This window comes from Bdellovibrio bacteriovorus (assembly GCF_002208115.1).
GTDB classification, from domain to species: domain Bacteria; phylum Bdellovibrionota; class Bdellovibrionia; order Bdellovibrionales; family Bdellovibrionaceae; genus Bdellovibrio; species Bdellovibrio bacteriovorus_C.
Genome location: NZ_CP020946.1, coordinates 1,890,665 through 2,006,007 on the forward strand (window position 1 = coordinate 1,890,665; position 115,343 = coordinate 2,006,007).

Below are 115,343 nucleotides of genomic sequence, written 5' to 3' on the forward strand. Positions count from 1 at the left end.
ATAAACGTAGATGTCACGAGTAACGGAGATACCAACACCAACAGACTGGTATGGTTCCATTTGGATCAAATCGCCGCTGTCTTCGTACTTAGCAAATTGGAAGTAACCAAATACTGTTCTGAAAGAGTAGTCGTCGTTGAAAGCGTACTCAGCAAATGGGAACAAGCCCACGCCGTAGTCATAGCGCAAATCGCCTGGAACGTTGAAAGAACCTTTAGCGATATCTTTATCTAGAGACAAAGACAAACCACCTTGCCATTTGGAATCACCGAAGTCAGCAAGCACAGTTTGGCTTACAGACAGGTTACCCATCAGGTTGTAGTAATCAGTTTGATCTTCTTCAGTGTAGTGAGAGTAAGTCACGCTGGAGATCATCTGCATGTCCATTGCACGGTAACCGTGGCTGTAGTCCATGTATGGAGTGGAAACTTGAGTACGTTTTACATCAGCACCTTTTCTGGAAGCGCGTGGATCTTGGAAATCCTTAGTGATGTCGCCTTCAAGTGGAGCCATGATAACTACACCAGTACCGAAAGAAAGGTTACCACCTTTGGATACACGGTAGTTCACACCCACGTTACCGGACAAAGCAGTCAAAGACTCGATTGTCGCAGAAGCGCGGTAGTTAGGACGGATAGAATCGAAAGGTTTTTGCAAAGAGCCGCCGTTGTAACCAAGGCTGGATTTGAAAGACCATTGAGACTTGGAACCAAGCTCAGAACGCATACGAGCATTCGTGATCTCCTGATCGATGTCTTCTTTTTTCTCTTCAGACTTTTGAACATCAGACACTTTTACAGTGCTAGTGTTTGCATTTTGGTTTTGTTCTTCTGCCTGAGCAGCAACAGAAACCAAAGACCCCGCCAAAATCAGTGACATCAAAATTTGTGTTTTCACTGTTTTCCCTTTCAATATGGTTAATTATGTTTCTTTTTTCTTTTCCGTCTTTCGACGTTTAATTTTTAAACTCTAATTTCGAATCACTATCTGTTTCGGACCCCGGACTATCCCCCCAGATCCTTTTTGCCAAAAATGGTCCCAATTTGGAGCCACATAGGCCAATAAGCAAGTAAGGTGCCACGTCTTTGGTCGAGCGGCAAAGCAAATCTTGACTGATATTTAAAAAATCTTTCCATCAGTATCGCTTAATTTTGATTTGAGGACATTTTTGCCATTATGAGGTGGTATCCTTTTGTATCATTACACTTTCATCTTGTTCAAATGACAGCGGCCCATGAAGAAAATTCAGTGCCACTTTGGCCCATGTAAACCTACAAGTTGCAGCCCTCATCCGAGATTTGAATACTCTTATGAAGGAGGTTTTTATGGCCGATGCTCAAGAACTCACCCGGGAACGGGCTTTTCTGCATGATGTCGGAGTCAACCTCAATGGGGCTCTTTTTATCGTCGAGCGTCTAATTGAAGAGATCAAAGAAGAGGAAGGTCGGCTGGAAAACGATTCCGAGATCGAACGGCTGTTTAACAACCTCGCCACCCGTCTGGCCAAGATCGACAGCCAGGTGAAAAGCCGCCATAACCTTTTATCGGAACTGCTGGATCTGGAGATTCAAAACGAAAAAAGGAAGAGTGCCTTGCGCGACTCTTCCTATAAATAGTCTGTTCTTCGAGTTCTTATTTGATCAGGCTGGAAGAGCTGCCACCGGTGACGGCCTGATTAAGATACCCCACCATCCCGCGAGGATCTGTCTGGCTTGAGCCCAACAAAGGAAGCTCATTGCCCGGAGACAGCCACTGATAAAGATCCTGATGCTCAGGCTTGGTCTTATCAAAGTAAATACGGATGCCCTCCTGAATCACAATACGTCCGTTCTGATAGACCTCCATCGCGGCATAGTAAGGATTGCACTCGTCATTTCCACACATGGCGTGATAGCGAATGTTGTATCCATTCACATCCACACTGCCATCCACGATTTCGGTGCTATAGTGATGACTGGTCACAGGGAACTCGGTGTTGTTGATCAGGATGGTGGCCATGACCACGCGGGGACCTGGCTGTCCTTGTGGAGTCCAGTATCTTTTGACTCCGACGATGTCGGCCTCCAGGCCCTGAGCCGCAGCCTGCTCTCCGGCCTCCTGGGTTTTGGCGCCATCAACAACACTTGCACCCATTTTGTTTTTCGCATAGCGCGCGGCAAATTCAGAATCCTTCTTCGCACAGGCGGTCATCATCAGACTGCCTGCGAGCAAAGCTGCAAAGATCATTTTTGTTTTCGTCATAAGCCACTCCTTGTTCGGTGAACAAACGATGAAAGTGCAAAGCCTTCGCCACAATCAAGAACCGCAGAACTGCGGGAAATCCTTCCTTATTCTCACCTTGAAACGCGTCTCAGGATAAAACACTCCACCCCGGTTCGAACACTTTGCGCCCCCTGTCGCCCAGCTCTTTGACAGATAATCCCCGGAGGCCTAGGCTTATTCCATCGAGGTGTTCACAATGGTCATTCGGCCCAAATACAACTGGTTTAAAATGCTGCTGGTGTGGAAGGGTTCGGTTCTGCCCGAAATCCTGCCACGTCTGATTTTTATTTTCATTCTTTCAGCTCTGGTGATTTACTTCCATGGCGTATTCTTTTCGGTGAAGGTTTCACTGAATCCCACACCTTTTACTTTAATGGGGATCGCGCTGGCGATCTTTCTTGGCTTTCGCAATTCGGCGGCCTATGACCGCTTCTGGGAGGGTCGCAAGCTGTGGGGAGCCCTGCTGAATGTGTCCCGTTCCTTAAGCCGGCAGGCGCTGACATTCACAGGTCTTGACGCCAATCACGCGGAAAGCCGCAAGTTTCTTCAGTTGATCATCGCTTTTGCCTATTGCACAAAACACCAGTTGCGAAAAACAGACGCCACCGCCGATCTGAAACGCCTGGTTCCCCAGTTGGCCAACGAATTGTCACAGGCTGAATACAAGGCGGCGATCCTGCTTCGTCATCTGGGACAGTGGGTTCAGGATCAAAAAGAGGCCGGACGACTGGACAGCATCACGGCCGGGATGTTTGATAAGAATCTGAATGACATGTCGGACATTGTCGGGGGATGCGAGCGCATTGCCAACACGCCCATTCCTTATCCTTACGCTGTGCTTTTGCACCGCACTGTCTACATTTACTGTGTGCTTTTGCCCTTTGGACTGATGGACAGCATTGGCTGGATGACCCCGGCGATCTGCACCTTTGTGGCTTATACGTTCATGGCTTTGGATGCGATCGTGAATCAGATCGAAGAGCCCTTTGGCACCGAAGACAATGATCTGGCATTAAATCAGATGTGTGAAACCATAGAATTCAGCGTGCAGGAAATGCGCGGAGAAAAAGTGCCCCACAAAAAGCACGAGGCCGGTCAGTTCGTGTTCAACTGATAAAAAAAGGCATCACGGGTTTCGTGATGCCTTTTTACGTTGTCTTTATTAAAGAAAACTATTTTTTCGCAACAAGTTTCAAAGTCAGTTCGAACTCGTCGTTGATGATTTTGTCACCAGCAAGTTCTTTGAAGAAGTTGCCAGAACCGTATTTCAGACCCCATTTAGTGCGGTCGATTTTCACAACAGCTTCACCAGTTGCAACACCTTTATCAACAGTCACTTTCGCAGGGAACTCAATCGGGTGTGTGCCACCGATCATTGTGAAATCACCTTTTACCAGAACTTCACCTTTGTTTTTGGATGGAGTTACGGAAGTGATTTTGAAAGTGGACGTCGGGAACTTGCCTGCGTTGAAGAAATCTTCAGTGGACAAGTGACCTACAAGCTTTTTGTTGTAGCCTGCATCTTTCACGTCTTCGTTTGTAATCGTCGTCATATCAACAACCACGTTACCACCCGTCAATTGACCTTTATCAACCGTCACCTGGCCTTCTTTTACAGAAATGCCACCATTGTGGGCGTCGCCCATTTTTTTGGTGCCTTTCCATGCCACAGTGCTGGCCTTAGTATCAATTTTATAAACATCTGCCGCTTGTGCATGAGCAGCAGCTACCAATACGAACGCAGCAAAAACAGTTTTAAACATTGCATTTTCTCCTTCGCAATTCCCGTTGTTTAACATCACTGTTAACCATCAAAACTTTCCCGCATAATGTAACAGAGATCAACACAGAAAAGAAAACCCCTCCCAAAATCCAATCGGCAGGACTTTTGGAGCCCCCGGCATTCAATGCAGTCCTTAGTATTCAGGAAATATTCAAGGTGGAGTTTTCAGTTAAATTTCATTTGGAATTTTATGGGATCTTTATGAATTTCTTTGAATGCAGAAATTAGAAAGGGAGTCGCTCTGACTCCCTTTTACAAGGCAGGTTTCCCTTTTACAAGGCAGGTTTCCCTTCAATGGGACCAGCAACCGAATAAAGATTACTGTGGCCTTGTTCGAGTTCAGTATCGCTTATCTGTATTTTTCTGCAAGTCCAGAAAACGTCTGTCCGCGCCCCCTAATGTCTCTTAAAATCAAAGACAAAAGAAAGGGGGCCCCCTTTGTCATCCCTCGGTCTTGTTTTATCCGGAGGCGGAGCACGCGGAGCCTATCAAGCCGGAGTCATCAATGCCCTGGCAGAGATCAGTCGCCAGGAGGGCATCGCCTATCCGTTTTCCTATTACACCGGCGTCAGCGCAGGTGCTATCAACACGGCCTTTTTAACCACCGCCGACAACTGCCATATCGGCAGCGCCACCGCCAAGCTGACTGAACTATGGACAGGCATCAGTGCGGAGCAGGTTTATGTCAGCGATATTTTTTCTTTATCCAAAGGGGGCATACAATGGTTGATGGATCTGTCCATGGGGGGAATGAAAAAGTCCTCTCCTCATCGCTCGCTGCTGGAAACCAAGCCTCTGTATGAGTTGATCCGAAAAAATTGTGATTTCAATAACATTCAAAAAAACATCGACGCCAAAAGATTCCGAGCCGTGGCGGTTTCGGCTTTGGACTATTTCACCACTTCCACAGTCACTTTTATTCAAGGAGAGGAAAAGATCCCCACCTGGACCCGCGTGCGCAAAGTGGGCCTTGCCGGAAAAATCACCGCCGATCATGTGATGGCATCAGCGTCCATCCCCCTGCTGTTTCCGCCCACGACAGTGGATGGACGGTTTTTTGGGGATGGCAGCATACGCAATCAGTCCCCATGCGCACCAGCCATCTACATGGGAGCGAGAAAACTGATCGCCATTGGTGTGCGCAAGAAACAAGATATTTGTTACGCCTCAAAACAGGTGAACACCAAAGAAGCCCCCTCCATCGCCCGGATTGTCAGCGTGATTCTGAACACCGTCATGATGGATGGTCTGGAGGCCGACATCGAGCGACTTGAAAGGATTAATTTAAACCTGCAGAAAATCTCTGCCAGTGAGCTTGAACATGTGTCGGTAAAGCCAGTGAAACACTTATGGATTTCACCATCGGTGGATCTGGGCGAGGTCGCCTCAATGAAAACCGAAAAACTGCCACCCATGATCCGTTATCTTCTGCGGGGCCTGGGGACTTTGCAGGAAGCCAGCGAGATCGCAAGCTTTCTGCTGTTTGAAAAATCCTATTCCGCTGACCTGATTGAAATTGGTTATAAGGACGGCATGAATGTCCGGGAGCAGGTGGTGCGCCTGCTCCATGAGGATTAGATCTCGACCTGAATTCCCACTTCGATCACCTGATTTGGCGGAATGCGGAAGAACGCTGTCGGGCGCTGGGCATTCTTGGACATGATTGCAAACAGACGTTCACGCCAGTGCGCCATACCTGTTTCGCCCGGACGGTTCGGTCCTTTTTCCGCGATGATAGTTTCTCGCCCCAGCACAAATGTCGTTTCATTCACATTGAAGTTGATATCACGCTGACGGCAGGCCTCAAGAATATGTTTCATCTTGGGGATTTCCATAAAGCCGTAGTTCGCAATAATGCGGTAGATATTTGGAATGACTTCCTGAATGGAAATACGATCGCGCTTGGAAACAAACGGCACTTCTTTGGTCTGAATCGTCAAAATGGCCACGCGCTGATGCAGGACTTTGTTATGTTTCATGTTGTGAAGCAATGGCGCAGGCACACCCCACGGGTCACCCGCCATATATATCGCCGTCCCCGGAGCACGCAATGGCGGTTCACGCAGAAGCTTCTGACAGAAGTCCTCAATCGGCATCGAGCGCTCTTTAAGACGTCGAAACAGAATCTGGCGCCCTTTTTGCCAGGTCGTCATCAACAGGTAAATGATCGCACCAATCACCAGCGGCACCCAACCACCGTGCGGGATCTTATGAATATTCGCCCCGAAGAACGCCAGATCCATAATCAGGAAAGATCCGAAGATCGCGGAAGACTTTAACAGACTCCACTTCCACTTTTGACGGGCCACTTCAAACGCCAGGATTGTTGTGATGGTGGTCGCCCCCGTCACCGCAATACCGTAAGCCGCCGCCAGATTGCTGGAGGTTTTAAACGTCAATACCAGCCAGATCACCCCGATGAACATGGACCAGTTCACGATCGGCACGTAAATCTGACCGATCTCCTGACTGGAGGTATGGATGATATTCACACGTGGACAGAAGCCCAACTGAATCGCCTGACGCGTGATCGAGAACACACCCGTGATCAACGCTTGAGAGGCAATAACCGTCGCCATGGTTGACAGCATAACCATCGGAAGCAACGCCCACTTCGGCGCCAGCATATAGAAGGGATTCGAAACCGCTTCCGGATTATTCAGAAGCAAAGCCCCCTGGCCGAAATAATTCAGCACCAATGCCGGCAAAGCCACGAAGAACCAAGCCAGACGAATCGGTCTTTTTCCAAAGTGACCCATATCCGCGTACAGAGCCTCACCCCCGGTCACCACCAGGAACACAGAGCCCAGCACCAGGAAGCCTGCCATGCCGTTGGCCATCATGAACTCAATCCCATGATGCGGCAGCAGAGCCTCAAAGATATGCAGATTTTCCGCCATTCCACGAATACCCAAAAGCCCCAGCACCGTGAACCAGATCAGAAGAATCGGACCAAAGATCACACCAATGCGGGCCGTGCCGTATTTCTGCATCAGGAAAAGAGCGTTCATCACAAAGATAGTCAGCGGAATAATATACGGACTGAACTGAGGAGCGACGAGAGTCAGACCTTCCATCGCGGAAAGGACAGAGATGGCCGGTGTGATCATGCCGTCACCATAAAGCAAAGCCGCACCAAAAAGACCGATGATGGTCATCACCCAACGACGTCGCGAAACATCTTTCGAGTGCTGGCTGCGCACGGCCAAAGCCATCAGGGAAAGAATACCGCCCTCCCCTTTATTGTCTGCTCTCATGACGAAAGCCATGTACTTGATACAGATGGCAAGAACCAGCGTCCAGAAGATCAGCGACAAGATGCCGATCACATTTTCCGGGGTGGGTGCCAGGCCGTATTCACCGAAGCACTCGCGCATGGCATACAGAGGACTCGTACCGATATCCCCAAACACCACACCAAGGGCGCCTAAAGCGAGCATTAAAACATTGGAATTATTTTTGTGATGACCCGGATTTTCGATAGAAAAGACCCCGTCTAAGTTGTCGAAACAAGGTTTTAGTCTAGATAAGATCCCTACCGTTGTCAGCAGTCCCCATGAAGATTTGACGCGTATCGACTACATTACAGGAAGTTCAGTTGCCTTTATTTTGGGCTTTTTGAGACCATAGATGTATGGCACGGAATGCGCTTTTTCGCTCGAAATGGTTTTTGGCAGCCCTCTTGATCTTAGGATTGATCTATTTTGAGGGCCGCGTTCATGACAGATTGATCGCCAGCCGACAACCTACGTCGACTTCTTACTCTCAATAAACGAGTTCGCATCCAGTTTATAGGCTTTTAGGGCCGCTGCGAACTTCTGGAATCCTTTGGCTTGCTTGACCAACAAGGACATCATCAACTCGTCCGTCAGTTTACCTTCGGCATTGATGATCTTAAAGACGTTCATCATAAAGACGCGCTCTGGGAAGATAAAGGCATTGCGGTATCCGAAAACACCTTGCAAATGCTCCACCGGACGAAGTGCTCCAAACATCGCACCCAAACCCACAAAACAAACCGGACGGTACTCGAAAGACTCTGGGAACTTCAAGTGATCAATGAAGTACTTCAGAATGCCCGGCATAGAGCCATTGTATTCCGGACACACTACAATCAGGCCCTCGCTGCCAAGAACCTTGTTCAAGTATGGCTGCAAAGCTTCAGAAGGTTTTCCATAGTGAATGTCGTCATGCAGATGCTGCTTTAGTTCTTTCAGATCGATGATTTCAACAGCCTCGCCCAAATCCTTGTAGATTCCCTGGATGATTTTGGAAACTTTAAGTGTGTTGGAATCGGGACGGTCTGTGCCGGCGATGATATATTTCATGAGTAATTCTCCTAGACAAAGTCATATACCTTTCGCTGTAATAAAACACAAGACTCAACTGCGAGGAGCTTCATCGTGAATCCAAAAAACTGGTTCGTGCTTACGGATGGACAGGTCAACGGCCCTTTCGATGTTCAGGAAGTGGAATCCCGTGTGGCCTCTGCCAAAGAAGCCCAGATCTGGGGTCGCGGTCAAAGCGAATGGATGACTCCGATCAAGTGGCGTCAGTCACTGAAGGATTCAAGTCAGGTGGCGATTGCCGCCAATGAACCCGAGGGACTTTGGAAAGTTCGCGTGGAAGGCAAGGACCGTCCGCCGATGAAATACTCCGCCCTGATTTCCTTCCTGAAAGGCATGACCGACTATTCCGCCGTTGATGTCTGTTCTGACAACTCGAATGTGTGGAAGGAAATCTATTCCATCCCCCGCATTGTTGACGATCTGGGCATCAGCCGCAGATCGCATCCCCGCGTACCGATGGTGGGAACCCTTGCTTGTGAAAGCCCCAAAGGCGAATTCAGTTGCCGGGTTATTTCCATCAGCGAAGGGGGCTTGGGAGTGAATGATGCCCAAAACCTGCAAATTGGCGAACGCTTCAAAGGCACTCTGACCAGTCCGAACCTGTTTGTGACTATCAACACGACTTGCGAAGTCGTCTATGTCGGAAACGACGGTTACGCCGGCCTGCGCTTCGTGGGGCTGCCGGAAGAGTTCAAAAGCTCGATCATCGAATACGTGCGCAAGTTTGCCATGGTTTAAACTGCCATCTATCAAGACTCTTTAAATAGAAAAAAGACCGGTGCTATGATGATCTATCAGGAATGTCATGGCTTCTTTCCCTTCTTGCTATTTTCATCCTGCCCTGCTCTGTCTTTGCCGCCCGCAAGACAGAGTGGAGTCTGCATTTGGATTCCAAACTTGAGGCCACGGTTTACCCTGAAGAGTACGGTGAAGACACCAATTCCGAACTTTATGATTTGGAACTGATCCCGATCTATCGCTGGAAATACCTCGAATCCTGGCGTTTTTTTCTGCGCCCGGTTTTTGTAGCCACTCCGAACAACAACTCCGAAGAAGAACGCTATTTCTTTGATCCATCAGAAGCCTATATCCGCTATCAAACCGACAGTTCCTCCCTGCAGGCAGGCTACAACCTTTTCACCTGGGGTGTGACCGATGGTTACAATCCGGTGGATATCGTAAACTCCAAACAGTATTTCGACCCTTTACGCAGCCGAAAGCTGGGGGCTTTGTCTTTGTTATATTCACAAAGCCTGGGAAACTGGGAGCTGGACTTGGTCTATATTCCACAAAATCGCGGTTCCATATTGCCCGGCACAGAAAGCCGCTGGCTGCCCAGGGAAATCTTTGTACCCCAGACTGCCGACAATGATCTGGTGTTGAACCTTCCCGAGAACCTTCGCTACGACTATTCATCAAGAAAGAATCTGGGAAATGCCCTGGATAACAACTATGCCTTCCGTCTGCAGCGTCGCGGGGAATTTATCGACGTCGCCCTGACGGGTTATGAAGGCGCCTCCAGCTTTCCTTTTGTGGAGCCGGTGGTGACAGGCACCATCGTGCAGGTTTCACCAAAAACGGTGATCGATGTGGATCCGGACGTGCTGCTGAACACCTACAACTATCGCATTCGCCAGGGCGGTCTTTCGTTGGTGATGAATCAATGGAATATGCTTTTTAAAGCCGTCGGCAGCTACACCCAAAGCCTGGAGGACAATCCCAACTTGCAGGAATGGACCAATGAGAATGTCCTGGGTCTTGAAAAGACTTTTAATCTGGGGGAAAGCGGACTTCTGATTGCCATACTTCAGTATTCTTTTGTGAACACAGAAAAAAAGAATGATTCCAACCTTTCCATCACAGAAATTTTCCGCAGCGCCTATATGGCTGGCGGACGACTGACTTGGAAAGAAGTCTGGGGATTTAATCTGTTAGGATTGTATGACAGCGTCCATGGAAGCACCTATCAGCAGTACTCCCTCAGTCGCCGCTTCTTTGATGCCTGGGTGCTGGCAGCCACGGCGGACCTTATTCAGGGATCCGCCGACACCCCCTTAGGGGTTTATGGAAAAAATGATTCCTATTCCCTGTCTCTCAGCCGCTCTTTCTGATTTTACGGCGTCAACTGCAGGACCAGATCAGAGGATCCTGTCGTCAGCAGTTTATTCACCTGCAAGGACAGACCTTCTGCCACGGGGATCTCCGGCAAAGTCATACGGACCGACTGCCCCCACAAAGAATCAATGATGCGATCGCGGATCGTCGAGGACTTAAAGCGACGGGACGGGCTGTACCGGGAAATATAGGTGGAATCGTAAGACCCCGTCATTCCCAGCGTCGGATTTACGAACTTCGCCTGAACCTTTCCGTCATCCAGCTTCAAGGTCACCTTGGAGGCGAAGGGCAAAGAAAAATTCATAAACGGCACATAGGTACCGGATTTTGGAGCCCGCATCTTTGCATACATGGAAGCTTTCACAGAGTACTGCACACCTTCGCCCGTGATCTGCACATCTTTATCAGAATAAAGATCAAACATGAATTTTGCGGACTTGGAATAATTCATCAGCTCCGGCCAGATAAACAACTGCACAAAGCGTGAACCCATGATCGTGGAAAAACCCGGAAGTTTGCCGGAGCTGATCTGATGCAGCCACGTGTTTCCTTTATAAGCTTCGCTCAGCATCACATTAATAAAGTCCTTCGGCAGGCGCAAAGAAGCTGAACTTGAAGCCGCCGCAGTTTCCTTGTCCAACTTCAATGTCTTGCGGGAGTCCTCAGTAACACGCGTGAATGTCACTTCCAGAATCCCCTTGGCAAGAAGCCCTTCTGTTCCCAGATCCTGAAAATCCTGAACGGACATTGTGACTTCTATGTCCGGACGAGCCATCACCAGCTTGCGACTGCCTGAGAAATCAAAGTTCACACCTTCGAGGTATTTCTGCACATAGCTTTTGATAAGTTCTTTCTGAGGTTCAACGAAGCCGGCCGAGTCATTGGTGATCTTGGTCACCTCATTCATCAGGACGTCGGAAAAACCCTCGGCACCGGAGCATTGAACATTGCCAGCAACCACCCACGCCCCCGGGTTCCAGGAAAGCGCCACAAAATCAACATTGGCACCCGCCTGCGTGCTTCCCACATTCGGAGTCACCTTCATTGCAAACTGACCTTCGCCGGATTTCAGATTCAGGACAATGTCCTTGCACTGCGCCTGCACACGGAAGCGGCCAATGATGCCCCCGACGTTGCGCTCGACCACATGGTCCACCACGACCTCTGCAATCTTCAGCTCGGCTGCCAGACCTTTGGAGGACAGCTCCAGCGCACTCTGAGATCCGCTTAAGGAGGGCTTTTCAAGGCGGGTCTTGATATTGATGGAAATCCCCTTAATGTCGACCGGGATCTCCTGACTTACGACTCGCTGATCAGGAAATTGCCAGTTTGCGGAGAACTCGCGAGTCGTGAGTGTTTTCCACTTTTCTTCAATTAAACTTTGTTGAAATTGTCTAGGTAGTTTCAACTCAAACTCTGATTCCACAACAGTTCTAGAAAGTGCGGGTACAGTTATTAAGAATGTGAGTAGCGTGGCCGATAGTTTTGTTGTCATCATAGAACTTCGTTTCCTCATCATGTCAGACATCATGTTTCTAAGTTACGGCTTCAACTGAAAAATCTAAAGGAACTTTTTTAAGCAGAATCGAAAGAAGACATTCCAATGATAAATACGACAATCGCCAAATTATTTTCAAAAGTTTCCGTCAAAACAGTCTGCATTTCTACTCTTCTTTTTGTTTTTTTCGCCACCATCCTTAGTCTGTTCGCGCTTCCGAATTTACAAACTCAATACAGTTTGAAGCAGTTCCTTCCCACTGATAACCCGCTTTTACAAAGAGACGAACACACCAAACAGGTCTTTCAGCTTTCTGAAGCTCAGCCCTTTATCATCACGGCCAAAGTGAAGGATGATGGCGAAACCTGGTTTGCCAAAGACAAGATTGAAAGCCTGAAAAATCTGACAGATCTGCTGGCAAACTTTCCTGGCGTGAAAGGCACACTGAGTCTGGCCACAGTCCAAGGTGCCGTAAACAACAAAGATGGCCTGAGCGTAGGTCCATTGCTGCAAAATCTGCCGGAAAAAAACTGGAAACGGGAAACCCTGGCCAATCCCCTGATTTCACCGACACTTATCTCCGAAGACGCGCGCACGGCCTCAGTCATTGTGAACATCAAGTCGATGAACACCAAAGAGCTGCAGCATCTTCGTCAGAATCTGGCGGTGACCGCCTCGGCCTCGGTGCCATTTGCTCAAGTTGAAATCGGCGGAACCCCGGCCGTACAAACCGACGTGGGGGCCTTGCTGACCACGGAGATCCGCAACTTTGTTGTTCTGGGTTTTATTGCCTGTTTCCTGGTGCTGGGTCTGGTGTTTGCCAACTGGTCGCCTTTGATTATTTCTTTTGTGATCATTCTTTGTGCCAACATTCTGGTCCTGGCAGCAATGGCACTTGCCGGATATCCGTTCTCTGTTCTTTCCAGCACCATTCCAATTCTGACCACCGTGGATGTGGTCTCTTTGGTTATTCATACTCTTTTAAGGTACGCCGAAGAACAAAAAAGCCAGCCGTTCCTGACACATCAGGAACGGGTCATTTATACTTTCAAAGCACTCTTTGGAACGAATTTCTTTGCCTCCACGACCACCATGATTGGTTTTTTAAGTCTGCTGGTAACGAAAGTGCCACTGATTCGGGACTACGGTTTGACGGCTGCGGGCGCGATCATCATTGGCTGGATTGTCACCACATTGCTGCTATTCCCGATGCTTTACTTTATGCCGGGTCCAAAAGCGCGTGACTGGGCGTGGGCGAAAGCACGCTGGGGACTGTATCTGTTCCGTCGCTCCGGCGTCTGGGCCTTTTTAATTATTTTAGTGTGTTCTGCTTTGGCCATCAAAGGCCAGGGACTCAGTTGGTCTGCAAGGCTGTTTGATGATTTGCCCGCCAACCATCAGGTGCGCCTGTCCACTGAAACCATCGATCGCGAACTGGGTGGAATGATCCCGGTGGACATTGAAGTCCGCGGGCCTTCCGATTCCTGGAATGAACCTCAATTATTGGCGCGTCTGGATCAGTTGCTCGTTGAACTGCGGAGTATTGATGGCGTGGGAAGTGTTGTGGGGCTTCCGGATCTGGTGGCCGCGGCAAATCTTCATCATTCCCGCCTGCCCGCCAGTCGCTCCTCGACCGCTGAGATCTTTTTCCTTTACTCTTTAAGCAGTGCAAGTCCGCTTAAGAACTTCCTGACGACGGATTCATCCAATACACGTATTTCAGTTCGCACCTTTGATCTTCCTTCGAACCAACTGCAGGAAGTGGTGAATCAGATCCGCGAAAAAGCCCAGACCGCGTTCCCTCAAATGAAGGTGGATGTGACCGGCATGGGATCCACCATTCACCACTTAAATAACGAACTATCCAAGGAACTGATCTTTGGCTTCTGGCATTCGATGATCGCCATTGCTTTGGTGCTGGTCTTTGTTTTCAGATCCGTGCGCTGGGCGATTGTGGCGTGTATTCCGAACCTGGTGCCACCGGCAGCCCTGCTGGGCTTCCTTGCAATTTCTGAAACGCCCATCAAACCAAGCATTGCGATTATTTTCTCGATTGCTCTGGGACTGGCATTCAACAATACGGTTTATCTGCTGGAACGTCTTAAATACATGCAGAAAAAATCCAGCAGCAAAGAGCTGGAAATCGAGCGCACCTTATGGCGTGAAGGAAACCCTTGTCTGATATCAAGTCTGATTCTGCTGGCGGGCTTCTCCGTCTTTATGGCGTCATATTTTGCCATGAACAGGATCTTTGGCTTCTATATGATTTTGTCAATGCTCGCTGGACTGGTGGGGGATTTGATTCTTCTTCCAACGCTGTTGAAAAGTTGCCCTTGGTTGCTGGCTCCCGTACCGTGGAAAAAGGAGAAAGTCATGGCAACAACCGCAGTGATACTTTTGACAATACTTGTGGCAATGGCCCCTGTTCCAACTCACGCCCAGCCTCCGACGACAGAAAAACTGGGCGAGGAAATGAGTCAGCGCCTGCGTTCCCGGGATGAGCAGTTCGTGGTGAAGATGAAAATCATCGAAGCCGATGGCTCCAGCAAAGACCGCGAGATGAAGATCTGGCGTTTCAGTCCGCAGAAAAAAGAGCACTATCTTTTAGTGCGGATGCAAAAACCCCAGGACTTAAAGGGCACGGCCCTGCTGGCCACCCTGAAGGGCGAACAGGAGGACAAATGGATTTACCTGCCCTCCACCAAACAAACGCGCCGCCTGACCGGGGAATCCGGGCAAGGGGGCATTCTGGGGTCTGAGCTTTCCACCGAGGACTTTGATTTCAATCGCGATCAGGGCGTACAAACTGTTATTAAGAAAGAAGCCGAGATCGGCGGGAAGAAATATCTGATCGTTGAATCCGATGTGAACACGACCTCCCCGTCTTATTCCAAAATCATCAGCTATGTTTCCGCCACGGATTATGTGCCGGTGAAGGTCGAGTGTTACGACAAACAGGGAAAACTTCTGAAAACCCTGGATTTCACGGGGTACAAAAAGGTTGCAGGCAACAAAATGCGGGCTTCAAAAATCAGTATCAAAAATGTGCAGAACAAAAGAGCCACGGTGATTGGCCTGTCCCAGGTCAAAATCGACCAGGGCCTGACTGCCGCACGCTTTACACCGAAAGCGCTGGCAGAAGACTAATTCTTTTTGATGTAGTCAGCAAAGAGGTCATTGACTCGTTCCGGCGGCAACTGGAAGGCAATGGCCCCAAGTTCCTTTAAATAGATTTCCAGAATCTGGATTTCACTTAAATCCGGGAACTCGATTTTCATCGCTTTCATCAGCAAAGCCTCGGCCTCATTGATCATCTTGCCAAACTGGGTGCCGGCGTTTTTCTCCAGATAATAAAGCACGAACAAGTAAGGCATGTTTTTCACATCCCGCAGGACGTCGCGCAGACGCTCGCGAATGCCGACTGTTTTGGTCCGTTCCATGTTGAAGATATGAGAGATGACGAATTTATAGGCTTCTTCCAGAACCTTGTCCTTCTCTTTACCGAAATAGTAGTAAATCAGGGACCGGGTGACGTTGGATTCTCTGGAAATATCAGACAAGGTCCATTGTAAATGGCCTTTGGCCACTTCCATCTTCAGGATAGCGTTACAGACCGCAAAATAAATTTCTTCCTTCGATTGAGTTGCCATCCTGCAATTTTGACAAAAACACCCGAATTCTGTCAATGGAAGCCGCCGAATTCGACAAAAACCCTCATTTACTGTCAACGCGTTAAAGCGACAACGGCTCTAAATCGAAATAGATTGCCTTCATTCCAACGAAGGAGAATTTTATGTTCGCAGTGAATCATGTTGTCCAGTCCCTGGGTCAAAAGTATCTGAAAACATACGGTCAAAGAATGACCGTGAATCACCAGGACCTGCTTGCCAAACAGGAAAAGAACTTTGCCAGTCTGAAGCGCTCTATGGTGGGCACACGCATCTATAAGGATCTGCGTTTGTCCCATATCCATTCATACGAAGAATTTGTAAACCACGTTCCGGTTTTTGGTTACGACGAATATGCGCCCTATGTCGATATGATTGCCGCAGGCCATAAAGACATTCTTTTTAAAGACAAAGCGGATTATTTCGGTCTTTCCTCCGGCACTTCCGGCAAAGACTCCAAACGTGTTCCTTATAATGAGCGCATGATCCGCATGTTCATCAAATCGCAAAAGCGTATCGCAAGCAAACTGTCCACTCTGGAGCCCAATCTGAACCTGCTGAAAGCCGGTCGCCTGACGTTTGGTTCCGATCCTTATCTGTATTCACAGAATGGTTTTAAATTTGGTTATATTTCCGGGATTCTGTCCACCCGTGTTCCAAAGGCTTTGGCCAAGAACACCTTCCCTTGCCGGGAGGTGCTGGCTATTTCCAACTGGGATAAAAAGATTGAAATGCTGGTCAACGAATCCATCCAGCAGGACATTCAAGTGGTGAGCGGAATCCCTACTTACATTATCTCGATCTTTGAGGCGGTTTTGCAAAAAACCGGCAAGACTCATATCAACGAAATCTGGCCAAACCTGAAGGTTTTCGTTTACGCAGCCACCCCGATCAAACAATACCAAGAGCGTATCGACCGCCTGGTGGGTCATGAACTGAACTATTACGGCGTTTACGCGGCCACAGAAGCGGCTATCGGCTTGCCATACGAAAAGTATGAAAACGGCCGTCAGCGTTACTTCCTGAACCCGGACCTGATTTATTCCTTCACGCCGGTCAATGGACCGAAAAAGAACGTCGGCCTGCACCAGATCGAAATGGGCGTGGCTTATTATTTGAACGTGGGCACTCCCAACGGAATGATTCACTATTGCATGAAAGACGTTGTCAGCTTTGACCTGAATAACGGCGATCTGGTTTTCGAATTTGTCGGTCGTAAATCCACGGGCATGAACCTGGCGGCGGAAAAAGTCAGCGACGATGAAATCCTGGATTGTTATCTGAACACCAAAAACTCTTTGAATGTGGACATGCGCCACTTCTTCCTTTCGCCGGTTCTGAACGAAGGCAAAGCTTCTTATCTTTGGACCTTGTTCGTACCGGAAAATGCCGACATCAACCCGGACGCTCTGGCCCAAACCCTGGATCAGCAGATGCAAAAGCTGAATGGCGATTACCATGACTGCCGTGAGGTGGGTGTTCTGGGGCCGGCCCAAGTGCAAATCATGAACGCCGACTATTTGCAGGCGTATTTCGAAAAAAACCGCAGCCGCGGCCAGTTCAAAATGAAAACCACGTTTGAAACTGCTGAAGAATACCTGAGCTTCATCCGCAACAACCTGGAACAGACAGGACTTGCACAATGATTCTGTGGATGATTTCAGTGGGATTCTTATCAGCGTTTGCGCTGGGGCCGGCAAGCTTCAGCATCATTCGCAGCCTGGTGTCCCGCCGCACCTGGCCCTGGTCCTCGATTGCAGGTTTTTTACTGGGGGATGTGGCGTACATCCTTCTGGCGATGGCCCTGCTAAAAAGCCCATTGTTTCACCAGGAATGGCTTAAGGTCACTCTGACCGCAATGACCGCCTTGGTACTTTCAGCTTACTCTTTGAAAGTTCTACTTTCCAAAGAACAGCCAGCCCCACTTGAAATCCCCCATCAGGGATTCACCAAGAGTCTGGCTTTGACACTTTCCAACTTCCATCTGGTTCTGATCTATGCCGGTTTGTTCGTTCACCTGCGTGAGGCCCAATCCCTGTGGCTGGGAGTTGTCGTGTATCTTCTGACCTTCGTGGTCAGCTTCCTGGCTCTTTTGTGGGGGCTAAAAAGACTGCACGGACCTATTAAAAAATTCTTAAGAAAAATCGAAATCGTGGCTGCCTGCGGTTTCTTCTGCTTTTCAATTTACCTTTCTGTGGGGATTCTATGAAGCGTCTTCTTATTCTGGCTCTTTTACTTCCCGGTTCGGCTTTTGCGGACTGTGTTCTTAAAAATGAACTGCAAGGTCAAAAACACTTTGTCTGTCAGGCTCCGGGCACTTCCAAATCCGTGCACGTTCTGGACCTGAAGGGTGGTTTTTCCGAGACCGCCTATTTCCACGGCTATTTCCTGAAAAAAGAAATCGAGGCTGGTGTCTTGAAGGGTGTTCAGGTCCGAACCGAACGCGCGTTTTCAGCTTTGGACAAAAAATCCCAGGACCAGTTGCTGTTGATTAAAAAATGTGTGATCGACAACTATCGCGCCAGCGTTTCTGATGAATTCAAGGCGGGCCTGAAGAATCTGCACCGCGGATTAAAAGACGCCGGAAGCCAGGTGTCTTGGAACGCGTTTGAAGAAAGCAATTACATGGTGGAGTTCTCTATCTTTGCTGATTCCATGCAAAGACAGATGGACGAAAGCCCCCGTAAAGGAGCCATGAAGGTTTTTGCCTCTTGCGCGCCTTATTTTATCGGGAACACTCTGGCGAAGCCCTTCAAACTGCTCGCTCAGGGTTTGAGATCCATTAAAATGGGTTGTACAGGGATCAGTGCATCTGCAAGCAGCTCCAGGGATGGGGCCCTCCTTCATGGTCGCAACTTCGACACGGGCCTTCTGGGTTTCTATGAACCTGAACAGGTCATCGTGATCAACCGTCAGAAAAACGGAACCACGTCTGTGGGTCTGGGATCTGCGGGTCTGCACTATGCCGGCGGCATCAGTGGTATCAACAACCACGGCCTGTCTGTGAGCTTGCATGAGCTGCAAACCGAGGGCACCCAGATTCGCTATGATCGTGGTGAATCCGATATCGCCCCTTACCTGCTGCATTCTGTTTTGCTCAAAGCGCGCAGTCTTAACGAAGCTATTGCCATGATCCAGACCCGCAAGGGCTTTGGGGCGTGGACGTTCTTTATTTCTGACGCCAAGACAGATGAATCCGCTTCCATTGAACTGAGCGGCGACACTGTTGTGGTGGCTCGTCGTGCGAAGAACAAATTCCTGGGCCAGAGCAATCACTTCCTGGGTGGCAAAACCAGCCAGGAAGGCTATGAATACAGCCTGAATAAAACCCTGGAAACCCGCGCCCGCCTGGCGCATGTGGAGCGCACGCTGAATGAAGACTTCGGAAAGATTGATGCCCAGTGGGTGATCAATCGTTTAAGTGGTCACACCGACGAACTGGTGGGGGCAAGATCCTTTGGTCGCACCACCACCAAACTTTACACCGCCGCGACCCATGTGATGCAGCCCGGCCGCATGCAATGGTGGATGAGTGTGGCAGAAACCTACCCAACCAACCGCTCTCACTTTGTCGGCTTCCGCCTGCTGGGTCCGGGGCAAAGAGCTCCGGTTGAGATTCTGGGAACCACCAAAGCGTGGGAAGATCCAACGAAGCCTGCCTGGTATGACTCTATGAAATATTATGTGAAGGCTTATCTCGCCAACGAACAGGATCACAGCAGCATTGCCGGCCTTGATCGCACTCTGGCGCTGCTTGAAACAGCGTCTGCGACCGCAGCTCAGGATGGCGTGTTTGAATTCCCTTACGAGTTTATGTGGGCGCGTATCAAGGTTTTGCGAGCTGCCAAAAACATCATGGCAGGTCAGCGTGACATCGCTTATATCGACCTGACAGAGGCCCAGGAGCGTTTGAATATGATCTCAGCCCGCTTGGGGACAGGACTTCATGACTATGAAAACTTCCAGCTTGATCTTTGGAGATTCCGCGCGGAAACCCTGAAGCCTCAGGCAAAACAGTCCCGTGCTGCACAAGGTGCCTTCCGTCAGGAAGCTCAAGGGTTGTTGCAAGGTTTGATTTCCAAATACCCTCGCCAAAGTGAACTTTATGATTTGCAGTGGAGCCTGGGCGAAGAGGCGCAATTATACATTGTCCTTGATGCCGAGATCCGCTTGGGAACTGTGGAATAACTAAGGTGTGGTGGCGACAGTCTCGGTCAGGACCCGATCGAGGCTGCCGTCTTTTTTCATCGTCTCTATAGTTCTTGAGAAAATATCCGCCAGGCGTTTACCATTTTCGTTGTCCTGGAACGCATAGTACACAACCTGTTCCGACAACGGTTGATTCCGGTCAAACTCAATCTGTTTCTGTCCGCTCAGTTGCAGTGCCCTAAGACCAGAGCGCTCTTCGACCACGAAGGCATCAATCAGACCCTTCCCCAGCTTCTTCATATTCAAGACATCATCCGCTGCCATTTCAAAGCGGATTTTCTTGTTGCCTATAAGTTCTCTGACATAGGGATAACGGAAAGTCAGACCGACTTTTTTCCCTTCAAGGTCTTTCAGGCTTCTGAGCGGCTTGTCTTTTTTGTAGAAGATATAATCCACCTTGCGGTAAAAGGCGCTGCTTTTGGCAGAGGCTTGAGGCACATACACATCCAAAGCCGGGAAGAACCCATCGACTTTATTGTTAGTGAACGCCAGCAGGGTTTTCCCTGTGGGATAAACCAGGATTTCAACTTCTCGGGAATTGCGTTTGGCGATTTCACGGGTCAGATTGACGAAAAGACCTTTCTCTGGACTTTCCACCATCAAAGGAATGGCGAAGGTGGCCATCACAATCGGCTTGGCTGACGCCACCGACGTTAAAAGCAGCAAAGCTGAAACGTTCGCAATCAAAGACATAACTAAGTAAAGATTTATTGATGATATTTAGCAAGGCCTTTTCGGCCCAGCCAACGTTACAAATTCAGATGTTTCTCAGACCCAAAGTGGAGTTGCGCTTGCCTTGAAAACCTTCGCGCAAAATCACTTCGAAGCCTTGCGCCTTCAGTGCGCGCTTCAAACTTCCTTTGCAAGCATAGGTGGTCAGAAGACTTTTTTCCTCTGTCCCCTCGCGCAGAACCTTGTTTAAGAACTCTTCCTCCCATAGATGTGGAGAGGTCTTCGAACTAAAGGCATCATATAAAATGCAGTGATATTTCGACACCAGCACAACGTCCGCATCAAGAGCGCCGCTGATTTTACTGACGTCCGAAAAATGATTTCTCAAGAAAAACTTAAGATTTTGCGGATCAAGTTCGGTGTTGCGACAAACACTTTGCAAAACGCCGTCGTAGGTTTGCAAAACTTCGGGATGAAGATTCGCGCGGTCATCGTGCAACCACTGAACGAAAAACTCACGCAACTCAGGCACACTTTCATAACTTGTGATCAAGCCTACATCGTCCGCGGTTTTTCCCAAAAGCAAAGCCTCACGTGCGATCACCAATTCAATGTAACCAAGCCCCAGGCCCACCACCAGAAAATGAGGTTTCTGTACTTTCTGAAGCACTTGCTTTGCAGGCTCGCCATAGATCATCAAAGTCTCCGAGCAAGCACCGCCAGAGTGATGCATGGTTTCGCCGCGATCCGTGGCGCCGTCAATGGACTCCAACAGATGCAAGCTGGGGCTTTCATCCCCCGTGATCTCGATTTCAAACCCAATATCGGCCCATGACTTCATTTGATTGACTTCCTGCAGAATAAACCTGTAAAAGTGCCTATGGAAAAAGGCTGGTTAGGGGTTCCCTATCATACTATCAGTGAGCACTACAATAAACTCTTTGGCGAAAAGGTTTATAAGGTGCCCGTGGCTGTCGTGGACGACTGCCCGAACCGCCGTGGCCTGAAGGGCATGCAGACTTGCGTGTTTTGTGATGTCTGGGGTTCGGCCGCCAATGCCGAAAGCCTTTCCATGGAACTTCGCGCACAGATCGAAAAATACCACGGTATTATCAGCAACAAGTACAACGCCAAGGCATTTTTGATCTATTTCCAGGCCTACACCAACACCTTCACCAAAGTGTCAGCTCTTAGAAACAACTTCGATGTGGCGCTGTCTTACCCTTGGGTGAAAGGCTTCACCGTGGGCACCCGTCCGGACTGCCTTTCCAAGTCCGTTTTGGACCTGTGGCAGGAGTATCACGAAAAGTCGTTTGTGGCCGTCGAACTGGGTGTGCAGAGCTTCTATAATGACCAGCTCGAATTCATGCGCCGGGGTCACACGGCAGAGGACTCCATCGCGGCTATCCACAAAATCGCCTCTTCCACGACGGTGGATCTGGGTATTCACTTGATCTTTGGAAGCCCCACGGAAACTGACGAACAGATCATTGAAACAGCAAAGATCTGCAACGATCTGCCGATCACCAACGTGAAACTGCACAATCTGCACGTTTTGAAAAACACACCTTTGGAAGAGATGTATCACAAGGGCGAATTCAGCCCGATTGACAAAGACACCTACACACGCCGTGTGGAACTGTTCCTGCAGCATCTTTCTCCGCGTTTGGCTTTGCACCGTCTGGCGGCTTATTCTTCGCGCTGGGATGAGCTTGTGGCGCCGGAATGGACAAGGAACAAGATGGGCATTCACCAGCACATTATTGATTCTTTGCGCGCGCATGGCTCTTATCAGTCCCAGAATTTCGCTGCTTTGAACGAATCCGACCTGCTATTGCAGAAACGCTTGTTCGAAAAATCACAAAGAACAGACGCAGTTCGTGCCTAGTTTCTACACAATTTAAGATTGTGTAAGATCAGTACAGGGAAATTTCAGCTTTAAGCCCCCAAATTTAAGGTTTCAGCACTGGACTTTAGTTTTACGAGGTAAAATTACAACCTCTTGCCAGTTTTGTTTGCACGCGACTTCAGTCAAGAGGAAGTTTTTTTTGCCTATTTGATGGGCAACGTCACAAAAAAATCGGCGTTATTTTTAAAATTGTTCTTGAAACATCACCGAAAGAATTACAAGATCGGAATTGAGAGAGATACCCGGCATATGGATATGTCACCAATTAGAGACCACTAGATATAGTGGCAAGCCGAAAGGCGACTAAGGGGGATTCAAGGGAAACAGCTAAGGATTAGCAACTTCGTTCTCACCAATTACCATACAACTTTATATATGCACTAACCAGACCTAAGTCTTTACGAGGGGTGAAGATTTGGGGCGGGATTTTTTTGCCCAAACGGAACTGGGCAGAGGGGATACAGCCATGTTGGAAACAACAGCTCACATCATGAGAGTTAAAAAGCGCGATGGCACACTGGAGCCAGTGGACGTAACGAAAATCGTTGAGCGCGTAACCAAGAACTGCCAGGGGTTGACTCAGGTGGATCCTTTGCGTGTTGCCACTAAGGCCATCAGCGGTCTTTACGATGGCGCATCCACTAAAGAATTGGATAACCTTTGTATCCAGACAGCTTCTTTGCTGATCGGTGAAGATCCAGAGTATTCCCGTCTGGCCGCTCGCCTTCTTTCCACCTACATCGACGAAGAAGTTCGTTCTCAGAAGATTCAATCTTTCGCAGACTCTGTAAGCTTCGGCTTCCAGGCAGGTCTTCTTGCTGAGAACACTTACAAATTCGTTGAAGCCAACAAAGCAGCTCTTTGTGCGGCTATCGAACCGTACAGAACAGACCGTTTCGAATACTTCGGTCTAAGAACTGTTTATGATCGTTATCTTTTGAAAAACCCAACAACTCGTCAGGTGTTTGAGACTCCTCAATACTTCTTCATGCGTGTTGCCTGCGGTCTGGCGCAATCCGTGGAAGAGGCTGTCGAGTTCTATCGTTTGATCTCCTCTCACGATTACATGCCGTCCACCCCGACTTTGTTCAACTCCGGCACTATGCGTCCGCAGATGTCTTCTTGTTATCTATTGGATTCCCCAAGCGATGACTTGTCTGCCATCTATCAAAAATACACGGACATCGCCCTTCTGTCCAAATTCGCCGGCGGTATCGGCGTGGCTTACTCCCGCGTTCGCTCCCGTGGTTCTTTGATCAAAGGAACAAACGGTCACTCCAACGGTATCATCCCTTGGCTGAAAACAATGGATTCCTCCGTTGCGGCCGTCAATCAGGGTGGTAAACGCAAAGGCGCTGCCTGCGTTTATCTTGAGACTTGGCACGGCGACATCGAGGAGTTCCTTGAGCTTCGCGACAACACCGGTGACGAGGCAAAACGCGCGCACAATCTGAACCTGGCAAACTGGGTTCCAGACTTGTTCATGAAGCGTGTTGAAGCCGATGCAATGTGGTCTTTGTTCGACCCGAAAGTGGTTCCTCATTTCGTGGACACTTACGGTGAAGAGTTCGAAAAGGCTTACGCCGAAGCAGAGGAAAAGAAACTTTACATCAAACAAATCAAAGCTCGCGACCTTTACAGCCGTATGATGAAAACATTGGCTCAGACTGGTAACGGCTGGATGACTTTCAAAGACCATGCGAACCTGAAAGCCAACCAGACTGGCGAAGCTGGAAATGTGATCCACCTTTCCAACCTGTGCACAGAGATCCTTGAAGTGACCTCTGACAAAGAAACTGCCGTGTGCAACCTGGGTTCTGTGAATCTGGCTCGCCACGTGGAAAACGGTCAGTTCAACTTCGAAAAACTGGCTCGCTCTGTTCGCACGGCTGTGAAATACCTGGACCGCGTTGTTGATATCAACTTCTACCCTATCCAGACAGCTCAGGACTCCAACCACAAATGGCGTCCAGTTGGTTTGGGCGTGATGGGTCTGCAGGATGCTTTGTTCCTTATGAAGCTTCCGTTTGACTCTGCAGCGGCTCGCGATCTTTCTGCAAAAATTCAGGAAGAGATCTATTACAATGCACTGGTTACCTCCTGTGAATTGGCTGAGCAACTGGGTCCTCACGGTGCTTACGAGCAAACTAAAGCGGCTAAAGGTTTGTTGCAATACGACCTTTGGGGCGTGACACCTTCTCAACCAGAGCGTTTCGAGAAGTTGAAAGAGAAAATCAAAAAGCACGGCTTGAGAAACTCTTTGATGATCGCGATTGCGCCAACAGCAACTATCGCTTCCATCGTGGGCTGCTACGAAGCAATCGAGCCACAGGTTTCCAACTTGTTCAAACGTGAGACTCTTTCCGGAGAGTTCATGCAGATCAACAAGTACCTTGTAGGTGACTTGAAGGCGATGGGCATCTGGACTGAAGAAGTTCGCAACGAAATCAAACTTCAGGACGGCTCTATCCAGGACGTGGCTATGATTCCTCCACAAATCAAGGAATTGTACCGCACGGTTTGGGAAATCCCGATGAAGTCTTTGGTTGATATGGCTGCCGACCGTGGCGCTTACATCGATCAGGCTCAATCTTTGAACTTGTTCCAGGAAAGCCCGACTATCGGAAAACTTTCCTCCATGTACATGTATGCATGGAAAAAAGGTGTGAAGACGACTTATTACCTTCGCTCTCGTCCTGCGACCAAAATCGCAAAAACGACTGTGAAAGCTTCCAGCAACTCTGCGAACCCAACTGCTTCTGAAAGCATGATGGACGCAGCTCCTGCTCAAGAAGCCAAGAAGTCTTACTCTGACGCAGAAGTGATCGCATGCTCCCTGGAAAACCCAGAAGCCTGCGAAGCTTGTCAGTAAACGGCGGCGGTAGCCGCGGAGAGAGGTCCGCGAAAGCGGGCCTCTGAACCAGCGCTTTAAAGCGCGTACTTTTTTTGGAGATTTTTATGATTTTGGATCCTGGCTTTAACCTGACTTTGCGCCCGATGAAATACCCTGTTTTCTACGAAATGTACAAAAACGGGATCAAAAACACCTGGACTGTGGATGAAGTTGATTTCTCTACAGACCTTGTGGACCTGCACTCCAAAATGACTGAATCAGAAAAACATCTGATCCGTCGTTTGGTGGCTTTCTTCGCAACAGGCGATTCCATCGTGGGTAACAACCTGGTGTTGAACCTTTACAAGCACGTGAACTCTCCAGAGGGTCGCATGTACTTGTCCCGTCAACTGTACGAAGAGGCTTTGCACGTTCAGTTCTATCTGACACTTTTGGATAACTACATTCCAAATCCGGATGAGCGCGCCGAAGCTTTCGCTGCGGTTGAAAACATCCCGTCCATCAAAAAGAAAGCGGACTTCTGCTACAAATGGATTGATTCCATCAACGAGCTGAATGAGCTGAACACGATCGAAGATCGTCGCCGCTTCCTGATGAACCTGATCTGCTTCGCAACTTGCGTTGAAGGTCTGTTCTTCTATGCTGCTTTCGCCTACGTTTACTTCCTGCGCTCCAAAGGTCTTTTGGCTGGTTTGGCGTCTGGCACCAACTGGGTCTTCCGTGATGAGTCCATGCACATGGCCTTCGCAATCGAAGTTGTTAAAACAGCTCGTAAAGAAGAGCCAGAATTGTTCAACCAGCAAATGGAAGACATGGTTGTACAAATGCTTGAAGACGCCATCGAATGCGAGATGGAATTTGCTCACGACGTACTGAACCTGGGTGTTGCCGGCTTGTCTGCTAAAGACATGAGACAATATCTTGAGTACTGCGCTGATCAACGCCTGGAAAGCTTGAACATTGCTCCACGCTACAACGTGAAGAATCCGTTCATCTTCATGGAGCTTCAGGATATGCAGGAACTTGCAAACTTCTTCGAAAGACGCGTTTCCGCTTACCAAACAGGCGTATCCGGCGCCGTTGCGTTTGATGAAGCCTTTTAATCAGGCTGCGTGAAAAGCAACATTCTTTGGATCTTCTTTTTTCTAATCTGCATGGGGGTGGGATTTCTGCACGGAGTCCTGCCCCAAGGCATTTCCAGAAGCTACTTTGTCACTCCAAGAAAAATTTCTGTACTGACCACGGATGAAGTCCTGTTCCCGATGAATTTGCGTCAGGAACTGGAAGAAGAACTTCATGTGCGTTTTTCCGTCACAGTGACCCGTGACTGGGAATCCATGCTGGCAAATGTGGTGGCAAGCCCGTCGGCGGATCTGATCTTCCTGCCTTCCTATTGGGCCAACACTCTGGCACACCAGAATCTTTTGGCCAACGTGGCGGGCATTCAAGGCGAACTTCTGCAGCGGGTTTCCACTGACTTTGTAAAAAGCCGCAATCCCGAGACCTTTACTTTTTTGCCCATTTACTGGATGAAAACCGGCATTGATACTCCGCTGGATGAAACCTTCCTGGATTATCTGAAAAACAAAAAAGAAACATTCCTGTTTTTGCTGGCCGACGAAGACCTGCTGTTGAAACACTTCCAGACATGGAAAGATCAGGGACTGCTTGAACAAATCAACACGAAAAGAATCCTGACCCTGCAACTGGATCAATTAAGCAAAACCAGCGATGAAGGCGCGGTGGAAACCCCGCTGAATCGTGAATTCCGCGGCGGCACTCACCCGTTCCTCAGCGCCCTTTTGATGTGGGGGGCCGCGATTCCAGCGAACTCCACCCAGAAAGAACTGGCACTGGAGATTCTTGCGGTTTTGACAAATGTGGAGCATCAGGAAAAGGGACTGCTCAGCACTCCCTTTAATTCGACCTTTTCAACTGTGACGGGAAAAGAAATTCCTCTGCATCGGCGCGCGGACTTCATCCGCGATCTGCAACTGAAGGACACCCTGATTCTTGAAACCAAGGATCAAGAGGCGCCTTTAAAGCTTAAAAACGAATTCAATTTTATTTTGTAAGAGTGAACGTCGGAGCTGCACGAGCCTCGTTCATCACGGCATTTCCGTCAGCATCGAAAGCCTGCATGATGATTCGCATGCTGTAAACCCCGGAAGCCAAAGTCGAAATATTCAAAGAAAAATTAAAGCGCCCGTTTTTACAAGTGGCATAGTTGGCATTGGAAGCAGTGGCCGGATTCGTATCCACCAAAGCCATTTGCGTGGAACCATTCATCACAATCAGTCTGTGGGACGGATAAGTCGAAACATAGCACTCGCCGGTGATCTCGGCCTTGGTGTCTGTGTTTTTCATGTTAATGGTCGGAGAAAAAAGCTGAACCGTCAGCTCTTCTGATTTCGGAGTTTTATCCAAAGTGTGGGCGCTGGAATCATCTTTTTTATCAGTCAGCAGAGAATCGCCTTCCACCGGCTGACAGGCCGCCAACAGAAGACAAAGACTTGAAAGTCCTGCAAAATATCGTACTGATCTCATGAGCTCCCCCACCTCTATAGAATAAATGAGGTGCGGGGACGCTTAAACGAGTTTTTTCATCAGGTCCAGTTTTGAGACGGATTCTTCGTCCCAAAATGCGATAAATGCCGGTTTACTTAAAAAGACCCCGGATTTTTACTTCCAGCAAGGGGCTTAACCCCGTCGTGATCCAGGTCAGTTGATGATTCTGATCCAGCAAAGCGGTGGTCGGCGTGGCCCGAACCCCATACTGTCCGGCGATATGACCGCTGATATCCACGCCCACAAGGAAGCTGTATTTGCGCAGATTCACCGTTGATTGAACCAGATCCCGGTCTTCAAGACTTGAAACAGCCAGCACGGAATCTGCGGGAATGACTTTATCATCAACCAGCTTTTGCACCCGGGACAACTCCACTTCGCAAGGCCCGCACCAGGTGGCCCAAAACACAATCACCAGGGGCTTGCCAGCTTTTTGTGATTCGAACAAGCTTCCATCCAGTAACGGCACCGCAAACGACGGGGCCGGCTGATTCTGTTTTTTGAAGTTTTCAATAATACCCGGAAGGCGGTTGGCCAAAACCCACAGGACCGCCACCACCAGCAGTCCGTTCACGATTTTTCCGATCAAGGCTTTGTTCATTTAAATGCGCACCACAGAGCGGGTCTTCACAAGAGTCTTTTCAAGAAGCTGTGGATCCAGGAACAGGAAGTACGTCGACACCATGACCGTGGCAAACGGAATCAGCCCCATGAAGATGCCAATCCCCGCGTGGAACGAAAGTCCCAACAACAGGCACAGATATCTTGTCTTGGGCCAGGCCACCATGGCCGGGAAATAGATCTCAAACAAAATCGTCACATAACCAATCACCGGGATCACCCACGGGAAATGGCGCAGAAACGAAAAATCCATCGTTGTCATTTGCGGATTGGCCAGAACACTCCACAAAGCGGTTCCATCCCACCAGCTTCCACCTTTAAGTTTTTCCCAGCCGGTGTAAGCATAGATCACAGAAATCTGAACCTGCATCATGCGAATCATCATCGAGCTGACGGTGTCGCTCAGCTTAAACGAGCTTTTCTTTCGCACCAGATTCACGACGCTCAAGCGTTCGCAGCTTTGCGTGAAGGACATATAGAACAGGAACAAGGCCCCGATCACATCCGCGCCAAAATTCACCGCATAGTTTCTTTGCAGGAAGCCTGCGTTAATGATCCACGCAATCCCCATCAGCCAGCGCCCGCCAATCCCCACCGTCAACAGCGCCAACAGCACCACCAACACCAGGTTCATGACAAAGTTCATGCTGTCCGGCCAGAAGGTCCACAGGAACAGCGGACGCCCCAGTTCGGGCATGACTTCCAGCGCCCGCGTGCGAGGAATCCAACTGGAATCAGTGTAAAATTCCAAATTATAGAAGCGGGTCAGATTCATATAAAGCAGGGTCGCACACAACATGACTCGCATAAAAGCAAGCCCCAGCAGACTTTGCGGTGCAAACCAGAACTGATCCCAATGAGCCCAGAGTTTCTTGATCATAGGCTCTCCTCATCCCCGCCGGCACAGGAATAGCTTTCACGGATGTACTGGACCTCTTTGGAAAGATCACTGACGCTGTCCTCACGGAAGCGCACGGCCTGATCCAGGAACGGAATAGTTTCAATCACATGTTCCATATCCACCGAGGTGGCCCCCGGATACTGCCGGCACAACCACGGCCCCATCAGCACGCGCAGACGCTTTGGATCCAGCACCATATAGCGCATCAAGGCCCATTCACGCTTGCGGGTGATATTCGGCAAAGGACGATCGTCTTTAGCGATTTCCAACGGGAAAAAACCATAAACCGGCTCTTTGGCCTCTTCGCCGGCATTTTCACCTTCGGTGTACAGATAATTGATGGTGTATTTCAGATACATGGGATGGGCTGGCTCGGGGGAAAAGAAATTCCACCCGGCATTCAAACCCACTGTGTTGGCGTAGGGGGTGACCACGTTTGCAGTCACCCGCCCGAAATAGGCACCCACATTGGGCATCACCAACATCACAAAGATATTATATACGATCCACAGACTCAGAAGAGTCTTAAACAGAAGCTTCACCTTCTTCATCAATGTCGTCCGCCTCACCCAGGAATGGCAACTCTTCTTCTTCGGAAGATTCATCATCAGAGTCAGCGAATAATTGATCGTCTGAAGCCTCATCCAGATCTTCGTCGTTATCAAATGCTACGACAGCCTCTTCCAGCTCGGAATCATCCCCGTCGGTGGATTCATCAACAGACTCATCCGCAGATTCGTCCATAGAAGCTTCCAAAGTCTCTTCAGATCCCTCTTCAGAGATTTCTTCGCCGTTTTCAGCATTCACAGCCGGCTTTTTCATGTTTTCCAAAGCTGCGGCTTTCTTTTCAGCGGCAATAGCCACCAAAGAAGTGCCTGCCGCCAAAGCCTCATCGTACTTCGTCAGCCAGTTTTGGTCACGAGTGGACACTGGTTCACCGAATGCCAAAGCATCACGGATGTTCTGTGCACGCTCCTGATCACGTTTTTCAGCCTGACGGCGTTTTTCTTCCTCAAAGAAGTTAGAGGAAGTCGCGATGTCCTCGAGCTGTTCCTGGATCTTCATCAGTTCTTCCTCACCTTGCGAGTAAGAACCGATGTAAGTTTCAGACATGCTGTCAGTGATGGTCGCAAGAGTCGGTTTTTCCTCCGCCTGCTGTTCATCAATACCTTCCGGCAAAAGCTCATCAATCTGGGACAGGGTTGGAAGCTCTTTCAAGCTTCTCAGGCCGAAGATCTCCAGGAACTTTCTGGTCGTACCGTACTGCATAGGACGGCCTGGAAGCTCGGATTTACCCTCGAAGCAAACCAGATTTTTCTCCATCAAAGCGCGCAGCAAGTGACCGGACTCAACGCCGCGGATTTCATCCACTTCGGCTTTCACCGTCGGCTGCTTGTAAGCCACGATGGAAAGAACTTCCAAAGCCGGACCGGAAAGTTTGAACTGACGCGCTTTCAATGTGCGCTTCAGGAATTCCATATTGTCAATTTTAGTGCGCAGTTGGTAACCACCCGGAACCTCTTCCAGGGTCACACCACGGCGACCGCCGGCGTATTCAACTGCCAGTTGATCCAAGGCGCGACGGATTTTGTCGCCACGAATGTTGGTGCCTTTGAACAAAAGTTTCAAGGAAGCCAGGCTCACCGGTCGGTCAGAAGCAAACAGCACGCTTTCCACGATGCTTTCCAGACGCTCTTCCTCAACGAATTCCACTTCTTCAATTTCAGCGGAGTCAAAGCCGTCAAGCTCAGTGCCGTCAACGGACACTTCACTTTCTTCTTCAGAGGCTTCCAGGGCATCAACTTCATCGTCAGACACTTCCGGAAGGAAGCCTTCTGTTTCCTCTTCTTCCTGCAGGAATACAGAGGCGTCGGACTCAATACCATCAGCGGAAAGCTCGTCGGTTTCAACGTCAGCTTCGTTTTCGAAGCCTTCAGATTCCTCAGCGTGATTCATTTCTTCGTTGATCAAATCTTCTTTTTCTTCAGACATGGTCCCCTCTACACTTCCGTCACGTCATCTTTAAACAATTCGCTCTCAGCAGCCAAGATTTCGTCGTCCGTGGCGATATCATCCACATTTGTGTCAACAAATGCGATGTCGTCTGTGAGACCAGCACCCAAGTCCATTTGCAGCTGGTTGTTTTCTTCTTCAGTTTCCTCAACATCCGCCAAAAGATCTTCGTCAGCGTCGATCTTTTTGGTTTCTTCCATCATTTTTGCCGCGACTTCATCAGCGCGCATGGAATCATATTCTTCAACCCGGCTCAAAACGTCGGTTTCGATCGGTTTTTTGGTATCAACCCAGATGTCAGAATAAGCTTCCGTCTGATACAGACCTACAAAGCCCATCTTACCCAGTTCAAGCAAGGACAGGAACGTGATCAACGCCTGGCGCGCGCGATCTTCGGTCGCTGTCACCATCTCCATCATTGTGGTTCTTTGCCCCACAATCAGACGGTCCTTGATTTCAAGAATACGGCTGGAGATGGACTGGGCTTTCGCCGCCACCTGGTGAACTTTCTTTTTAATAGCACGGGAGATACGACGGTAGCTGGCGATCAAAGAGAACAGAGCGTTGTCCTCAAGAATGATTTCCTCTTCTTTTTCATCCAGTTTTTCACGGGTTCCACGCAACCACACATCACGACCCACCAGCGGGCGGTCATAAAGAAGCTTCGCTGCTTCCTGGTACTTCTGGTATTCAAGAAGCTTCTGAACCAGTTCCTTGCGCGGATCTTCAACTTCAATGGCTTCGCCATTTTCGTCGTACTGAGGCAAAAGCATGCGGGATTTAATCTGGATCAGAGTCGCAGCCATAGCCACGAATTCCCCGGCAACTTCCAGATCCAGTTCTTTCATCAATTTGATATATTCAAGGTATTGTTTGGTGATCTCATGGACTTTGATGTCCATGATGTCCATTTCCTCTTTACGGATAAGGTAAAGAAGAAGTCCAAGAGGTCCTTCGAATTTAGGCAACTGTACTGTAATACTCATGAAAGATGGTCCCCTCTACCCTTTCACTAAAACCGGAACGCACATCGCAGTCCCCGTCCAAACGCCGAAGATTGAATCAAGCGGCTTTGGATTATTCAACAACTCTTTAAAGGCCCCACCCGACGCGTTTGCGCCGCGGCAAAGCCTTAAACTCCCACCCCACTCAACGCAAGGTTGATAAGGCGCTGAGAACTCCAGAAAACCGGCTCAGCCAGGAAGCGCAACATCCCCGTCAACACCAACACCATCAAAACCATGCTGGTGATGTGCTCATTCTGTTCAAGCTTATAATTCAAGCTGGCAGGCAGGAAGCGCGCCAGCACCTTGCCACCATCCAGCGGATGCATCGGCAAAAGATTGAAAACAGCCAGGAACATATTAGTCACAATAAAGGTCTGAAGAATCGCCACGGCCCCTTTGGCATACACACCGAAGGAGTAGTACTTCGCGACCAGGGCAATCGCAAAAGCCCCGACAAATGCCAGGAGGATATTGGACAACGGCCCCGCCAAGGCGATCCAGAACATATCCACACGAGGGTTTTTAAGGTTGCGGGAATTCACCGGCACCGGCTTCGCCCAACCAAAAAAGATCGGCGAAGAAAACGCAATAGCCGCAATCGGAAGAATCAACGTCCCGATCAAATCCATGTGCGCCACCGGGTTCAGGGTCAAACGACCCATTTGCTCCGCAGTGTTATCCCCACGTAGACGCGCCACCCAACCGTGCGCAAACTCGTGGAAGCAAAGTGCAAAAAGAAAAGGAATAAAGTAGACACCAATCTTGGCGCCGATTTCCATCATGTCCATACAACCTCACGCTAAAACACACCTAGACTCATGTCTAGTGCGATAAAACACTTGCACATTTAAAGTGCAATTCAGCTTAACACAGCTTGTTAAGAGAAAAGCTCCCATCATTCCAAGGTCTTGAATAAATCTGCCAAAAACGTTACCGTGACCCCCGTTTTTACAAACAGTTTTAAAACAGATTTAAAACGGTTCTGAATACGTTTTAACAAGAACTGAAGCCCTGCCCTAGGGGCCTACACCTAGCCCTGCGCCAAGTTCCGCAGCAGCACATCCCAAAGGGATGGCGTCCGCGAGGACTGTCCGAAGGCGAAGGGTTAGGTGTAGGCCCCTAGGGCAGGGCTTCCGATCGAAGGGAAATAAGATGTCTGATACAACAAATGCGCGTCCGGCGCTGACTATGCTTTCTGAAGACGAACTGGCATTCCGTGATGCTGTAAGATCTTTTGCAGAATCTGAAATCAAACCTCATGTGACTCACATGGACGAAGAAGCTCAGATGAAACCGGAGATCCTGACGAAGCTTTTCGAAATGGGTTTGATGGGCATCGAAACTCCTGAAAAATGGGGCGGCGCTGGCTCCACATTCTTCATGGCCTGCCTGGCCGTTGAAGAAATCGGTCGTGTGGACGGTTCCGTTTCCGTTCTTGTTGACGTTCAAAACACCCTGACCACAAACGCGTTCCTTAAATGGGGCACGGAAGCTCAGAAAGAAAAATACCTAGGCATGATGGCTTCCAAATCCGTGGGCGCTTACGCTTTGTCTGAATCCTCTTCCGGTTCCGACGCTTTCGCATTGAAATTGAAAGCGGAAGACAAAGGCGACAAATGGGTTCTGAACGGCTCCAAACTTTGGATCACCAACGGTAACGAAGCAAACATCTTCATCGTATTTGCCAACATGGCTCCTGAAAAAGGCTACAAAGGCATCACGGCGTTCATCGTTGAACGCGGCTTCAAAGGCTTCACAGTTGGCAAAAAAGAAGACAAACTGGGCATCCGCGCTTCTTCCACTTGCGAACTGTTGTTCGAAAACTGCGAAGTTCCAAAAGAAAACGTTTTGGGCGAAGTCGGCAAAGGCTACAAAATCGCGATTGAAACACTGAATGAAGGCCGTATCGGTATCGGCGCACAAATGATCGGTATCGCTCAGGGCGCTTACGAAGCGGCATTGGGTTACGTAAAAGGCCGTGAGCAGTTCGGCAAACCAATCGCTCACTTCCAGGGTGTTCAGTTCCAGTTGGCAGAAATGCGCACTGAACTGGAAGCAGCTCGTTTGATGGTTTACAATGCTGCTCGTCTGAAAGACGCGGGCCAGGACTTCATCGAGGCCGCTGCCATGGCGAAACTTTACTCTTCCCGCGCGGCAGAGAAAATCACTTCCAAAGCCATCGATCTGTTCGGCGGTAACGGATTCACCAAAGAATATCCGGTTGAGAAGTTCTGGCGTGACGCGAAGATCGGTCAGATCTACGAAGGTACAACCAACATGCAATTACAAACGATTGCAAAAATGGAATTGGACAAATAGTTCTTTCCTTAAGTTGAACTTGGAAAACGGCAGGCATCCCCTGCCGTTTTTTTATGGTTTTGCCCGGTAATTTTCGTGCTTCAATTCATCCCGCCCTTAAGCTAACCTTAAAGGCATGAAAATCATCCTTGCACTTCTTCTGGCTTTTCCTGCGCTTTCTTTCGCCAACACCAAGGCGTTTCGTCTGCATCTTTCCAACGAACCGGGAAGCCTTGACCCGAACAGGCAAAAGACCTCGGCCTCCAGTTACCTGCTGGGAAATCTGTATCGCAATATCTTCACCTTTGATGATCAAAAGGGCCTGGTTCCGGATCTGGGCAGCGGCTGCACCCGTGACAAGAAAAAGAACCTGACCTGCCGCCTGAAAAAGGACCTGCGCTGGAGCGACGGCACCCCGCTGACGTCCGAAGATTTCCTGCGCACCTATAAAAAGATTCTGGATCCCAAATCCGCAGCCCCGCGCGCGGATTTGCTTTTCAAAATCAAAAAGGCTCAAGACTATTATGCTGGCAAAGCCAAAATCACCGAGCTGGGAATTTCTGCTCCGGATGCCCAGACTTTGCGTTTTGAGTTTCAGGAACCGGACCCTGATTTTGAATACAATCTTACAAGTTTTTTGCTGGCCCCCACCAAAGCAGATCTGGGCGCCTTTTCAGGTCCCTACAAACTGGCTGAATGGAAAAAGGGCCAAAAGATCATCCTGACAACAAATTCGAACTATCAAGGCGGACACCCCGGGCGCCCGAACGTGGAGTTTTTGTTCATTGAGGAAGACACCGTGGCTTTGCAGCTTTATGAAAAGAACGAGCTGCAATTCCTGCGCAGACTTCCAACTTTGTTCATTCCCAGCCATAAAAAACGCCCGGACTTTCACTGGATTGCAGTCACCCGCCTGGACTATCTGGGGTTTGGACCTGAGCTTGCCGACAAGGAAGACCTGAGAAAGGCCTTCACGTACTCTTTAAACTACGTGGAGCTGCAAAAGATCTTTTCTTCGGAAGGTCGCCCCGGCTGCATGGGTGTTCCGGATTCCTGGTTTCCGGAAAAAGCGCCCTGTTACGACTTTGACTTAAAGAAAGTTCCCAAGGTTCAGAACACTTCAACCTTTACTTTGATGTTCTCAAGCCTTGGGGGTGAAGATCACAAGCGCGCCACCGAGTGGATGCAAAACCAGTGGTTAAAAAATGCGGGCCTGAAAACCCATCTGGAGTCCCGTGAAAACAAAGTCTATCTGCAGATCCTGCAGCAGAATCCTCCGGCCTTGTTCCGTAAAGGCGTGGCTCCGGATCGTCCCACCTGCCTTGCGGCTTTGGAGACCTTTGCGCCGTTAAGCCCGGAAAACTACATCCGCCTGAAGTCGACAGAGTATGAAAGCATTTTGTCCTCACTGGCGAAGGCCGAAAAGCCTCAAGATCAGAAGAAATGGTGTCAGGCCGGCATGGATTTCCTGATGAAAAAGCATCTGCTGATCCCGCTGGGCGCCATCCATTTCTCGATGTTGGCCAAACCCGAATTTACGGGATGGAAACTGAATCAAATGAATCAGCTGGACTTGTCCAACCTGCACCAAAGACCTTAGAATAAAACTCATATGAATGCAGCAGCTCAGTCCGTCGACATCCACAAAGATCAGATCATTTTCAGCGAAGGCGATGCAGGTGACTGCGCCTATATCATCGAAAAAGGACGAGTGCTGATTTATCTCACCAAAGACAAAGAGGAGATTCCCCTAACCATCCTGGGGGAAGGCGAAATCTTTGGCGAAATGGCCCTGATCGACAACCAAAACCGTTCTGCCAGTGTGCGCGCATTGGAAGACGTCCGTTTAGCCATCGTCACCAAGCAACAGGTTCTGGAGCGTGTTTCCACTGCCGACAAAGTCGTTCAGCTTTTGATGCGTGTTTTGTTAAAACGCCTGCGTCGCAAAAACATCGGCGGCCCCGGCGGGTCCCGCATCTCGGAAGTGGAGTTCGACAATTCCGGCGCCGGTGATGACGGCACCCAAAGCGCGCTGGATCAGATCAAACTTGAAAATCAGATTTTCCAGGCCTTCCAGAACAAGGAATTTGAACTGTTCTATCAGCCGATCGTGAACCTGAAAAACAAAACCATCACGGGCTGCGAAGCTCTGCTGCGCTGGAACTCCCCGCAGCATGGATTGGTTTCCCCGAATCTTTTCATCGATATCATTGAAAATTCATCCATGGTGATTCCGATTGGTCACTGGATTATCAATCAGGCCTTAAAAGATCTTCGCACCATTCAGGATCAGCTGCGTCTGAATAAAAAAGAGCGCATGGCTGATGATTTCATGATGAGCATCAATATCTCCGGCCGTCAGTTCACGCATTCTGATTTCGTGAACAACCTGGAAGACCTGCGTGAAAAGCATGATCTGCACACCCAGAACATCAAGCTTGAGATGACCGAAAGAATCATGATGGATGGCGCGATCGCCATTGATGCTCTGAACCAGTGCCGCAGTCTGGGTTATGCGATTTCCATTGATGATTTCGGAACGGGTTTCTCGGGTTTGCAATACCTGACTCAGATGCCAATCAGCTTCCTGAAAATCGATCGTTCCTTCGTGATGAAAATCCTGAGCGATCCAAAATCCAAAGCGGTGGTCAGTTCGATCATCCACTTGGCGCACGCCATGGATATCGAAGTCATCGCTGAAGGCATCGAACACCATGAAGAGGCGCTGGTTCTTGAAACGCTGGGCGCTCGTTTTGGTCAGGGTTATTTATTCTCTAAACCCGTCGATCTGGGACGCTTCTTAAAACTGATCTAACTATTAGGCTTCACTCCAGAGGCCTAATTCATTCGTAAAATCGCCAATACGTGTCTCAACTTGAGACTTCTAAACTTGAGAAGATTTCCTAAAGTCCGCCCGACCAACGCCGATAAGTCTTATGTCTTAAGACAATCAACCAGCTTAAGATTTCATCTGGAGGTCACACGTATGGCTGACAAAAAATTTGATAAACAGATCCCGAACAATGTAGTTTCCCTTGAATCTGCTCGCTGCTGCGGCGAAGGCTGCAAAAAGAAATCCGATAAAGCAGGTTTCTGCGCAGAGCACTTTGACTGGTTTAAAGCCGGCCTGATCACTAAAGAAGGCATGAATGCGCCGGACTTCGACAAGAAGTTCTATCACTATACGGCAGCCAAAAAAGTGGCTTAACGCCGTTCCTATTTCGAATTCATCCGTTGAAAGCCGGGCTCCCACCCGGCTTTTTTTATGCCGGCACTCCAGCCTCCTCGGCGTGGCCGGGGTTAAAAATGGCTGAAAAAGGCCCCGAAGATCAAAAGACCGACAAAGAAGAACTTTATTCCGATAGACGTCGCTTCGCGCATGGACATAACTTCTCTTCGGCCCCCTCTTTTGCTACCATAAGTCCAGTTCAAATCCATTAGCACTTCGACTTCGTCGGAGTGGGGTATCCGGGGGTCCAACTTGAAAAAAGCCGTCCTTATCACTGGCGCCAGCAGTGGCATCGGTGCCGCCACCGCAATCGAATTTTCCAAAAACGGATACTTTGTCTATCTTATGGGTCGCAACAAAGAGCGCCTGCAGGACGTGGCTTTGAAATGCCGAAGTGGCGCCTCCATTGTTTCCTGTGACCTGTCTGATGAAGCAGCTTTGAACAAGCGCCTGGACGAGGTTATGGGGGCTAAAATCCACCGCGTGGAATGCGTGGTGAACAATGCCGGCATCTATGAAAGCAACACCACTGAATCCGGAACGGATGAACTGTGGAGCCGTCAGTTTGAAGTTAACATGCTGGGACCATTGCGCATTGTTCGCGCTTTCTTCCCGTACTTCAAAGAACAAGGTGGCGGCAGCATCGTGAATATCTCCTCGACACTGGGGCTGCGCCCCCAAGGCCCGACGTCTGCTTATTCGGCGGTGAAGGCCGCTTTGGTGAACTGGACAGAAAGCCTGGCCCTGGAAGGTGGACCGCTGAATATCCGCGCCAACTGCGTGTGCCCCGGCCTGGTCGACACCCCGATTCATCAGTTCCATGCTTTACCGGAAGATCAGAAAAAAGCGACCCTCGAAAAAATGGGCGGATTGCAGCCGCTGGGCCGCATTGGCAAACCGGAAGACATTGCCCGTGCGGTTTACTTCCTGGGCTCGGATCTTTCCTCCTGGACCACCGGAGCGGTGCTGTCCGTGGACGGCGGGATTAATCTGACATGATTATCACCCTGAAAAGCCCTTTCAGCGCCGCGCACTTTTATGCTCAACCCGCATGGGACGAGCAAAAGAACCGCGAAACCTTTGCCCGCTGCTACACGCAGTACGGACATGGGCACAACTATGTGCTGGAAGCAGGCTTTCATTGTCAGAACAGCAACTGGCAACAACAGCAGCAGCATTATCAGTCTGTTCTAAACAAACTGACCTCTGTTCTGGATCACGAGCATTTAAATTTTGTGATTCCGGAATTTAAAACAAACATCCCGACGACAGAAAACATCTGTCTGTATTTTCTGGATAAACTAAAAAGTCAGGTGAAGTCCGAAGAGATTTCTTATCTGCGCCTTTACGAGATGGACAACATCTGGACGGAGATCCGCCTATGAGCGAAGACAATAAAGTACGCCTTTCCAAACTGATGGCTGAAAAAGGCATCTGTTCCCGCCGCGAGGCGGATGACTATATTTCCCGGGGACTGGTCATGGTCAATGGTGAGGTTGTCAGCCAATTGGGAACCAAAGTCAGTCCGGATGTTAAAATCACCCTGGAAGCTCAGGCGCTGAAACAGCAAAAACGTCTGGCGACGATCTTGCTGAATAAACCCGTGGGTTATGTTTCCGCCCAGCCGGAACCACCGTATCAGCCCGCAATCAAACTGATCACCCCGCAGAATCAGTTCGGGACTTCCAAAACCCGCCTAAAAGAAGAACACTTTAAAGGCCTGGCCGTCGCCGGTCGCCTGGATATTGACTCACAAGGGCTGCTGCTGTTCACCCAGGACGGACGCATCGCCAAAAAGATCATCGGCGAAGAATCCAAGGTCGAAAAAGAATACATCGTGCGGGTGCAGGGTCAACTGCCGCCGGATAAACTGAAGCTTTTGAATTTCGGTCTGTCCTTGGATGGGAAAAAGCTAAAACCTGCGAAAGTGGAATGGCTGAATGAAGATCAGCTGCGCTTTGTTTTGCAGGAAGGAAAAAAGCGTCAGATCCGCCGCATGTGCGAGCTGGTCGGTTTGAAAGTCACAGGTCTAAAGCGTGTGCGCATCGGAAAAATCCGTCTGGGTCAGTTGCCCGAAGGCCAATGGCGCTTCCTGGAAGAGGACGAGAGTCTTGATTAAAACGTTGCTGCTGGCAGCATTTGTTTTTGCAGGACTCAACCCGCTGGCTGGCGCCGCCAGTCGCGGGGAATCCTACAGCGCAACAATCGAAAACGACACGCGCCGGATGGGCGGACCGAACTCGGATGACGATTACTCCAGCGGTTTTCGCTTTGCTTACATCTATGCCGAAGACACCATTCCATCATGGGCGCCGACCTTGACGGACTGGTCCAAATCACTAAAAAAAGAACTGACGGAATCCACCACGAATTTTGGGATCTCGCTCAATCAGAAAATCTACACACCGGAAAACACCGACATTAAAGAGCCCATCCTGGATGACCGTCCCTATGCGGCCTGGCTGTATCTGGGGTTCACTGCAAACTACAAGACAGAGACCCACAGTCACAGCCTGGAACTGGATATAGGAATCGTCGGACCTCCTGCCATGGGGGAACAGGTTCAAAATGGGTTCCACCACATTGTCGATGTGCCCGAAGCGCAAGGCTGGGACAATCAACTCGACACCGAGCCCATCGTGCAAGTCTCTTATTTTCAGAAGGTGCGTTTTGTAGATGTCCTGGATAAAACCACAGGACGCATGTTTGATGTGATTCCCTATGCCGGAGCGTCCCTGGGGAATGCCCTGATTGCCGCACACACCGGCGTGATTGGGCGGCTGGGAGTGAATATCCCCAACGATTTTGGTCCCACCCGACCCTCTGCATCTGATGGCGACATGATCAAGGACCCGCGCGAAAGCAACGGCGACCTTCCATGGCGGGCTTATGTTTACGGAGCCGCTCGCGGAAATCTGGTGGGTCATAATATCTTTATCGACGGAAGCATATTCCACAATGGTCCGCACGTGACCCGCAAGCCCTTTGTAGCCGAAACCGAGTTTGGCTACGGTGTTCAATACATGAACTTCAGCTTTATCTGGAGATTTGTGACGGTGTCACCGGAATTTGAGGAGCGCGACAACTTCCACAGCTTCGCCTCCATGACCCTGTCATATTATCACGATTTGGATTAGTTCTTTTTGTCCTTGTTCATGAAATCAAGGCGCAGGTTTTCAAAGTACTGAATCTCTTCATCCGTAAAGCCGGCTTTGGAACGCAATACGCGATTCACCGGCTCAATACGTTTTGGCAGGCGCAGGCGCAAATCCGCCATGCGCGTGAAGAAATCCTCGCCTGCCTCCATCTTTTTCTGACGGCAGATTTCGCGGTACCATTCTGATCCAAAATTCACATGCCCGATTTCATCGTGATTGATCTGTTTTACGATTTTTTGGACAGGACCATTGGACCCCAGTCCTTCCAGTCGGCGGATCAAAGTGTCCCCCGCATCCAGACCGCTGCCTTCAAGGTACCGGTGCACAATCAGAATACGGTCCAACAATGAGTCTTCAGCACTCACGGCACGCCAAAGCGCGGAATGCACCGGCCAGTCCCCCCATTTGAATCCCAGGGACTCGATACCCTCCAGACACATGCGCAGATGCTCGGATTCGTTCAAAGTGATGGCCACCAGTTCTTCTTTGAAGCCCTGCGGAGCATCCGGGAACTCCGTCAGGGTTCTTACCCCCAGCTCCATGGCCTGAAGCTCAATATTGGCCAGATCGTGCAGCATGCGCGCCTGCCCTTCGGCTGAAGAAAAGCCCTTTTTAGGGGGGTGAAGCTTCGGGTGCAGCAAAAGGACGTCCCGTGCCGGATCTTCAGGCATCTGTGTCCAGGGCTGAGTGAGTTTAAAGGCCTCCTCACAGGACTTTTCAATATTGTCTATTTTTTCCCACACATCCGGGACCAAAAAACTGAACATAGCCCCTTTTACATCCCGCTCCCTTTGTTGCCAAATATTTCCTGATTTGGTGCAATATGTCCCAAGCCTAAGAAGGAGATATATGGGTAAATCATGGAAAAACGCCGGAAAAGTTGAGAAGGCTCAACAAAAAGGCCAAATATTCACCAAACTTGCGCGCGAGATTGCCGTTGCTGCGAAAGCTGGTGGCCCTGATCCCAATGCCAATGCTCGTCTTCGTATGGCGATCGATGCTGCCAAGAAAGTTTCCTGTCCGAATGACACTATCGAACGCGCGATCAAAAAAGGCGCGGGCCTTTTGGATGACGGCAAGGTGATCGAAGAGCTGACTTATGAAGGCTACGGTCCTCATGGCGTGGGTGTGATCGTGGAATGCCAAACCGACAACAAGCACAGAACCGCACCAGACATGCGTCACGCCTTTAAATCCCATGAAGGAAACATGGGTGAGACTGGTTCCGTAGCGTGGATGTTTGATCGCGTGGGTCTGATTGAAGGCACCAAAGACGGTTCTTTTGATCCGGACGAAGAAGCCATTGAAGCTGGCGCCAATGAAGTTTTCGCAGACGAAGGCACTTATGAGTTCTTCACCGCTGCAGACGATTTGGATGCCGTTCGTGAGGCACTAACCTCCCGCGGCTGGAAAATCACCAAAGGGGAATTGTCTTACAAAGCCAAGAACATCACCGAACTTTCCGACGAGCAAAGAAAAGACGTCGAAGAGTTCCTGAACTATCTTGACGATATGGATGACACTCACCGCGTTCACGCGACGATCTAAAAGTTCCAAAGGGAGGTCTCAAACCTCCCTTTTTTTTTTGCCCGACTTAAGGCGATCAAAATTCCTGTCTTTTAACAATCACAATCCTCGCAGCCCACCTCTTGCACTTGAGAAATACCAGCCTGCAAACTTGAGTTATAATGAAAGATGCAAAGGAGGTCGTTATGAAATTTGCCCTGTGGTTAACGGCTCTTCTGATGATCGTTCCTCAATTTGTCAAAGGGGCTCCTGAACGCATGACTTCTGATCAAAACGCGTCCAGCGCCACAGTGACAAATGAGGAACTGAAACGAAAACCAGCCAACACTCAGAAGGAATCCCCTCTTCTGCCCTGTGCAGGGGAAGCACATCGGGACAAACTGGGTGATATGGCCCGACTTGAAAGCACGACCCGCGACTGCCCTGCTGAAGGAGCTATTAAAGCTCAACCGATCAGACCCGCGGATCCTGCTGAACCAGGCCGTCCTCTGAGATATCAGTAGCGGCCCTGAAAAAACAAAAAACCCACAACTCGGAGGAAGCTGTGGGTTTTTCGTTGTTAAATCTTTAAAAAAAATTACTGCTTCAAGGCCTGAGAGATGAAAGAAATGTTTGTCACATCTTCACCACGGCAGCCTTCGTCCGTGCAACGATTGCTGACTGTGCACTGATTTACGCGGTCATAGGCGAAGTCCTGTGCGCCACGAACAAGGATTCCCACGATTTCATTTGTGCGGGCATTAAACACAGCAGAACCGGAGTTCCCACCATAGGTGTCCAGATTAGTGACGAAGTAGCCGTTCTTTTGAGAACGAACTTTCGCACCATCGGCAATCTTGGTTGGCAGACCGGATGGGTGACCCACCACATAGATATCATCGCCCGGCTGTACCGGAGTCGACTGGATCGTCAGAACGCGGTGACCACGAACCGGTCTGTCCAGGCGAACCAGGGCATAATCCTGAGCGGAAGTGTATTCGCGCGCCACGATCTCTTTGCAAGTGTAGACATCGTCAGCCGCGATTGTTTGCGGAGCTGTTTTCGCATCCAGCATACGGAAGCCGAAAACAAAACTGTAAGTGGCGCAGTCTTTGGTGCTGATACAGTGACCAGCAGTTGCGATCAGATCCTCACCCACCAGAGAGCCTGAACAGTTCGCGGCTGTCGGCTGATCAAAGAACGGCTCAGATTTACACAGATCCAATTCATGACCATAGGTTGTTGTGTTGATTTTGAAGTTGCCTTGAGCATCACGCACCACAGAGCGCGAAGGAATCAACGCCACGGTAGAGTCCGCGATTTCACGAATGTCAGCGCGCTGGACTTGGTACACGTCCACACGGTTGTCTTCGCCATAAATAACTTTTGGAGTGATATTAACAAAACCGACTGAGAACGTTGCTGCAACCGCGACACTGATGGACGCGACCAATGAATTCCTTTTCACTTTGTCCCCTCTGGACGCTCATCATGAACATCCACCATTACAAGTTTGTGTAATGTGACAGGGAAAGACAACTATTTTTTTGTTTTTAACAAATAATCGAAGGCCGTTGCATAAAGCTTAATTTGCTTCAGCATCGAGTGAAGACCGTTGGCGCGACTGGGAGACAAATTTCCTTCAAACCCCAAAGCTTTCAAAAATTCTGGCGGCGTCGCTAAAATCTCTGACGGAGTGGAGCCGGAGTAAACATTCAAAAGCAAACCCACCAGACCCTTCACGATCAAAGCATCACTGTCACCCTGAAGCAGAACCTGCCCCTGATCATTCAAGGACGCTGACAACCAGACCTGGGACTGGCAGCCTTTAACCACGTTCTGCTCAGTCTTCAAAGACTCGGGCATTTCCGGCAAAGCCTTCCCCATGTCGATGATCTTCTTGTAGCGGTCTTCCCATTGCGCAAGGGCTGAGAAATCCTGGATAACCTTGTTTTGTTTTTCTTGAATAGTCATATATCTAACCCTGCTTATTCACTTTTCAGTTTGGGAAGTATGGTGAATAGCTCTTCTTCCAGAGACTGTCCCTGCTCACCGATCAATTCATGGAAGGCACTTTTATCCAAATTAGCCACAATCTCAAAGCTCTTTTTATAAAAGCCCTCTTGATCATCATAATACCCGTTCCACAGCTCGCGAGAGAGCTTTTCCGGGATCACCCAGGACTTTTTTTCGGCCGCTGTGCCGTCAAATCGATTGTGATAGTCCAACAAAGTCATCACCTGGCGCGGGGAAAAATCCAGCATCGCCAGGGCCTCTTCCAACAGGGCCAGTTCCACATACCAGAGATAATTACTGAACTTTTCCCAGAATTTCAGACCCGTCTTCCCGTAAGAGCTTTTGCAGAAGAACGTCGTGCAGACAACCCCACGGTTGCGCCACACATTGCAGTTCTGGCTTTCCTTGTTGTAATACGGGCACAACCAGTCTTCCCGCTGACCGAAGTCACCTTCTTCACGGTTGTTGAACTGGACCTGGTATTTTACCGGCGCCACCAAACCAATCGGAAGTGCGTATTCACGGCGCTCAATCTTGTCGCGGAAGATGCGGTGAGCTTCGGTGGCGCTGCTGTCCAGGAAGGTCGCCCCGACCATATAGTTCGCCAAAAAAGGATGGAAGGTGCAGCACTTCAGATCCGCGCGATAATGAATCTTGGCCTTGTTCTGCGGGCGCGACATGGCGCAGGCATCACAGGTGGCCTTTTTTTCTTCCGGCGCGAAATTCAGAATCTCGCGCGGCAGTATGTTTTCATAAATGCGGGGAAGCTGGTACTTTAAAAGCATGGATCCTCTTACGGGCGAAGCTTGCAGCGGCTGACAATACGGTCTTTAACGCTTTTCACGCCATCAAAACGGGTGATCGCATCATCCCACTTCCACACCATATCACGGCAGTTCACAAAATACGGGAACGCGACTTCGCCTTCGGCGGTGTAGTTGGGCTGTTCAAGAATTTTAGGCAAAACGGCCTTGATCAGAGTCTGAACCGAGGACGCCTTCAGCACGCCGGCTTTTTCCAGATCCAGGGCCACTTCGACGGGAGTCACAAAACCAGTCTGCCCCTCCTGCATCATCTGCGGGGTCATCAGCAAAATACTGGCCTTCGGGTACACGATACGAATGAACTGATGAAACTCCACATTGCGGGCCGCGAATTCCTCTGAGATCTGTTTGTAGATTTCGGGATCCTGCTCGCCATTGTCGCCGACAAAGATGACTTTATCCGGGCGGACTTTTGCCATGACCTCTCTGAGGGTGTAGAGCTTGTGCACGTCAGAATCATAATTGGTGCGATTGATATACTCCCCGTCCGGATAGTTTCCATTGGCCAGGAATTTACGGTGAGTGCGCCCCATAAACCAATCCGGGGCACGGGACAGATACACAATTTCAAGATCGGGCTGATCCTGGGCGATCAGATGATACAGCTCACTCATACCGGCAAAACGGCTTTGGGAGTCAAACGCGTATCTGGCGGCTTCCGACAGATCCTTTACGTGGGCCAGTTTGATCGTGTCATCGACATCACTGACCAAAAGAGTGCGCGCCTGGGCTGACAGCCCCACAAACAGCACAATAAAAGCAATCCATGTTTTCATTGGTTAAACCTCCGATTAGCGAAGGTTCTATAACAGAAAAGGCCCTCACTCAAAGGGCCTTTTTCGGGGACAAAGTAATTACAGGAAATGGTGCGAAACTAAACGCCGTTGGCGTTAAATTTCATCACAAATCGCTCTGGTGTGGCCTCAATCAGGAACAGGCCGTCGCCGTCACGGAAGGAGAAGCGATTGTCCTGGGTGTGGAACTGCTCAAACAGGGCGCGAGCCTCAGCCCCGCGGGCCTCGAAATGCGCCATTCCCGGACCAATGCGCGCCAAAGGTGACTGATGGATGTAAATGGCACAATGATAGTTGTTTTCACCTTTGCGGGCACAGATGAAATTAAGCACTTTCTGAGGAGCTTCCAGCACCTTTCCGCGTCCCACCATGGAGTCCTGCTCTGGCCTGTTCATGGCCTCAAAAAGCACATGCGGAGAGCTGTCATTGGAGCCATCATACATGACCGAGGCGATATTCACGATCAACTGCATTCCCAGAAACTGACCACGGGTTCCGGCTTGAGAAGTCGTCGCCGTCAGAAGCAAAAGCGCAAAAAGAAAAACTCTCATAGAAACGTCCTTGTTGGTTTTTATCAAAGCTTAGCAGTGTCCAAAAGTTTATCAACCGCATTCCCTAACATGTCACCTGTCGACTTCCTACATACCCCTTTGAGACGCCTCACTATGAGATGAAATACATTAGTTATTTCGATATGTTATAAGGCATTTTTATGGCATGCGGGCCGATTCTCTGGCGCACCCCTTGCTCTATGTAAAAGCAAGAACATTAATCCTGATCAAGGGGGACTTATGAAAACATTCATCACCATCGCAATCCTGGCTTTCTCTTGCACTTCTTTCGCATGGAGCAGCCGTGATGCCGCCTCTAAAGAATACACGTTTAAATACAATCTTTCCGGCCAGACTCTGGAACTTAAAAAATCCGCGGGCAGCTATGAAGAAGCCTATGAACAAGCAGCCCAACAGTGCTTCAGCTTCTACAAAGGTGCTGGCAAAGTTTCCGAAGACCGTGGTCTGGACATCATCGACGTTTGCGCCAACCCACGCTCCTAAGACGCGCCGCACTCATGAACCTTGCTATCTTGCTCGAGCCCCCTTGCTCGCTTATATTGGGATAGCAATCGAATGAGGTTATAAATGGGTATTCTGAAGTCCATCGGTCAATTTTTGGTAGGTAAAGATCCAGACATCTTTGATGAAAAGGGTCAGGTCTCTCACAAACTTCCTAAGAAAAAATGGGAAGCTTGGCACAACCGCACCAAAACAGATCCAGAATATAACTGGAGAAACCACACCGGCATCACTGGTGCGGCAAAAAAGAAAAACAACTAGTTTGTTGTTGAAATGAAAAGAGCCCTCGCAGGGCTCTTTTTGTTTTTAGGGATGTCCTAAGAACCCAATCGCTCCGACAAAGTCTTCACCAGCTCCTGCGCGTCGCCTGATGGCTTCACCACAAAGATATCATCCACCTGACGACCCCACGTGTGCACACGCGCGGACCTGATACTCATACCGGCATCACTCAAAGCCTTGGCTGCAGAGGCCAGCAGACCCGGCTGATCGGCCCCTTTAAAACTCACAACCCATTCCTTGTCATCTGCGCTGACAATCTGAATCGTATCAAACTTCACGGCCGGCACGGGTTTGCTTTGCACGGAGGCGTTTTCAATCATTTTTGCCAGCGCCGCAAGATTGCGGGAACTCGTCACCTGGAACCAGTCATAGACACCCACCTTCGGCAGCGTATGAATGGAGGCGTGGCGGATTCCCAGACCCAATGAATACAACTGGCCCACGTAATCACTTAAAAGACCGCGACGGTCTTTTTTGTCGTGGAAGCGGATCCACAGCTCCCCCTTGCGGGTTTTTAGCATGCGTGGTTTTAACGACACTTCGCTGGTTTCGGCTTTCTTCAAGTCATCCACCAGATCCGTTAAAGAAACACTTTCAAGCAACTGAAGGCCCAGTTCCTCCACCACTTCAGCACTGAGGTTCAACTTCTTGCGTTTCTTTAACGACTCGAAATCAAAATAGTTCTGCGCACGTTTGGATTGAAGATTTAAGACCAAGTCCTTTAAAAGTTTCGCCTTCCAGTCATTCCACGCTTCGGGATTGGTGGCGCGAATGTCGATCGCGGTGAACAGCGCCAAGCGTAGAAGGCGGGCTTCAGAAATGCCTTTTTCACGCAGCTCCTGCCAGACCTTGGGGTCTTTCGGATTTTTGCGGAAGGCCGCTTGTGAAAGCTCCAGATGGTTTTGCACCATCCACTTCACTTCGTCCGTGAAAGCTTTTGAAAATCCGTAGCTTCGGAAATCTCGCTCAACAATCATCACGCCCAAGTCTGAATGGTGCTCGGCACTTTCAAGACCCTTGGCAAGATCGTGATACAAGCAGGACCAGGTCAGAATCTTCCAGTCTTCCTTGGTCAAATCCTTGCTGATAAATTTCAGCGGCCCCAGCTCTGAAGGTTTTTTATAGATACGTTTTACTTCACGACATGCCTGCATGATGTGGGAATCTGCGGTGAATCTGTGATATTGATCGTGCTGAACATAGCCCACCAGACGGCGGACCTCTGGCACCAGCTTGTCGATCAGGCGTGAACGAAACACGCTGACCAGGAACTCGTCGGATTCCTTTACGTCCAGGACTTCATCCAAAGCTTTACCGCGGCGTTTGGCCATGGTTTTCACCAGCTTATCAGGGATGAGTGAATCCAGATTCTCGCGGACTTTCTTTTGCACCAGAACGCGCGAACTCTTATGTAACGCAGCTAAAAAATCCTCGAACTTTTTAAAAGTGCCACTTTCAATTTTGCGCAGATCTTTTTCCGAGGCCTCAGCAACCTCGACGATCCAGTCTGAATAGAAGCTCACACGGGAAAGGCCTCTTTGCAGGCTGCGCATGAAATCCTTGTGCGACTTAAAGCCCATCCATTTCCCCAGATCAAACTGCACCGCGCTTGAAAGGATGTCGCTATGACCATCCAGATGAAGCTTCTGGCGCAAGCTTAGGAAGTAACTGCGATAGTACTGCAGCACATTCAGGGCGTGACCGGGGTTGTTGAATTTCTCGGCGAACAGCTCATAGATCTGCAGGCCCTGCTCCAGATCCCTCAGCCCCCCGGGGCCGAATTTAATATTGGGCTCCAGATAGTTGGTGATGGAGTCAAAACGCTTCTCGCGATTCTTGCGTTCGTCTTTGACAGCTTTCAGCAGAATGCGACGGAAGTGCTTTTTACGGGCCCAGATGTTCTTTTGCTGTTCAAACAGCTTACGGGCCCCTTCGGCGGTCAGTGGTTTAGCTTTTAAAAGCGCCAGAATGTCGAAGGCTTCAACCCCTTCGGTCCAGTCTTCCATGTTCAGGGGCATGCGATAGCGAAGCTTTAAACCGCGCTCATGCAAATGATCAGTGAAGGCTTTGACTTGCGCTTCATCGCCACAAAAAAGGATGTCGATATCGGATTTGGGACTCAATTCACCGCGGGCCCAGGACCCCAGCATGATGGGATGAGTGTCGCGCCACTGTGGATTTTCTTTCAGGATTTCTTCTAATTTGGTGCCCAGCCAGTGGGAAAGACTTTCCGAGGAAAAACAAAACACCTGGCGCACATCCCCGTCCGGTGTCATCAGAGGGGGAGTCAGGATTTCCTGCGCCTGTTGAAACTGCTCGGCTGTCAAAAACGTCTTGTGGGCCATAAAGTCCTCTGACTTTAAAGGATCACCGAATTTGCCAGCCGACTCAAGTCTAAACGCGCTCGACGATCTCTTTCCATTTAGCGACCTGATTCATAACATCCAAAGGACTTGTCTGCATCAGTGGGAACTTTTGCAGCTCTTCCATCAGGGACTTCATGGTCTCACCACGGCGGGCTGTTTCCGGATCGACAGCCTCAACCGCCTCGATGTAGGGCTCTTCAGCAGTCAAAGAATCCAGAAGCGACAACTGGCTGCTGGCTTGAACACGTTTGGATTCGATATCACGCAGAAGGCTTTTTGCACGCTTGGTGACGGTTGCTGGCAAGCCCGCAAGCTCGGCCACCTGAACCCCGTAGGATTTCAAAGCCGGGCCTTTTACAAGGGTATGAAGGAAGCGGATTTCGCCGTTTCTTTCCGCCACTGTCATGTGGGCGTTGGTGATCTGACCGAAGCTCTGATCCAAGGACGTCAGTTCGTGGTAGTGAGTGGCAAAGAAGGTCAAAGCCTTCACATCACTCAACAGATGCTCAAGGATGGATTGTGCCAGGCACATGCCGTCAAAGGTGCTGGTCCCGCGACCCACTTCATCCAGAATCACCAAAGAATCTTTGGTGGCATTTTTCAGCATCGCGGAGGTTTCAGTCATCTCGACCATGAATGTGGAAAGACCTTCAGACAACTGATCACTTGCCCCGATACGGGTGAAGATCGCATCAAAGATCGGCATTTCAGCCTCATCACACGGAACGAAAGAACCCATCTGCGCAAGAATGGCATTCAAAGCCACCTGACGCATCAATGTGGATTTACCGGCCATGTTGGGACCTGTCAGCAACAGGCAGGAATGCTGGCGAAGCTCCAGGTCGTTGGCAACGAAGTTCTTTTTCACGGTTTGTTCAACCACCGGGTGGCGGCTGGCTTTCATTTTCAAAGAACCGTCTGCAGAGAATTTCGGACGGACGTATTTTTCCTCAAGGCTCAGCCATGCAAGGCTTGCCACCACGTCGACTTCACTGCACTCGTGCGCCAGCGCCAAAAGACCCGGACACTGAGCCAGGATTTCTTTACGAAGAGCTTCAAAGAATTCAAATTCCAGATCCGCACGCTTAGTGTTGGCGCTAAGAACTTTTCTTTCAAGTTCGATCAGTTCATCTGTGCAATAGCGTTCTGCATTGGTCAAAGTCTGCTTGCGCTGATAGTGCGCCGGTGCTTTGTCCTTATGGGAATTGGTAATTTCGATGTAATAGCCAAAGACGTTGTTATAACGGATCTTCAGACTGGAAATACCGGTCTTTTCTTTTTCCTCAGCTTCCATGCGAGACACCATGGCCTGCGCATTGGTGGAAAGCTCAATCAGCTCATCCAGTTCCGGAGACACACCATTACGGATCAAATAACCCTGCTTGGTCGCCAAAGGTGGATCTTCAACCAGGGTGCGCTCGATTTTATAAGCCAGCTCGCGCAGGCCCTCAAAGTTCGCTTTGCCACCGGTGGCGTGAACCAGGACTTCCAAAGCACTGATTCCGGCGTGCACGCTGCCCGCCAAAGCCAGCAGATCACGACCATTACACTGAGGCTGGGAAATCTTACCCAGACGTCTTTCGATATCGCCCATCTGACCCAGGATCTGACGAACACGTTTAAGCTCCAGAACATGATTTCGCCAGAAATCAACAGAGCTCAGACGCTGCTCGATTGCGTTCAGGTCACGCAATGGGAAGCTCAACCACTGACGCAGCAAACGGCTGCCCGCAGAGGTCTGCGTGCGGTTGATGGCGTGGAACAAGCTGCCCAGACCTTCACCTTTGTAGGTCGAGAAAACTTCCAGGTGACGAAGTGTCGTGCTGGAGATTTCCAGACGGTGCTCAAGATCACGCATCACAAACGGAGAAATGGTCGCCAGGGATTCTTCGCCAGACATATTGCCGACATAAGAAACCAAACGAGCTGCCGACATCGGCGCCTCGTTTTTAAGAAGCGGATGCAGCAGATCTGCGATGTCTTCGTGATGACTGATCAGCACACCATCCACACCCGTCAGCAGGGATTCATCTTCTTTAGCGATCACAATCTCTGCCACCGGCAGAATCTGCAGGAAGCGCAAGAGCTCTGTGGTCTTTTTAGAGCGGAAGAAGAACGCCTCGCCCGTTGTTGTATCCAGGAAGCTTAAAGATTCGGAATCAAGGCTGACCAGATAGTGCGGTTTTGTGCCGTCCAGAGTGTCGGAATCATAAACCATCCCCGGCGTCAGAACGCGGGTCACACCACGCTTCACGATACCTTTGGCAAGTTTCGGATCTTCCAACTGATCACAGATGGCGATCTTGAATCCCGCAGCCAGAAGTTTATTGATCGGCCCTGCGATAGAGTGATGAGGCACTCCGCACATCGGCGTTTCGTCCTGGGATTTTTTATTTCTTTGAGTCAGTGCAATTCCCAGCACCGGAGCTGCTTTCACAGCATCATCAAAGAACATCTCAAAGAAGTCCCCCATACGGAAAAGAAGGATTTTATCTTGATGGACAGATTTGATGTCCCAGAACTGTTTCATGAGCGGCGTAAGATTCGACATAGGCCAAAAAAACTAACGAAACCCAGCCCCACTTTCACCCAAAAAACCCAAATAACGCACCGCGCCCCTCAAAAGGTACCTGGTTACTTTTGCAGAAGCGTTGCGCCGAAATCCAGACACTCCGCCGCTCCATAAATTGCCTATTTTGCCGTCAGATTTAGCCTCTTTTTTGCAAAACAAACTTGCCATGCCTAGAAAGATAGTTCCGGCCTCGGCCGATCACCCATATCACATTGTTGCTCGCGCCCGAAACCGCGAGTGGTTTCCAATTGCACGTTCAGAGGTTTGGGCCATCATGGAGGACTATCTGTTCTTTATATCCCATGCGTATGGAATTGAAATTCTATCGTTTGTTCTCATGGACAACCACTTTCACATGATAGCCCGTGATCCAAAGCAGAGCCTCGGCGAAGCAATGAACTATTTCATGAAAGAGACCAGCCGGCATATCAGTTTCAGAGCAGGAATGATCAATCAGATCTATGGAGGCAGATATCACAAGACCTTGATCAACAGTCCTCTCTACTATCTGCATGCCTACAAATACGTTTATAGAAATCCCGTCGAGGCAGGGCTATGCAATCAAGTTCAGGACTACCCACATTCAACACTGGCTCTCTCGCTGGGTATGCACCGACTGGGTTTTCCGATATATCCAGACAACACTCTTTTTGAATCAACAGACTCAATTTTGTCCTGGCTAAACTCAGCCCCAGATCCCCAAGACAAGGAGATAGTGCAAAAGGCTCTTCGAAAATCAGAGTTTAAAATTCCTACAACAAGAAAGAATCAGCGACCGCATCGGCTCACCTCTCTACCTTACTAAGATCAGGAAAGAAGACCGACGCGGCGTTTATGCAAAAGTAAGCAGGTACCTTTTATTCGAGGGCTTTTAGGAGTTTGGTGTAGATGCCGTCGAAGCCGCCGTTGCTCATGATCAGGATGACGTCGCCTTTGTGGGCTTTGGATTTCAGGGCTGCGACGATGTCGTCGGCTGTGTCGAAGTCCGCTGCGGTCACTTGGGATTTCTTGAGGTCATCGACCAATTCATGCGTGGAGAAACGGTTTTCTTCGTCGATCTTGGTTTGATCGAAAGCTTTTGCCAGAAGAACTTCGTGAGAGCCTTTGAAGGCCTCCACATAGTCTTTCTGGAAGACTTTACGACGGGATGTTGCACTTCGTGGCTCAAACACCGAGAACACCTTGCGGCCCGGATATTTCTTCTGAATGCCTTTCACCGTTTCACGCACCGCTGTTGGGTGGTGGGCGAAATCTTCAATCACCAAAATACCGTTCGGCTCACCCAGAATCTCCTGACGGCGCTTCACACCTTCGAAAGACTCCAGCGCAATCTGGATGCGGTTTTCAGAGAAGCCCAGCATTTTGGACATCGCCACCACCGCCGTCGCATTCAGAACGTTGTATTCACCGGTGATCTGCATGGCATAAGGGCCCAGAATCTCACCGCGGTGATGAACCTCAAAGCCCAGACCATTGGCATTTTGGAACATGATCTTCGCGCGGAAATCCGCCTCCGCCCCAAAGCCGTAAGTGAAAGAGTTCTTGCACTTGGCAAGCTTGCGAAGTTCCATGACATTGGCGTCTTCCGCACAAGCCAGCAAAGTTCCATTTTCAGGAATCAGCTCCATCAGGCGCGCGAAAGATTTCTTCACGTCGTCAAGGTCCTTGTAAATATCCGCGTGGTCAAATTCCACAGAAGTCAGAACCACGTGTTTTGGACGGTAGTGAATGAATTTTGGAACTTTATCGAAGAAAGCCGTGTCGTACTCATCACCCTCGATGATGAAGTAATTGCCTTCCGGATTTTTGAAACTTTGAGAGAAGTTCTTCGGAATCCCCCCGATCAGGAAACCCGGTTTTACTCCGGCATTTTCCGCCACCCAGGCCATCATGGAAGTGGTCGTGGTTTTTCCGTGAGTCCCGGAGATCACAACGCTTTCACGATTTTCAATGATGAACTCTCCCATTGCTTTTGGCAGGGAGGTGTACGGAATCCCCAGCTTCATCAGCTCTTGGGCTTCTTCGTTGTTCGCGGAAATCACGTTCCCCACGATCACGAAGTCTGGCTTCGGATGCAGGTTTTCGGCTTTGTAGCCTTTCATGATATTGATGCCCAGATTTTCCAACTGGGTCGACATCGGAGGATAAGGATTGGAATCGCTGCCGGTGATTTTAAAGCCGCGGTCTTTCAAAAGACCTGCCATGGAGGCCATCGCCGTCCCGCAAATACCCATCAAGTGAATGTGACTGCCTGGTTTGATATTCATCTTAAAGTCCACTTCTTCTGTAGTTTTCAACAATCCAATTATGAATTTCCGGACGCAATTTGCCAAAGGCTTTGTTATCAGATCCGTACAAGACCCGGTTGGACAGAATGATCACACTCAAATCCATCTTGGGATCATACCAAACGGAAGTTCCCGTAAAGCCCGTGTGCCCAATGGAATCCAAAGAGAAATATGTCCCGCAGCTTGCAGAACCCGGAGTCGGCATCATGTAACCCATGGCCCAGTCACCCTTGCCTTCCGGCAAAGCTCTTTTGGCAAACAACTGGGCTGTCTTCTGACGGATGGAATAACGGGCAATTCCCATCAAGTGCGAACGCAGATGCAAAGAGAACCAGCCGGCATCGTCAATGCTGCCAAACAGGCCCGCATGGGTGGAAACCCCGCCCAAAGACCACGCATTCAAATCATGCACTTCGCCCTGAACCAGTTTGCGGCGAACCGGACATTCCTCGGTCGGCGCATACAAAGAGGTTTTGTGAACAGGCTTGTTATCCGGATGGAACTCCAAGGTCGTGCCCAGATAGAATTTGTTTTTGATGTCCGTCCAGACATCATCCAAAGACTTGTCGTAAAGTTTTTCAATGACGAACCCCAAAAACAGGAAGCCCACGTCAGAATATACCGCCGTGTCTTGCTTCTCAATTTTCAGATTCTGCAGCATGCCCTGCAACTGTTCACGGCGTTTATCGCGCGGCAAAGTCGTGTTGATCTCCTGATACAGCGGCAACCACCACGCCAGCCCTGAACTGTGAGTCAGAAGCTCGGTGATGCGGGTTTCTTTGTGCGCAAACCAAGGCAAAAGATCCGCCACTTTGGTTTCAAAGTTCCACTTACCAGCCTCAAAGGCCTGAATCATGGCTTGAGTCGTGAAAATAACTTTCGTCAAACTAGCCAGATCGTAATAGGCATACGTGTTACCCACGGCCACATCACAGATGATTCGCCCGCCCTGATAAGCACGCACCATCACACCCGGAGTGGTGTCACGAATACGGTCTTCAAGTTGAGTGATCAGATTTTTTTCCAGTACAGAAAATTTCATTATGGACGTCCTCCGGTATCGATTGTCAGAACGGTGCGGTTGTTTGCCACCACCAGTTCACAGGGAGTATTAAAGGGCACAGGTCGTTGCACCGGCGCATGTCCGGCTTCAAGACCCTTAAAGAGCGGAATTTCCAAATCCGCAGCCCAGCGTTTAAAGACCAATTGAGTTTTATCTTCGGTGCCATTGGGTTCGTTGCCACCAATGAAATCACCCAGCACAATGCCGTGGCATTTTTTCAGAATGCCGGCCTGACGAAACTGTTCAAACATGCGATCAATGCGATAGCCGCGTTCGCCGATATCCTCAACAAACAGCAGTCTGCGATCCGCATCAACCTGCCAAGGCGTTCCCAGCGTGGACTGCAAAACCGTCAGATTGCCTCCCACGATTTTCGATTTCAGGCTTTTCACCTGGCGAGCGACTTCGTTCATAGGTTTCAATTTCTTGAATTCAACCTGGCGGGTTTTTCCAAACAAAATGTCATGAATTTCTTTTTCATGTTTGGCAGAAACCAGATTGCGTCCCAAACGATCCAACAGAGGCGCATGCAGGCTGGACCAGCCCCATTCCTGATTCACAAAAGTGTGCAAAGAGGAAATGTCACTGATACCGATCAGCAGTTTCGGTTCTTTGGGCTTTTTCATTTTCGCCAAGAACGGGATCAGACGATTGCTGCCGTAACCACCGCGCAGACACCAGATCACGCGGGAATCCTTGGACTCGATAGCAGCCTTCATAAACTGCCAGCGCGCCTCATCTTCATGAGCATGCAAAAAGTGCGGCTTGATGATGCCCTTGGGGATGCGCGGCTGCAGATTCCACTTTTCCAGGAATGCACGCGCCCCTTCCACCTCTTCGGGTTTGGACGGATAGCCCGGAGCCACCACATCAATCACATCATTTTCTTTCAAAAACTTCCAGGTCATTGTCTACACTCTCTTGATGATGTCTTTGATGGCTTTTTTGTGTTTCTTGCCGGTGAAGATCTCGTCGATCTCTTTGGGTTTCAAAAGTTTCTGGATCTGCTCATCCACCAGAAGTTTGTCTTTCAAATGCTCCCCGTAAGACAGGGAATGACACAGACGCTGCACCAATGCGTAGGCATCCTCACGGATCATTCCTTTTTGAATCAGGGCCAGCAGCACGTGGGAGCTGAAAATCTGCCCCTGGGAGCTTTCGATATTGTCCATCATGCGTTTCTTGTTCACATCCAGACCATCCAACAAAATGCTCATGCGGTTGCAGGCATAGTCCGCCACAATAAAGGCATCCGGGAACACCACGCGTTCAACCGAAGAATGGCTGATATCACGCTCGTGCCACAATGCCACGTTCTCAAATCCGGCAATGGCATAACCACGCAACAAACGGGAAAGGCCGGTGATATTTTCCGCACTGATGGGGTTTTTCTTGTGCGGCATCGCCGAAGAGCCTTTTTGCCCCTTGGTGAAACCTTCAGTCACCTCACCCACATCACTGCGCTGAAGATGACGAAGTTCCACTGCCAGACGCTCAAGACCCGTTCCAAACAAAGCCAAGGCCGAAAGCATTTCCGCATGACGGTCACGCGGGATCACCTGGGTGGCGATGGTTTCAGTTTTAAGTTTTAGTTTCTTTGCCACCAAAGATTCAATCTTCGGAGCTTGCGATGAATAAGTCCCCACCGCACCGCTCAGCTTGCAGATCATCATGTTATCAAGAGCGGCTTTCACCCGTTTTTTATTGCGTTGGGTTTCAGCAAGGAAGCCGGCCATTTTGAATCCGAACGTGGTCGGCTCTGCGAACATCCCGTGAGTGCGCCCCGCGCACAGCGTTTCAGCGTGCTTGGTCACCAAAGACTTCAGGGACTTTTCCAGGGCATCGATGGATTTCATAAGAACCACACCCGCCTCGCGCACTTGCAGACTGAAGGCCGTATCCAGCACATCCGAAGAAGTCATGCCGTAATGAATGAACTTGCCCTGGGGGCCGACGTTTTCAGCCAGATTGGAAACAAACGCGATCACATCGTGTTTGGTTTCGCGTTCGATTTCAGAAATTCTTTTCACATTGAAGCGAGCTTTTTGAGCGATGACCTTGGCTGCGTTCTTGGGAATGATACCGAGCTGGGATTGAACCTGCGCCACGGCAATTTCAACTTCCATCATTTTTCCGAACTTGTGGTCGGCGTCCCAAAGAAGGCCCATTTCCGGGCGGGTGTATCTCTCAATCACGGATTTTGTTCCTTTCGCTTCTTCTCTTTTTGCTCTTTCAGAAGTTTTTCTTTCCACCAGTTCACAATTTGCAACTGGATGCGCTCATGATTGTCAAAGTAAGCGCCCCAACTGTAATGCGGCCATACTTCAGGCCCATCCAGATGAAGATTGCCAAAACCCGCGCGACCACGACGGGAGGTCTGTTTTTCCCCGAACACCGGGAAGCGTGAAGCTCCCAGTTGCGCATAAGTGTAGTAATACTCCTGCGGGAAACTGAGAATCTGCGGATCCGACAACGACATGCGCGCCATCAGCAGATTCTTCATGCGGTCACTGCGCACAGTCAGGTATTCTTTATTGAATCGCTGGACTGTCGGGATTCGCATCCACACGTCAAACTGATCTGCCAGTGAAGTTCTTTGCAGAACCATCATGTTTTCATGAGTCCATGGTGACGACAGATCATCAACCACCAGCATATGCAGCGGCAGACGATCGCGCTCAAAGCATTGCTGCAATCCCACCCGGTAACGAACCCAGCACCATTCAGGCTCCAGCGCCCCTTCCGGGAAGAAGTATTTCCCCAGACGCTCATTCAGGAAATACGTCTCTTCACTGGAAAGCATCCAGACGATCTGCTCCAAACGGAACAATCCCTGTTTTTCACCGGAAAGTTCAAGCCCGGTGATGGATTTGCCACCACCAAAGGACACGTCCATGATCTGATGCGGGCGCATGACTTCAACACCTTTGCTGGCAAGCCAGGTCAGGGATTTTTCAAGGCCATTGCGAGTCGCCTGACGAACCAGGAAAGAAGAAGACAGCGGTGCCGCCGCCCCGACGCAGGCTCCGCGGGCATTGGGAGCATAGGTGGTTCCAGACCACTGATGCGCCAGATGCAAAATCCAGCTCTGATCAAAACTCAAGGCCTCAAGATGCTTGTGCAGATTCTTAGCGGTTTTATCAGGACTGCTGCCGGCGATGAGTTCTTTGACTGGGGTTGCCAGTGAAGACTGATCCAGCTTGTACTTGCTGACCGGACCTTTAAATTCAAAAGGACCTTCCTTCAGCCACAAAGTAAAGCCGTTGGAAACTTCATCGTAAGGATCATCGGAATACAAACGCTCAAGCTGGGACTCGGAAATGCGTTCGTTGCGCAAAAATCCAAAAGGACCTTCAACGTCTTCCGAGGGCCACACACCCAGTTTCGAAGACACATCAACAAGAGTTGTTTTGATACCTTCTTTCGCCAAGGCCGCCGCCAGCCAGTGACCGCGACCAAATGCTGAAATCAAGATAACGGGACTGCCCAGTTCCATCGCCGAGATAATCTCCTGTTTTTGAAGTGAATTAGAATCCTAAAGGCTCTTAATGATTAGAAAATCACGAATTGATAAAGTCAAAGGTGCGCACTGCATCCAAAGGGTTTCCCAGGGCTTTTTCTTGTGAATTGCCCCCGCCCCCTCTAGAATACGAGCATCAAGGGGACACCATGCGTATTTTTACTCTTATCGCCCTCATTTTGTGCACTTCCTTTGCCTGGGCCAAGGACACACCCGCGAGCTTCTTTGATCTTTCCGCCAACTCGCTTTCCGGCAAAAAGGTCAACTTCTCCACATACCGCGGAAAGGTCGTTCTGGTGGTCAACACGGCTTCCCAATGCGGCTTCACACCCCAGTTAAAAGAGCTGGAAGAAATGTACAAAAAATACGCAGACCGCGGCTTTGTCGTTCTGGGCTTCCCATCCAACGACTTCAAACAGGAAAAAGGCACGAACGAAGAAGTTCAGACTTTTGCCACCAAGGAATTTGGCGTGACCTTCCCGTTGTTTGATAAGGCTCCGGTCAGCGGGAAGGACATTCAGCCGGTTTATCAATTCCTGACGACACAAAAGCCCGGTTTGATCTTCAAAGATGTGGCGTGGAATTTTGAAAAGTTCCTAATCAATCGCAAAGGACAGGTGGTTGAACGCTGGAGTTCGATCACCAAACCCTCCTCGGACTCCATCACCAAATCCGTGGAAAAAGCCCTGAACGAACCTCTCTAAAAAGTCCGGTGTCCCAAAGCGAGACAAATCGAAGATTTCTGGACTCCGTTTTGATACTTTGCTTTGAAGTTTTACCCCTTTTGATTCGATAATATCAGGAGGGGGACCTTGTGAAAACCACAGCTCGATCACTTACATACAGCCTTCTGATTTTACTTGCTTTGGGGCTTAGCCTACCCTCGAAATCCCTGGCCCAGTCTGATCACAAATCCTATCTGATTTCCCAAGTTGACGCGGACGAAGCTTACGACCCATTCACTGATTATTCTGAATTTGAAGAGGAATCCGACGAAGAGGCTGACATCAACTTCTTCCGCAATGGCCGCTTCTTCACGATTGGCTTGGCCGGCGGTATGCGCGGCTTTACCGGCAACTTTGCTGATGCCTATTCCTCGGCTCCGACTTTTGGTATTTTCCTGACTTACTTCTTTGACCTGCGCCTGGCGATGAGCCTGGGTTTCCAAACGGGCGACCACGCGGTGAAATTCACCGTTAACAACCAATCCAAAACTTACGAAGGGAACGTGTCTATCACGGCCGTGAACTTTGACTTGAAGTACTACATGAACACCCAGAACGTGACCCGCGGGCTTGCGGATCTGAATCCGTACATCCTGGGCGGCTTGGGGCAATTCTATCGCACTTACACGATTGCGGGACTTGATGGCTTCAGCCGTGACTCGACAATGGGTTTTGATATCGGTGCGGGTTTAGAGATCCCTTTGATGCGCAAAAAAGCCTACCTGGGCCTGCAAGGGACTTATCACTATGTGAACTTCAGCGACGAGAATAAGTCCTACGTGGACGGAACTGAAAAGCTGGATAAGAATCTGACCGGTGACTTCTATAACTTCCTGGTGATCCTGGGGATGAACTTCTAATCATCCCCGTCTAACTGACAAAGACCCCAATGACTTGCAGCAAAAGGCCCACGATAATCACCACCGGCCCTGCCCACTTCAGAACAAACATCCAATGCGGATACATGGAATAGCTGACGAACTTGTCCTTATCGACAAAACCCAGCTCTTTTTCCTTGTCCGAAACCCCGCGATTAAAGGCGATCAAAATACCCAGCGCCACCAGCGGTAGCAGCCAGTTGATCAGCAATGAATCCAGATTTTCGATCAACGAACGGCCCCCTACACGGATGTCCTTAAAGATCGAACTGGAAAGTGCCGGCAGAACCGTCAGCATCAAGGCAATCGCGCCGGAATACCAGGTCGCTTTGCCACGCTCCATTTCTTTTTTAGCATCCACCCAGTTGGACACGACAACTTCCAGCAGACCGATACTGGCATTCAGCGCCGCCATATAAAGACACGCAAAGAACGCCAGACCAAACAGCGTGCCCCCGCGAATTCCCAACAGGTATTTCGGCAGGACCTCAAACATCAACGCCGGATCCGTCAACGGCACGTTGGACGCCTGGAAAGCCACCGGGAAGATCATCACCACGGCCACCAGTGAAATCACCGTGTCCACGATCGTCACACGGAAGCCTGCCGTCGGAACGTGGTCCTCTTCACGCATGTAAGAACCAAAGGTCACCATCGTGCCAAAGCCCACTGAAAGCGTGAAGAACACATGCCCTAGTGCGTGGTTGATGGAATCCCAGCTCAGCTTTGAAAAGTCCGGATAAAACAGGAAGCGCAGAACTTCGGGAGTTGAAGGAAGTGAAAAAGAACGCATGACCAGAATAATCACCAGCACCGCAAACAACGGCATGGTGTACCCGATCCAGCGTTCCAACCCCTGCTGCACCCCTTTGACGACCACCACAACCGTGATCAGAATGTGCGCACTGGCCAACATCAACTGCAGCCAGCCGTTGGACATCAGCGCTGCCAGATTGGTTTTGTCAGTCAGTTGTTCGGGACTGGAAAATAACGACACCAGGAACTGGGTCAGGAAATGCAAAACCCAGCCGCTGATCACCGAATAATAAGACAGAACAACAATACTGACCATCACCGCCAGGCGCCCGACCCAGCGGAAATTCACACCGGTCTTGGCACTCATCTGCTGAGTGGCGACGATCACCGAACGGCGTGTCCCCTTACCCAGCATCAGTTCAGCAATCAGCAGCGGAGCCCCGATCGCCAAAGCCAGCAGACCATAAAGCAAAATGAAGGCACCGCCCCCGTTTTCGCCCACGACATAGGGAAAACGCCACAGATTCCCCAGACCACAGGCAGAGCCGATGGCCAGAAGATAGAATCCGTAGCGTGTTTTCCACGAGCCGCGTTTACTAGCCATTATCCGGTCCACCACGACGTGACTTCATACAGAAGATACGAATCGGCATCCCATGAAGATCCCAGTTCGTCTTAATGTGCTTAATCAGGAAGCGGCGATAAGAGTTCGTCACTCCATCCGGATGGTTCGCAAACGCGATAAATGCCGGCGGCTGCTGATACGTTTGAGTCAGATAATAGAACTTCACGTTCGTCGTACCCCATACCGGAGCCGGAGCTTTACGGATGGTTTCGAAGAAGAAGTCATTCAGTTCTGCCGTAGGAACACGGAAGGTCATCTGATGAGCGACTTTTTCAATCATCTCAAACAGGTCTTCCAGACCATAACCGGTCTTGGCACTGGTGAAGACAATATGCACGTCCGTGAAGAAGTGGAACACACGTTCAACCTGTTCACGGAAGGTCTTGCGGTATTCAGGAACTTCCTTACCACCCAAGTCCGATTTGTTCGCCACGACGATCACACCTTTGTGATCTTCCAGAATCGCCTGCATGATGCGCGCATCCTGATCTGTCGGACCCACAGTTCCATCCACCATCAACAGCACGATATCTGCGCGACGAATGGCCTCCTGGGATTTAAAGGCAGAGATGATTTCCAGATCCTCTTCACGTTTCGCAGAACGACGAAGACCGGCGGTATCAACCAAAGTGTACTTTTTTTCGTTGTAAATGAAAGGTGAATCGACAGAGTCAATGGTTGTACCGGCAACATCAGAAACGATCATGCGGTTGTAACCCAGGATCGCATTGCAGATAGAGCTCTTACCCACGTTCGGTTTACCGACGATGGCGATATTCATACCCTCTTTCACAGTTCCTGGATTTTCAGGGATCTGCGCCACAACCCACTCAAGGATTTCAGCCAGACCACGGCGCTGCTCGAAAGAGGCCGCAACCACGTCCACGCCGAACTCATAGAAGTCAGCCTTGGCCATGTCCTGATCCTGATCACTGTCGACCTTGTTGATCACCAGAAGGAACGGTTTACCGGTTTGTTTTGCGACGCGAATGATGTCACGGTCTTCAGGCACCAGGCCCACACGACCATCCATCACCGCCACGATCAGATCCACTGAGTGCAGGAACTCAGTCACCTGTTCTTTGATCAGCTTGGAGAAAATGTCGCCAGCTTCCGTGATACCGCCCGTGTCGATCAGGTCAAATTGTTTGCCCCAGATGTCGACCGGTTCGATCATGATGTCACGGGTAACCCCGGCCTGGTTTTTCACCACGGCTTTACGGGTTTCAGTGATGATATTAAACAATGTTGATTTCCCGACGTTCGGGCGACCGATGATCGCCACCTTCGGGGCGAAATCAGTCTTTACTGTCGACGACATATCCAAGCTCCTTCATCATGCGTTTATTGGAGAACCACTCGGGCTTGGCTGCCACGTTCAGGTCCAGGAAGATTTTCTCTCCCATCAGTTTTTCAATTTCCTTGCGGGCTTCCATGCCGATTTGTTTGATCAGGCTGGCACCTTTACCAATAACGATCGCCTTGTGGCTGTCTTTGGACACCACGATCTCCGCATAGATCTTTGGCACGGGCTTGGCGTCTTCTTCAAATTTCACGATACGAACCGCAATGGAATACGGGATTTCATGATGAAGGGCCTCAAAGCACTGCTCACGGATGATTTCCGCCGCCATCTCACGCACGTTTTCATTCGTAAACAGTTCCGTGTCATACAAAGGCGCCGGGGACTCTGGAAGCAGTTCCATAAACTCGATCAGAAGTGCTTCACGCTCTTCCTGATCGTTTTTGGAGTCCTTCACAGAAACCGAGAAGGCTTTTCCGCCCTTGTCCTCGACCATCTTGCGAAGAATCATCACACGGTGGGATTTTTCTTCGATATCCGTTTTGGTGATCACAGCCACCCAGGGTTTGCCGCTTTTGGAAACCAGGTCGATGACTTTTTCTGCGTTTTCCGGTTTTTCCTCGTCAACCGCAATGATCGCCAGCAAAGCGTCAGAGCTGTTGATAACGTCATGCGCTTCCTGAGCCAGGAAACCATTCAAGCCTTCATCGGCTTTGATCAAACCCGGGGCATCAACAAAGATCACCTGACCTTTATCCGTGCTCCAGATGCCCAGAATGCGGCGGCGGGTTGTCTGAGGTTTTGAAGAGACGATAGAGACCTTTTCGTCCACAAGGAAGTTCATCAGCGTGCTCTTCCCCGCGTTCGGCTGTCCGATCAGACCTAAAAATCCAGCTTTGTAACTCATCTTAATTCGTCTCCTTGTACTTCATCTCAAGGGCATTCTTGGCCGCCATTTGTTCGGCGTTTTTCTTACTGCGGCCCCGCCCTTGAGCCCAGACATCTTCCTTTACTTTTACACAAACCAGGAACTCGCGATCATGCGGAGGTCCCTCTTCCGCCAGCACTTCGTAGCGTGGCGTTTCTTTCGAGGACTTCTGCACCAGTTCCTGCAGACGGGTTTTATAATCCCGCTCAAAGTCCTCATGCCCGCACACCCGGTCCGCCAACGGAACAAATTCCTGGCGAATAAAGCCGCGAGCCACTTCAAAGCCGCCATCCAGGTACAAAGCCCCGACAATGGCTTCAAACGAAGAGGCTATCAGGCGCGGTTTCTGTGCGCCTCCAGTCAGGGCTTCACCCTTTCCCAGTTGCATGAGTTTATTTAAACCCATTTCCAGTGCCAGTTCGGACAGAACCTCTTCATTGACGATACTGGCGCGTTTCTTTGACAATCCACCTTCGGTGTCGGTCGGGAATTTTTCATACAAAAATTCACCCACGACCAGATCCAAAACAGCATCACCCAAAAATTCCAGCTTTTCATTGTGCTCAACGGTGTTTCTCAACTCGTTGGCAAAACTTTTGTGGGTCAGCGCTCTGTCCAGCAGTGCCGGATTTTTAAAGTGATACCCGACACGCTCTTCAAGACTCTTTCGGCCCTGTTCGCTCATGACAGCACCTCGCCGATCAGATGACCTTCCATGTGTTGTTTGTTGGAATGATCATAGCCGGTGACTTTCACATCAACTTCCTGACCCGCCCAGTGGTCAAGGAAGCTTTCCGCCCCCGAGATATCCACGGGCCAGTAATCATGACTCAGCCCCTGTCCGCCTTTGGCGGCATTTTTCAGGACCAGAACACGTTTCATGCTGCCAATCTGAAGATTGGCCTGCTCGGTGTAGCGCTGGATGGAAAGTTCACGCAGTCTGGCTGCTCTTTCCGCGCGCACGTGAGGATATACAGAAACATCCATCGCCGCTGCACGCGTCCCCTGACGTTCGCTGTACGGAAATACGTGCAGCTTGGTCCATGGCAGATCTTTCAGGCAGTCGTAGGTGTCCTGGAATTGTTCTTCGGTTTCAGTCGGGAAGCCGGTGATCACGTCCATTCCGACAAAGCTGCCCGGAACACGATCCGCAATCGCGCGCAGAGATTTTTGCACGTCAGCTTGCGTGTATTTGCGCTTCATATGAAAAAGGACATCGGTGTTGGCACTTTGAATGCTCATATGGAAATGCGGACACAGACGGGAATCCTGATAAAGATCCAGCAGGCGCTCAGACACTTCCACCGGCTCAAGGCTGGAAAGACGGAAGCGTGGCATTTTGGTTTTCGCCAAAAGATTTTCCAGCAGGTCTTCCATCACATACTTGCGATCCCCGATCTGGTCTTCGTAATCCCCGATATGCACACCCGTCAGCACCACTTCACGTGAACCTTCGGCATAAAGGTCATTAATACGATTCACCAGATCCGCCACAGGGATGGAGCGGCTCTTGCCGCGTGCGTAAGGAATAATGCAGTAAGTGCAGAAGCTGTTACAGCCGTCCTGAATTTTCAGGAAGGTGCGGGTGTGTTGTTTTTCAATACCGCCACCGGCTTCCAAATCCTCTTTTTTGAAGATGTTGGATTTAAAGACTTTTTCAGTCAGTTCCCCACGGAAGTGTTTGTTCAAAAGATCCGGCAGGCTGCTTTTGTGGGAATTGGCCACAATAAGATCAGCCCCTGGAAGGCTTGAGAAAGACCCCGTATCAACTTGCGCCGCACACCCTGTCACCACGATCGTGCAGAATGGATCTTTCACTTTCAGGCGACGGATATAGCGAACCGCCTCTTTCGTGGCCTCCGCAGTTACAGCACAGGTGTTGAGCACGTGAATACGCGCGTCTTTCTGGCCGGACACCACCGGCATGAAGCCGCTGGCGTTCAGGTTCTTTTGAATCAGGCCGGCATCGTAAGTGTTCACCTTACAGCCGAAAGTGTGGACCTGATACTTCATAGAGTGATCCATCCGCCCCCCACGAGCTGTCTGTCACGATAGAACACAGCCGCCTGACCCGGAGTCACCGCACGCTGAGGCTCAGTAAATTTCAATTTGAATCCGCTGGCTGTTTTAATCACCTGGGCCGGAGCCCCTTTGTGCTGATAGCGGATTTTCACATTCATGATTTCGCCGTCCTGGATTTCGTCCAGCAGTTTTGGATCGACCACGTCGACTTCATTGGCGAAAAGATGTTTTTCTTCACCCACCCAAACGGTGTTGTCAGCGGCATCGATTTTAATCACGAACAGCTTTTCGTGGTAATCCATGCCCAGGCCTTTGGATTGACCGTAAGTATAGTTGTGAATACCTTCGTGAGAAGCCATCACCTGACCTTCCGGGAAGCGCTTGATCAGGCCTTTTTTGCTGGCCAGAATCTCGGACTTCACATGGTCTTTGATAAAGTTCTGATATCCTTGATTACCGACAAAGCAGATGCCTTGGGAATCCTTCTTGCGCGCAGTTACGAGTCCACGACTTTCAGAGTACTCACGCACCTGCGGCTTTTTCATGTCCCCCACCGGGAACAAAAGCTTCGGCACAAGCTCCGGATCAATCGTGAACAGGAAGTAAGTCTGATCTTTCCAGTCATCCGTGGATGTGTGGATAGAGGCTTTGCCTTTTTCATCATAAACGATTTTGGCATAGTGGCCCGTGGCGATGTAATCGCACTCAAGCTCTCGCATTTTTTTAACCAGGTGGTCAAATTTCAGATACGTGTTGCAGTTCACACACGGAAGTGGTGTCTGCCCTTCAAGATAGGCTTTCAAGAAAGGATCAATAACCGCAGCCCGGAATTTGGCTTCGCAGTTGATCACATAAAATGGAATACCCAGACGGTCGGCCACGGCCCGAGCATCATCCACGTCGATACTGGAACAGCAGGTGCCGTTGCCTTCTTCGATATCGCAGGTGGAATAATCCCAGACCTGCATCGTGGCTCCAATAACTTCATAACCCTGTTCGACCAAGAGCGCAGCCGCGGCGGAACTGTCCACGCCTCCGCTCATAGCAACAAGGACTCTCCCTTTAGACATGACAAGTCTCTCCTTTGTCGTCGTTCAAGGATCGCAAGCGATCCACTACTGTTTTCAATGTATCTACAAACGCATCCACCTGTTCCAGAGTGCTGTCCCACCCCAGACTGACACGCAGACTGTTCTGCGCTTCTGCGCGGGTCAGCCCCATGGCAAGAAGCACCGGACTTGGCTCCGGATTCCCCGAAGAACAAGCAGCCCCGGTTGAAACCGCATAACCCTTGATATCCAAAGACATCAGCATGGTTTCCCCGTCCGCGCCTTTCAGCACCAGTGAGCTTGTATTCGGCAGACGCGGACTTTCACCGGCCGTCACCGTCACTTCAGAAATTTCAGACAAAATGCGGGCTTCCATGTGATCGCGAAGTGCCGCCAGTGCTTCGGCCTTTTCCGCAATCATCGGCGCACGCTTGGCAACCACACCCAAAGCGCCAATACCCAGTGTGTTTTCCGTCCCACCACGGCGGTGTCTTTCCTGCGCCCCACCGTGAATCAAAGGTGTGACGTTGTTGCCTTTCTTCGCATACAAAACTCCAGTTCCTTTGACGGAATAGAATTTGTGACCAGAAAAAGAAGCGAAGTCGACATTCAGCGCTTTCAGATCCACCGGAACTTTACCGAAGGCCTGAACCGCGTCCGTGTGGAAGAGCGCGCCTTTTTTATGCGCCATCTCGGCCATCTCTTTGATCGGGAACAATGTGCCGGTTTCATTATTGGCAAACATCACAGACACCAGGGCGGTTTCTTCACTCAGATGTTCTTCATAGAACTTCATGTCGATCTGTCCCTGGCGATTCACCGGAATAAAGTCCACGCGCGCGCCCATGTCTTTCAGGTGCTGCATGGTTTTCATCACACTTGGATGCTCCACTTCAGAGCTCATTAAGTGAGTGCGTTTGCGCTGTTCCGGGGTCAGGAACTGGGCAGTCTGGTAGTATTCCAGCAGACCTTTCAGAACAGTGTTGTTGGCTTCACTGCCACCGGAAGTGAAAATGATTTCCAAAGGACTTGCGTTCACCATTTCAGCCACCGCTTTGCGCGCATCACGCAGAATGTTCTTCGGCTGACGCCCCCCCCAATGGATGGAGCTTGGGTTCCCCCAAGCTTGTGCGAACTCAGGCAGAGATTGCAAAACCTCTTTGCACACCGGAGTCGTGGCGTTGTGATCGAAATAATGAAGGACCTTGGTCTGTATCATAAGCTGCCGGAACCTATCACAGTTCTTAAGTATTGAGAACCTCTAAGATAATCTGCCCTTTTAGGGTGTCCACTGCGTTAACAGATCAGGAAATTTCTACACCCCGATTCTGCCTGTTTTCCGGGCCGACCGAGGATTTTTCGGGGCTTAACTGGACTAGACCTCAGTTTTCACTCAGGTTTTTAACAGGAATTCCGATAAACACAGGGATGAGTCATCATTTATGGTTTGAACATTTTAAAGAGCAACTTCAAGGACTTACCGAAGCCTTTGAACAAAGCGCTACGCCTCTGAGCCTCTTGGCTTACGCTATCAAGGAGCAACGCCTGAGCTCTGAGGACTATCTTCGTTGGGCGATGACTCACCATAAACTGCCTTTGCTTCAGTCACGATTTTTTACAGAAACTCCCGTGTCCCAGGAAATGTTCGCGAAGTGGGCGACCCATTATCCGTGGTCTGCGGAGTGTCTGCCTGTGGCGGAGTGGGATGGATCCCTCATCGTAGCATGTCTTCAGCCGCCGCAGGATTTTCCTTCCATGCCTTCCAGTATTCTGGTTCTGGCGACCTATGAAAATCTGGAAGCCACCTGGAATCTGCTGCACCCGGAAAGACAACAAGCCCCTGCGGCGACCCAGGTTTCCGAAGAAGCGCCGGAGGGTATCGATCTTTCCGTTGTTACCACGACCAAACAAGCTTCCGACAGTTTCTCTTTCGAGGATCTGGGCGTAAAAACCGACTCCAAAGCAGCTCCGGAATTCCAGCCTCTAAGTGAGGATGAGCTTCAATTGGGCGAAACCGGTGACGAAAAACTCGATGGTCTGTTTGACGGTCCGACGGTGATTCGTCTTGAGGCTTTGAGTCCATCCACGGAAGTGCCTGCGCAAGCTGCTCCGGCTCTTGAGCCGGTGGCCGTTTCCTCTGAAACTCCCGAGACTGACCTTAAAACTGTGATTTCTCCTCTGTCACCGCTGACTCCGCTTACGCCGGCACCAGCTGCGACAGTACCAACGGAATCAGCGCCCGTCACGGCGGCGACCGCCGTGGAAAGCTCTGCACCAAAACGTGCCACGCCTCCACCGCCTCCGCCTAAAGCTGAAACGCCTCCTCCATTTGAAGACAGCTTCAGCAACAAGCCTATCGCGATCACCCCGCGTCCGGCAGGCGTGGCGAAGCCGACCATCAATCCGGTGGCCAGCGGTCATTTTGCTTTGGAAAAAATCAAAAAGAAAAATGCCGCTTTGCTGAATGAGAAAATCAAAACAATCCTGAGCCAGATGAAAGTGCACTTTGAAAAGTCCATGATTCTGACTTTGGACGAGCAGGAAACACAGATGACCGCTTTTGCCTGGGACGAGAATTTCCAGGGCATGAAAGACACATCCATGCGCTTCCCGCTTCAGACTCCAAGCATCTTCAACATCGTGGCTACGACGCAAAAACCATATCACGGTTATATCTCTTTGAATGCGATCAACGAGAAGTTCTTTGATGGCTGGAACCAGGGCCGTATCCCTGATCACGTGACAGTCACCCCGATCATCATCAATGAAAAACTGGTGGGTATGCTGATGGGCTTTGCCGAAAAAGCGGCTTACAACAAGGTTTCTTTGACCTTGGCTGAAAAGCTTTCCGGCGAGTTCACAAAAGGTCTGCAGGCGGCATAATCATGACCATTTTCCTGCAGATCGTCCTGAGTTTTTTTCTGACTGAGGCTTCTGCAAATTCCTGCTCCCAGCACAATCCCATGGCTGAGGATGTTCCACTTTGTCCTTCCGGCGGCAGCAAACTGCTTTCTGAAAATTACCCGATTATGGCCGCCACTGTTTCTGATGACATGGGCGGACCCGGTTACGTCAAAGAATACGTCACAAAAGTTTTAAAAGCTCAGTCGCAAAAACCACCGCAGTTCTTCCTGGCCGTGACTGATGAAACCTGGGATGAAGTCGTCCGGGAAATCAAAAAACAAGCCCCGGATCAGGCGACCGCCCAACAATGGATTTCAGGCTTGAGCCGTGTGAAAACCAACAGTCGCTGGAACTGGCAACAGGACTATTTTGAAAGCTTCTTTGATGCAAAAACAGGAAAACCCGTCCTGCGCGAAGTGCAGGGTTATGGCCGCCATGGAAGCGCTTTCACTGATTTGATGCAACAATCCGGAAAGGATTGCTCTTTCAAACAGGGTCCACAACTGACGAACAACCCTTACAAGTCCGGACACAGCGGCGGTAACATTGAAGCCGTCAATGGACTGTGCCTGATCGGGTCCGACCACTTCAAAGGCAATGAGTGGGACAAATACGCCAAAGTCACTTGTGAAAACCCAGCCATGGCCGTAAAAACACCGTCAGATTTTTTAAGCGTGGGCCACACCGATGAGTTTTTCAAAACCCTGAAAGATCCAAACCAAAAAGCCCCTTGCGATTTCAGCCTGGCCTTTGCAAGTCCGAAAAAAGCACTGGACCTGCTGAAGAAAAACCCCCAGGGCCGGGCCTTTGATTTTTCCCACCTGACGCCGGATGAGGCTTTGGCCCGAATGAGTCAGACCCCTTACACCTATGTCTGTCGGGAATATTCCTACAGCAAATCCCTGAAAAACAACGGCGGCAATCCGGACAAATCCCGCGAAAAACGTTCGCGCGGAGTCAGTCAATTCCTGTTTGAAATCATCCTGCCACCCGTTTCTGCCGGGGCGACGGTTCAGCCATTAAAAGATGCTGAATCCAAACGCATACGGGAATATCTGGAAAGAATTTCTGAAGGTGGTATTGACGACCCGGCCCTTGAGCGCAGTCGTCGTGAGGAAAAGTATGCCCGCTTAAACCGGCGTCGTGCGCTGATGAGGCAATCCGGCATGATCAAGGATTCCACGAGCATCCAAAACGCCATGGACTGTTACAACATGACGAACAAGGATCTGGCCGACCTGATCGAAGAGGATTTTGAGCTTAAAGAATTCAATGCTTCGATCGAGGCTGCGACCCAGAAATTCAAAAAAGAACTGCTGGAAAAAGTTAAGAAGTCCTATCCGCAATGCAATCCAAAGACCGTGGAACTTCCCGATCTTTTCATGGGGGAAATGGACTATGACAGCAATTCTCCGACGTACGTGACGGGGTCCGCGGACTCGATTTTCCCCAATCCCACCAATGGCGATATCGTTCAAGACACATTTATTTTGCCTGAACCGGTGAACCCGGCTTTTAAAGCTGACATTGATTCTTCAATTAAGAATCTGGGTCTTAAAACTGACTACATCGACACACATTTTGCCCACTCCATGAATGGAAATCTGCACTGCTCCAGCCACACCATGCGCTATTGCCGCCCTCAAGGAGGCACCAAATGATCCGCCACATATTGATTTCTTCATTCGTTTTCGGATTCATTTTTTCAGCCCAAGCTCAAAGCAAAAAGACACTTTATTCCTGCCAACTGCAGGACGAGTGGCTGCAAGCCAAGAATCTTTCTGCCGGTATTAATATCGAAGACCTCGACCACGCGACGATCACGATCAAGTCTGAATCTGAAACCGTGGTCTGCCCGATGGCTGTGGAAACAGTTCAGGACGCCTCCCGCAGTCGCATCGCGCGCATTGTTTTCAGCATGACTCCGGCTGGATGCTCGCCTCAGGAAAAGCTTTTCCACCACAATCTGCGCCGTCGCGTGGAATTATTTGTGGATGCTCATCCCGATGCCAAAGGATCAGCCCAGCTATCCTGGCGTCACCGTGGGGCTCGTTCAGAGTGCAAGGAAACCGTGAACAACCTGAAGGCCCACGGAATTGGAAATAAATTCCATCCCACCTCGGCAACTCCATCCAAGAATGCCTCAGGAACAAGATAAGACCGCCTCACAAAATAGGCCGGGAAATTAATACGTTATCCCCTTGCTGCTATTGAGTTTTCACCGCAAAGCCGTTAATTTTCAGGGCCATGAAAAACCTTTCCGTTCTTTTCATTGTCCTGCTTCTTCCTTCTTTTCTTTGGGCGCAAGGCGCTCGCATCAAAGTTCTGAGCGTGCATGATGGCGACACTCTGACGGCGGTGGATGTTTCAAACAACACCCGTGTTAAAGTGCGCTTGATGGGGGTGGACACTCCGGAAGTGGACTTTATGAAAGAAACCCAAGGCGATGTGGCATTGGCAGCGCGTGATTTCCTGCGATCCTTGATTCCGGAAGACGGCATTATCACCTTAAGTGAAGACAGCCAGATCGACAAACACGGGCGCATCCTGGGTCGCTTGCTAAATGGAAAAACCGATATCAATCTTGAAATGCTGAAAAATGGCTGGGGTATGATTTACTTTATCTATCCCTTTGAAAAGCGTGTGGCGAGTGACTACAGCAAGGCATCCAAAGAAGCTTACGACAACCGGCTGGGTGTTTTCTCAAACGACTATCGCGACACCCAAGAGCCATACCAGTTCCGCATGCGCGTGCAAAAGCAAGTGGGCAGAAATCCGGTCGGCGATCTGGAACTAAAGAAGGTCGTCCCACCAGAAGAGATCACCAAGATCCCCGTGTGGAAACGAGTCTTCTTCCCGAACTACGAAATGGCCTATCAAAACGGCTACAATTAAAAAGAAAAGGCACCTCAGGGTGCCTTTTTTATATCAATCTTGTGGTGATTTTTCTTTCGGTGTCGCTGAGTTTTTCAAAGCGCACTTCGATGCGCTGCCAGTTGAGTGGCAGATAATCGAAATCCAGGCGGTTCGCCCATTCAATAATGATCAGTGAATTTTTCTGGGCAAACAGGTCCCAGAAACCGGAACTTTCCAGATCATCGTCATCTTTCAGACGATACAGGTCCAGATGATCCATGGCTTTACCCTCGGCGTTTTCATAGCGCAGATGAATGGCAAAGCTTGGTGACTGCACATCCCGCATCCCCAGCTCCCCCGCAATCATCTGCACCGAGGTCGTCTTGCCGGCACCGACATCCCCGCTCATCAGCAAAATGCAGCGGTCATTCAGGTGGGGCAAAAATTCCTGCCAGAAGCTTTTCAACTCCTGGAGGTTTTTGACGATGTGTTGGGAATTCAGGATGGTAGGCATTTTACTTCAGGATTTTTCTCATCTTGCGAACGGAGTCTTCCATGCCATGCTCTAGCGCATAACACACCAGAGAATGTCCAATATTCACTTCCTGAAGATACGGCAACTTATTGATAAGCTTGGAGTGCTCGTAATCAAGCCCGTGACCTGCGTGAACATTCAGCCCCAGATAGTGCGCCCATTCAGCCGCCTCACAAAGACGCTTCCATTCAGCCGCCTTGCGCGCGCCTTTTAACATAACCCATTTACCCGTGTGGAATTCAACCGCATCCGCACCGATTTCATAGGACGCTTCAACCTGCTCAATGGAAGGCTCAATAAACATCGAGATCTCAATACCGATGCGCTGAAGCTTTTCAACCATCGGGAACATTTTCTTAAAGCCTTTCTTTACGTCCAGACCGCCTTCAGTTGTCAGCTCGGCACGCTTTTCCGGAACGAAGCACACCCAGTCAGGACGATACTTTTTGGCGTAAGTCACCATCTGAGAGGTCGCCGCCATCTCCAGATTCAGCGGCACGGAGCAATGCTTGGAAAGCACTTTAAGATCTTCCAATTGAATATGACGGCGGTCTTCACGAAGATGAATCGTGATTTGTTCTGCGCCACCTTTGACGGACTTTTTCACCATATCCAGCAGATTAGGATAAGCCGTTGTCCCGCCACGCACCTGACGAAGTGTCGCCACGTGGTCCACATTTACACCCAAACGAATTTTATGTTTCATAGATTTTAGGACGACAGAATGTCGCCCCCCTTTTAATTAAGACAGTTCTTTTTCCAGGAAAGAGGCGATCTCTTCGGCAAACTGAGTGATCTGAGCTTTCTCAGTCCCCTCAACCAGCACACGAATCACCGGCTCCGTACCAGAGAAACGAACAAAGACACGGCCATTGCCAGCCAGTTTCTTTTCAATACTGCGAATCATCTCATTGTATCCTGGAAGCTCAGAAAGCTCGGCACGGCGTTTTACGCGGCAGTTGATCAGGATCTGCGGCACGTCCTCAAATACATGGTTCAGATCGCTCATTTTCTTGCCGGTTTGTTTCATCACCGCCAGCACACTCAAAGCCGCGATACAGCCATCACCCGTTGTGGTGTGATCCAGGAAGATGATGTGGCCGGACTGTTCGCCGCCGAGGTTGTAACCGTTTTTACGCATCTCTTCGACAACGTACTTGTCGCCGACGCCGGTTTTAACAAGCTTGATGCCTGCTTCATTCATGCGCTTTTCAAGACCGAAGTTCGACATCTGAGTTGCCACCAGAGTGTCACCCTTCAACAAGCCACGCTCTTTCATGTGCAGCGCACAGATCGCCAAAATGCGGTCTCCGTTTACGATCTCGCCTTTTTCATCAACCATGATCACACGGTCCGCATCTCCATCCAGACTGATACCCACATCCGCACGATAGTGCAAAACGGATTCAGCCAGTTTCTGTGGATACAAAGCGCCGACCTTGTCATTGATGTTTGTGCCGTTGGGATCATCACCCAACTGAATAACTTCCGCACCCAGCTCCTGGAAGATGGACGGAGCAACCTTATAAGACGCCCCGTTCGCTGTATCCAGAACGATACGCATGCCATCCAGAGTGTATTCCAGCGGGAAAGTGCCTTTCACGTAAACGATGTAACGACCTTGGGAGTCCTCGATACGACGGGTGCGACCGATTTCTTTGCTTGGCGGAAGAAGTGGCGTCAGGTCTTCTTCAAGCACCAGACGCTCGATTTCACGCTCCATCTCTTCCGAGATTTTGAAACCATCAGAACCAAACACTTTGATCCCGTTGTCATGGAAGGGATTATGGGAAGCGGAGATCACGATACCGGCCGCAGCACGCATGGTGCGAGTCAGGTAACCAATCCCCGGCGTTGGCAGTGGTCCCACCAACTGCACAAATACGCCCATGGAATTTAAGCCCGAAGCCAAAGCCTGCTCGATCATGTAACCGGACAGACGCGTGTCTTTTCCGATAACCACTTTGCGCACGCTGGAGGATTTTTCTTCAGCTTCTTTGCGCAGAAGATAACCGATGGCCTGACCAATCTTTACCACCATATCGGGAGTCATCGGATACTGATTCGCGGTCCCGCGAATACCATCAGTTCCAAACAGTCTTGTTTTCTTTTCCACTTTATCGGCTTTCTTGTTCGTCACGGGGCTTTTCCTTTATCTGCAACACTTCAGCTTGAATTTGATTGGGGCGAACACCCAGAATTCGCACACCCAGCGGGACTTCAATCTTGCTGAGCGGGATGTCCACATTCACCACGCCCTCGCCTCTTTGCGAGATGTCCAGCGTGATACTTTGAGCCAGTGAGCTTTCCAGGAACTTCTTCAATGAAGAACGGGGACCTGAAACCTTCACCTTGATATGATCCGTCGTCTGAGCCACCACATGGGTGCCCGGCGCCGTGATCAGCTCAATATCAATGTTTTTACTTAGAACAAAATCGCGGCGACCCAAAATGGTCAGCCACAGAATCAACGAAATAAACAACGCCACCACTTTGTAGCTGAAGTTTTCGGTGATGACATTCGACCAACGACGTCTCATTAGACCTCCCCTTGCTGGGAGAAGGCTTTGTACTTAAGACCGAAGGTTTCATAAAGAGCCTTGCGGATATCACCCAGTTCCACGTTAGGACTCAAGTGACCCCCTTGAACGATACCAATGGATTTATTTTCTTCCGAAACGACAAACACCAAAGCGTCAGTTTCTTCCGTCAAACCGATAGCGGCACGGTGACGCGTGCCCAGGTTCTTGTCCAGGGCCGGGTTTTTACTGAGCGGCAGGAAGCAGCCGGCAGAATGAATCTTGCCGTTACGGATCAACACCGCCCCGTCATGCATCGGGCTTTCCGGATGGAAGATGGAGGCCAGCAATTCCGCAGAGACTTTGGAATCCATCTCCGTTCCGAACTCAATGTGATAGTCGATGACGATTTCACGCTCCACCACCACCAAAGCGCCGAAGCCTTTTTGGGCGGTCAGAATAATACCCTTGGCGATTTCTTCAATCACCTGGGTTTCCTGGATTGTGGAGGCATCACTGAAGAACGGATTGCTGCCGATATGAGCCAGCGCGCGACGAATCTCGCCCTGGAACAGGACAACCACGATCACAAACAGATTGGAGAAGAACTTTTCAAGAATCCAGTTAAAGGTGAAGAGCTCCAGCCAGATACTCAGGATGTACCCGATCGCCAGGACCCCGAGGCCGGAAAGCATTTGAATCGTCCCGGTTCGTTTGATCAGAACCAGAATGCGATAAACAACCATCCAAACCAGGAGCATGTCGATAGCATCCTGCACCCGCAAGTGCTGGACGATAAACACGAGGTTGTCGACAAACTGCTGCAACATCAAGATGCCTTTGTAAAATTGTTGTCGTCAAAAAGGCTCTGCCGACGGAGTGTCGGCAGATAGGGTTTCAGAATTTTTAGATCGTCACCGGGCCGGTGTTGCCCACCGGATCTCCAGATCCTTTCTTTTCCGCCGCATTCATGATCGCTGCGTTGGTGTCCTTCTTGGTGTTGCGGTATTTTTCAATCTCCGCAACTGCCGCGCCGTTCACCAGCATGTCGACTTCATGACCGTCGATGGTTTCGTATTCCAGCAACGCTTGAGTCAGACGCTCCAGAGCATCCTGATGGTCACGAAGAATCTGGATGGAAACTTCGTAGCCGTGCTTGATGATCTTTTCGACTTCAGTGTCGATCTCTTGCGCTTTTGCATCAGAGTACTCTTTGGACTTGTTGCCGTAGTTCATACCCATGAACACCGGATTATCGCGCGTTTCATAAGCCAAAGGACCCAGTTTGCTCATACCCCATTCACACACCATGCGGCGGGCGATTTCCGTCGCACGCTCGATGTCGTTACCGGCACCGGTGGTGATGTCTTTGAAGATCAGCTCTTCTGCTGCACGACCGCCAAACAGGAAGGCGATCATGTTTTCAGCTTTGGATTTGGACAGGGACACGCTTTCTTTTTCCGGCAAAGTCTGAGTCACACCCAGCGCCATACCACGAGGGATGATGGTCACTTTGTGGATCGGATCCAGGCCGGAAAGCTTTTTACCCACCAGCGTATGGCCCGCTTCATGGTAAGCCGTGACTTTCTTGTCTTCATCAGAAATCACCATGGAGCGTCTTTCCGCACCCATTGTGACTTTGTCTTTTGCTTTTTCAAAATCGTCCATTTCCAGATACTTCTTGTCAGAACGAGCCGCCACCAGGGCTGCCTCATTCACCAGGTTCTCCAGATCCGCACCGGAGAAGCCCGGTGTGCCACGCGCGATTTTGGAAGCATCCACATCAGGACCCAGTGGAGTCTTGCGCATGTGAACCGCAAGAATTTGCTCACGGCCTTTAAGGTCCGGTTTATTCACGATCACACGACGGTCGAAACGACCCGGGCGAAGCAACGCAGGATCCAGAACATCCGGACGGTTGGTGGCAGCGATCATGATGACACCTTCAGAGGATTCAAAACCATCCATCTCGACCAGCAACTGATTCAGGGTTTGTTCACGTTCATCGTGACCACCACCCATACCCGCGCCACGATGGCGACCGACAGCATCGATCTCGTCAATAAAGATCAGACATGGAGCATTCTTTTTACCTTGTTCGAACAAATCACGAACACGGCTGGCACCGACACCGACGAACATCTCGACGAAGTCAGAACCGGAGATTGTGAAGAATGGAACGCCCGCTTCACCCGCAACAGCGCGAGCCAGCAACGTCTTACCAGTACCTGGAGAACCCACCAGCAAAACCCCTTTAGGGATACGGCCGCCAAGTTTGGTGTATTTCTTAGGGTCTTTCAGGAAGCTCACGATCTCTTGCAGATCTTCTTTGGCTTCATCCACACCAGCGACCTCTTTGAAGGTCACGCGGTTTTTATGCTCCGTCAAAAGACGCGCACGGGATTTACCGAAGGACATGGCTTTACCGCCACCGACCTGGATCTGGCGCATGATGAACAGGAACATCGCCACAATCAGAATCAAAGGCAGCCAGTTCACAATCAAGGACTGGAAGAAGCCGCCATTGTCAGCACGCTCATAGTTTGGCGTGATGCCGTGTTGTTGCAGGAATTTATAGCCCTCATCCTGGGTGTTCCCAATGATGGCAAAGTGGGTGCCGTTGTATTTCTTTTCAAACTCCGGCTTCATTTCACCAACGACTTCGCTGGTGTCCTGACGGAAGGTGACAGTCGCCACCTCACCGGCCTTTACGGCTTCAGTGAATTTGGAGAAATTAAAGTCAGCAATCGCTTTTTGATGCTTGCTCTCATAGGCTTGAAATAGAAACACAGCCATGATGATCAGGAAGAACCATAGAGCCAGCGTTTTCTGGGTTGATCGCATTTCAGTTCCTTTCAGTCGAAGGTAATACCCCCAAAGGGTAGCATGAATGCCCTCTCAAAAAAAGAAACTTTAGAGTGAGAAACCAGTCCTCTCAAATCAGGACTGGACCTTGATTTGCTCTGCGTTAACTTCCCATTGGCACCCAGCGACTTTGAATGTGATCACTTTTTGCGACTTGTCCAGGCGCTTTTGAATTTCTTCAAGGTGAGATTGCGAAAAATCTCGTTTCCCGAGAGAAAACAGGTACTGGGCCAACAATCTTTTTTGTTCAAATGGACTCAATGTGAGGTAAAAAGACCGGCGCAGGCCCTGTGTCTTATAAGCCTCATTCTGCCCCAGAAGGTCTCCCCAGGGGCGATTTTCAATCTCCTGCGCAATGGTTTCCAGCGACCGGGCCAAGGCCGCAGTCGAGCCTCTGGAGCGCCTTTCAAGGGATTTTAGCCACTCTTCCCGCAGCCAATTGCGCAAAGGGTCCAGGCCCTTGTTTGTTGGGTCCTCGAAGCTTCGCAAGCGTTCTTCGCGCAGATATTTTTTAAGCTCTCTTTTGGAAATCTCTAAAAACGGCCGAAACAAACCATCCCGCAAAATATGCATCGCCGCAAATCCCTGCGCTCCAGTGCCACGAATCAATCGGATCAATCTTGTCTCTAACAGGTCATCCCGATGGTGCCCCGTGGCCACTAGTTCGAACCCTTCTTCTTTCTTCAGACGGTCCAAGGCCTCATAACGCAGCTCGCGATATTCTGCCTCTGATTTAGCCATTTGCGAGGCGCGCAACGGATAAAAATCAATTTCAAGTTTCTTGCACAGCTTTTCGCAGAACTCCTGGGCTTCCTTGCGATACTCCTGGTTGGAGTCCTCCCCATGATGAAAATAACAGGCCCCGAGCAGACTTTTTTTATGCACTTTCGTCAAACTGCGAAGCAGAGCCACCGAATCGGTTCCACCTGAAAGCGCCACCAGAATTTTTTTATCCTGCAGTGAATGAAGTTTAATCAGCTTCCATACGTGGTGATCCAGATCCTGCTTGGCCTTTGACAGTTTCACTTTACTCCCCTGCAACCGCGACGGTCTTGATATTCACAAACTCCATGATTCCAAAATGGCCCAATTCACGACCATAGCCGGATTCTTTGATCCCTCCGAACGGGATTCTGGGGTCTGACTTCACATAATCATTCACTACGACAAAACCGGCCTGCAACTCTTTTTCAATCAGCTCTTTGCCCTTTTTCACGTCCCGAGTAAAGACTCCACCACCCAAGCCGTACGGCGAAGAGTTCGCCACCGCCAGGGCCTCTTCGGTGCTTTTCACAATGAACACCGAGGCCACCGGACCAAATATTTCCTCTCGATGAACCTCGGGATGATCTTTTTCAAAGACCACCACCGTCGCCGGATAAAACGCCCCCGCCCCTTGCGGAGCCGAACCACCCAGGACCACTTTGCCGCCCCATTTTTTCAATTTTTCCACCTGATCCACGATGGTTTTTTGAAACTTCACCGAAGCCAAAGGCGCCAACTCAGCCTCTTTCATTTCTTTGGTAAAGTGATGGATAAAGTCTTTGGCGACTTTTTCATTCACGATAAATCTTTTCCCCGCAACGCAGCTTTGCCCGCAGTTCACCAGACGCACCTTCGCGCACGCCTTGGCGGCGGCTTCCACGTCGGCATCTTCCAAAACCAGATAAGCGTCACTGCCCCCAAGCTCCAGAACGATTTTCTTCAGGTTCTTGGCCGCTTCCGTTGCGACCGATCTGCCACCCTGACTGCTTCCGGTGAAGGTCACCCCGTGCACTGCGGGATGGGCAATCACCTGGGCTGCGACTTCGTGATTGACCTGAATGTTGCGTAAAAGTTTATAGTCCGAAGTCAGATCGTTAAAAATTTTCCCAATCAGCTCTGACGTGCCTGCTGTTAAATCTGCATGCTTGAGCAAAATCACGTTCCCCGCCATCAATGCCGGAGCCGCAAAGCGGATCACCTGCCACAGGGGGAAATTCCACGGCATCACGCTGAAGACGACACCCACCGGCTGAAAGCTGACTTCGGCATGTTTATACGGGGAAGAAGCGGCCACCTGATTTTTCAGCATGGTTTCAGCTTCCTTGGCGTAGTGCTCACACGTGACGGCGCATTTTTCAACTTCGGCTTTGCCTTCGGCGATAAGCTTACCCATCTCCTGATTCATCATCTGCGCCAGTTCCGATTTATGCGTGCGCAGGGCCTGAGCAAGTTGCAGCAAAACTTCGGAGCGCTCCTTGAAAGATACTTTGCGCCAGATTTGAAAGTCCTTGGCGGCTTGTTCGATATTTTTTTCTGTATCGGACCAGGAAAGGTGATTGTAGGATTTAAGAACATCGCCGGTGGCGGGATTCACGGTTTGAAAAGCACTCATGACAACCTCCGAAAACTCAAGGCTGCCACAAGAATGAGGGATGCGCCTCTCTCAGCGCATCAAAGACACAAACTACAAAGTCAGAAAGACCTGCTGGAAGGACACCACAAGGCCCCCTAAGAAAGCCATGGTCATCGTGCCCCAGGCGACAGATTTGTAGAACTTGCCAAGTTGCATAGCACCCCGGGCATAGGGCCTTTCTGATGCCAGCACAGGGATGGGCTTTACCATCGTGCGAATGAACTGGTGGCAGCACAGGCAGAATAAAACGACAGAGATCAGGCTTAGAATAAGTTGTTCCATGCTGAACTCTTCGGCAGAAGTCCGTCTCAACTTGAGACAGACTTAAGTCTTGTATTTTACGCTTTATCTTCGGATTCGTCCTTGGATGAAGACGTATCCTTTTTGATGATGTCGATTTCCGCGGTGATTTTAAACTTGTGCGTTTCCGCGAACTTGGAGGCTTCCTTTACAAAGTCAATTTTCTGAATGATCCCGACGATCTCTTTGGTCACACGCTGCGTGACTTCGTCCTTGGATTTTTGTGCCCCTTGAATCAGCAGATTCAAAGCTTCTTTGGGAAGCTTTAATTCAGAGACGTAGGCACGCAGATTTTCTTCCGTCATAAACGCCGCACTGACGCCCGCGGTGAAAACCTTTTTTACCGTATCACCCAGAAGACCTTTCAGGTCCCCCGAGTTGTCCTTGTCGTCTTTTTTGCTTCCATCAGTTGCCATAAAGTTGTTTCACTCGCTTGTGATAGCTGCTGATCATATTCGGAAGATTCACACTGACCAGGGCATTGGCAATCGGACCCGGAACAAACATGCTGAAAGTGGCTTCAACAGTGTACGTCGCGCGGGTTTTGCCGGCTTCATCTTCCAGCTTCCAGGAACCCACAGAGGTTTTAAACACATCGCCCGAGGCAAATTCCCAGGTAATGCTTTTCGGTGCGGACTCAGTCATCCACAAAGAGTACTTGAAACTTTTCACGACGGAAACATTGTATTCCACCAGTTTGCGATTGCCCTCGGTCTTAAGAACCGTGCACTTTTTCACTTCCGGCAGAAACTCATGATACTTGTCGTAGTCAGAGATGATTTTGAAAAATTGTTCGACGCTGCAGTTGAAAACTTCTGTAGTGGATGCTTTTGCCATAGGCCTTTAGTGTGTCGATTTCAAAGCATCGAGTCAACAGCAGGCCTAGACCACAAAACGATTATGTTACATCACCCCTGTGCGTGCGTACCAATCTTCAACCCAGGAATGCCACTTGGACTCACCCTCGCCATCATCCACAATCAGTGAATCATGGCTGATCATTGTGCCGTTGGGCTTTTGCACCATGTGATAGTGCGCAATCCAGTCAATCTCGCCATCGACAGAGACACGGAACAACCATTGATCGATGGACCAGTTGCCGTCGGCATCAATCAGCCATTGCTCAGAAACACCCTCCAGATGCCCGGCGTGAAAATTTCCATTTTCATCATAACCGCCCACGGCACTCAGATAATCCGCCTGACGAGCCCCTTCAGTCCCGATCGGCACGATACTGGACAAAGTCAGATAAATCCCAAACTGGGTTTCTGAAACCGTGCCGGTGTCTTTGATGATTTGATTTAGATTTTCCCACTGGGAGCCAGAGGCCAACGCCGCAGAACCCAACATCACTATAGAAACGAAAATGGATGCGATCAGTTTTTTCATGCTTTAAAGCATATCCAAAAACCAATCAGACTAAAGAACAAACACAGATAACGCAGTGTGGGCCTAAAAAAGAACCGGGAACCTTTTTAGTAGTTTTCGAAAAACTGTTTGCGGGGGGTGGTTCTGTCCATCTCCAAATTACAATCTCGCCCGATGCAATAAATCTTATTGGCCGAAGTGGTCACATACAAATTATCCCCGCCACTGATACTGACCGGCGTTCCCAGCATACCGGTTTTCAGAACAGCCACTGGAAGCGGGTTCACACTGTCTGAAAGACCCGCAGGTATATCACGACCCCAGCAGTAAATATTGATGGCCGAATCCAGAATCCCACAGGCAAAACGTTCAAATGATTTCACCATCAGTGGAGCCGCCGGCGCCAACAAGCCCCCGACAGAAACCGGCACCGGAGAATTAGACACCACTGCCGTGTTGTTTCCTAAATTACCGTAATACCCTTCACCCCAGCAATGGGTGATATCATCCGTAGTGATCCCGCAGAAAGTTTCATCATCGCCGTGAATATCCTTGAATAAGGTCGATCCCACCATACCCGACTTATCCAAAGCCGCCGGCGTGTATACCGAAAACATACTGCTGTGACCCTGGCGACTGTAGACCGAGTTACCCCAGCAATAAACTTCCCCGTCGGTCATAAGACCACAGGCATGATACTGACCGACTGAAATTTTTTTGAAAGTTTTGGCACCCGCAATGCCCGTGACAGTTATAGGATGGGGCTTGTAGCGCATCATTGCCGACCCGTTACCCATGACCGGGTTATAAAGTCCGGAAGCAAACGAGGCTCCACCCCAGCAGTACCCGACCCCGTCTGTCGCCACACCACAAGCAACTATTTCGCCCATTTCCACATCAGCAAAGGTGGTCGCACCCGTCATGGAACTTGTGTCGACAGCCTTCAGGGTGGCTTGCTCGACTATCGCGCCTCCCTGGCCCACGACGGCGCCCCATCCCATGCAATGCAAAATATCATCATTGTTGATTCCGCAAATCGCCCCGCGATTCAGGGTCAGCATTTTAAACTTAGTGCTGCCGCTCATCGTGGACGTATTCAAAAGTCTAGGAGCTAAATCCCCATTCTCTGTGCCCGGCGAACCTCTTCCCAAAGCATAGGCCGTCCCATCAGAAGAACGCAGCACCAAACCACCCCCGCCGGAATACTGGGTGACGGCGGACCAATACTGTCCAGACGGCAGAACAGAGGTGTCAACCTCCACCGGCACAAAGGCCTCGGTGTCCCTGAAGAATGCCTCATTGTAAGGACTTCCCCAGCAGTATAATTCATCCCCGGTACTGCCAGCGCAAGTGCGACCCTCATGCATATAGACTTCGCGATAACGCTGCCCTGAAGGAAGCATGGATGAGTCCACAAGAGTCGGAACAAAAATCACTCCGGAACTGCCGTTCCCCGACAGGTAATGCCAGTTGGAACCAAAACAATAAATCTTACCTGCCGAAGACGTCACGCAAGTTCCCTCATAGCTGGCCGTCACGGCCTGAAACTTTTCTGATCCACTTAACATGGAGTTCACAACTAGCACCGGAGTGGCCCGATTATCATCAGTGCCATCCCCCAGTTGACCATAGGAATTGCTGCCCCAGCAGTAAACCAAACCCTCCACCGTCACGCCGCAAGTGTGGTTCTCCCCTGACGCCAGATGGATGAACTTGGGCTCACTGGGAAACGCACTCCAGTCAGGCAATACGGCCACTGCCGAATCAACAAAAGTGCCATCGCCGAGCTGCCCCTGATCATTAACACCCCAGCAAAAAATACGACCGTGTTCCGTCAGGCCGCAGGCAAAATCATATCCCACTGACACCTGAACAATCCGTGCAGCAGATTGCGCCAGACTTGTCCAATCAATCTTTGTCAGCAGGCCCGTGGTGGCAGACGAGACTTTGCCGGCACAATACAAATCCCCAGCAATGGAAATCGCACACAAGGATTCGTGCGCCAAGGCGAAATCAATAAATCGAGCCTCGCCCGTCACATTCGTCATCAACGCCGGAGTCGGCAAAAGAACTTCGATTATGCCAGGGCCGATCCCCAGCTCATCCTCATAGTTATCACCCCAGCAGTACAACTGGCCTTCTTTCGACAAAGCACAAGAACTATAACTTGCACCGGAGGCCTTCACAAATTCGCCAGAACCGGTAATAAGCGAGGTGTCCACCGTTCGCCCCGTATAGTACGATCCGGAACTGCTGTCACCGATACCCGTCTGACCGCCATAGTAGTACCCTTGACATCGAATGGCTTTAGCCTGATCCACATAGCAAAGATGTTCTTCTCCGACAGCAACACGGGATTGCTTGGCCGCAAATGTACTGACAGACTCATCAGAGCGAATACCAATGTTTGTCGTGCCATCTTGAAATTCAACAGCCCCTTCAGGCAACTCCAGCACCACCGTGCCTTCCTGGGAAGACACCGAGACATATATATCAAATTCAAAAGGCAAGTCTGTGGGCTCCACCACGACCACCACTCCCAGAGCCGAACCACTGTGCACGAAGTCTTCTGCTCGGACCGACTCCGGTTTCAGAGGTTGCTGCGAAATCAGTTTGTATTTTTTTAAACTGTCCAGTGGTGAGGCAGAAAGAGCATTCACCTGCTCAACAATGCGAATATCCTGCGTGGAGGAAAAAATGCCTTCCTTCAGCAGCGAAGCGGATAACATGCATCCCAACTGAGAGTACGAAATCAAAAGAAGAAGAATGTGAGCTGAATACGTCCAAAATGTGCCCATACTCATATTTCGGCTTTTTGGGCACAAAACTAGATGAATATTATGAGGACCAGCTCATCATTGCGGCTTCACAATCAAGCCACACTGCCGCCGTCTCAAAATGAACCACCTAGATTACTTTTTCTTAAACAACGCTTCGGCTGCAGCTCTTAAGGCTGCTTTTTTATCTTCTGCGGAATTGGCCCCTTTGCGAGGCGTGAAGTAATCGCAGAAGTTGGCGCGGTCCTTTTCACGGACCACGTCAGCTTGAGTTTCGCGGCATTCGTTGTAGACCTTGGGATCATAGTGCTCACAGTTTTTGCAAACATGAACATCCGCGCGGCAGTGAGGACACTCATCGCGACGGCCGACATTCCCGGGGAATGTCAGCTCTTTATTGCAGCTAAAACAGTGCAGCGATGTCGCCATCTATTTGCTCGGCTTGCGGGAAAGGTCGTGGAAGGCTTCAATGGTGCGAATCGTCCCGGTCTGGGAACGCATCACTACGGAATGACTTTTCGCTTTGCCATCCGGAAGGAAACGCACACCCTTCAGGAAAGGACCATCTGTCACACCCGTTGCAACAAACATCACAGACCCGGAAGCCAGTTCATCCACGGTGAATTTCTTGTCCAGATCCTTCAATCCCATGCGAGTGGCGCGAGCACGCTCTTCTTCGTTGCGGAATTTCAAACGTCCCTGGAAGTCACCGCCAAGACACTGCATGGCTGCGGCAGAAATCACACCCTCTGGCGCGCCACCGACACCCATCAAAAGATCGATACCAGAATCCGGCCATGCCGCACCCACTGCTGCGGAAACGTCACCGTCCCCGATCAGATGAATGCGTGCGCCGGTTCTGCGCACTTCCGCAATCAAAGCCTCGTGACGAGGGCGATTCAAAATAACAACCGTCAGATCGTTCACCGCTTTATCCAAAGCTTTGGCCACGGCGTGAATGTTTTCAGTCGCGGATTTATCAATGTCGATCACACCTTTGGCCGCAGGACCACAGGCTATTTTATCCATGTAGGTGTCCGGAGCGTGCAGGAATTTTCCTTTTTCAGCCACCGCAATCACAGAAATAGAACCCACACCACCCGTAGCACAGATCGTTGTTCCTTCCAGTGGATCCAAAGCAATGTCCAATGCCGGCGCATCACCTGAATTGGTGCCGACTTTTTCACCGATATAAAGCATCGGAGCTTCGTCGCGCTCACCTTCACCGATCACCACGGTGCCATCCATATTGATGATGTCGAAAGCTTTTCTCATGGCGTCCACAGCGGCAGCGTCTGCAGGTTTTTCTTCACCACGACCCACCCAGCGGGCGGAAGCCAGAGCAGCTGCTTCGGTCACACGTACGAATTCTAAAGCCAGGTTTCGATCCATGGTTCTTTCTCCAATTCTTTATTCACAATGGCTTTCATATCTGCCGGAAATCTTAATAGTTTTAAATCCAACCCCAGGGGGACGTGAACAGTCTTTGCAACCGAACACACTTCGTTGTTGCGGCCATGCAGACGGTACTGGAACACCAGTCGGTTGCCTTCCGTGCGCGCCTGCACTTCGATTTCAAGATCGTCCCCAAAGAATGTGGGTTTCACATGTTTTACTTGAGTTTCATAGACTGCAAAATGACTCGCCGAACCCGGCTTTTGGTAATCCAGCAATCCATGAGCGTGCGCCCAGGCCACACGGGCTTCCTCGTAAAATCTCAGGTAATTGCTGTGGTGAACAATTCCCATAAGATCTGTTTCGTAAAACTGCACTTTGTGACGATGAATAAACATTGATTCTTTCTAGTCTAAATTGCTACCTTTAGTCCAGCGCGAAGCGATTGGAGTGTTTGTGGCAGTTACAGAATTTCAGAAGAATCTTCCAACAAGAATCACCTTAAGCCGGGTGTTCTTTGTGCCTGTTATTGTGGCACTGATGTGGCCCAACACTCTGGGCTGGAATGTCGCTGCTGCCTGCTTTTTCATTCTGGCCTCCATCACTGATTACTATGATGGCTACTATGCCCGCAAATACAACGCCGTCAGCAATTTCGGCAAATTCATGGATCCCATCGCCGACAAAATCCTGGTCACCAGCGTCCTAGCCATGCTGCTGGCCCAGGGCAAAATCGACGCCTGGATGGTGATCATTATCCTGGCCCGGGATAACTTTATCGGGGGCATTCGCTCCGTTGCTGCGGCAGATCAAATCATTATCGCGGCCAAACCGGCCGGCAAATGGAAGACCGCCATGCAAATGGTGGCCATTCCTATTGTAATTATTGGAAATCTAGAGCCCCATATCCCTTATTTGGACAAAATTGGGTACGGAGTCTTGTGGGTGAGCGTCATTTTAAGTATAACAAGCGGAGTTGAGTACTATTTAGGCTATCTAAAAAGTCGTAAAGACTAATGGACACATATGCTTTTGCAGCTAACCCCAAGTAATTGGTTCTTCATTTTCCTGGCTTTGCTTCTGTGCAGCTGGGTGAAGCTGTCTTCCGGTAAGCCGCAAAGTCCAATCCAATTTGCCAGCGCCACAATCATCTCGGCAATCAGATAAAAAAAAGCCCTCTTTCCTGAGGGCTTTTTTGTTTAGTGCGCATCCACCACCGTATTGGTTTTGTTTTTAAAGCGGATCAAGGCCAGCGGGATGAAGGCGGTTGCAAAGATAATCATCATCAGGAACATCAACTGGCGGAAGCTTAGCATGAACACCTGATTCTGAATGCGCCCATAAAGACTTTTTAGCGCCGCCTCGTTCCCCGTCGCCATCCCCAGCCCCTCACTCATTTTAGAACCCAGCGTGTTGGCTGCTCCGTAATAAGCACTTTGAGTGTTGGCGTTCAAAAGAGACACCTTGGAAGTCAGATCCAAATAGTTTTGATGGCTGTTTTTGTTCAGCATCGTTCCGATCAAGGCAATCCCCACGCTGCCCCCGATTTGACGGGACAGGTTTAACAACCCCGACACTTGCCCCATCTCAACACCTTTAAACTGGCTTAAGATGCTTGAGTTGATCGGCACAAACAAAAAGGCCATACCGAACCCGCGAATAAAGAGCATGCGCAAAATCTCGCCTTCCGAAGAAAGCGGAGAAAGCAAGGTCATCGTGTACAGACACACTTCCAGGGACAGAAGGCCCACAAAGATCAGTTTTCTTGGGTCCACCCCTTGCACCATGGCCCGGCCAATAAACGGCATCAATGCCGCTGTCAGAATCGAGCCCGGGATAAACAGCACCCCGATCTGGGTCGCATCATAGTGAAGAGTTCTGGAAACAAACACCGGAAGGATAAAGACCACACCATAAAGGAAGAAGCCGATCATACCCATCAGGAACACGCCGTTACTGACTAACGGCTGCAGGAACAGACGGACGTTGATGATCGGATTCTTCACTCGCAGCTCCCACCATACAAACAGCGGCAATGCGACAGCCGCGATGATGGCATTGAACAAGATAATATTCGAAGCAAACCAGTCATCCGCCTCGCCGCGCTCTAAAACATATTGAAGACATCCGATCCCCAGCACCAGGAACGTCAGTCCCCAGATGTCGAGTTCAGATTTCTGATTTTCTTTACCCGGTTCTTTTTCGCGATCAAAGATAACCAGACTTCCGATAAACAGCGCCAGCAAGCCCAGGGGAAGATTGATGTTGAAGATGGATCTCCAGCCGAAAGTATCAGTCAGATAACCACCCAGCACCGGACCCAACGCGGGTCCAATCATCACACTCATCCCGAAGATGGCTCCGGCAATGCCGGCCTTTTCTTTGGGGAACTGTTCATAGATCAAAGTTTGCGACGTTGGTAGCAAGGCCCCGCCTGCAAGCCCCTGAAGAATGCGGAATACAGTCAGCGTTTCCAGATTGGGCGCCAGACCACAGGCCACCGACGTCAGAGTGAAAAGCGCGATACACCCCAGGAAATAAACGCGGCGACCGATACGTTCGCCCAGCCACGCCGATACAGGAAGGATGATGGCATTGGCGATGGCGTAACCGGTGATCACCATACTGATGTCCTCCAGGGTCGCCCCCAGATTTCCCATCATCGACGACAGCGCCACATTCACGATGGACGCATCGACAATTTCAAGCAGGGAAGCCATCACGGCCACCACGATAATCAGTACGGATTCTCTTTTCATACGGCCCTCGAGTGTGAGGATTTAGTGCTTGTGCACTTTTACGAAAGCAGAAAGACCCGCCTTCAGGGCTTCCACTTGCTCAGCAGTGACGTTTTCAAAACGGATTTTCACCGGCACACGCTGCACCACTTTGGTGAAGTTCCCAGTGGCATTGTCCGGAGGAAGCAACGTGAACGTCGCACCGGTTGCAGAACTGATGGACTCCACCACACCAACAAAACTGTGGCCGGAAATCGCATCCACATCGATATTCACTTTCTTACCCGGAACCACACCCTCGATTTCAGTTTCTTTGAAATTTGCCGTCACCCAGCGTTCACCCGCGTCGACAAAGCCGACCAAAGGAACACCCGGGGAAGCCAACTGCCCCACCTCGGCGGCACGTTTGGCAATAAAGCCGTCGGAAGGGGCAAGAATTTTAGTGTTCTGGAAATTCAGTTCTGCCTGGGCCACTTGGGCGCTGACCGCCTCATACTTGGCTTTCACTTCGGCCAAAGAGGTTGTCGTGCTGTCATACTGCTGCTGGGAAACCACGCCTTTAGAGAACAGTTCAGAAATGCGGCGAAGATTCTTGTCGGCGTCTCTTTTCTTGGCCTCTAAAGAGGCCAGCTCGCCTTTGATCTGACGCAGGTGATTTTGATAGTCACGATCGTCGATCTCGATCAGCACATCGCCTTTTTTAACTTTCATACCTTCAGTAATATGAACAGCGTTGATATAACCACCCACTTTGGCAGCGATCATCACCGAGTGCGCTTCGACCTGCGCGTTGTCAGTCGTAACGTACATCATGTGTTCATACAGAAAATATCCTGCAACCAGCACCGCCACAGTTCCGAAACCTGCCAATAACTTTTTCTTTTTATCCATTGTCCTGATCCTTAATTAAAATTAACCAATTGCTGACCGGTGCTAAGCTCCAGATTGACGATCGCTTCGATCGCCCCGACCTGGGCATTCACCGCCCCCGCGCGAGCGCGGTAAAGTTCGGCCTCGGCATCCAACACGTCCGTATTGGTGCGGGCCCCGACCTTCTGACCTTCGCGGGCCAGACGAACACTTTCCTCTGATTTGGAAATATCGTTCAAACGGGCTTCATAGACTTTGCAGTAATAAAGAAACTTCTTTTTCCACATGTCGAAGTCGCGCTGACTTTTCAGCTCGGCCTGACGCACGGTCTTTTCGGCCTGGTATTTCTGTTCAATGCTTTGCTTGGAACGGGAAATCGAGGTCATTCCGTCGAACAAATTCCAATTCAGCATCACACCAAACTGATACGCATCACGGAACTGATCAAAATCATCAAAGCGATCATTGCGATTGTTGTAATACTGATACTGACCAATCAGCGAAATGCGTGGCACCCAGTATTTTTCCGCAGAATCCTCCTGATGCTTAAAACCTTCAGCGCGCAAGCGCAAAGCCTGCAGATCCTTGCGATCTTCCAGGGTCGCATTTTCCAGCTTTGCAACCACATCCGGACTCAATCGCGGCAAAATCCCATCAACTTCCGCCACATCCTGATCCATTCCCAGCGCCTCACTCAAACGCCCACGGGACAGCTCGACATTGTCCGTGGCATTTAAAAGTTCGGATTGGGCCTCGCTCATCTGCACCTCGACACGCAAAACATCGTAATTGGTCGAGGAGCCGACCTTTTTAAAAAGACGCACGTCTTTCAGGTGATCTTCCAGGGCCCGCACGTTTTGTTCAGCGACGGCCTTTAATTCTTTCGCCGCCAGAGCCTTATAAAACAGCACCGTCACTTCCCGCTGCACTTGAAAACGAGTCCAGTCGAAATCATTTTTCGCGGATTCACTGAAAGCATTAGCACTCAGATAACGATTCGTGCTGGCAAAGCCATCAAAGATGGACCACTGGGCCGTCAGATAGGCATTCGTGGTTGGGACCACCTGGGGTATTGCCAAAGGAACATTGTTAAGATTGACGTCGACCAGCGCATATTTCTTGTCAAAGAGGTAACTGGCCTGGGCCGACAGTGTAGGCAAGAAGCCCGAATAGGACTCTGTCTTTTTCCAGTCGGTTTCACGGTATTGGGATCCGGATTTTTGCACTTTTGGAGAGTTGTTCAGAGCTTCATTCACGGCGTCCTGCAGATGCAGACCCGCTGCCTGAGACTGGAGAGAAGACCCCAGCAACGCACCAACAACAAGAACTTTGCCGTAGTTTTTCATTGTGATCATAAGCCACCTAATCTTTATTGGTTGTACGCCCAAATGGTTTGCGTTGCAAACGGTTTGTGTTACAATCTTTCAAACAGGAGGCTTACTTTGAAAAAATCATCACCCCCCACCAACTGCGATGCCACCTCGTTTAATCCCGTCCTGAAGGCCTACTTCGGGTACTGTCTCAATAAGTGTGCACTTCGATACAAGGACATGATGGGACGCGCCCTGCTTCAACATAAGATTGTCGGTCCCCAACTGGGAATTATGAAGCTTCTTCAAGTTCAGGGCCCCAAGAGTCAAATCGCCCTAGGGCAGGAAATGTATATAGACAAAGCCTCGATGGTAAAATTCATCGATGGCCTGGAAAAACTGAAGTACGTGCGACGTGTTCCGGGCGAGCAAGACCGCCGCATCAAGGTCATCGAACTGACGCCGAAAGGCTTGAAAGACCTCGATGCCATCGCCAAAACTCAAAGGCAGGTGGAAGATGAATTCCTTTCACCGCTGACAAAGAAAGACAAAGACCTGCTGAAAGAAATCCTGCCGAAACTTCTTACATAAAGAGGAGTCCTTATGAACAGCGATCAAATCCGTTTTTTGGAAATGGCTATCAACCTTGCCGCTGAGAACCTGCAGGAACACCACGGCCGACCTTTTGGTGCGGTGCTGGTTAAAAATAACGAAGTCATCTCCACGGGTGTGAATCAGATTCTGCTAACGCAGGATCCAACTTCGCACGCAGAGCTTTCGGCCATCCGCGCAGCAAGCCAGGTGCTAGAAAGCCCCCGCTTGGATGGCTGCGTGATTTACGCCAGCGGACAACCCTGCCCCATGTGTCTGGCAGCGATGCACATGACCGGAATCAAAGAAGTATATTACGCGCTTTCAAACGATGATGGTGAGGCCGTGGGACTTTCCACCGCACGCATTTACGAACAGATGCAAAAACCCCTCGCCGAACAATCCATTAAAATCACCCACACCCCCCTGGTTGGAGCCAGCGACCGTCTGTACGAAGGATGGAAGCGCCTTCAGCAAAAAACTTAAGGCGCATAGGCTTCCGGAGGAAGCTCACGGGCACTTTTGCCTGAGCCTGGAAGTTTATCAGCGATCACATCAATCTGCTCGATGCGTGGTTCTGCAGCAAATAAATCCGGCGACTGAGCAAAAAGAGCTTCGGCCACTTTCCCGGCCAAATGAGCTTTGCGACCGGATTCATCCGGGAAGGCATCAAAGATCCCAAATTCATGCGAATTCAGCCTTAAAGCGAACCACGCGGTGGTTTCAGGCTCGTCCTCCACCAGTGCAAGGCCGTTCTTCAAAAATCTTTCCACTTCTGCTTCTTTGCCGGGCTTGGCCTCAAAGCGAACCAACAATGCACATTGAACCATAAAAGACCTCTCTTGTTGCCCTTGAGTACATGCTATTTTTCTGCGAACACCAAGGGGCAAGAAGAACCTCTGTCACCTCTCACGCCAACAACATGGCCGAACTCAAACTTTGGACCTGTGATCTTCGCAAAAATACAAATTGGAACTTGTTAATTGGTTGGCAATGAAAGCAAACTAAGAACATGAAAACACTTATCATGATTGCCGCCCTGATTCTTGTTGCGGGCTGTTCAAGTCAGCCTAAATCAAATTCCACCCCAGAGGCCGAGCTGCCAAAAGCCTCACCACCTCCCGGAGGCGGAACGCGCATGTATGAGGGGGCCGCTCCGACAGCGATTGAAGCTTCTCCGTCGAAGTCCATTCCCGTGGTCACAGAAAAAAGAAGCTGCGACACTCCGCTGGGAACAATTCCAGACGGTGGCAAAGCCACGGGCTGGCTGAAACCAACCGTGCCCCCTGATGAGATCTGCATTTCAGACACGTTGACTTGCAAAGACGGAACCTGGTCCGGTCAGGCGATCTATCCGACCTGCAAAAAAGAAAAAGCCAAATAGTTCACTTTTCAGGCGCGGCGTCTGTGCAGCGCCTGATACACCAAAAGCACAAAGATCACGATCCCAAAGCCCACGTAATACACCTGTTCTTCAAAATGAAATAAAAAGAACAAAGCAATTCCCGCCGCCAACAGAGGCAGCACAGGCCATCCCGCGATGGCCCCCGGAACCCGAAAAGGTCTTTTTCGCGCCGGATCCTTGCGCCGCAGATAAACCACCGCCGCGTTCACGATAATAAAAACCACTATCGTCACAAACGAAGAAACACTGGCAATAATCTCGATTTTCTTAAGAGGCAAAAACAACAAGGTCAGTGCAAAAACCAAAAGCGACGCCAACCACGGGCTTTGTCGCTTGGGTAAAATCGCCGAAAACATTTTCGGCAGATCCCTGCCCCGGGCCATCCCCAGGCAGATCCGACTGGCAGCCAACAAAGCAATCATCACAGTGTTGGCCGTGGCAAACAAGGCAATGCCCCCCAGAGCCCTCGCCGCCTCCGGCGAATGCCTCATCAGGGCGTCACTTAACACAGCATCTGACTTTTCCAAATCATCTGGACTCATCATTGCCAAGGCCGCCAGACCGACAGTCACATACACCACCGTGGTCAGCGCAAGACTGATCAATATGGCGCGGGGGATGTTCTTCTCTGGCTCTTTGGCCTCTTCGGCCAGGTTCACCATACTTTCAAATCCCAGGTAGGCAAAAAAGATCAATGAGGCCCCGTTGACAATCCCCCAGCTTAAAGGCGCCGAGAGGGCTTTGCCGAAATCAGGCTGCTTTAAACCAGCATAAATGAAAATCAACAAACCTGAAAGCTCGACCAGGGTGAAGACAATATTCATCCAGCCCGACTCACGCACCCCCCAGATATTCACCAGCGTAAAAAAAATCAGCACGGCGACCGCAATCAGAGCTTCCGGCGCCTTGAAAAAATCCTGGAGATAGGCCGCAAAAGAAAGAGCCACTGTTGAAGCCGTGCAAATCGCAGCAAATATCATCAGGCAACCACACAAAAAAGAAAGGATCTTTCGTTGAGGAAAGATCTCTTTCATATAAACATATTCCGCTCCCGCCTTGGGGAACAGGGTCGAAAGCTCAGCGTAAGAAAGAGCCGTCAGCAAAGCCGCCACTGCAGCCAGCACAAAACTAAGCCACAGCCCCTCGTGAGCGACCCCGGCGGCCTTTCCAATCACCGAATAAACCCCCGCCCCCAGAATCATGCCGGTGGCGTAAAAAATCAGCATTAAAAGGCCCAGCGATTTCTGCACTAGTACCCCTCTTCGATTTCCTGCTTCACGCTCATAACCAGGCGGTCCTTGTTGTAAATGTATTCCGTCGGATACAGGGCCCCGCCATCAGTTCGCAAAGAGGCCAGAATGCGCGCGTAAAGCTCGGCTGCGTGCAACCCCTGATCAGCCACATTTTTAAACTTTGAACGAACCTTGGAGCTGCGCTTGCTGATGTTCACATAAATAATATCCATCCGCAGCTCCACCTCATGCGCCACACAGGGAAGATCCACGGGCACTCCGCACTTGCTGTCTGCCGGAACAAAGTCCGTCACCTCTTCAGTGAGGTCAGCAATAGGCCCTGCAGGATTGGCGGCCAGATTTTCAAGCCGGGTGGCGATATACAGAATTTTACCGGCATAGTGATCTTCGCGCTGCTTTTTGTTTTTCAGATAAGTGTGAGTCTGTGCCGCGGAATTGGAATAGGATTTATAAGCTGTCTTATAACCATTCAGGTCTGACACCAGCAGCAGCCTGTCGATTTCCGTGATCTGTCCTGAATTAAAAAGCCCCTCCACCAGTTGGATCACCTTTTGGTGGGCCTGATCCAAAACCAGATCCGCCTCTTTCGGGGTGGCGGCAAAGAGCTGAAAACTGAAAAGAAGAACACCAAGGGTCGTTGAAAGACAAAGGCCGTGCGCCATAGGTCACCTCTTTTTTTTCTCAGTTTAGTGGCATTATTTGCTGATGCCAGCTTGAAAGAGAAAATACAAGAGCGGTTAAAAGTCCTGCAGGCCCAGAATCTCTTTGCAGGTTTCCATCTGACGATCGATTTCGACAAGCGCCTTTTCAAGCTTCAACATGTCACGATCATCCAGATCGGCTTCCATCGCCGCAAGCACAATGGGATGCTTTTTGAGCCATTGCCCCTGGCGGGAAGCGTAGTTTTCAGGAACACCGGATCGCAACGCTGCCATGCGGGCGTCGCGGTCCTTGAAAAACTCCACTATAAATTTCAACGTCTCCAGGGTCAGAAGCTTTCTGTGGGCCTTCAGACGCGACGAAAATCCCATTTGCCTGATACGCATGGACGTCCCCTCTTGTACGCCCACAGCTTCTCACCTCATGCGGATGGACGCAAGCCCTCTGACGGAATCTTACGCATCGGATGGGTGAATATCTCGACATCCTCTTCAAGAGCATCATCAATCATGGTTTTATAGCGCTCCTTCAGGGCGGTCATCTGTTCCGCGATCTCTTCGGCCTCCGCATCGGAGAAATGCTTTTTAGCGACCTTGAAGATCTCACCCTCCTCTTCTTCAACGTGATGATCCACAAGCTCACTCAGTACGGTCAGCTTCGCCTTCCAGGCATCCTCGTTGACACTGATTCGCGACAATTCATTCAGCAACAACGCAATAACGTGATGTTCCTCCTGGCCTTCCCAACTGAGTTCTTCGGACTTTTCGTCCCGGGCCAGCGCTTTCAGCGGCTGATAGAAAACCTCTTCCTCGGATTTGGAATGAGCGGTCAGTTCGGTGCGTATTTTATAAAACACCTTTTCCGCCTCAAACAGGTTGCCGTCATCCAGGGCTCCCTGCGCCTGCTCGAACATCTTTTTCACCTCACGATGATCCTTCTTTAAAAGTTCGTAAATTTGCATAGAGTCCCCCTTTGCACCTTATGATTTTACAAAAATCCCCGGCGCCAGGGTGATTAAAACCAGGAATAGTTTTAAACAACAACTGCCGGGACGTTTTTATGTCACACAGGAAAAAACAACGAACTGCCGGGAGTCAACCCGTGCAGCCGTCAGTGCCAGCCATCACCATGCCCACTGCTCCACGACGGCGGATCACTGGCCGGGAAGGAATCCTCTGACGACGTATCGACTTCCTGCTCTTCGCGCGGATGAGCAGAGTCAGACTCACTCCGTTTGGAATGACGGTACTTGTTGAAAAAATAGAGACCGACGGCCGCCCCGCCAAAAACTCCCAGCAGTGCCGTCAGCGGAAAACGTCGGGGTTGGGAAAGGTTCGAAGCAAATTCATCCATAACACCTCCGTAACAAAAGAGAGGCATCAATGCCCCCCTTTTGCAATTATCAGACTTTCATCACTCTTCCATTTCCTCATCACGTGAGTATCTTTCAGTGGTCGAGCTTGAACTTCTGTTGTCTCCCTGGTTACGGGAAGGCTGTTGTGATCTTTCGGTTCTTTCCGCAGGTTTGCTGGCAGGCTGTTTTACACTGCTGCTTTTATCCGCGGATGTTTCGTTAAAGTTTTTATTGGTTGCCATAAAGACCTCCCTTTAAACCTACCCTATGATAAGCCCCGGAGAGTCAGATGATACTGGACCGCTGTGCAAAAGCAGCGATATCACCAGCCCAGTGTCCAGAAAATAAAAAAGCCCGCTGCATTAGCGGGCTTATTCACGGCCACAGTCTACGGCCTAAGTGGGCCTAGTCCAAATGTGCCAGGCATTCTAGTACGGATGGTCCGAACAGTTTCACTTTTAGAGATTCAATAAATCCCATCATGGAAGCCTCCTTTTTTCGTCATTGCTTCTTGAAAGCAATATACTCAAAAGTCCTCCAGACCGCGACTGCGTAGTCGGAATCCAGATATGCATGTTTTGCATATCTGAATGACTTATTGCTTAGCGATCATGCACTGGGCCTGAACCGCTTTTTTGTTCACCAAAACAGTCTGAACAAATTTGCCGTTTTTATCGGTGTAGGATTTGTAGCCCACAGACTGATCACCGGAAATACCCCAGAACTCAATGATCTCCAGATCGAAGTCTGTGTAGTACTCGCCCGCTTTGTAGAAGATGTAAGATCCATTGGCATCTGCCTGGAACGCCTCAACGCCGGCACCTGCTGCCGCCACAAAACCTGTCACCTTGCGACCTTCAACAATCAGGTTCGCAGTAATCTGGGCGTCACCCCCCACACAGTCCACCTGCATCACAGCGGCTTGCGCCGTCGCAGACAAAGACAAGAAAGAAACAAAAGCAGTCAGAAGCATTTTCACAGGAAAACCTTTCGTTAAAATTTCCAATTTCCTCTTCACGCCAAAAACTATACGAACAATAAATGCCCGGCTCAATAGATGCCGCAGCTCTGAAAAGCGCATTGTGGACGGAAACTCACGGAACGATCAGGTCAGTTTTGAGGAAGACGGAAGAGTCGCTTCGGTGTCCGGAGCGGACTCCTTCAGCATTGCAAAAACGGCATTCTGGAAGCACACCAGGGACTCCCCGGCCTCAGAGTCAAACTCGGCGATAAACTCGCGCTGGAAGGCCCGCAAACGCGCAATAGCCTCTGGCAGGCGCGACCGTTCCATGCGGATGAAGTTGGTCGAATACTGGCGGGACTCTTTGGGAACCAAATCAAAGGATCGTTCCAGCAGACCCAGAACTTCCTGGTGCATAGATTTGGGATCGGGCCTTTCCGGAACCCCGGGCTCCAAAGCCAGAACCTCCGCGGTCTTCATCCCGAGGATCGGCCCCAGCATCTCGGCGAGACTTTCGGTGTCCTCAAAGCGAGGCATGCGAAGTCCTTCGCGCACGATATAGCGAGCCAGAGAGTTTTTCTTATCCCCGTCCAGATGATTCAGAACCATGATTCGCAGGGTGCTGCTTTCGATGGACTTTTCATACTTTACCAGATTGGTGAAATGATTCTTCTCAAGCTCCGTAAACTCGAAATACTGGCACATGGTCCCCAGCAGCTTGTCACCGATATGTCTTTTGCGGTTCAGGATCATGGACAGGGCCGACGGATACGAAAGGCCCAGATGACGAGTCCACACGGACAGACTCCAGCCCGCGCGATTTTCACTGCGCCAGTTGTTATAGTCCGCCAGAAAGGCGCGATAATCCTTATAGTTCAGAATATCAGACTTGTTCATCGTGGGACCCTTATACCTCAGGGTCCCGCCAAGCGTTCACAAGTTTAGTGAACGTTCACAAAGGCTGTGAAAGGTTTTCATGGAGCACCGCTTGTCCGGGAAAAATATCTATGTCAAACATCTCGACATCAAAACAAAAGGAGTTTTTATGAAACTGATGATCGCTATGCTTATGATGTTGCCGACTTTGGCTACTGCTGCCACTGAAATCGTTTACAACAGCTCTTCCAACCCATACATCCCAGCTCGTGGCTATGTTACCGCACAGCAAATCTGCCTGAACGCAAACAAAGACTCTTTCAAAGTCTTCGTTGCCCAGCACACTGTTGAAACCTGCGAATCTGTAAAAACAGACTACTCTGACTCCACTCGTCCTAAAAAAGTATGCGTTGGCCGCAAAATGGTCACTGTTCCTGCGACAACAAAAACTGTTTCTGCTTTCACTAAAAAAGAAGTCTGCCAGAAATGGAACCGCAATGACTCTGCTTACCCACGTTGCGTAAGCTCTGTTATGAAAGACACCATGTACTCCACTTCCTACACTCAGTACAAATATGAGCAGGCTGACTGGAGACGTGAACGTCCGATTTCTTCTGTGAACAAATACATCGAAACTTGCAAATAAGCCCCTCTGATCAAGGATCTTTGCAAAGGCGCTGGCTGAAAAGTCAGCGCCTTTTTTATTTTCACGATTGCCCAGCCCCCCACACATCTCGTAGGATGCCCTTATGACATCTGAACTGCCTGAAGTAAAAATCACCGACACTGTTATTGGAACCGGCCAGACCGCCAGCAAGGGCGCTTTGGTGTTTTGTCATTACGAAGGGTTTCTGGAAGACGGCACCAAGTTTGATTCCAGCTACGACCACGGCCGCCCTTTTGAGTTTGTGGTGGGGTCCAAAAAGGTGATCGCCGGCTGGAGCCTGGGATTTCTGGGCATGAAAGAAGGCGGAAAACGGACAATCTATGTGCCGTCACACCTTGCCTATGGCGAGCGCCAGATTGGACAGTTTATTAAACCTCATTCCAATCTGATCTTTCACGTGGAACTGATCGAGGCCCGCCCGCGCGAATAAGGGCGGCCCCCATCACTTGACCGGCACGGTCAAAGGGAAGAACTGAATATTCAGGTTGTAGACCTCGGACGGTTCACCCTCTTCTGCCAGCAAAGAAAGACGCTGGCGGAACTTTTTAATGAGCGCCTTGACCTCTGTCATCTTCTCGGGATTGAAAGCCAAAGTGATCGCAGAATAATCGCGACGGTCCGGAGTCGTGACCTTAAGAACCTCAATGGCTTTATTCATATCAGAAACATGGGCCTGGACCAGGGCATGACTGGGAATATCGGAAGTTGTGCCCAGACTTGCCACTGTGCGCACGAATATGTTCCCATGCATCTTGATAAAACCAAGATTCATCAGCAGATCCAGACTGTGCTGTACTTTTTCAACCGGAATGCCCAGGCGCTGGCTGATCCATTTTTCGCTGGATTGAAATTGCGGGATACGCATCAGATTAAGAATCGCAAAATGCTCCCAGCTTGAAAGAAGCTCCAGTTGCTGTTCGGTCAGCCTTTTTTGCACATTGAATTTGCGGGAGCGGGTCGCAATCATCGCATAAACCTGATTGCGCTCTTCAACCCCCAGTTCCAGACCCAGAACAATCTTGCTGGCATAGAACTCACTCAAAGGCCGCTTGCCGTGCATGAGCTCATTCAGGCATCCGGGAGAGATCGCGACTTTTTTTGCCAGGGAACGGAAAGAAAAACGTGGATTTCGTTTTTGAATTTCATCGAGTTTGCTTTTCAAAAAATTACCGAAGGGATTCGACATACATCTCCAAAAAAATCTTGAGAAATTCTTCAACTTTTTTGGCTGCACTTGCAAGCCTTATCTGTTCGTTTAGTTCCTCGTGCCCCCGAGAGGGAACACATCCTTACTCTCAACGACATTCACGGAACAAAACCATCATGGGAAAATTGATTTGCGAGAATCACTTCAGCACAGACAGCACGGCCTCCCAATAAGCATCAAACTCAGAGAGATTGTTGTGATCTCCACCCGGAATCAGAACGTATGTGCTCCTATTGGACTTTTGAGAAAGTTTATAACCCATCTCGGCGGGAATAACCTGATCGTGATCACCATGCACAACCAAAATGGGTGCTTCCACATTTTGAATCCACTGGACTGACGGCATCGAGTACTTCAGTAAAACCTGAGGGAACCAGGAAAACCTCAGTTTCGCCATTTCATACAAACTGGTGTAAGGTGTTTCCAGAATCACCCCATCGACTTTGTTGTCGACGGCTGTTTTCACCGCAATTCCAGAACCAACCGAGCGACCGTAAAGAAACAGTCGAAGACCCGGATAGTCCCGACGAATCTCGTTCACGAATGCCTGCGCAACATCCAGCAGTTGCGGCTGGGAACGAACCGACCCCGTGCTTTTACCAAATCATCCCTTTAGGCGTAGGCACTTTGAAAAGCACGCTGTGAACTTGAGCTTCCCCGGCCGTTAGAACTTTTTCCTGATAATCACCGGAAAACTGAAATTTATAAGAAAATCCCAGATTTTTCATGTTCTCATTGTACGCCGAAACAGTTTTTAATGTAAATTGCTGGTAATATCCAATGACACTCTGTCGCTCTTGGAATCTCAGCATTGACTCCCGACACACCCGCAACAACCATAGAAGCACGTTCCAAACAAGGCAGGTCCTATGAAATCAACATTGTTTGCATTGGTATTGTCCGTAGGCCCGGTCGCCGGGGCCGACAGTATTGTGTGCACCTCTGAAAACTGGGAAAATGAAAAAATCGTCTTTTCAGCGGATTTCCAGGAACTTCGCCACGATATTTATGATGAAAACGGCAACATCTTCAAGTCTGAGATCCTGCACGGCGCAGGACTTGTCGGTGGGATCAACATTCATCCGAAAAACGACTCCTGCGATCAAAGTGTTTTTGAATTTAAAGGCATCAACCAGGTTCTAACCACCTGCCAGCTCGACAAAGAATCCCACGGTTTTGATTATCTCACCGTGGACTTCCGTTATGATCAGGACAAAAAAGTGGGATACTATATCGTCAACTCCTATTATCAGTCCGGCACTGGCAATCGCAGCCTTAACTTCAAGGACTGCCGCGAGCAGTCCTTTTAAAAGTAAGACGAACTGAATCGACCATCTGAAGAGCTGACATTGGAAAGCCGCGAAGACGTTCGCAAAGTATACCCGACGCCCCGTACAGTGTATATCATCCGCTGATTAAAGCCCTTGTCGATCTTTGCGCGCACCCGGCACATCAACACATCCACAATATTTGTGTGCGGATCAAAATGATAACCCCAGATGTGAGACAGAATCAGCTGTTTGTTCACGATCTTGTCAGGGTGGGACATCAAAAGTTCAACCATGCGATATTCGCGATCCTGAAGATCTATGATCTTTCCTTCGCGCGAGACCTCGCGACGGATGCGGTTTAAATGAAGGCCCTGGCAGCGAATTTCAATTTCCTCTGCCTGCGAAGAACGTTTCACCAGATTTCTGACCCGGATTTGCAGCTCAAGAATCGAAAACGGCTTAGGCAGATAGTCATCCGCACCCCGGCTTAAACCTTCAACCCGGTCACTGGTTGCACTGAGGGCACTGACAACAAGAACCGGCGTGCTGATATTATTTTTGCGCAGAGCCTGAATCAAATCACTGCCTTTCATCCCCGGCATAAGCATATCAAGAATGATGATGTCATAACGATCCACCAGGGCCGCTTGCAAACCCTTGTCACCATCAGCGACGTACTTCACATCATAGCAGATACTCACCAGGCTTTCGATAATGTGACTGGCGATTTCCTGATCATCTTCTATCAATAAACACTTCATGAAAAACTCCTTGATGCGGGACTGTTCAGTGCGTGCATGAAGCCTACACACAGTTTATGCAAAGAGCTTTTTAAAAATAAAAAATGAATGTCCACCACAACTGGTGGATTCATAATAAATAGTCCAGTAAAAGTCGTGAACTCTGTCTGAAATCACGAAGGTAACGATATCACCCAGAGAATAAAAAGATTAGGCTGACTTCAGAAACCATACAACCACAAGGAGGCAGTTATGGCAGACAATAACCAAAGACCGAATCAAGGGTCCCAGCAGAATCAGGGAAATCAGGAAAGAGAATCCAACCAAGGGCAGCGTCAACAGCAGCCACAACAGGGCGGTCAGACTTCTGAACGAAGCAGCGGCGGCGGTCAACAGCAGCAGCAACAAGGCAACCGCTCCAGCACCAGCAGATAGATTGCAACAACAGGACAGGGGGACGAAGACTCCTCTGTCCTGTACTTTACCTGGACCTTATTGGGTTAATAGACTGTGCGCACCCACGACATTTCCGCAGAGCAGTTCCTTACATTTTGGAAATGTCGCCTGTTATAATTTCAAATGCCCGAATGAAAGTGGCTGTTCCCCAATGTAATCTTGCTCGAACTTCGAGGGACTGCTACTTCTGCGACCCTTATGTCGGGACTTGAGAATCTGCCTTACTTTGCACTCAAACTTCAGGAACAGTTTCTGGCCAGGAAAGCCCGGAACAAGCGCTATTCCCTGCGCTCCTATGCGCAGTTTCTAGAGATCAACCCCGGCACCCTGTCTGCGATCATCAAAGGCAAAAGACTTGTGCCTTTGCAGGAAGCGGCCAAGGTCATGCATAAGCTTTCTTTAGCCCCGAAAGATCAGGAGCAGTTCCTGCTCAGTCTTGGAGTGAACAAACCACCTGCTGAATCATCTTACAAATTGGATCCCAGCCGCTATGCCGTGCTTTTTGATGAGTGGGAGTATTTTGTAATTCTGGCCGTGTTTCGTCTGGCGGATTTTAAAAGCACCACAGCCTGGATTGCCAACAAAACCGGAATCACCGAAGCCCGCGTGGATGAGTGCCTCGAAGTCCTGCAGAACCTGCAGGTCATCTCCCGTAAAGGCCCGACGTGGGAACGCAATCACAAGAGCCTGTATTCACCTCATGACATTCCCTCCCGATCCCTGCAGCAGGCTCATTTAAACTCCCTGGAACTGGCCCGACAAATGATTTCGCGTGTGCCCGTGACGGAAAGAGACTATTCCTTCCTGACCGTGGCCCTGGATGAAAAAAGATTTAAAAAACTGAAGAAGCTGACCCTGAAGTTTCGCGATGATGTCTTTGCTCTGGATGAACAATCCAAAAAAGGTCAGCTCTATCGCGTGAACCTGCAGTGTTTCCCCATTCTGACCCCGAAACCCAAATAGGAGCTTCATCATGACGACACTGATTCATCTTCTTTTTTATTCTGTGATGTCTTTGGCCGGTGGCGACTGGGTCGGTAACGGGGGCAATGTGATTGCCTGCGGGGATTCTTTGCGACTGCTGGATTATTATGAAGCCGAAGAGCAGCGCCGCATCCCCCTGGATCTGGGACCGGAACATATGAGCTTTCAGCAAAAGGTCTATTATGTTCTGCATCGACTCGAGAACGTGAATCCGACCCGGGCTAAAATGTATAAAAAATGGTTCAGGACCTTTGATGAAGAAACCCAGTGGTTCTTTATCGGAAAATTTCTGCCCATCCGCGATTCCGGCGTGGTGATCATCCCCGAGGAGTGCGAAATCAAGCAGGTCGCAATCCAGCGTCCCAATGCCCTGATCATGCCCGGGGACCAGCGCTATGTGATTGACCTGCGTTTGTTCGAAAAGCTCAGTGAAGACGACAAAGCCGGTCTGGTGCTGCATGAGCTGATCTATCGCGAAGCCATCGAACTGGGCATCGCCTCATCCCCCGGAGTTCGTTATTTCAATCAGGTTATCAGCTCTTACCTGATGAAGTCTTTCGACAGTCGCATGATGTTGGATCTGGTGCGCACGGCAGGACTGAGGCACGTCGATTACCACGGATTTGCAGTGGGACTGGAGGCCGCCCAGTATTACGAAGACGGAAATATCAAAACCGCCATGGTCTGGGGTGGAAACCTGCTGGGGCAGAATATCACCGGGAAGTACGTCAATTTCTATCCAAACGGTAAAATTGAATCCTTCCTGTACACCAGCGCGGATGAATACAGGTTTACCATCAATGGTCAGGCCCTCCCGATGGACTATGAAGGGCCTTTGTCGCGAATGATTCTGCTGAAATTTCATGAAAACGGAAGCCTGATGTCGGGATCTGTAAGAAACAAGACCCCGTTCATCTTAAACGGCAAGACGGTTTTGCTGTCGAATCTGAACGGGGCCGTGACCTTCTGGCCCAATGGTCAACTGCACACAGGAACCATAGAAAGCTCTGAGTACAGCGGCCCCCTGGTTTTAAGCCAGGAAGGTTCCCAGATCGTGAAGCTCTGAGCGCCCCTCCCGCTCAGAGAACACTCGCTCTTAGAAAGCCTGAAGAAATGTGGCCCCATTTCGAGTGGTCACGATGATCTGATAAACCCCACCGTCATGAGCGTAAAGTTTCAAAAGGAAGTTGCGCTCGCCCGCTGCCAGGGCGTCAGAATAGAATTCCAAAACAACCTGATGAGAGAACTCATTGACGCGGAAGATGCGCGGAGAAGCCGCGATCGCGTGCACGTCACTCAAATCAGCCAAAGAAGGTTTTGCGAAACGATTGGAGGCCTTGGGAACCACTTTGTTGCCTTTGCATTCCGCATCCAGCACGTGAAGAATAATCTGGGTGGTGTAAGCCTTTCGGATCACCATAAAAACTGACGGAACCACAAGATCTTTGGCATCCCCCTGTTTTGCACAGTAGTACTTGGCATACGCAGGAGCATCCAAAGACACTGTCTGAGCGTGGGCAGATAAAGAAATCAAAGCGACGAAAGACAATACAAGAATACGCATAGTTTCCTCCAAAAATGTGAACGGAGGAATATCCACGATTCAGGCATCAATAAAGAAAAAACCTGCCAGACAGCAGGTTTAGGTAATAAAGTCGTTGCAAACACTGGGGCTTGCAACACTTTTAGTTCTTTTCACAAGTGATCTTTTCTTTCTCGCAGAATGACAACAACGTACGGCTTTGGCATTTTCCCATGGCGTCTTTGCGCGCATCGTCTTCCGTTTTACCAAACCCAAAAAAGCGTGTGCCCTGGGAAACGAGCTTGCAGGTGAAGGTTTCAACAAGTTTCGGACCATCGCCAGACATATCCAAAGCCAAAGTCCCCTTGTTGGGATTTTGGTCCGCGGGATTGATGACCTTAAGACCGCACCCGGAAAGTAAACTGCAAAAGACAAAAAACTGCATCACTGAATTTTTCATAGACTCCATGCTATCAGCCCCTTTCAGGATTCAAAGACCAGAAAAAAGGGGGCCGAAGCCCCCGCCCTGATTTTAGTTACTGAACATCATTGAAGTTAACACTTGTGAAGCCCAAACCGGTCAACTGGGAAACCCAGGCTTGAGTCGATGTGTACTGCGTGCTTGGATGCAGGTTGAATTTGAAGCTCGCCTCCTGGGGAAGTTCAATACCAGGATTGGCACTGCAATCCGCCTGATCCGATGCATGAGTATAACAACGGTTGTTCACGACTTCAGAGTATTTGGTCGCATCCCCCAGATCCGCACTGGTGTTGGAGTTCACCATGAAATAGCGCGCCTTCAGACCGTTTGCCAGACTGCCTTTGATGGTGGAAACACGAGCCGAGAACCAGTTGCCGTCGCCATAGATTTCCCCGGCGATAGCTTCGATCTTGGATACGGAGGTGATTTCACCATTGGTCATGCCCACCTGAGCCAGCAGGCGCTCGTGACGGGACCAGCCGCAAGTACCACCCTGCTCAGCACACTGGAAGCGATCACCACGACTTTCGTACTTCAGCTCTCCGGTCAGCAAATCAAAGCTCGCTGCAAATGTGCCGGACTTGTTCGGGCTAACAGATGTCTGGTCGTCCTGGGTCAGGAACTCCATCTTGGTGCCGCTGAGTTTCGCCGCCACTCTGTAAATACCCATTCCCGGAATGCTCATGGAAACCCCGGAATCATAATAAGTGTTAAAGAAGGCGGGCTTCGACGCACGCACAGTGACAGTCATCGCCTGCACCTGCATGTTCTCTAGCTGCTGAGCTGTGAAACAGGACGTATCCGGCGTCACATGAACCTGCCGTTCCTGATCGTCATAAACGATGCCCACTTTTTCAAGCATACAGGAAATGGCTTTGATCTGCTGGAACGAGCCCGGAATGGAATCCGGGGAACCGCTGTTTTGAGCAAGCTTACAATAGAACAAACGCGACGGGTAATCCGGCCCCTGACTGTCCATATAGCCGCCTTGTTCATCCAAAGGCATCGCGTGTTCATTACACAAAGCATTTACATTTTGTGCCTGAATCTTGCCTTGAACGGCCTGTCCTTGATTGTCGCTGACCAGGCCATTACCCACTTCAACGATAACTCCCTGAACCGCCCCCACCACAGTGGAAGGCTTGTCAGCAGATACCGTGACTGACGGTGATTCAACGACTTCATCCACTTTACCTTGGCAGGCCACCAGGGTTGCGACATGGAACAAAACAGCTACGGCCAGGACTTTTCTGATTTCGTTATTAAAGATCACGAACTCTCTCCTTGTTTAAAGTTTCACGCAATTTCGTCTGCGCTACTTTCCTTAAGGCAAGGATCCGGCCAACGGCTAAGTCCACAATTTCACTACAGTCTTAAAACAAGACGCCCACCGTGGTTGTCAGGTTGGCGCCAACTGTTGGTGGGAACTAGGCGGGTTTTTTAATCAGTATCTTTCTAAGACCTTCACGGGAAACACCCAGGCGACGGGCGGCCTCGGATTTGTTACCCAACGACCCTTGAATGGCCCGCTGGACAAAATCGGATTCAAATGCCTCACGTGCTTCGCGCAAGCTCAGGTTTTCATAACGTTTCAGCGAGTCTTCCTGAGAATCCGGAACCACGACTAATTGCGGCCGCGCCCTGAACTGGAAATCATCCGGCATCAACAACGCCCGGTCACCGGCTGACAGACAGGCACTTTCAATTTTGTTTTCCAGCTCGCGAATATTTCCCGGCCAGTGATAGTCGATCAACCGCTCCAGGGCCTCGGGACTGATATTTTTAAGCTTCCAGCCGCGCTTGTTGTGCAGTTGTTCTAGGATCGCCTGAGCCAACTCAGGAATGTCTCCTTTGCGTTCTCGTAGTGACGGGATCTGCAGATTCACCACGTTGATGCGATAGAACAGGTCTTCCCGGAATTTCTCCTGCTGGATCTGGGTTTCAATATGCTTGTTGGTCGCGCAGATCAAACGGAAGTCCACAGCCTTCGGAGATTCGGTGGACCCCAGTCTTTGCACTTTCCTTTCCTGCAAAACCCTTAAGAGCTTTGCCTGCATTTCCACCGGCATTTCGCCGATTTCATCCAGGAACAGCGTGCCCCGGTGAGCCAGCTCAATCTGCCCCTGTCGAGCCACCGTGCCGGTCGCCGCCCCCTTGACCACCCCGAAGAGTTCAGCCTCGAACAGGGACTCTGGGATTGCCGCGCAGTTGATCGCGATAAAAGGTCCATCACGGCGGCTGGAATGATGATGCGCAAGTCTTGCGATCACCTCTTTCCCGACCCCGCTTTCACCGGTGATCAGGATGTTGGAATCAGACTTTCCGAAGTCCTCGATATGATCATAGATCTTTTGCAATTCAGGAGCTTTCGAGTGCAGGCTGACCGAAGAAATACTTTTACGCCAGATGTTCTTGCGGTGCTCGATGGCCGATTCAGATTCTTCATTCTTCTGATGAACCTCATAGTTTTCAAAAGCCACGGCCGCCAGCATGGACAAAGCCTCCAGCGCGTGCTGGTCTGATTCATCAAAGTCCCCGTCGGCTTTATTTAAAACCTCGATCACCCCGATGACCTTGCCATCTTTCCAGTGCAAGGGAACAGCCAGAACCTTCTCCGTCTGATAGCCCGTCTTGCTGTCGACACCCAGATAGAAGTCGCTGTCCTGAGCCACGCAGTTTGAGAAATGACTTTTGCGGGTTCGGAAAACTTTCCCGGCAATTCCCTGATCTGTATTGATCACGATCGTCTGATTGCGGATGCCGGTCGCAATATAGCTATTCAGATATTTGAAGTGTTGTTCCAGGTTGATTTGCGAGTCAAAGAAGATGGTCCCGCGATCGGCACCAGTAGCCTGAATACACAGATCCAAAATTCGCGAAATGAGACTTTCCCCCGCCTGTTGTTCAAAGAAAATTTGCGCAGAGTCGCCTATAAACTTTAGAAGATCATGTGATTTTGACATGTTCTTGTTATCGGCAGGTCCTGCCAACCAAAGTAGGCTGCCAACTGCACTTTCCACATTTAAGCCACCAATTGTGGGCGTTCCATTTTAAGACCTAAAAGTTTTCAAGCCCTTACAGATCGGCCCGGGATTAGCAGTTTAAGTTCATGAAACTTTGGAAATAAACAAAAGGAATAAATATGAATAAAGAAAACATCCCCCAACAATTAGATCGCATGGACCGCGAACTGAGATTCCTGTGGCAGGAAGCCCACGAAGAAACCGTTCAAAGCATCAAAGAACGAAAGCTGAAGCAATACTATGAACTGTTCAAAGCCTACAAAAAACAAAAGCAGTTTCTGACCGCTCTTGAGGCCAAATAATGAGCACGGTTCATGCACTTTAGACGACTGATTGAGTTTAAATTAAAACAAAGGTTGTCTTATGAGAGCGTCGATTGCCGCTTTTTGTCTATTGGCTATTTCTTCTACATCCCTGGCTTCCACGGTGAAGGTCATGGATCTGGGGTTCAATTGCGAACCTTCCGTTTCGGATGTGTTTTGTCTGGAGCAGGCCAAGAAACCTAATTCAGGATACCTGAACGGAAAAGTCAAAAGCGCCACGCTGGTCAGCAACGCCGACTTTTACAACAAGTCCGGGGACTTGATCAATGCCTCCCCGGCGATCGTCGTCGTCACTGAAAAAGGCAAAATCGTTCTGACCAAAGAAAGCGCCCTTCGCCTGGGCATGACCATGGGTGATTTGCTGAATGAATTCGCTTCCCCAAAGTCGAACATCATTCTTCGCTATAACGACGACAGCAGAATCTTAGGATTGGTCTTAGCCATCGAGAAAAAATAAGTCCGCGCCGGTCCAATTGACTAAATTGCTTTAGTCCTCAGTAAGTTTCGGGGTCATATTCTGCGCCCCAGAAACTTGCTTCCAAAGGCACAAACCCGCCGTCTCTACCTGAGACATGAAAATGAAAAAAAACTCAATAGATCCTTAATAACTAATTAAAGCCGAATAAAAGTCCGAAAAGAAAGCATGGACGTATCTGGAACTTTGTACACCTATTTGCGTGCTTTTCTATTATATTTGGGAACCGTCTTCGTTTTTGCTGGCTGCACTCTCAGTGCGAGCTTTACCGATTTAACAGGCACAGCCGAAGCCCCCTCCGCTCCCTCCGGAAGCAACTTTTTAGGACAACTATCAAAAACCAGCGCAATAAACTGGAGTTATGAATTCGACGCCGCTGAATCATTGGAACGCGCCATCCTGAGTGCCTCGGGCGACAGAATTGTCGCTGCTGTAGTGAATAGTGGACCCGTCGTGATGCGAATTCGCCCTGACGGCAGTGTCAACACGGCGTTTGGTAACAATGGTCTAATCTCGCTACCAACCGTTCCAACATACAACGGATTCAACGCGATCTATGTCAGTGAGGACTCCAATCAAAACATTCTTGTGGGCTGGAGTCTGGAAGGTGACTGGAATGCCAACGGACGTAACTACGCCATTGCGATAGCCAGATTTAGTTCATCTGGAAGCCTTGACCTCAACTTTGGCAACAGCGGACTTTTCGTTTTTGAGCTACCCGAGCCGATCTATGTCAGAGGAATTCTGGCGGATGCCTCAGGATACTTCATAATAGGTCCCGGCAACTTTAATGGCACTGGATACCTAGGGTATATCTTTAAAATTAAAGAAGACGGTACGTTTGACACCAACTACGCTAACAATGGCCGACTGATTTTCAATCCTCCCGTTGTCGCTGGGGAGAATTTTCGGGATATGCATTTGAGTGCCGCATCTATTGCTCCCGATAGTTCACTCTATGTCACCGGGCAGATATATGGCGACATTTCGGGATACTCTGGTGTAATCTACAAAGTTCTAGCTACGGGCGCCATCGACGTTACCTGGGGTAATTCAGGCCTTGTACGCTATGACAGCCCCGCCCAGGCCTGGGACACATTCCACGACATCAAAATTCACGACAATAAAATTTATATCGCAGGCGAAGGCCCCAACTTCCCAGATCTGGATGGAGTTATCTTGCGATACAATCTTAATGGCACATTAGATAACACTTTTGACGGCGACGGCGTACAAAGGTTAAAAGACGTCGCGGGATTTGGCGGTGGAGCCGACTATGCGAGAATATTGGCTATCGACTCTGCAGGAAACATATTCATCCACGGCACCTCTCTGGACGCTGCCGATTCAAATTACACCTTTATCGCCAAGCTTTTACCCAATGGAAGCCTTGACGCCTCTTATGGAATCGCCGGAATCGCATTTATAGATTTCGAAAGAGAAGCCTGGGACTATCCCCGTGCTGCCGTCTTCAACAGTGACGAATCCATTACAGTTTTCAATAATTCCATCATCAGAGATGCATCGATGAACCAAAAAGGCAATCTGGTTTCTGCAAAGCTTTTAACCTCAGGAACCATGGACAATACGTATGGAGATAACGGATTCAAAGAAAACTCTGAAAAGTACCTGCAGAAAGTCAACTTGGAGCCAACGCACTCACAATTCCATGATGGCGCATTTTATGCCGTTTACTCTGCACAGACCGGCAATGACGGCCCTGTTTTGGTAATTCATAAAACACTTCCCAATGGAAACTCAGACACAACTTTTGGTGACTCAGGATTCTTCGTTGTCAAAAGAGTTCTCGCGGCAAAGATGATCATCAGTGATGGCATCTATTTGTTGGCCGATTACTTTGACAGCAATTCTAACGAATTAAGCCTCAGAATCTTTAAGTACTCGGTTGATGGCAGTCCGGATTCTAACTTTGGCGTCGGAGGCATCATGGAACTGCCCTGGGACGAGGACTTCGAGACCTCAACCAGAAACGGTCAAATGGCGATGGGACCTGATCTACATCTGTATGTGACAGCATATATCTTTGATATTGCTAACGGAGAACCTCATACCGCCCTTTGGAAAGTCCACTCGCAGACCGGAGCGCCCTGGGAAGATCCCCAAACATCAAAAACGATTAAGATCCTTGCACCCGCAGACAATGGGCGCAGTAACGATCCCACGATCATAGTGGATGATATCCATAACAAGGTTTACCTTATGAGTGGCGACGCACCGGGAAGCGAGACCATGATCATACGACGGTATAATTTAGACCTCTCTCCGGACACAGACTTCAATTCAACTGGAGCTCTTGCAGAAACTGAATTTTCCGGACAATTTACAGAATTCGTTGAGATCAACAAGATACATCTGTTCAATGGCGATCTTTATGTTTCGGTCTATGAACAAAACGAAGACTTTGGGGTGAGTGCTTTAGTGAAGCTTACGAACACAGGCGCGGTGGACACGAGTTTTGGAGAAGATGGCCTTGTGCACCCGGGTGGAAATCTAACAGACAGAATCTGGCATAGTGCCGATTTTTATTACGACGAAGTCCGAAAGAACATTATTGCTGCTAACTACACAGAAACTGAAGACGAGAACTTCTTAATGTCCTTCAGCCAAATAAATATCACTTCAGCACCAGTATCGACCACATTTGTGACCGGGGTGGCGAATCCCGTATATTTTAACAATTGCTCTTTCTCAAGTATTCACGGCCTACACTGCATAAGAAACGAATGGAGTCCTAGCAAAACAGAAACCTCACTGTCGATATTTAAATAATGATCGCAGGAGAGGACTCATACGGAGTTTTCTGCCGTCGGCAGAAAACGACAAAACCCAAAACGAAAATCGAAGGCGGGAAACTTCAGAAACTACTCCTGCGAAGCAGGAGTGCAGACAGATAAAATAAAAAAAGCCGACAGTTGTCGGCTCTTTTTATTTGGTGCGCGAGGGGGGACTTGAACCCCCACAGCCTTGCGGCCACAGGCTTCTGAGACCTGCGTGTCTACCAATTCCACCACCCGCGCGTTGGAATGAAGAACTATCTTGTACGCTTTCCCACACTTTGAAAACAGTTTTCGCAGAAGGTCATAAAAGGATTTCCAAGTTGCCCAAGTTTTAGGCTTTTAGACTCACCAATACCCCAAAACCTTCCACCAGATCGCACAACCTCCGGCAAAAATCAGCAGATTCAGAAGTGTCACCACAAAGCCCCACTTCCACCACTCTCCCATTGTCACATATCCAGCACCAAACAGCACCGGAGCCGACCCTGTCCCGTAGTGGGTTAAAGAGGCACACAACGAGGAAGCAAAGCCCAGAAACAGACCAAACATCAATGGCGGAGCCCCCAAGGCCACGCCCACCCCAAAGAACGACGCAAACAGTGCCGAGATGTGAGCCGTATTACTGGCAAAGAAGTAATGAATGAACACATAAAGCAGAACCAAAATAGCGGCCGCTTCCATCCACCCCAGACCCCAATGCGCGATCGAGGATTCGACGGTTTTAGAGAACCAGGCCACCACGCCCAGTTTGTTCAGGAACGTCGCCATCATCACCAGGGACGAGAACCAGGTCACTGTGTCCCAGGCGCCTTTTTCCTTCAAAAGGTCATCCCAGGTAAGGACTCCACTAAACAGAAGCACCCCAAGCCCCACAAACGCTCCAGCGGTTGCATCCACCTTGAACAGAGGATCTGACGACAACAACTCAGGTCCGCCTGCCCAGATGAACAGAAGCAGGAAGAAGACACCAATCAGAATCTTTTCGTCCAGTCGGAGCGGCCCCAGCTCTTGCAATTTTTTATTGGCATAACCAGCCGCATCCGGAGTTTCTTTGATTTGCGGAGGATAAAGCTTAAACAACACCCACGGGATGATCAAAATCGCCAGCAGACCCGGCACAAAAGCTGCCATCGCCCACTGCGCCCAGGACACATCGATCTTGGCAATATCCCGAATCCCCGCCGTCACTAAAGGATTGGGCGCGGTCGCCGTGATGAACATCGCCGACGTGATCACGTTGATCTGATAGGCCACCAAAGTCAGGAACGCGCCGACCTTCAAACGAGTCGCCTCATCCGGAAGTGACCCCATGGATTCTGAGATGGAGCGATTGATGGGATAAAGAACACCACCGCCACGAGCGGTGTTGCTTGGCATAACCGGAGAAAGCACCAGTTCAGCAAAAGACAGCCCGTAACTGATCCCCAGGGTCTTTTTCCCAATGGCGCGAACAAAGTAATAAGCCACGCGGGAACCAAGACCGGTCTTAATGAAAGCGCGGGAAATAAAGAACGAAATACCAATCAGCCAGATCAGGGTGTTGGAATACCCACTGAGCGCATCGCCCATGGCTTTACCAGGATTTCCGGGATTGGTGACTTGAGTGATACCCACCAGCAGGATCCCGATCATGGCGGCACCTCCGATCGGAAGCGCTTTACCGATGATGGCGGTGATGGTGCCTACGAAGATCCCCAGCAAGCGCCAGGCGTTGATGTCCACCCCTTCCGGCGGAGAAATCACGAACCAGAAAAGAC

General features: G+C 49.9%; 117 protein-coding genes and 1 tRNA gene (2 of these 118 running past the window's edge). 45 read left to right on the plus strand and 73 right to left on the minus strand.

What is annotated here, in order from left to right; all coding sequences use genetic code 11:
• Positions 1–897 carry the 5' portion of a hypothetical protein gene (locus tag B9G79_RS09075; RefSeq protein WP_088565234.1) on the minus strand. Its footprint begins 81 nt before the window's first position, so the window shows 897 of its 978 coding nt (coding positions 1–897); it begins with the start codon at positions 895–897; its stop codon lies beyond the left edge, outside the window.
• Between the two features lie 428 nt (positions 898–1,325).
• Here B9G79_RS09075 and B9G79_RS09080 point away from each other — a divergent pair, with 428 nt between their 5' ends.
• A complete protein-coding gene (locus tag B9G79_RS09080) occupies positions 1,326–1,616 on the plus strand; it encodes a hypothetical protein (protein ID WP_088565235.1) in 291 nt (96 codons plus the stop codon).
• A gap of 16 nt (positions 1,617–1,632) precedes the next feature.
• On the opposite strand, the gene B9G79_RS09085 is transcribed toward B9G79_RS09080, so the two are convergent.
• Positions 1,633–2,241 (minus strand): hypothetical protein, encoded by a 609-nt coding sequence (locus B9G79_RS09085; protein ID WP_088565236.1) that lies wholly within the window; start codon positions 2,239–2,241, stop codon positions 1,633–1,635.
• Positions 2,242–2,458: 217 nt separating this feature from the next.
• On the opposite strand from B9G79_RS09085, the gene B9G79_RS09090 reads away from it, so the two are divergent.
• Complete coding sequence (locus B9G79_RS09090) at positions 2,459–3,376, plus strand: bestrophin family protein (RefSeq protein WP_088565237.1); 918 nt, start codon at positions 2,459–2,461, stop codon at positions 3,374–3,376.
• Between the two features lie 58 nt (positions 3,377–3,434).
• On the opposite strand, the gene B9G79_RS09095 is transcribed toward B9G79_RS09090, so the two are convergent.
• Positions 3,435–4,025, minus strand: coding sequence for a YceI family protein (locus tag B9G79_RS09095; protein WP_088565238.1), 591 nt, complete (start codon positions 4,023–4,025; stop codon positions 3,435–3,437).
• 458 nt (positions 4,026–4,483) lie between these two features.
• On the opposite strand from B9G79_RS09095, the gene B9G79_RS09100 reads away from it, so the two are divergent.
• Complete coding sequence (locus B9G79_RS09100; RefSeq protein WP_088565239.1) at positions 4,484–5,623, plus strand: patatin-like phospholipase family protein; 1,140 nt, start codon at positions 4,484–4,486, stop codon at positions 5,621–5,623.
• On the opposite strand, the gene B9G79_RS09105 is transcribed toward B9G79_RS09100, so the two are convergent.
• Positions 5,620–7,485 carry a potassium transporter Kup gene (locus B9G79_RS09105; RefSeq protein WP_232468501.1) on the minus strand — a complete coding sequence of 622 codons (1,866 nt, stop codon included), beginning with the start codon at positions 7,483–7,485 and terminating at the stop codon, positions 5,620–5,622. The genes B9G79_RS09100 and B9G79_RS09105 overlap by 4 nt on opposite strands.
• Before the next feature lie 306 nt (positions 7,486–7,791).
• Positions 7,792–8,373, minus strand: coding sequence for an NADPH-dependent FMN reductase (locus tag B9G79_RS09110; protein WP_088565241.1), 582 nt, complete (start codon positions 8,371–8,373; stop codon positions 7,792–7,794).
• Positions 8,374–8,448: 75 nt separating this feature from the next.
• Here B9G79_RS09110 and B9G79_RS09115 point away from each other — a divergent pair, with 75 nt between their 5' ends.
• Both B9G79_RS09115 and B9G79_RS09120 read left to right on the plus strand, forming a co-directional pair.
• Complete coding sequence (locus B9G79_RS09115; RefSeq protein WP_088565242.1) at positions 8,449–9,132, plus strand: PilZ domain-containing protein; 684 nt, start codon at positions 8,449–8,451, stop codon at positions 9,130–9,132.
• 62 nt (positions 9,133–9,194) lie between these two features.
• On the plus strand, positions 9,195–10,505 hold the full coding sequence (locus B9G79_RS09120; protein WP_088565243.1) for a hypothetical protein: 1,311 nt from the start codon (positions 9,195–9,197) through the stop codon (positions 10,503–10,505).
• A gap of 2 nt (positions 10,506–10,507) precedes the next feature.
• On the opposite strand, the gene B9G79_RS09125 is transcribed toward B9G79_RS09120, so the two are convergent.
• The gene (locus B9G79_RS09125) at positions 10,508–11,917 is read right to left on the minus strand and encodes a hypothetical protein (protein ID WP_232468503.1); all 1,410 of its coding nucleotides are present in this window, start codon (positions 11,915–11,917) and stop codon (positions 10,508–10,510) included.
• A gap of 330 nt (positions 11,918–12,247) precedes the next feature.
• Between B9G79_RS09125 and B9G79_RS09130 the strand changes: the two genes are divergently transcribed.
• Positions 12,248–15,154: an outer membrane lipoprotein-sorting protein gene (locus B9G79_RS09130; RefSeq protein WP_232468504.1), complete on the plus strand. Its 2,907-nt coding sequence runs from the start codon at positions 12,248–12,250 to the stop codon at positions 15,152–15,154.
• Here the strand turns inward: B9G79_RS09130 and B9G79_RS09135 are convergent.
• Positions 15,151–15,657 (minus strand): TetR/AcrR family transcriptional regulator, encoded by a 507-nt coding sequence (locus B9G79_RS09135; RefSeq protein ID WP_232468506.1) that lies wholly within the window; start codon positions 15,655–15,657, stop codon positions 15,151–15,153. The genes B9G79_RS09130 and B9G79_RS09135 overlap by 4 nt on opposite strands.
• A 143-nt stretch (positions 15,658–15,800) precedes the next feature.
• On the opposite strand from B9G79_RS09135, the gene B9G79_RS09140 reads away from it, so the two are divergent.
• Genes B9G79_RS09140 through B9G79_RS09150 form a run of 3 tightly spaced genes read left to right on the plus strand, consistent with a single transcriptional unit; the run spans position 15,801 to position 19,863 of the window.
• Positions 15,801–17,321, plus strand: a complete 1,521-nt coding sequence (locus B9G79_RS09140) for a GH3 family domain-containing protein (RefSeq protein ID WP_088565246.1) — start codon at positions 15,801–15,803, stop codon at positions 17,319–17,321.
• A complete protein-coding gene (locus B9G79_RS09145) occupies positions 17,318–17,884 on the plus strand; it encodes a LysE family transporter (RefSeq protein ID WP_088565247.1) in 567 nt (188 codons plus the stop codon). Before B9G79_RS09140 ends, B9G79_RS09145 begins: the two co-directional genes overlap by 4 nt.
• Positions 17,881–19,863 (plus strand): C45 family autoproteolytic acyltransferase/hydolase, encoded by a 1,983-nt coding sequence (locus B9G79_RS09150; protein WP_088565248.1) that lies wholly within the window; start codon positions 17,881–17,883, stop codon positions 19,861–19,863. The genes B9G79_RS09145 and B9G79_RS09150 overlap by 4 nt, the downstream gene beginning before the upstream one ends.
• Here the strand turns inward: B9G79_RS09150 and B9G79_RS09155 are convergent, their stop codons facing one another.
• Together B9G79_RS09155 and B9G79_RS09160 are read right to left on the minus strand one after the other, a co-directional pair.
• A complete protein-coding gene (locus B9G79_RS09155) occupies positions 19,864–20,577 on the minus strand; it encodes a substrate-binding periplasmic protein (RefSeq protein ID WP_088565249.1) in 714 nt (237 codons plus the stop codon).
• 64 nt (positions 20,578–20,641) lie between these two features.
• Positions 20,642–21,397 carry an MnmC family methyltransferase gene (locus tag B9G79_RS09160; protein ID WP_088565250.1) on the minus strand — a complete coding sequence of 252 codons (756 nt, stop codon included), beginning with the start codon at positions 21,395–21,397 and terminating at the stop codon, positions 20,642–20,644.
• A gap of 39 nt (positions 21,398–21,436) precedes the next feature.
• Here B9G79_RS09160 and B9G79_RS09165 point away from each other — a divergent pair, with 39 nt between their 5' ends.
• From B9G79_RS09165 to B9G79_RS09180, 4 genes are all read left to right on the plus strand, one after another.
• Positions 21,437–22,444, plus strand: a complete 1,008-nt coding sequence (locus B9G79_RS09165) for a TIGR01212 family radical SAM protein (protein ID WP_232468508.1) — start codon at positions 21,437–21,439, stop codon at positions 22,442–22,444.
• A gap of 487 nt (positions 22,445–22,931) precedes the next feature.
• On the plus strand, positions 22,932–25,337 hold the full coding sequence (locus tag B9G79_RS09170; RefSeq protein ID WP_088565252.1) for a ribonucleoside-diphosphate reductase subunit alpha: 2,406 nt from the start codon (positions 22,932–22,934) through the stop codon (positions 25,335–25,337).
• A gap of 86 nt (positions 25,338–25,423) precedes the next feature.
• Entirely contained in the window at positions 25,424–26,422 is a 999-nt protein-coding gene (locus B9G79_RS09175) for a ribonucleotide-diphosphate reductase subunit beta (protein ID WP_088565253.1), read from the plus strand.
• 9 nt (positions 26,423–26,431) lie between these two features.
• Entirely contained in the window at positions 26,432–27,394 is a 963-nt protein-coding gene (locus B9G79_RS09180) for a hypothetical protein (RefSeq protein ID WP_232468509.1), read from the plus strand.
• Here the strand turns inward: B9G79_RS09180 and B9G79_RS09185 are convergent.
• The 7 genes from B9G79_RS09185 to B9G79_RS09215 form a co-directional block, all read right to left on the minus strand.
• A complete protein-coding gene (locus B9G79_RS09185; protein ID WP_088565254.1) occupies positions 27,384–27,866 on the minus strand; it encodes a hypothetical protein in 483 nt (160 codons plus the stop codon). The two genes, B9G79_RS09180 and B9G79_RS09185, sit on opposite strands and share 11 nt — an antisense overlap.
• A gap of 112 nt (positions 27,867–27,978) precedes the next feature.
• The gene (locus B9G79_RS09190) at positions 27,979–28,488 is read right to left on the minus strand and encodes a TlpA family protein disulfide reductase (protein ID WP_088565255.1); all 510 of its coding nucleotides are present in this window, start codon (positions 28,486–28,488) and stop codon (positions 27,979–27,981) included.
• Positions 28,489–29,388, minus strand: a complete 900-nt coding sequence (locus B9G79_RS09195; protein ID WP_088565256.1) for an HTTM domain-containing protein — start codon at positions 29,386–29,388, stop codon at positions 28,489–28,491.
• The gene (locus B9G79_RS09200; RefSeq protein WP_232468510.1) at positions 29,385–29,960 is read right to left on the minus strand and encodes a hypothetical protein; all 576 of its coding nucleotides are present in this window, start codon (positions 29,958–29,960) and stop codon (positions 29,385–29,387) included. The genes B9G79_RS09195 and B9G79_RS09200 overlap by 4 nt, the downstream gene beginning before the upstream one ends.
• Positions 29,935–31,401 carry an SMC-Scp complex subunit ScpB gene (scpB, locus tag B9G79_RS09205; protein WP_088565257.1) on the minus strand — a complete coding sequence of 489 codons (1,467 nt, stop codon included), beginning with the start codon at positions 31,399–31,401 and terminating at the stop codon, positions 29,935–29,937. The genes B9G79_RS09200 and scpB overlap by 26 nt, the downstream gene beginning before the upstream one ends.
• Positions 31,402–31,409: 8 nt before the next feature.
• Positions 31,410–32,408 (minus strand): segregation and condensation protein A, encoded by a 999-nt coding sequence (locus B9G79_RS09210; RefSeq protein ID WP_088565258.1) that lies wholly within the window; start codon positions 32,406–32,408, stop codon positions 31,410–31,412.
• Between the two features lie 146 nt (positions 32,409–32,554).
• Entirely contained in the window at positions 32,555–33,217 is a 663-nt protein-coding gene (locus B9G79_RS09215; RefSeq protein ID WP_088565259.1) for a site-2 protease family protein, read from the minus strand.
• 364 nt (positions 33,218–33,581) lie between these two features.
• On the opposite strand from B9G79_RS09215, the gene B9G79_RS09220 reads away from it, so the two are divergent.
• From B9G79_RS09220 to B9G79_RS09255, 8 genes are all read left to right on the plus strand, one after another.
• Entirely contained in the window at positions 33,582–34,748 is a 1,167-nt protein-coding gene (locus tag B9G79_RS09220; protein WP_088565260.1) for an acyl-CoA dehydrogenase, read from the plus strand.
• A gap of 115 nt (positions 34,749–34,863) precedes the next feature.
• Positions 34,864–36,327: a peptide ABC transporter substrate-binding protein gene (locus tag B9G79_RS09225; RefSeq protein WP_088565261.1), complete on the plus strand. Its 1,464-nt coding sequence runs from the start codon at positions 34,864–34,866 to the stop codon at positions 36,325–36,327.
• A gap of 12 nt (positions 36,328–36,339) precedes the next feature.
• Positions 36,340–37,542: an EAL domain-containing protein gene (locus B9G79_RS09230; protein WP_011164423.1), complete on the plus strand. Its 1,203-nt coding sequence runs from the start codon at positions 36,340–36,342 to the stop codon at positions 37,540–37,542.
• A 171-nt stretch (positions 37,543–37,713) separates the two neighbouring features.
• Entirely contained in the window at positions 37,714–37,935 is a 222-nt protein-coding gene (locus B9G79_RS09235) for a hypothetical protein (protein WP_088565262.1), read from the plus strand.
• A 273-nt stretch (positions 37,936–38,208) separates the two neighbouring features.
• A complete protein-coding gene (locus B9G79_RS09240; protein WP_088565263.1) occupies positions 38,209–38,955 on the plus strand; it encodes an SDR family NAD(P)-dependent oxidoreductase in 747 nt (248 codons plus the stop codon).
• Positions 38,952–39,341, plus strand: a complete 390-nt coding sequence (locus B9G79_RS09245; RefSeq protein ID WP_088565264.1) for a 6-carboxytetrahydropterin synthase — start codon at positions 38,952–38,954, stop codon at positions 39,339–39,341. Before B9G79_RS09240 ends, B9G79_RS09245 begins: the two co-directional genes overlap by 4 nt.
• Complete coding sequence (locus tag B9G79_RS09250) at positions 39,338–40,075, plus strand: pseudouridine synthase (protein WP_088565265.1); 738 nt, start codon at positions 39,338–39,340, stop codon at positions 40,073–40,075. The genes B9G79_RS09245 and B9G79_RS09250 overlap by 4 nt, the downstream gene beginning before the upstream one ends.
• Positions 40,068–41,093 carry a lipid A deacylase LpxR family protein gene (locus B9G79_RS09255; protein WP_232468511.1) on the plus strand — a complete coding sequence of 342 codons (1,026 nt, stop codon included), beginning with the start codon at positions 40,068–40,070 and terminating at the stop codon, positions 41,091–41,093. The genes B9G79_RS09250 and B9G79_RS09255 overlap by 8 nt, the downstream gene beginning before the upstream one ends.
• On the opposite strand, the gene B9G79_RS09260 is transcribed toward B9G79_RS09255, so the two are convergent.
• The gene (locus B9G79_RS09260) at positions 41,090–41,881 is read right to left on the minus strand and encodes a DUF455 family protein (RefSeq protein ID WP_088565266.1); all 792 of its coding nucleotides are present in this window, start codon (positions 41,879–41,881) and stop codon (positions 41,090–41,092) included. The two genes, B9G79_RS09255 and B9G79_RS09260, sit on opposite strands and share 4 nt — an antisense overlap.
• Positions 41,882–41,963: 82 nt before the next feature.
• Between B9G79_RS09260 and B9G79_RS09265 the strand changes: the two genes are divergently transcribed.
• Both B9G79_RS09265 and B9G79_RS09270 read left to right on the plus strand, forming a co-directional pair.
• On the plus strand, positions 41,964–42,662 hold the full coding sequence (locus B9G79_RS09265; RefSeq protein WP_088565267.1) for a YebC/PmpR family DNA-binding transcriptional regulator: 699 nt from the start codon (positions 41,964–41,966) through the stop codon (positions 42,660–42,662).
• A 164-nt stretch (positions 42,663–42,826) separates the two neighbouring features.
• Entirely contained in the window at positions 42,827–43,144 is a 318-nt protein-coding gene (locus tag B9G79_RS09270) for a hypothetical protein (protein WP_088565268.1), read from the plus strand.
• Between the two features lie 74 nt (positions 43,145–43,218).
• On the opposite strand, the gene B9G79_RS09275 is transcribed toward B9G79_RS09270, so the two are convergent.
• The 5 genes from B9G79_RS09275 to B9G79_RS09295 form a co-directional block, all read right to left on the minus strand.
• Positions 43,219–44,088, minus strand: a complete 870-nt coding sequence (locus tag B9G79_RS09275) for a trypsin-like serine peptidase (protein ID WP_088565269.1) — start codon at positions 44,086–44,088, stop codon at positions 43,219–43,221.
• Positions 44,089–44,159: 71 nt separating this feature from the next.
• Positions 44,160–44,594, minus strand: coding sequence for a SufE family protein (locus B9G79_RS09280; RefSeq protein ID WP_088565270.1), 435 nt, complete (start codon positions 44,592–44,594; stop codon positions 44,160–44,162).
• A gap of 14 nt (positions 44,595–44,608) precedes the next feature.
• Positions 44,609–45,421: a hypothetical protein gene (locus tag B9G79_RS09285; RefSeq protein WP_011164412.1), complete on the minus strand. Its 813-nt coding sequence runs from the start codon at positions 45,419–45,421 to the stop codon at positions 44,609–44,611.
• 8 nt (positions 45,422–45,429) lie between these two features.
• A complete protein-coding gene (locus tag B9G79_RS09290) occupies positions 45,430–46,236 on the minus strand; it encodes a phosphatase domain-containing protein (RefSeq protein WP_088565271.1) in 807 nt (268 codons plus the stop codon).
• Positions 46,237–46,334: 98 nt separating this feature from the next.
• On the minus strand, positions 46,335–46,805 hold the full coding sequence (locus tag B9G79_RS09295) for a hypothetical protein (RefSeq protein ID WP_011164410.1): 471 nt from the start codon (positions 46,803–46,805) through the stop codon (positions 46,335–46,337).
• A gap of 240 nt (positions 46,806–47,045) precedes the next feature.
• Here B9G79_RS09295 and B9G79_RS09300 point away from each other — a divergent pair, with 240 nt between their 5' ends.
• Positions 47,046–47,309 (plus strand): hypothetical protein, encoded by a 264-nt coding sequence (locus B9G79_RS09300; RefSeq protein WP_088565272.1) that lies wholly within the window; start codon positions 47,046–47,048, stop codon positions 47,307–47,309.
• 84 nt (positions 47,310–47,393) lie between these two features.
• Complete coding sequence (locus B9G79_RS09305) at positions 47,394–47,588, plus strand: hypothetical protein (protein ID WP_011164408.1); 195 nt, start codon at positions 47,394–47,396, stop codon at positions 47,586–47,588.
• Positions 47,589–47,644: 56 nt separating this feature from the next.
• Here the strand turns inward: B9G79_RS09305 and B9G79_RS09310 are convergent, their stop codons facing one another.
• Both B9G79_RS09310 and mutS read right to left on the minus strand, forming a co-directional pair.
• A complete protein-coding gene (locus B9G79_RS09310) occupies positions 47,645–49,954 on the minus strand; it encodes an ACT domain-containing protein (RefSeq protein ID WP_088565273.1) in 2,310 nt (769 codons plus the stop codon).
• 49 nt (positions 49,955–50,003) lie between these two features.
• Positions 50,004–52,505 carry a DNA mismatch repair protein MutS gene (mutS, locus tag B9G79_RS09315; protein WP_232468512.1) on the minus strand — a complete coding sequence of 834 codons (2,502 nt, stop codon included), beginning with the start codon at positions 52,503–52,505 and terminating at the stop codon, positions 50,004–50,006.
• A 121-nt stretch (positions 52,506–52,626) separates the two neighbouring features.
• On the opposite strand from mutS, the gene B9G79_RS09320 reads away from it, so the two are divergent.
• Positions 52,627–53,352, plus strand: a complete 726-nt coding sequence (locus B9G79_RS09320; RefSeq protein WP_198297996.1) for a transposase — start codon at positions 52,627–52,629, stop codon at positions 53,350–53,352.
• A 52-nt stretch (positions 53,353–53,404) separates the two neighbouring features.
• Here the strand turns inward: B9G79_RS09320 and mpl are convergent, their stop codons facing one another.
• The 5 genes from mpl to B9G79_RS09345 are packed head-to-tail and all read right to left on the minus strand — an operon-like array spanning position 53,405 to position 59,394.
• Positions 53,405–54,814 (minus strand): UDP-N-acetylmuramate:L-alanyl-gamma-D-glutamyl-meso-diaminopimelate ligase, encoded by a 1,410-nt coding sequence (gene mpl, locus B9G79_RS09325; protein WP_088565276.1) that lies wholly within the window; start codon positions 54,812–54,814, stop codon positions 53,405–53,407.
• A gap of 1 nt (position 54,815) precedes the next feature.
• Complete coding sequence (locus B9G79_RS09330) at positions 54,816–55,877, minus strand: serine hydrolase domain-containing protein (RefSeq protein ID WP_088565277.1); 1,062 nt, start codon at positions 55,875–55,877, stop codon at positions 54,816–54,818.
• Positions 55,877–56,806 carry a S66 peptidase family protein gene (locus B9G79_RS09335; RefSeq protein WP_088565278.1) on the minus strand — a complete coding sequence of 310 codons (930 nt, stop codon included), beginning with the start codon at positions 56,804–56,806 and terminating at the stop codon, positions 55,877–55,879. Before B9G79_RS09335 ends, B9G79_RS09330 begins: the two co-directional genes overlap by 1 nt.
• A gap of 3 nt (positions 56,807–56,809) precedes the next feature.
• Positions 56,810–58,093, minus strand: a complete 1,284-nt coding sequence (gene purB / locus B9G79_RS09340) for an adenylosuccinate lyase (protein ID WP_088565279.1) — start codon at positions 58,091–58,093, stop codon at positions 56,810–56,812.
• Entirely contained in the window at positions 58,090–59,394 is a 1,305-nt protein-coding gene (locus B9G79_RS09345; RefSeq protein WP_088565280.1) for a hypothetical protein, read from the minus strand. Before B9G79_RS09345 ends, purB begins: the two co-directional genes overlap by 4 nt.
• Positions 59,395–59,567: 173 nt before the next feature.
• Between B9G79_RS09345 and B9G79_RS09350 the strand changes: the two genes are divergently transcribed.
• Positions 59,568–60,122 (plus strand): glutathione peroxidase, encoded by a 555-nt coding sequence (locus B9G79_RS09350; RefSeq protein WP_232468513.1) that lies wholly within the window; start codon positions 59,568–59,570, stop codon positions 60,120–60,122.
• 110 nt (positions 60,123–60,232) lie between these two features.
• On the plus strand, positions 60,233–61,003 hold the full coding sequence (locus B9G79_RS09355) for an outer membrane beta-barrel protein (RefSeq protein WP_088565281.1): 771 nt from the start codon (positions 60,233–60,235) through the stop codon (positions 61,001–61,003).
• Positions 61,004–61,013: 10 nt separating this feature from the next.
• Here B9G79_RS09355 and B9G79_RS09360 read toward each other — a convergent pair whose 3' ends face one another.
• From B9G79_RS09360 to B9G79_RS09390, 7 genes are read right to left on the minus strand one after another with little or no spacing between them, the layout of a single operon-like run.
• Positions 61,014–62,381 carry a sodium-dependent transporter gene (locus B9G79_RS09360; protein ID WP_011164397.1) on the minus strand — a complete coding sequence of 456 codons (1,368 nt, stop codon included), beginning with the start codon at positions 62,379–62,381 and terminating at the stop codon, positions 61,014–61,016.
• Positions 62,374–63,723, minus strand: a complete 1,350-nt coding sequence (der, locus tag B9G79_RS09365; protein WP_088565282.1) for a ribosome biogenesis GTPase Der — start codon at positions 63,721–63,723, stop codon at positions 62,374–62,376. The genes B9G79_RS09360 and der overlap by 8 nt, the downstream gene beginning before the upstream one ends.
• Positions 63,701–64,612 carry a GTPase Era gene (gene era, locus B9G79_RS09370; RefSeq protein ID WP_088565283.1) on the minus strand — a complete coding sequence of 304 codons (912 nt, stop codon included), beginning with the start codon at positions 64,610–64,612 and terminating at the stop codon, positions 63,701–63,703. Before era ends, der begins: the two co-directional genes overlap by 23 nt.
• Position 64,613: 1 nt before the next feature.
• On the minus strand, positions 64,614–65,318 hold the full coding sequence (rnc, locus tag B9G79_RS09375) for a ribonuclease III (protein WP_088565284.1): 705 nt from the start codon (positions 65,316–65,318) through the stop codon (positions 64,614–64,616).
• On the minus strand, positions 65,315–66,658 hold the full coding sequence (mtaB, locus tag B9G79_RS09380; protein ID WP_088565285.1) for a tRNA (N(6)-L-threonylcarbamoyladenosine(37)-C(2))-methylthiotransferase MtaB: 1,344 nt from the start codon (positions 66,656–66,658) through the stop codon (positions 65,315–65,317). Before mtaB ends, rnc begins: the two co-directional genes overlap by 4 nt.
• On the minus strand, positions 66,643–67,725 hold the full coding sequence (mnmA, locus tag B9G79_RS09385; protein WP_157678765.1) for a tRNA 2-thiouridine(34) synthase MnmA: 1,083 nt from the start codon (positions 67,723–67,725) through the stop codon (positions 66,643–66,645). Before mnmA ends, mtaB begins: the two co-directional genes overlap by 16 nt.
• Positions 67,718–68,923, minus strand: coding sequence for a cysteine desulfurase family protein (locus B9G79_RS09390; RefSeq protein WP_088565286.1), 1,206 nt, complete (start codon positions 68,921–68,923; stop codon positions 67,718–67,720). The genes mnmA and B9G79_RS09390 overlap by 8 nt, the downstream gene beginning before the upstream one ends.
• 209 nt (positions 68,924–69,132) lie before the next feature.
• Here B9G79_RS09390 and B9G79_RS09395 point away from each other — a divergent pair, with 209 nt between their 5' ends.
• From B9G79_RS09395 to B9G79_RS09410, 4 genes are all read left to right on the plus strand, one after another.
• Positions 69,133–70,587: a hypothetical protein gene (locus B9G79_RS09395; RefSeq protein WP_232468514.1), complete on the plus strand. Its 1,455-nt coding sequence runs from the start codon at positions 69,133–69,135 to the stop codon at positions 70,585–70,587.
• 2 nt (positions 70,588–70,589) lie between these two features.
• Positions 70,590–72,269, plus strand: coding sequence for a protein-arginine deiminase family protein (locus B9G79_RS09400; protein WP_088565288.1), 1,680 nt, complete (start codon positions 70,590–70,592; stop codon positions 72,267–72,269).
• Positions 72,266–72,766: a hypothetical protein gene (locus B9G79_RS09405; RefSeq protein ID WP_088565289.1), complete on the plus strand. Its 501-nt coding sequence runs from the start codon at positions 72,266–72,268 to the stop codon at positions 72,764–72,766. The genes B9G79_RS09400 and B9G79_RS09405 overlap by 4 nt, the downstream gene beginning before the upstream one ends.
• 89 nt (positions 72,767–72,855) lie before the next feature.
• Positions 72,856–73,503, plus strand: a complete 648-nt coding sequence (locus tag B9G79_RS09410) for a thermonuclease family protein (protein ID WP_088565290.1) — start codon at positions 72,856–72,858, stop codon at positions 73,501–73,503.
• 28 nt (positions 73,504–73,531) lie between these two features.
• Here the strand turns inward: B9G79_RS09410 and tsaE are convergent, their stop codons facing one another.
• From tsaE to B9G79_RS09490, 16 genes are all read right to left on the minus strand, one after another.
• Positions 73,532–73,978 carry a tRNA (adenosine(37)-N6)-threonylcarbamoyltransferase complex ATPase subunit type 1 TsaE gene (tsaE, locus tag B9G79_RS09415; RefSeq protein WP_088565291.1) on the minus strand — a complete coding sequence of 149 codons (447 nt, stop codon included), beginning with the start codon at positions 73,976–73,978 and terminating at the stop codon, positions 73,532–73,534.
• Between the two features lies 1 nt (position 73,979).
• Positions 73,980–74,705: a pyridoxine 5'-phosphate synthase gene (locus B9G79_RS09420; RefSeq protein ID WP_088565292.1), complete on the minus strand. Its 726-nt coding sequence runs from the start codon at positions 74,703–74,705 to the stop codon at positions 73,980–73,982.
• Between the two features lie 36 nt (positions 74,706–74,741).
• A complete protein-coding gene (glmM, locus tag B9G79_RS09425; protein WP_088566836.1) occupies positions 74,742–76,115 on the minus strand; it encodes a phosphoglucosamine mutase in 1,374 nt (457 codons plus the stop codon).
• 1 nt (position 76,116) lies between these two features.
• Positions 76,117–76,539, minus strand: coding sequence for a CdaR family protein (locus tag B9G79_RS09430; RefSeq protein WP_011164383.1), 423 nt, complete (start codon positions 76,537–76,539; stop codon positions 76,117–76,119).
• The gene (gene cdaA / locus B9G79_RS09435) at positions 76,539–77,348 is read right to left on the minus strand and encodes a diadenylate cyclase CdaA (RefSeq protein WP_011164382.1); all 810 of its coding nucleotides are present in this window, start codon (positions 77,346–77,348) and stop codon (positions 76,539–76,541) included. Before cdaA ends, B9G79_RS09430 begins: the two co-directional genes overlap by 1 nt.
• Positions 77,349–77,424: 76 nt before the next feature.
• Positions 77,425–79,362: an ATP-dependent zinc metalloprotease FtsH gene (ftsH, locus tag B9G79_RS09440; protein WP_088565293.1), complete on the minus strand. Its 1,938-nt coding sequence runs from the start codon at positions 79,360–79,362 to the stop codon at positions 77,425–77,427.
• Positions 79,363–79,458: 96 nt separating this feature from the next.
• On the minus strand, positions 79,459–80,409 hold the full coding sequence (tilS, locus tag B9G79_RS09445; protein WP_088565294.1) for a tRNA lysidine(34) synthetase TilS: 951 nt from the start codon (positions 80,407–80,409) through the stop codon (positions 79,459–79,461).
• 1 nt (position 80,410) lies between these two features.
• On the minus strand, positions 80,411–81,760 hold the full coding sequence (locus B9G79_RS09450; RefSeq protein WP_088565295.1) for an NAD-dependent succinate-semialdehyde dehydrogenase: 1,350 nt from the start codon (positions 81,758–81,760) through the stop codon (positions 80,411–80,413).
• Positions 81,761–81,832: 72 nt separating this feature from the next.
• Positions 81,833–82,063, minus strand: a complete 231-nt coding sequence (locus tag B9G79_RS09455) for a hypothetical protein (protein ID WP_226988129.1) — start codon at positions 82,061–82,063, stop codon at positions 81,833–81,835.
• Positions 82,064–82,119: 56 nt separating this feature from the next.
• Positions 82,120–82,497, minus strand: coding sequence for a hypothetical protein (locus B9G79_RS09460; RefSeq protein WP_088565296.1), 378 nt, complete (start codon positions 82,495–82,497; stop codon positions 82,120–82,122).
• Positions 82,487–82,918: a type II toxin-antitoxin system RatA family toxin gene (locus tag B9G79_RS09465; protein ID WP_088565297.1), complete on the minus strand. Its 432-nt coding sequence runs from the start codon at positions 82,916–82,918 to the stop codon at positions 82,487–82,489. The genes B9G79_RS09460 and B9G79_RS09465 overlap by 11 nt, the downstream gene beginning before the upstream one ends.
• Positions 82,919–82,984: 66 nt before the next feature.
• Positions 82,985–83,470, minus strand: coding sequence for a hypothetical protein (locus B9G79_RS09470; protein ID WP_088565298.1), 486 nt, complete (start codon positions 83,468–83,470; stop codon positions 82,985–82,987).
• A gap of 86 nt (positions 83,471–83,556) precedes the next feature.
• The gene (locus B9G79_RS09475; protein WP_232468515.1) at positions 83,557–86,247 is read right to left on the minus strand and encodes an RCC1 domain-containing protein; all 2,691 of its coding nucleotides are present in this window, start codon (positions 86,245–86,247) and stop codon (positions 83,557–83,559) included.
• A 114-nt stretch (positions 86,248–86,361) separates the two neighbouring features.
• Entirely contained in the window at positions 86,362–86,655 is a 294-nt protein-coding gene (locus B9G79_RS09480; protein WP_088565300.1) for a hypothetical protein, read from the minus strand.
• Positions 86,656–87,618: a class II fructose-bisphosphatase gene (glpX, locus tag B9G79_RS09485; protein WP_011164372.1), complete on the minus strand. Its 963-nt coding sequence runs from the start codon at positions 87,616–87,618 to the stop codon at positions 86,656–86,658.
• Complete coding sequence (locus B9G79_RS09490; protein WP_088565301.1) at positions 87,597–88,019, minus strand: acyl-CoA thioesterase; 423 nt, start codon at positions 88,017–88,019, stop codon at positions 87,597–87,599. Before B9G79_RS09490 ends, glpX begins: the two co-directional genes overlap by 22 nt.
• Positions 88,020–88,077: 58 nt before the next feature.
• Between B9G79_RS09490 and pgsA the strand changes: the two genes are divergently transcribed.
• On the plus strand, positions 88,078–88,638 hold the full coding sequence (pgsA, locus tag B9G79_RS09495) for a CDP-diacylglycerol--glycerol-3-phosphate 3-phosphatidyltransferase (protein WP_011164370.1): 561 nt from the start codon (positions 88,078–88,080) through the stop codon (positions 88,636–88,638).
• Between the two features lie 182 nt (positions 88,639–88,820).
• On the opposite strand, the gene B9G79_RS09500 is transcribed toward pgsA, so the two are convergent.
• From B9G79_RS09500 to B9G79_RS09510, 3 genes are read right to left on the minus strand one after another with little or no spacing between them, the layout of a single operon-like run.
• On the minus strand, positions 88,821–90,380 hold the full coding sequence (locus B9G79_RS09500) for a DHA2 family efflux MFS transporter permease subunit (RefSeq protein ID WP_088565302.1): 1,560 nt from the start codon (positions 90,378–90,380) through the stop codon (positions 88,821–88,823).
• A 21-nt stretch (positions 90,381–90,401) separates the two neighbouring features.
• Entirely contained in the window at positions 90,402–91,250 is an 849-nt protein-coding gene (locus tag B9G79_RS09505; RefSeq protein ID WP_088565303.1) for an HlyD family secretion protein, read from the minus strand.
• Positions 91,251–91,261: 11 nt separating this feature from the next.
• Positions 91,262–92,584, minus strand: coding sequence for a TolC family protein (locus tag B9G79_RS09510; RefSeq protein WP_088565304.1), 1,323 nt, complete (start codon positions 92,582–92,584; stop codon positions 91,262–91,264).
• 87 nt (positions 92,585–92,671) lie between these two features.
• Here B9G79_RS09510 and B9G79_RS09515 point away from each other — a divergent pair, with 87 nt between their 5' ends.
• Both B9G79_RS09515 and B9G79_RS09520 read left to right on the plus strand, forming a co-directional pair.
• Positions 92,672–93,130 carry a MarR family winged helix-turn-helix transcriptional regulator gene (locus B9G79_RS09515; protein WP_157678766.1) on the plus strand — a complete coding sequence of 153 codons (459 nt, stop codon included), beginning with the start codon at positions 92,672–92,674 and terminating at the stop codon, positions 93,128–93,130.
• A 12-nt stretch (positions 93,131–93,142) separates the two neighbouring features.
• A complete protein-coding gene (locus B9G79_RS09520) occupies positions 93,143–93,616 on the plus strand; it encodes a nucleoside deaminase (RefSeq protein WP_088565306.1) in 474 nt (157 codons plus the stop codon).
• Here B9G79_RS09520 and B9G79_RS09525 read toward each other — a convergent pair.
• The gene (locus B9G79_RS09525; protein ID WP_088565307.1) at positions 93,613–93,960 is read right to left on the minus strand and encodes a putative quinol monooxygenase; all 348 of its coding nucleotides are present in this window, start codon (positions 93,958–93,960) and stop codon (positions 93,613–93,615) included. The two genes, B9G79_RS09520 and B9G79_RS09525, sit on opposite strands and share 4 nt — an antisense overlap.
• Positions 93,961–94,142: 182 nt before the next feature.
• Here B9G79_RS09525 and B9G79_RS09530 point away from each other — a divergent pair, with 182 nt between their 5' ends.
• Entirely contained in the window at positions 94,143–94,514 is a 372-nt protein-coding gene (locus B9G79_RS09530; protein WP_088565308.1) for a hypothetical protein, read from the plus strand.
• 8 nt (positions 94,515–94,522) lie between these two features.
• Here B9G79_RS09530 and B9G79_RS09535 read toward each other — a convergent pair whose 3' ends face one another.
• From B9G79_RS09535 to B9G79_RS09570, 8 genes are all read right to left on the minus strand, one after another.
• Positions 94,523–95,785, minus strand: a complete 1,263-nt coding sequence (locus B9G79_RS09535) for an APC family permease (protein ID WP_232468517.1) — start codon at positions 95,783–95,785, stop codon at positions 94,523–94,525.
• The gene (locus tag B9G79_RS09540; RefSeq protein WP_088565309.1) at positions 95,785–96,450 is read right to left on the minus strand and encodes a hypothetical protein; all 666 of its coding nucleotides are present in this window, start codon (positions 96,448–96,450) and stop codon (positions 95,785–95,787) included. The genes B9G79_RS09535 and B9G79_RS09540 overlap by 1 nt, the downstream gene beginning before the upstream one ends.
• A 75-nt stretch (positions 96,451–96,525) precedes the next feature.
• Positions 96,526–96,834, minus strand: coding sequence for a hypothetical protein (locus B9G79_RS09545; protein WP_088565310.1), 309 nt, complete (start codon positions 96,832–96,834; stop codon positions 96,526–96,528).
• Between the two features lie 35 nt (positions 96,835–96,869).
• A complete protein-coding gene (locus B9G79_RS09550; protein ID WP_088565311.1) occupies positions 96,870–97,409 on the minus strand; it encodes a hemerythrin domain-containing protein in 540 nt (179 codons plus the stop codon).
• Positions 97,410–97,558: 149 nt separating this feature from the next.
• Positions 97,559–97,828, minus strand: coding sequence for a hypothetical protein (locus tag B9G79_RS09555; protein WP_157678767.1), 270 nt, complete (start codon positions 97,826–97,828; stop codon positions 97,559–97,561).
• Positions 97,829–97,861: 33 nt separating this feature from the next.
• Entirely contained in the window at positions 97,862–98,044 is a 183-nt protein-coding gene (locus B9G79_RS09560; RefSeq protein ID WP_088565313.1) for a hypothetical protein, read from the minus strand.
• A gap of 353 nt (positions 98,045–98,397) precedes the next feature.
• Positions 98,398–98,775: a hypothetical protein gene (locus B9G79_RS09565; protein WP_088566838.1), complete on the minus strand. Its 378-nt coding sequence runs from the start codon at positions 98,773–98,775 to the stop codon at positions 98,398–98,400.
• A gap of 132 nt (positions 98,776–98,907) precedes the next feature.
• Positions 98,908–99,660, minus strand: a complete 753-nt coding sequence (locus tag B9G79_RS09570) for a hypothetical protein (protein ID WP_088565314.1) — start codon at positions 99,658–99,660, stop codon at positions 98,908–98,910.
• A 148-nt stretch (positions 99,661–99,808) separates the two neighbouring features.
• Here B9G79_RS09570 and B9G79_RS09575 point away from each other — a divergent pair, with 148 nt between their 5' ends.
• The gene (locus B9G79_RS09575) at positions 99,809–100,285 is read left to right on the plus strand and encodes a hypothetical protein (protein ID WP_232468518.1); all 477 of its coding nucleotides are present in this window, start codon (positions 99,809–99,811) and stop codon (positions 100,283–100,285) included.
• A gap of 103 nt (positions 100,286–100,388) precedes the next feature.
• Complete coding sequence (locus B9G79_RS09580) at positions 100,389–100,736, plus strand: FKBP-type peptidyl-prolyl cis-trans isomerase (protein WP_088565316.1); 348 nt, start codon at positions 100,389–100,391, stop codon at positions 100,734–100,736.
• A 12-nt stretch (positions 100,737–100,748) separates the two neighbouring features.
• On the opposite strand, the gene B9G79_RS09585 is transcribed toward B9G79_RS09580, so the two are convergent.
• Positions 100,749–101,492, minus strand: coding sequence for a DUF4423 domain-containing protein (locus B9G79_RS09585; RefSeq protein ID WP_088565317.1), 744 nt, complete (start codon positions 101,490–101,492; stop codon positions 100,749–100,751).
• Between the two features lie 160 nt (positions 101,493–101,652).
• Entirely contained in the window at positions 101,653–102,054 is a 402-nt protein-coding gene (locus tag B9G79_RS09590; RefSeq protein ID WP_232468520.1) for an alpha/beta hydrolase, read from the minus strand.
• Between the two features lie 328 nt (positions 102,055–102,382).
• Between B9G79_RS09590 and B9G79_RS09595 the strand changes: the two genes are divergently transcribed.
• Positions 102,383–102,823: a hypothetical protein gene (locus B9G79_RS09595; protein WP_088565319.1), complete on the plus strand. Its 441-nt coding sequence runs from the start codon at positions 102,383–102,385 to the stop codon at positions 102,821–102,823.
• Here the strand turns inward: B9G79_RS09595 and B9G79_RS09600 are convergent.
• Positions 102,820–103,545: a response regulator gene (locus B9G79_RS09600; RefSeq protein ID WP_088565320.1), complete on the minus strand. Its 726-nt coding sequence runs from the start codon at positions 103,543–103,545 to the stop codon at positions 102,820–102,822. The two genes, B9G79_RS09595 and B9G79_RS09600, sit on opposite strands and share 4 nt — an antisense overlap.
• A gap of 231 nt (positions 103,546–103,776) precedes the next feature.
• On the opposite strand from B9G79_RS09600, the gene B9G79_RS09605 reads away from it, so the two are divergent.
• From B9G79_RS09605 to B9G79_RS09615, 3 genes are all read left to right on the plus strand, one after another.
• Positions 103,777–103,959 (plus strand): hypothetical protein, encoded by a 183-nt coding sequence (locus tag B9G79_RS09605; RefSeq protein WP_088565321.1) that lies wholly within the window; start codon positions 103,777–103,779, stop codon positions 103,957–103,959.
• Between the two features lie 219 nt (positions 103,960–104,178).
• On the plus strand, positions 104,179–104,943 hold the full coding sequence (locus B9G79_RS09610; protein ID WP_088565322.1) for a DUF4423 domain-containing protein: 765 nt from the start codon (positions 104,179–104,181) through the stop codon (positions 104,941–104,943).
• A gap of 10 nt (positions 104,944–104,953) precedes the next feature.
• Positions 104,954–106,030, plus strand: a complete 1,077-nt coding sequence (locus tag B9G79_RS09615) for a hypothetical protein (protein WP_232468522.1) — start codon at positions 104,954–104,956, stop codon at positions 106,028–106,030.
• A gap of 30 nt (positions 106,031–106,060) precedes the next feature.
• Here the strand turns inward: B9G79_RS09615 and B9G79_RS09620 are convergent, their stop codons facing one another.
• The 4 genes from B9G79_RS09620 to B9G79_RS09635 all read right to left on the minus strand — a co-directional run bounded on the left by B9G79_RS09620 (position 106,061) and on the right by B9G79_RS09635 (position 109,930).
• Positions 106,061–106,528: a hypothetical protein gene (locus B9G79_RS09620; protein ID WP_088565323.1), complete on the minus strand. Its 468-nt coding sequence runs from the start codon at positions 106,526–106,528 to the stop codon at positions 106,061–106,063.
• Positions 106,529–106,649: 121 nt separating this feature from the next.
• The gene (locus B9G79_RS09625; RefSeq protein ID WP_232468524.1) at positions 106,650–106,946 is read right to left on the minus strand and encodes a hypothetical protein; all 297 of its coding nucleotides are present in this window, start codon (positions 106,944–106,946) and stop codon (positions 106,650–106,652) included.
• Positions 106,947–107,022: 76 nt separating this feature from the next.
• Positions 107,023–108,240 (minus strand): hypothetical protein, encoded by a 1,218-nt coding sequence (locus B9G79_RS09630; protein WP_088565324.1) that lies wholly within the window; start codon positions 108,238–108,240, stop codon positions 107,023–107,025.
• A gap of 154 nt (positions 108,241–108,394) precedes the next feature.
• On the minus strand, positions 108,395–109,930 hold the full coding sequence (locus B9G79_RS09635; RefSeq protein WP_088565325.1) for a sigma-54-dependent Fis family transcriptional regulator: 1,536 nt from the start codon (positions 109,928–109,930) through the stop codon (positions 108,395–108,397).
• Positions 109,931–110,109: 179 nt separating this feature from the next.
• Here B9G79_RS09635 and B9G79_RS09640 point away from each other — a divergent pair, with 179 nt between their 5' ends.
• From B9G79_RS09640 to B9G79_RS09650, 3 genes are all read left to right on the plus strand, one after another.
• Positions 110,110–110,292 (plus strand): hypothetical protein, encoded by a 183-nt coding sequence (locus B9G79_RS09640; protein WP_088565326.1) that lies wholly within the window; start codon positions 110,110–110,112, stop codon positions 110,290–110,292.
• 61 nt (positions 110,293–110,353) lie between these two features.
• Positions 110,354–110,770 (plus strand): hypothetical protein, encoded by a 417-nt coding sequence (locus B9G79_RS09645; RefSeq protein ID WP_088565327.1) that lies wholly within the window; start codon positions 110,354–110,356, stop codon positions 110,768–110,770.
• A 186-nt stretch (positions 110,771–110,956) separates the two neighbouring features.
• On the plus strand, positions 110,957–113,578 hold the full coding sequence (locus tag B9G79_RS09650; RefSeq protein ID WP_088565328.1) for a delta-60 repeat domain-containing protein: 2,622 nt from the start codon (positions 110,957–110,959) through the stop codon (positions 113,576–113,578).
• A gap of 161 nt (positions 113,579–113,739) precedes the next feature.
• On the opposite strand, the gene B9G79_RS09655 is transcribed toward B9G79_RS09650, so the two are convergent.
• A tRNA-Leu gene (locus tag B9G79_RS09655) sits at positions 113,740–113,826 on the minus strand.
• A 105-nt stretch (positions 113,827–113,931) separates the two neighbouring features.
• Positions 113,932–115,343, minus strand: partial view of an anion permease gene (locus B9G79_RS09660; RefSeq protein WP_088565329.1) — the 3' portion only. It continues 61 nt past the right edge of the window; the window shows 1,412 of its 1,473 coding nt (coding positions 62–1,473); its start codon lies off the right edge, out of view; its stop codon occupies positions 113,932–113,934.

Bases quoted from the DNA above. Each gene is read 5' to 3' on its own strand.
- B9G79_RS09420 (WP_088565292.1), bottom strand. From the start codon at position 74,705: ATGAAACATAAAATTCGTTTGGGTGTAAATGTGGACCACGTGGCGACA.
- B9G79_RS09580 (WP_088565316.1), top strand. From the start codon at position 100,389: ATGACATCTGAACTGCCTGAAGTAAAAATCACCGACACTGTTATTGGA.
- B9G79_RS09090 (WP_088565237.1), top strand. From the start codon at position 2,459: ATGGTCATTCGGCCCAAATACAACTGGTTTAAAATGCTGCTGGTGTGG.
- scpB (WP_088565257.1), bottom strand. From the start codon at position 31,401: ATGTCTGAAGAAAAAGAAGATTTGATCAACGAAGAAATGAATCACGCT.
- B9G79_RS09270 (WP_088565268.1), top strand. From the start codon at position 42,827: ATGAAATTTGCCCTGTGGTTAACGGCTCTTCTGATGATCGTTCCTCAA.
- B9G79_RS09575 (WP_232468518.1), top strand. From the start codon at position 99,809: ATGAAACTGATGATCGCTATGCTTATGATGTTGCCGACTTTGGCTACT.
- B9G79_RS09135 (WP_232468506.1), bottom strand. From the start codon at position 15,657: ATGGCAACTCAATCGAAGGAAGAAATTTATTTTGCGGTCTGTAACGCT.
- B9G79_RS09230 (WP_011164423.1), top strand. From the start codon at position 36,340: ATGAATGCAGCAGCTCAGTCCGTCGACATCCACAAAGATCAGATCATT.
- B9G79_RS09250 (WP_088565265.1), top strand. From the start codon at position 39,338: ATGAGCGAAGACAATAAAGTACGCCTTTCCAAACTGATGGCTGAAAAA.
- B9G79_RS09570 (WP_088565314.1), bottom strand. From the start codon at position 99,660: ATGAACAAGTCTGATATTCTGAACTATAAGGATTATCGCGCCTTTCTG.
- B9G79_RS09095 (WP_088565238.1), bottom strand. From the start codon at position 4,025: ATGTTTAAAACTGTTTTTGCTGCGTTCGTATTGGTAGCTGCTGCTCAT.
- B9G79_RS09585 (WP_088565317.1), bottom strand. From the start codon at position 101,492: ATGTCGAATCCCTTCGGTAATTTTTTGAAAAGCAAACTCGATGAAATT.
- B9G79_RS09335 (WP_088565278.1), bottom strand. From the start codon at position 56,806: ATGACCTGGAAGTTTTTGAAAGAAAATGATGTGATTGATGTGGTGGCT.
- B9G79_RS09455 (WP_226988129.1), bottom strand. From the start codon at position 82,063: ATGGAACAACTTATTCTAAGCCTGATCTCTGTCGTTTTATTCTGCCTG.
- B9G79_RS09160 (WP_088565250.1), bottom strand. From the start codon at position 21,397: ATGAAGTCATGGGCCGATATTGGGTTTGAAATCGAGATCACGGGGGAT.
- B9G79_RS09165 (WP_232468508.1), top strand. From the start codon at position 21,437: ATGGAAAAAGGCTGGTTAGGGGTTCCCTATCATACTATCAGTGAGCAC.
- B9G79_RS09390 (WP_088565286.1), bottom strand. From the start codon at position 68,923: ATGATACAGACCAAGGTCCTTCATTATTTCGATCACAACGCCACGACT.
- glpX (WP_011164372.1), bottom strand. From the start codon at position 87,618: ATGGATCGAAACCTGGCTTTAGAATTCGTACGTGTGACCGAAGCAGCT.
- B9G79_RS09600 (WP_088565320.1), bottom strand. From the start codon at position 103,545: ATGAAGTGTTTATTGATAGAAGATGATCAGGAAATCGCCAGTCACATT.
- mtaB (WP_088565285.1), bottom strand. From the start codon at position 66,658: ATGGATCACTCTATGAAGTATCAGGTCCACACTTTCGGCTGTAAGGTG.
- B9G79_RS09635 (WP_088565325.1), bottom strand. From the start codon at position 109,930: ATGTCAAAATCACATGATCTTCTAAAGTTTATAGGCGACTCTGCGCAA.
- B9G79_RS09280 (WP_088565270.1), bottom strand. From the start codon at position 44,594: ATGACTATTCAAGAAAAACAAAACAAGGTTATCCAGGATTTCTCAGCC.
- B9G79_RS09490 (WP_088565301.1), bottom strand. From the start codon at position 88,019: ATGTTTATTCATCGTCACAAAGTGCAGTTTTACGAAACAGATCTTATG.
- B9G79_RS09500 (WP_088565302.1), bottom strand. From the start codon at position 90,380: ATGAAAAGAGAATCCGTACTGATTATCGTGGTGGCCGTGATGGCTTCC.
- B9G79_RS09565 (WP_088566838.1), bottom strand. From the start codon at position 98,775: ATGCTTCTGACTGCTTTTGTTTCTTTCTTGTCTTTGTCTGCGACGGCG.
- B9G79_RS09290 (WP_088565271.1), bottom strand. From the start codon at position 46,236: ATGAAAACATGGATTGCTTTTATTGTGCTGTTTGTGGGGCTGTCAGCC.
- mpl (WP_088565276.1), bottom strand. From the start codon at position 54,814: ATGAATATCAAACCAGGCAGTCACATTCACTTGATGGGTATTTGCGGG.
- mutS (WP_232468512.1), bottom strand. From the start codon at position 52,505: ATGAAACAGTTCTGGGACATCAAATCTGTCCATCAAGATAAAATCCTT.
- ftsH (WP_088565293.1), bottom strand. From the start codon at position 79,362: ATGCGATCAACCCAGAAAACGCTGGCTCTATGGTTCTTCCTGATCATC.
- B9G79_RS09305 (WP_011164408.1), top strand. From the start codon at position 47,394: ATGGGTATTCTGAAGTCCATCGGTCAATTTTTGGTAGGTAAAGATCCA.
- B9G79_RS09550 (WP_088565311.1), bottom strand. From the start codon at position 97,409: ATGCAAATTTACGAACTTTTAAAGAAGGATCATCGTGAGGTGAAAAAG.
- B9G79_RS09310 (WP_088565273.1), bottom strand. From the start codon at position 49,954: ATGGCCCACAAGACGTTTTTGACAGCCGAGCAGTTTCAACAGGCGCAG.
- B9G79_RS09345 (WP_088565280.1), bottom strand. From the start codon at position 59,394: ATGGAACTGGGCAGTCCCGTTATCTTGATTTCAGCATTTGGTCGCGGT.
- B9G79_RS09610 (WP_088565322.1), top strand. From the start codon at position 104,179: ATGTCGGGACTTGAGAATCTGCCTTACTTTGCACTCAAACTTCAGGAA.
- B9G79_RS09465 (WP_088565297.1), bottom strand. From the start codon at position 82,918: ATGGCAAAAGCATCCACTACAGAAGTTTTCAACTGCAGCGTCGAACAA.
- B9G79_RS09215 (WP_088565259.1), bottom strand. From the start codon at position 33,217: ATGGACATGATGGAAATCGGCGCCAAGATTGGTGTCTACTTTATTCCT.
- der (WP_088565282.1), bottom strand. From the start codon at position 63,723: ATGTCGTCGACAGTAAAGACTGATTTCGCCCCGAAGGTGGCGATCATC.
- B9G79_RS09145 (WP_088565247.1), top strand. From the start codon at position 17,318: ATGATTCTGTGGATGATTTCAGTGGGATTCTTATCAGCGTTTGCGCTG.
- B9G79_RS09560 (WP_088565313.1), bottom strand. From the start codon at position 98,044: ATGGCAACCAATAAAAACTTTAACGAAACATCCGCGGATAAAAGCAGC.
- B9G79_RS09450 (WP_088565295.1), bottom strand. From the start codon at position 81,760: ATGAGTGCTTTTCAAACCGTGAATCCCGCCACCGGCGATGTTCTTAAA.
- B9G79_RS09150 (WP_088565248.1), top strand. From the start codon at position 17,881: ATGAAGCGTCTTCTTATTCTGGCTCTTTTACTTCCCGGTTCGGCTTTT.
- tsaE (WP_088565291.1), bottom strand. From the start codon at position 73,978: ATGCCTACCATCCTGAATTCCCAACACATCGTCAAAAACCTCCAGGAG.
- cdaA (WP_011164382.1), bottom strand. From the start codon at position 77,348: ATGTTGCAGCAGTTTGTCGACAACCTCGTGTTTATCGTCCAGCACTTG.
- B9G79_RS09300 (WP_088565272.1), top strand. From the start codon at position 47,046: ATGAAAACATTCATCACCATCGCAATCCTGGCTTTCTCTTGCACTTCT.
- B9G79_RS09350 (WP_232468513.1), top strand. From the start codon at position 59,568: ATGCGTATTTTTACTCTTATCGCCCTCATTTTGTGCACTTCCTTTGCC.
- B9G79_RS09460 (WP_088565296.1), bottom strand. From the start codon at position 82,497: ATGGCAACTGATGGAAGCAAAAAAGACGACAAGGACAACTCGGGGGAC.
- B9G79_RS09645 (WP_088565327.1), top strand. From the start codon at position 110,354: ATGAGAGCGTCGATTGCCGCTTTTTGTCTATTGGCTATTTCTTCTACA.
- B9G79_RS09360 (WP_011164397.1), bottom strand. From the start codon at position 62,381: ATGGCTAGTAAACGCGGCTCGTGGAAAACACGCTACGGATTCTATCTT.
- B9G79_RS09555 (WP_157678767.1), bottom strand. From the start codon at position 97,828: ATGCCTCTCTTTTGTTACGGAGGTGTTATGGATGAATTTGCTTCGAAC.
- B9G79_RS09120 (WP_088565243.1), top strand. From the start codon at position 9,195: ATGTCATGGCTTCTTTCCCTTCTTGCTATTTTCATCCTGCCCTGCTCT.
- B9G79_RS09140 (WP_088565246.1), top strand. From the start codon at position 15,801: ATGTTCGCAGTGAATCATGTTGTCCAGTCCCTGGGTCAAAAGTATCTG.
- B9G79_RS09235 (WP_088565262.1), top strand. From the start codon at position 37,714: ATGGCTGACAAAAAATTTGATAAACAGATCCCGAACAATGTAGTTTCC.
- B9G79_RS09615 (WP_232468522.1), top strand. From the start codon at position 104,954: ATGACGACACTGATTCATCTTCTTTTTTATTCTGTGATGTCTTTGGCC.
- B9G79_RS09185 (WP_088565254.1), bottom strand. From the start codon at position 27,866: ATGAGATCAGTACGATATTTTGCAGGACTTTCAAGTCTTTGTCTTCTG.
- B9G79_RS09530 (WP_088565308.1), top strand. From the start codon at position 94,143: ATGAAAACACTTATCATGATTGCCGCCCTGATTCTTGTTGCGGGCTGT.
- B9G79_RS09170 (WP_088565252.1), top strand. From the start codon at position 22,932: ATGTTGGAAACAACAGCTCACATCATGAGAGTTAAAAAGCGCGATGGC.
- B9G79_RS09295 (WP_011164410.1), bottom strand. From the start codon at position 46,805: ATGAGAGTTTTTCTTTTTGCGCTTTTGCTTCTGACGGCGACGACTTCT.
- B9G79_RS09285 (WP_011164412.1), bottom strand. From the start codon at position 45,421: ATGCTTTTAAAGTACCAGCTTCCCCGCATTTATGAAAACATACTGCCG.
- B9G79_RS09525 (WP_088565307.1), bottom strand. From the start codon at position 93,960: ATGGTTCAATGTGCATTGTTGGTTCGCTTTGAGGCCAAGCCCGGCAAA.
- B9G79_RS09640 (WP_088565326.1), top strand. From the start codon at position 110,110: ATGAATAAAGAAAACATCCCCCAACAATTAGATCGCATGGACCGCGAA.
- B9G79_RS09330 (WP_088565277.1), bottom strand. From the start codon at position 55,877: ATGAAATTTTCTGTACTGGAAAAAAATCTGATCACTCAACTTGAAGAC.
- B9G79_RS09605 (WP_088565321.1), top strand. From the start codon at position 103,777: ATGGCAGACAATAACCAAAGACCGAATCAAGGGTCCCAGCAGAATCAG.
- B9G79_RS09545 (WP_088565310.1), bottom strand. From the start codon at position 96,834: ATGCGTATCAGGCAAATGGGATTTTCGTCGCGTCTGAAGGCCCACAGA.
- B9G79_RS09520 (WP_088565306.1), top strand. From the start codon at position 93,143: ATGAACAGCGATCAAATCCGTTTTTTGGAAATGGCTATCAACCTTGCC.
- B9G79_RS09430 (WP_011164383.1), bottom strand. From the start codon at position 76,539: ATGAGACGTCGTTGGTCGAATGTCATCACCGAAAACTTCAGCTACAAA.
- B9G79_RS09395 (WP_232468514.1), top strand. From the start codon at position 69,133: ATGAGTCATCATTTATGGTTTGAACATTTTAAAGAGCAACTTCAAGGA.
- B9G79_RS09200 (WP_232468510.1), bottom strand. From the start codon at position 29,960: ATGAAGAAGGTGAAGCTTCTGTTTAAGACTCTTCTGAGTCTGTGGATC.
- B9G79_RS09410 (WP_088565290.1), top strand. From the start codon at position 72,856: ATGAAAAACCTTTCCGTTCTTTTCATTGTCCTGCTTCTTCCTTCTTTT.
- B9G79_RS09260 (WP_088565266.1), bottom strand. From the start codon at position 41,881: ATGTTCAGTTTTTTGGTCCCGGATGTGTGGGAAAAAATAGACAATATT.
- B9G79_RS09085 (WP_088565236.1), bottom strand. From the start codon at position 2,241: ATGACGAAAACAAAAATGATCTTTGCAGCTTTGCTCGCAGGCAGTCTG.
- B9G79_RS09190 (WP_088565255.1), bottom strand. From the start codon at position 28,488: ATGAACAAAGCCTTGATCGGAAAAATCGTGAACGGACTGCTGGTGGTG.
- B9G79_RS09470 (WP_088565298.1), bottom strand. From the start codon at position 83,470: ATGAAAAAACTGATCGCATCCATTTTCGTTTCTATAGTGATGTTGGGT.
- B9G79_RS09620 (WP_088565323.1), bottom strand. From the start codon at position 106,528: ATGCGTATTCTTGTATTGTCTTTCGTCGCTTTGATTTCTTTATCTGCC.
- B9G79_RS09245 (WP_088565264.1), top strand. From the start codon at position 38,952: ATGATTATCACCCTGAAAAGCCCTTTCAGCGCCGCGCACTTTTATGCT.
- B9G79_RS09265 (WP_088565267.1), top strand. From the start codon at position 41,964: ATGGGTAAATCATGGAAAAACGCCGGAAAAGTTGAGAAGGCTCAACAA.
- B9G79_RS09105 (WP_232468501.1), bottom strand. From the start codon at position 7,485: ATGCTCGCTTTAGGCGCCCTTGGTGTGGTGTTTGGGGATATCGGTACG.
- B9G79_RS09625 (WP_232468524.1), bottom strand. From the start codon at position 106,946: ATGAAAAATTCAGTGATGCAGTTTTTTGTCTTTTGCAGTTTACTTTCC.
- mnmA (WP_157678765.1), bottom strand. From the start codon at position 67,725: ATGTCTAAAGGGAGAGTCCTTGTTGCTATGAGCGGAGGCGTGGACAGT.
- B9G79_RS09595 (WP_088565319.1), top strand. From the start codon at position 102,383: ATGAAATCAACATTGTTTGCATTGGTATTGTCCGTAGGCCCGGTCGCC.
- B9G79_RS09210 (WP_088565258.1), bottom strand. From the start codon at position 32,408: ATGAGTATTACAGTACAGTTGCCTAAATTCGAAGGACCTCTTGGACTT.
- B9G79_RS09110 (WP_088565241.1), bottom strand. From the start codon at position 8,373: ATGAAATATATCATCGCCGGCACAGACCGTCCCGATTCCAACACACTT.
- B9G79_RS09155 (WP_088565249.1), bottom strand. From the start codon at position 20,577: ATGTCTTTGATTGCGAACGTTTCAGCTTTGCTGCTTTTAACGTCGGTG.
- B9G79_RS09175 (WP_088565253.1), top strand. From the start codon at position 25,424: ATGATTTTGGATCCTGGCTTTAACCTGACTTTGCGCCCGATGAAATAC.
- B9G79_RS09650 (WP_088565328.1), top strand. From the start codon at position 110,957: ATGGACGTATCTGGAACTTTGTACACCTATTTGCGTGCTTTTCTATTA.
- B9G79_RS09540 (WP_088565309.1), bottom strand. From the start codon at position 96,450: ATGGCGCACGGCCTTTGTCTTTCAACGACCCTTGGTGTTCTTCTTTTC.
- B9G79_RS09505 (WP_088565303.1), bottom strand. From the start codon at position 91,250: ATGGATAAAAAGAAAAAGTTATTGGCAGGTTTCGGAACTGTGGCGGTG.
- era (WP_088565283.1), bottom strand. From the start codon at position 64,612: ATGAGTTACAAAGCTGGATTTTTAGGTCTGATCGGACAGCCGAACGCG.
- B9G79_RS09225 (WP_088565261.1), top strand. From the start codon at position 34,864: ATGAAAATCATCCTTGCACTTCTTCTGGCTTTTCCTGCGCTTTCTTTC.
- B9G79_RS09195 (WP_088565256.1), bottom strand. From the start codon at position 29,388: ATGATCAAGAAACTCTGGGCTCATTGGGATCAGTTCTGGTTTGCACCG.
- B9G79_RS09220 (WP_088565260.1), top strand. From the start codon at position 33,582: ATGTCTGATACAACAAATGCGCGTCCGGCGCTGACTATGCTTTCTGAA.
- B9G79_RS09080 (WP_088565235.1), top strand. From the start codon at position 1,326: ATGGCCGATGCTCAAGAACTCACCCGGGAACGGGCTTTTCTGCATGAT.
- B9G79_RS09405 (WP_088565289.1), top strand. From the start codon at position 72,266: ATGATCCGCCACATATTGATTTCTTCATTCGTTTTCGGATTCATTTTT.
- B9G79_RS09400 (WP_088565288.1), top strand. From the start codon at position 70,590: ATGACCATTTTCCTGCAGATCGTCCTGAGTTTTTTTCTGACTGAGGCT.
- B9G79_RS09475 (WP_232468515.1), bottom strand. From the start codon at position 86,247: ATGGGCACATTTTGGACGTATTCAGCTCACATTCTTCTTCTTTTGATT.
- B9G79_RS09480 (WP_088565300.1), bottom strand. From the start codon at position 86,655: ATGGCGACATCGCTGCACTGTTTTAGCTGCAATAAAGAGCTGACATTC.
- rnc (WP_088565284.1), bottom strand. From the start codon at position 65,318: ATGAGCGAACAGGGCCGAAAGAGTCTTGAAGAGCGTGTCGGGTATCAC.
- B9G79_RS09510 (WP_088565304.1), bottom strand. From the start codon at position 92,584: ATGATCACAATGAAAAACTACGGCAAAGTTCTTGTTGTTGGTGCGTTG.